Raw genomic sequence first — 115343 nt, 5'->3', positions numbered from 1 at the left:
TCAATTACTTATTGGCGGGGGTCGATCCTGAATTGCGATTATTGTCGCCACGTTACTTGGAGTCAAAGTAATGAAAAAACTTATTTTTATTCTAGCTTCTTTATGTGTGGGATTAGTGATCGGTTATTTAGTAGCGGGTGCTGCATCTGATAAGGGGACGGCCTCGCTTACTGAAAGTAAAGAGGATGAACCGCTGTATTGGGTTGCTCCAATGGATGCGAATTTTAAACGAGATAAGCCCGGCTTATCTCCTATGGGTATGGAGCTAGTGCCCGTTTATGCGGATAACCTTGCGGAAAAAGAGATGCCTGGAACCGTGAGAATTCGGTCGGAGGTGGTTCATAATTTAGGCGTTAAAACGCAAGCCGTTTTATTTAGCCCGTTACAAGAACAGATTAAAGCGGTGGGTTATATAGGGTTCAATCAAGATAAAATGATAGATGTTCATTCACGTATATCCGGTTGGGTTAAGTTTGTAGCTGTAGGCGCTCCGGGTGAGTATGTAGAAGAAGGAACTCTGTTATATAGAGTGTATTCTCCAGAGTTAGTGAATGCCCAAGAGGAATTTATAGCGGCCCTTAAAAATAATAATCGTTTTTTACTACAGGCGAGTCAAAGTAAGCTTCAGTCACTTGGTGTAGCGCAACGCTTTATTAATGAGTTAAAAAAGGCAAAAAAAATCTATCAAGATGTGCCTGTGTATACGCCGCAGTCAGGGTATGTTGGCGAGTTAAATTTGCGTAAAGGGATGTTTATTAATCCCTCTATTAAGCTGATGAATATTGGCTCTTTAGATCAAGTTTGGGTGATAGCCGAAGTATTTGAGAGGCAGGCTCATTTGATAAATCAAGGTGACTTGGTTGAGATGAGTTTAGACTACCTTCCTGCTAAAGCATGGTCAGGGCAGGTTGATTATATTTACCCGGTGCTCGATAAAAATACGCGTACGCTCCAGGTGCGTATACGGTTTGATAACCCTGATTTGCTTTTAAAACCCGATATGTTTGCGAGTGTGACGATTCTATCTCGTCCTACCGAGCCGATATTAAGCGTTCCATCTTCATCGGTGATTGTAACGGGCACGCAAGAGCGAGTGGTCGTTTCTCTAGGTGAAGGGCGCTATAAATCAGTGGAAGTTAAGGCGGGAGGGCGATTTGTTGATCGAACGGCTATTTTTGAAGGGCTTTACCCTGATGATCGAGTTGTGACTTCAGCGCAGTTCCTTTTGGATTCTGAATCGAGTCTTAGTTCAGATTTTTCACGTATGACTCCGTCATCTATGGGGTCGATTGAATCTGTATGGGTGATGGCAGAGATTCAAAATATAGACCCACAGAAGCGTACGCTTACACTTGCACATAAGGCGATACGTGAATGGGAACAGCCGGCTATGACTATGGAAGTCCCTTTAGCAGAAGAGCTTGATATGAGCCCTTTTAGGGAAGGAGATTCTATTCAGGTACTTCTTAAAGGGGGCAATATGGGCAACCTTAAGCTCATTGATTTTGTTGTGCCTCGCCCGAAAGCACCTAATAGCTCTGTTGGGGGTGCTTTATGATTAAGACGTTGATCTATTGGTCGATTAAAAATAGGTTTTTTGTTTTATTGGCAACATTTATTTTAGTTGGTTGGGGAGCCTTTGCGGTTAAAAATACCCCTATAGATGCAATTCCGGATCTATCTGATGTGCAAGTCATTATTAAAACCAATTATCCAGGACAGGCACCTCAAGTTGTTGAGGATCAAGTCACCTACCCTCTGACAACGGCCATGTTGTCGGTTCCTGGTGCTAAAACTGTACGGGGTTTCTCATTTTTTGGTGATTCCTATGTGTATGTGATTTTTGATGAAGATACTGATCTTTATTGGGCTCGTAGTCGAGTTTTGGAATATCTAAGCCAAGTTGCCTCTAAACTGCCTGATAGTGCTAAACCCCAATTGGGGCCTGATGCGACCGGTGTCGGCTGGGTATATCTGTATGCGTTGGTAGACCGTACAGGCCAACATGATTTAGCGGAGCTAAGAAGTCTCCAAGACTGGTTTTTGAAATATGAATTGCAAACAGTCCCCGGAGTGTCTGAAGTCGCACCAATTGGAGGAATGGTTAAACAATATCAAGTTAAAGTAGACCCCAATAAACTACGCGCTTTTGATATTCCTCTCTCTCATATTAGTCAAGCGATTAAGCGTGCGAACCAAGAAACTGGCGCATCAGTTATCGAAATGGCTGAAGCTGAATATATGGTACGTGCAACTGGTTACTTAGATGGTATAGATGCGATTAAAACTATACCACTGGGAGCAACCGTTAATGGCACACCAATCTTGCTTAAAGATTTAGCTGATGTAGAGATAGGTCCGCAGATGAGGCGAGGCATAGCTGAGTTAGATGGTGAAGGTGAAGCTGTTGGCGGTGTGGTTGTTATGCGTTTTGGCGAAAATGCACAAACAACCATAACAAGCGTAAAAGAGAAACTTGAAGAACTTAAACGTAGTCTCCCTGCAGGCGTAGAGGTTGTGACAGTTTATGACCGATCAGGTTTGATCGAGAGAGCTGTAGATAACCTTTTCGAGAAGCTGATTGAAGAGTTTATTGTTGTGATTGTGGTTTGTGCAATCTTCCTTTTCCATTTTCGTTCCTCTTTAGTAGTGATTATTAGTCTACCTGTAGGCATTTTAGTAGCGTTTATTGTGATGTTTTACCAAGGAATCAACGCCAATATTATGTCGTTGGGCGGGATAGCTATAGCGATTGGAGCCATGGTTGATGGTGCGATTGTGATGATAGAAAATGTCCATAAACATATCGAACGCACCCCCTTGACGGAAGAGAACCGTTGGCGAGTGATTGCTGATGCCTCAGCAGAAGTGGGGCCTGCCCTTTTCTTTAGTCTGTTAATTATCACCATGAGCTTTTTACCCGTGTTTACCTTAGAGGCTCAAGAGGGACGTATGTTCTCGCCTCTTGCATACACTAAAACTTATGCGATGGCCGCTGCCGCTGGTTTAGCTGTTACATTAATACCTGTGTTAATGGGCTACTGTATTCGCGGCAATGTGTTACCTGAGCATAAGAACCCCATAAACCGCTTATTGTTAGCTACATATCTTCCAGTCATTCGCGCTGTACTTACATGGCCGAAAGTGACCGTTGCTTGTTCTATATTGGTAACGGCTTTAGGGTTTTGGCCGTTAGATAAAATTGGTAGTGAGTTTATTCCTCCTTTGGATGAGGGAGACTTAATGTATATGCCAACAACCTATCCCGGAATCTCTATTGGTAAGGCTCGGGAGTTGCTCCAGCAGACTGATAAATTAATTTCAACTGTGCCAGAAGTTGAGAGAGTATTTGGGAAAATGGGCAGGGCAGAAACCGCAACAGATCCTGCACCTTTAACGATGATAGAAACCTTTATTACGCTTAAGCCAAAGGAGCAGTGGCGAGAGGGAATGACAACTAAAAAACTTACTAAAGAGTTGGATGATTTAGTTAAGTTGCCGGGCCTGACTAATGCGTGGGTCATGCCCATTAAAACTCGTATAGACATGTTAGCCACAGGTATTAAAACCCCGGTGGGTTTGAAGGTTTCAGGGCCAGATCTGAAAGTTATCCAATCGATAGGGGTGCAGTTAGAAAAGGTACTTGCCGAGCTTGAAGGTACAGCATCTGTTTATTCTGAACGAGTCGCTGGTGGTCGTTATATAAAAGTAGATATTCAACGAGATAAAGCTGCTCGCTATGGGCTTAATATTGCAGATGTACAAGCTGTAATTACGAGTGCTATAGGAGGAACTAATGTCTCCCAATCTGTTGAAGGTTTAGAACGATATCCTATTAATGTACGTTATTCGCAGGATTACCGTAACTCAATTGAAGGACTAAAGTTGCTACCACTCATTACCAGTAAAGGGGCGCGTATTGCTTTAGCTGATGTGGCAAATATCTTTATTGAAGATGGGCCGCCTGGGATTAAAAGTGAGAACGCGCGTCCCAATGGATGGACTTATGTCGATATAGAGGGCAGAGACTTAGGTAGTTACGTTGATGAGGCTCAAAGAGTGGTTGCCGATAAAGTAACGCTTCCTCCGGGGTACGCTATTAATTGGTCTGGTCAGTACGAGTACTTAATTCGAGCTAAAGAGCGGCTGAGCTATGTGGTACCACTGACATTAGCAATTATTGTCATTCTGCTTTACCTGAGCTTCCGTCGGTTTTCTGAAGTGGTCATGATTATGGGTACGCTGCCATTGGCGTTAATTGGTGGTATTTGGATGTTATATCTGAATCAATTTAATTTCTCTGTTGCCGTGGGAGTTGGGTTTATTGCATTGGCAGGCGTGTCGGTTGAAATCGGTGTCATTATGTTGGTTTATCTAAACCAAGCCTATGAAGAGAGCCTTAAAAGTGGTCGTGATAGGTTTACCTTGGAAAAGCTTCGTAGCGCTGTTGTAAATGGTGCGGGCATGCGTGTACGTCCTGTAATGATGACTGTTGCGGCTGTTATAGCAGGTCTATTACCTATTATGTATGGGGAAGGTGCGGGTTCTGAAATTATGCAACGCATCGCGGCCCCAATGATAGGTGGGATGGTGAGTGCAGTGATACTGACCTTAGTGCTGTTACCTGCGGTTTATTACTTATGGCGAAAACGGCAGCATAAGCTCTAACTTTTATAGTTAACCATATGATTTAAAAAAGCCTGAATAAAGCGGTAAAAGTTAGGTCAATGTGTTTTAAGCTTTTACCGCTTTTACCGCTTTTACCGCTTTTACCGCTTTTTAGCTATAGAGCCTCTTATCAGTCTTTCTAGATAAAGGTCTTTAGTTAAAAATCTGAGTCCATTATTTTAGCCATACGCGTGCTCAAAAGGTTGCCAAATAATTTGGCGGCAGGTCCTGCATAATCGCCTGCGGAGTAGATTAGGTTCAATTGCACATCTCTTTTATTTCCTATTTCTAAATTTAGCGGTTTTAGTCGCCCTTCTTTGATTTCTTGTTGTATTTTTAGCGTTGGGAACCAAGCATAGCCTAAGCCTTTGCAGGCAGCGTCGATCGATGTGCGTATATGGCCTACTGTTAATCGGTGTTGTGCACCTAACCATCCTGCATCTAAATCTCTACTGCCCGAATCTTTTATTACCAGCTGCCTATGTAGACGAAGATCTTGATAGTTTAAGGGTCTGTTGAGTTGATGCAAAGGGTGAGATGGGCTGGCTACTGCATGGAAGCTAACCAGTAAAAGGGGATCTCCTAGAAAACCTGGAGGAATGCGGCCACCGATCACCAGATCGGCCTCTTTTTTTAAAAGCGCTTCATCTGTACCACTGAGAACGGTTTCCATTAGCTCAATACGGGTTAAGGGGTGCTCTTTAGTGAATTGTTCAATAACGTCTAGCATGATCCATTCAGGAAATAAGACGTCCATAGCAATACGTAATTCGGGCTCCCAACCTTCGGCAAACTGCTGGGCTTGAGCTTCCATCTGATTGGCTTCTTCAAGTAGAACGGTGGCCCGTTGATATAAGGTTTTTCCTGCGGGAGTAAGGATCGCTTTGCGTCCTGCTATTGCAAATGCTCTGACATTTAGGCTGTTTTCTAATTTTTGAATCGCATAGCTTACCGTTGATTGGCTTTTATTCATTGCTTCTGCCGCTGCTGCATAGCCGCCCTTATCTACAACCGAGATCAGTGTTTGCCATTGTTCTAAGGTTACGGTTGGCATAGTTGCTCCTTTGTCGAATGAATCTACATTTAGCTATGATGTATCTAAAAATTAGATCATATTAAGCTATTTTTCGCTATTTATAATCGTCTTTATAAATATAAGAATGTGCATATCAACTTAACTACGCATTAAATGCGATGAATAGAGGGAGCCGGTTATGGCCACATTACTTCATATTAAAACCAGTATTTTTGGCGACGAAGGAAAATCAAGCCAGCTTGCCGCTAAGTTTATTGAGCAGTGGAAGCAAACGAATAAGGATGGTGCTGTAGTTGTTAGGGATCTGATCGTAGAAGATTTACCCCATTTAGATAGTTTTGTTGTTGGTGCGTTAATGACGCCAGAAGAAGAGCGTTCAGCGGCTCAGCAAGTCTTAGTTGATCGTTCAGATGAGTTTATTCGTGAAATTAGAGCGGCAGATAAAATAATTATCGGCGTACCTATGTATAACTTTTCTATACCGACACAGATGAAAGCTTATTTTGACCTCCTAGCTAGAGCTGGCGTTACTTTTAAGTATACGGAGAATGGTCCTGTAGGTTTGATTGAAGATAAGCCTGTTTATCTGTTTGCTACACGTGGTGGCCTTTACAAAGATAACGGCATTGATTTTCAAATACCTTTTGTTAAGCAGTTTTTAGGTTTTATTGGCCTAGAGAGTGTAGAGGTTATCTTTGCTGAGGGACTAAATATGGGAGAGGTTGCTGCTAAGTCTTTAGCTCAGGCTGAAAAACAGATTGCAGAGATTAGCTAATATAGGTTGAGTGCGGAGGAGATCTAATGGGATTATTGGTTGAAGGTCAATGGCGTGATCAATGGTATGACACGACGCGTAGTAAAGGTGAATTTGTCCGTTCAGCTTCTCAATTCAGACATGTGATTACAGCTGATGAGGATGCTGATTTTAAGGCTGAGGCGGGTCGCTACCACCTTTATATTTCTTTGGCTTGTCCTTGGGCACACCGCACGTTGATTATGCGTCAATTGAAAGGGTTACAGCATCTTATTAGTGTGGATGTTGTGGATCCGCTTATGCATGAAAGTGGTTGGACTTTTGATAAGCATTTTCCCAATAGTACAGGAGATAGCCAGTTTGCTTATGAGTATCTCTATCAGCTTTATACCCATACAGATCCAAATTATAGCGGTAGGGTGACAGTGCCCATTTTGTGGGACAAAAAGAAGGAGGTGATCGTTAATAATGAGTCAGCAGATATTATTCGTATTTTTAACTCCGCCTTTGATCATTTAGGTGCAATTACAGGAGATTACTTTCCTGTAGAACTACAGGAATCTATTGATACTATTAATGATTTTATCTATGAATTCGTTAATAACGGTGTTTATCGGGCGGGGTTTGCAACTTCACAACCTGCCTATGACAGTGCGGTGAAGAAATTATTTAATGCGTTAGATCAGCTCGAAGAGCAGCTGAGTAGTCGGCGTTATTTAGTGGGTAACCAATTAACTGAAGCGGATATACGGCTATTTACCACTTTGATTAGATTTGATCCCGTTTATGTAACGCATTTTAAGTGTGATTTAAAACGGATTGCCGATTACCCCGCGCTTTCAGGTTATCTACGGGACATCTATCAGCTTGAAGGGATCGCAGAGACAGTTAATCTGGAGCATATTCGTCATCACTACTATCGTAGTCATAAGACGATTAATCCTACGGGAGTTATTTCTATAGGGCCAGAATTCGATCTTGATTTACCCCACGGGAGGGCGTCTTTATGATCAGTCGTGATCCTAAGCGGGAAATAAATCGAGTTATTCCTGCGGTGGATAGTCAAGATGGAGCAGGGGTTAGGTTAAAACGTAGTATCGGGCGTAACCCGTCGGCTCGTTTAGATCCATTTTTGATGCTGGATGCTTTTTCGACAGATAATCCTGATGACTATATGGCTGGTTTTCCTCCCCATCCTCATCGAGGTTTTGAAACAGTGACCTATATGCTCAATGGGCATATGATTCATAAAGATCATTTAGGTAATGAAGGGGAACTTCGATCCGGTGGTGTCCAATGGATGACGGCAGGCAAAGGGGTTGTTCATGAGGAGCGTCCTGTAGCGATTGAGGGGCTGATGCGAGGCTTTCAGTTATGGATAAACCTGCCAGCTAAGGACAAAATGAAACCGGCTGCCTACCAGAATATTGAACCTGAGGATATTCCTCACATAGAGCTAATGGGCGGTGCTGCACTCAAGTTAATCGCGGGTAGTTTGACCTTGGGTGACATCACCTATCAAGGCCCCATTTGCGTAGAGGAGACTCAGCCCTTATATGTGGATCTGCAATTGCAGCCGGGCACGACCGTTGAGCTGCCCATACCGCCTAGCCATAATGCGTTTATTTATCTGTTTGAAGGTAAAGCAACAGTGGAAGGGCAGCCTTTGTTAATTGATGCCGCGAATCGGCTATCGAGCGGATCAACGGTATCGATTACTGCACCTGAGAATGATGTTGATAACGCTATTACTCGATTGCTGCTACTGGGGGGTAAGCCTATAGGTGAGCCCGTTGCACAGTATGGTCCGTTTGTAATGAATACTATGGAAGAGGTTGAACAGGCGATTGCTGATTATCGTGCAGATCGTTTGGTTGATTAAAGGAGGTCATAATGAAAGGATTATCGGTAAAAATACCATCAACTCCTAATGCAAATAGTCGATCAGCTTGTTCAGGATCATTACAGGTATAGCAGTATAAATCATAGCCTGAGGCCTTCACGTCTTGAATGTCTGCTTGGGTCATAGCGTTGCAATCGCAGTGTATGCTACAAGCTTGAATTGAGGCTGCTTGTAAATGCCATCGTTCAGGCAGGTAATCGTACAGTAATCCAATATTCGCCTGAGCGTCTAAGGCGCGATAAGCACTCAGGGCTTCATGGTCAAAGCTGCTGATAATTAACTTATCTGGATCGTGCCAATAGACAGATATCATTTGAAAGGCTGCGGCGGCGGTTAGTTCAGATTCACCATCACGGGGTTTTAGTTCTAAATTTAGCCCTAAGTTTAACGTTTGGCAGAGTAAGAGGGCATCGGATAGCAGTGGTAGTTTTTCGTTGTGCCATTCCTGACTAAACCAACTTCCGGCATCTATTTGAAGTAGATCAGTGAGCGTCGAGCGCGATAAAGAACCGCTGTAGTTTGTACAGCGATCAAATTCATGGTCATGGGAAAGTACGGGGGTTCTGTCACCGAGAAGGGATAGATCAAGTTCTACCCATTTAAGACCACAAGCTGAGGCTTTTCGAATACCCGCTAAAGTGTTTTCTGGTGCGAGAGCCGCGGCACCTCGATGGCCGATAATGCGGTCTGCTATCACGGAACTTGCATTCCGCGTTTCACAAATTCGATATCATTCATACGTTCCATCCATGCATTAACAAAGGGGAATAGCTCAGGATCGACAGATTGCCATTCATAGCGCATAGCCCAAGGATAGATAGCAAAGTCGGCTATAGATAAATCATCACCGATAATGAACGATTTATTTTCGAGCTGGGTATTTAAAACGCGCCATAACCGTTGAGCTTCTGTGTTGAAGCGCTGTTTTGCGTAGGGCACATCTTCTTTAGCAAATTTATTGAAATGGTGTGCTTGCCCGAGGAATGGACCAAAGCCGCCCATCTGCCACATCAACCACTGAAGACATTCCAGCCGAGCTATAGGATCCGTAGGTATAAACTCATCGTTTTTTTCTGCTAAGTAGATAAGTATGGCGCCACTTTCGAAAAGTTCGACTGTTTCGCCATTAGGCCCTTCAGGATCGATAATAGCGGGTATTTTATTATTGGGGCTTATTTTTAAAAAAGAGGCTTCAAACTGGTCGTTTTCTAAAATATTAACCGGATGAACTCTATAAGGTAGTCGCAATGCTTCAAGCATAATTGAAATTTTGCGGCCGTTAGGGGTTCCCCACGTATACAGGTCAATCATTCGAACTCCTTAAAGCGATATAAAATGATTATAGATCGCAATCAGTTCTTCTTCAGTGAATGTAACTATAACTAACTGTTGTCCTGGTGTGATGAGGTTGGGGTTATCCCCTAGAATTCCTTTTTCGTAATTATAGATATAAGTTTGGTCTACTTTATTTTTAAGTATTTGGCCCAAAAAAGAACTACGCTTATTGTCTAATTTCTCATCGGCGTCTTTTGGAATATCAACGGTGACTGTTTTGTCGAGGCCAGGCAACACAAGTCCACGTGTAAATGTGCTCATCAATCCATGTTGAATAATTCCCCATAGCCCTTCGATATCGGCTTCATTTACCGCATGAATAAAATAGATATTGTTAGCTGCTTGGTCAGGGTTATCGAGTAACTCTTGTAATTTTATCTGATTTTCTAAAGAGAGCTCAGCGATTGGATCATTGCTATTGGGTTGAGCGGTTGAACCGGCGGTTTTAATGATATTTATATGGCTAGAAACGGCAAAGGTTGCGGTCCCATCTTCAGCAATAGCATCCGGGTTTGCTGGCGCATTTTCTTCTGGCGTTGCATCGAGTCGTTCGACTTTCTTTTTCGGTAGCGTAAGGAGCTGGTCGGATGTAACAAAGTTATCCGCTGTACCAATATCTATGGGCTGTTCAGCGCCTTGAGTTAAGGTATTAATATGTTTTTTTGCATTGGGGTTAGATTCTTCATGTTGCTCGGTAGATAAGGGTGAGGAAGTCTTTGATTCTTTTTCTTCTAAGAATAGATAAGCCGCCGCGCACAATGCAGCAATAACAATGATTATAAAAAAGCGTTGCATTCTATCTTCCTCTAACAAATTTATTAATACGATGTTCCATAATGTAGCCCTATGTTAGCAATATTAAAATAGTTAAAAATATAGTTAGGTGTATCTTTTATTACTCATGTCAGTCATTTTTTGTAATAAATTCAATACTTTTTCCTTTATAAGACTACTCAAAATACTATTTTTTAAATACAATTGATAACTATTATCATTACTGTTTAAGGTTGTGTCTTGTGAGTTTTTATAGTCCTTCGGTCGATAGGTTAGAGTTACTTGAGTTAGTAGATAGACAGCGATTTGGTGTTGAGTATCAACCGATTATAGATACCTGTAGTGGTGCAGTTATAGGTCATGAGGCTCTAGCACGTTTCTTTAATCACCAAGGAGATCTGGTTGCTCCTTTGCATATATTTCAATTATTACATGACAGTCCGCTGATGCTTGCCCAAGTTGAGTTACAGTTAAAACGGTTACAGATTAGATTTCGTCCTAAAAACAGCACGCTTTTTCTTAATCTTGATCCCCATGCCTTCTCTGTATTTGGGCCGACTGAGAACGAGAATGTTATGGCTAAAATGTTGACGGATAATCAAGATTTAGTAATAGAGCTAATTGAAAATACCGATCTGAATGATGCGCATATTAGTAATGAGGTAGCCACGCTTATGCATCACAAGGGCGTTGCGATCGCACTGGATGATGTGGGTGCTCCTGGCACAATGGTCTCTTTGAATATTTTGAGTAATGTGGATTTTATTAAATTTGACCGACATTGGATCAGTGGTGATAGTTGTCAAAGCAAGAGTATGAAGCAGTTGTTTAAAAGTCTAATTGGATATGCCCAGTTAAGTGGTAAAAAAACGATACTAGAAGGTGTTGAATCTGCAGAAGATCTAGCCTACGCGGCTAAAATTGGTGTTGATTATGTGCAAGGTTTTTTTTACAAAGAGTTGTTTGTAAATGAGCATTGTGGAAATAAAGGTGCGTTATAGCTCCTGCTAGGTGTGAGACTTAGCCGAACGCCAGAGTACGCAAACTGCCTAAATTCCACTACCTTTAATGTTTAATAATCTCGCGTGTTGATGGATATGATTGAGAAAATTGAAGATATTTTAAGATTCTGGTTTGGCACAGTGGAAAACGGTTTTCCAGTGATTGATCGCAGTAAATTATGGTGGGCAGGCGATGCAGAAAATGACCGTCTAGTCTCTGAGCTTTTTGGTCATCGTGTTCATCAAGCATTACGTGGTGAACTGGATGAATGGGCAAGTTCGCCGCGAGGGCGACTTGCCTTAATTATTTTATTGGATCAGTTTACGCGTACTATATTCAGGGGTTCTGAAGATGCATTTTCTGGTGATACTCAGGCGTTAGCCCTATGTATAGAGGGACGTAAGCTGGGGCATGATCAAGCATTAGAGGTTGTTGAAAGAGCGTTTTTCTATATGCCATTTGAGCATGCCGAGCAGTTGGATCTACAGCAGCTAAGTATTGAATGCTTTGAGCAGATGCTATTTGAAGTCTCAGGGGTCAATAAGATCTATATGGAAAATTGGTTGGATTTTGCCCATCAGCATTATGACCAAATTAATCGTTTTGGTCGTTTCCCGCATCGTAATGAAGTATTGGGTCGCAGCTCTACACCTGAAGAATTGGCCTTTTTGCTACAGACTAAGAATCGCTGGGGGCAATAATTGTTGCGCTTAGAATAAGTTGTCTTGTTTTTTTGCCGGGAGCCAAGGATTAAACAAGCAACTTCCTGGACGTTGTTTTTCTAATTGATTAACAAAGTATGCTGCGAGTTCAGGGGCCTCAGCATTATCTGGTGTGTGAAAAAAGAAAAAGGGAGTTTTGCCCTCATCCATCCAGTGGATGGCTTTATTGATCCAAGGCGTTAAATAGTCCGTACCTAGCTCCCAGTCTAAGGGGGTAATAAAGCGAACCATGGGATACTTTGAAGTCGATATGGCGTGAACGGGGAGTTTCGGTTTATGCATTTTTGCTTTTAAGCTAATGGGATCGTCTGATGGGTCATTAAAGAGTGCACGGGTGTCAAAGCTAATACGGCTAACATTGTTTTTTGCTAATAGTTGATTAAACTCCCTTTCCGTCTCTTGTTTATCAAAGAAACAGAGGTTTCGAACCTCAACACCGTAATTAAACCCTTCTGGTAGATTAAGTAAAAAATTGGATAAGGTCGGAAGGTGATCGCTATCAAACGAAGAGGGGAGTTGTATGCATAAGAGTCCAAGCTGCTCTTGCAGTGGCTGTAGGCGATTTAGAAAGGCACTGGTCTCTTTGGTCGTTGATCTAAGATGGTTTCGGTGAGTGATCTCTTGGGGAAATTTAAAGCAAAAACGAAAAGTCGGGTCTGACTCTTCAGTCCATATCTTTACGGTGTCAGCCTTAGGTAGCCCATAAAATGTGCTATTACCTTCCACGCTGCTAAAGTGGCGAGAGTAGGCTTTTAAAATATGTTCGTTTTGACTGCGTTGTAGAATGTTCTCCTGCCAAGCAGCATGTTGCCACTGAGTGAGACCGATATAACAACGTTGTTCACTTACTTGATGAGACACAGTTTTACGCAGGTTTAGTTAATGAAATGTACTTATAGTTACTGTACTTTAACATGCTAACATACAGATTATATTTAATTTTAAGTGGATGTTTAGAGAGTTATTAAATGGATTTCGCATCACTTGTTGGAATTGTTTCCGGCTTAGCTTTGATTGTCTCCGCCATCATAATGGGTGGCAGTGCCGATGTTTTTGTCAATGTACCAGGAATGATGATTGTTGCTGGTGGCACCATCGCTGCCACATTATTAACTGTACAGTTTAAAGACGTGACAAACGCATTTAAGGGGGCTTTTATCGTTTTTACCCAAGATAAAACGAACCAACAGGAGATGATCGATACCATGTTGGAGTTGAGTCGAATTAGTCATCGTCACGGTCTGATGAAAGTCGGTGATGTTGAAAGTTCTTCACCGGTTTTAAAGCGTGCATGTATGCTCTTGGCTGAGGCCGCATCGGAGCAAATCATTCGCAATACTATTCAAAATGAGATCGATTCTCTTATTGCTCGGCACTATGCAACACAAGATGTGTTTCGAAAAATGGCGGCTTATGCGCCAGCGTTTGGAATGTTAGGAACATTAATTGGGCTTATTCAGATGCTAAGTGAGTTAGATAACCCTGACACTATTGGTCCTGCGATGGCGGTTGCGCTGTTAACCACTTTTTATGGGTCGTTATTAGCAACAATGGTTTTTTTACCTATCGCTGGTAAGTTGAAATCAAGAACCTTACTTGAGGTGACAAACCTTGAAATTATTCGTGAGGGGTGTATCAGCATTTTAACAAATGACCACTATATGCATGTGTATGAGCAGTTGTCGTCATATATTCCAGCTGCCAAGCGGAAAAAGTTAAGGCAAGGTAAAAGTAAGACTGCAGAAAAATAAGGGAGTATAAATTATGGATTCTAAAACGACCCTTATAGAGGAAAATGAAACAGCTGATTGGCTTTATACTTTTGCTGATTTAATGACTTTGCTGTTGGTTTTCTTTGTGCTGCTTTTTTCTCTTTCAAACATTGAAATTGAGCGTTTTCAAATTGCTTCTCGTTCATTAAATGAAGCATTTCAGGGTGAGTCTGGTGCAAATAGTATTATCGAGTTTCCCCATGAAGCTCCAGTAAAACCAGAAATTCCTGATGAGATTGAAGAGCGCTTACCTACGTCTCGTTTGTCTGAGGAGGAAGAGGACAAACCTATGGAGAATGAAGCAGAAAATCTTAATTCTTCACTGCAGAGTTTAAATGATGATCTCGCCGAGCAGTTAAAGATAGATGTTTTAAATGAAGCGGTTGAAGTCGGTTCTCCTAAAGATGGCAAGGTGATTATTAAGGTTAGCGGGGACCTGTTGTTTCCCTCAGGTTCTGCGGAGTTTAATCCAGAAATGATGTCCGTGCTTGATTCCATAGTGTTGACGCTTAAGAAAAATGCAGAGATTAAATTAAGTATTCATGGGCATACAGACAATGTACCTATAGAGACTGCTAGGTTTCCTTCGAATTGGGATCTTTCAGCCATTAGGGCAACTAACGTATTGAGGTATCTGGTTAGGGGTGGGCTTGAAGTCGAGCGTGTCTCGGCTACAGGTTATGGCGATTCTAAACCACTTTTGCCAAACGATAGTGTTGAAAATAGAGCGCAAAATAGACGTTTGGAATTTGTATTAGAGAGACAGGCAGAATGAAGATCCCTATAGAACTTGAATTAAGTGATGATGAAAATAGGCGTAATGCCTATAGAGCGCCTGTTGATGATAAAGTATCAATGACGATTGATGACAAGCCTGTCACGCTGTTAGATATTTCAGAAACAGGTGTGGCCTTTGAAACAACTGATCATCTATCAGGGAAGATTGAAAAAGCAGTTATTCTATTTACTTTAGATAAAAGCTATCGCCTTAAACCAGCTTTAAATGTTTCTTTCTGTGGCGCGGGGCGCTGTGGTGCTCAGTTTGATGGCCTCTCTGAAAAGGCACGTTTGGTTTTATCTGAGTTAATAATAGATATTCAAAAAACACGTATCCGGCAGGCAGCAGAAGATAAATTTCAAGTAATTGATAAAGAGTAATTTAGTTAATCGTTGAAAATATTAAAAAAAGCTTGAGGTTTTTGGAGTGGGTCTGTACTATTCGCACCACGTTGATGCGGGGTGGAGCAGCTTGGTAGCTCGTCGGGCTCATAACCCGAAGGTCGTTGGTTCAAATCCAGCCCCCGCTACCAGATTAGAGAAAGCCGATTTAGTGAATTCTAAGTCGGCTTTTTTTCGTTTTGGTATTATGATTTTTAAAAGATGTAGCTGGTAGCTCGTCGGGCTCAGCTCATGTAAGACCAGGCGAAGGTCGTTGGTTCAAATCCAGCCCCCGCTACCAGATTAGAGAAAGCCGATTTAGTGAATACTAAGTCGGCTTTTTTTCGTTTTGGTATTATGATTTTTAAAAGATGTAGCTGGTAGCTCGTCGGGCTCAGCTCTTGTAAGACCAGGCGAAGGTCGTTGGTTCAAATTCAGCCCCCGTGTTAGCTAAACGCTTTCATTTACGCACTAATATGTCAGCCGTTCAATGTAATCGCCCTTAATAATTTATGTCTTTATCTATACTTATATCAACCATATACTTGAATTATCTTTTTGATGTTTATCAGGAAATAAATTTTTTTATTTACAAAGTGAATTTTAAATGAACTCTGGTCGTGTTGTTTTTACGTTTGCCTTTTTTCTTTTTATCTCTGGATGTACGGATCAGAGTGAGCCGGAGGTTTATCGTTGGGATATACAGTCACAAGCGGTTGCCACAACCACGAGTTATCTTGAAATACAAAACTTTGTAAAAAGTATTGAAGCGATGAGCGCAGGGCGGCTGATTATAACGCCCCATCCCGCAGGTGAATTGGCACATGGTTCGGATATTTATACAGCGGTAAGTGAAAATCGCATTCAAATGGGGAATGGCTGGCCAAATTGGTGGTCGGCACAACACCCTGCATGGGCTGTTATGAATTCGGGGCCGTTTGATTTTATGAACATTGATGCATCAATGATGTTCTTTTATGAAAAAGGGGGGATCGAGCTGGCCAATGAACTTTCTATTCCTCAAGGCGTTTTATGGCGTCCTGCGTGGTGGGCCGGTATGGAATTTGGCTTGGTCTCTAATGAACCTATAGCTGGTTTAGACGACTTACATGGAAAAAAGGTACGTATAGGCCCAGGCTTTCCGAGTGAGGTCTTAGTAGAGGCATCGCAAAGTATGGCTATTCCACTCGTACCTGAAGAGATTAAACTATCATTGGTATCGGGTCACATTGATGCGGTGGAGTGGACAACATCGACCGGTATTATTGATTTAGGTTTGATGGAGGTTAGTCCTTACGGGATTGTTCCCGCTATCTGGCAGCCTTCTGTTTTAGCCGATTTTTTGATTAACAAAGAAGCCTATGATGCGTTGCCTAAAGATTTGCAGACGATTTTAGAGTCGGCAATAAAATCGTATGCCTTAACAACAACGTTGAAAGCTAAGGTAAATGATATTGCAGCATTAACGATCTTAGAGGATCATGGTATGACGCTGCAAAAATGGAGCCCTAGTGATATTGAACGTTGGCGTGTAGCAGCAACGGCGTTAACAGCGCAATATAAACAAAAAGATGATTTCTCTCGTCGCTTAATTGAAAGTAAGCAAAAATTTAAGCAGGAGTTTGATTATTACTATCAATATTTTGGGCCGTATGAATAGCCAATGTTGACTATTTTTAATTACCGTTTAATCACGGCGCTAGTATTAAGTACTGTCATTATCATGTCTGTTTTTGGGGCAGTTCGCTTCTATCTGTCAGAAAAGGCATTTGACGCCAACCTTGATTCGTTAGTGTTTCAAACTTCAAACAGAATAACCTCTGCAGTAAAACCTTCCATATGGTCAATTTATAGCAAATCGGTGGAGCGCTCTTTTTCTCAAGAGTTCGCATCAGGTGTACTCGACTCTGAGCTGTTAGGGGAGTATGTGGTGGGTGTTGTGGTATATGGTCAGTTCGGTCATATCTATATGGGAAAGTGGAAAGATAGGCAAGGGCAGGTCTTTTCATATGATTTGAAGCAGCGAAAAAAATTAATTGAGTATGCGGATTTTCGTCGCTCATTTCCTATTAGTTTTGACACTATGACCTTAGGGAAAGTCGAGCTCTTTATTGATACAACGGCGTTTAAACAACATCAAAAAGACGCATTGATCGTTGAATTAGTTCAGATCGGAATTGTATCTATTTTCTTTGTGTTTGTTCTTTTTTATATGATTAAGCGCTCACTTTTAAAACCTATGCGCAAGCTAGAATTGGCCCATAAAACATTTGCAAGTATGAGTGAGGCGATTGTCTATACCGATCATAAAGGCGATATTTACGAATTTAATAACGCTTTTTTGAATATGCTCAAGCCAGGCTCTGTGGATGTGGTAGGAAAAAATATTCAGGCTTTTTTCCCTGAAGCGTTTAATACATTTTCCCCTGTTTTTGCAGAGGGGGCACATGAAGCTTGGCAGGGGGAGGCGAGTTTTTGTTCTTATGACTCGTGCGTCGTTCCTGTGTGGTTAACTGTCAGTGCGGTTGACGAGGCCGCGCAGAGTTTAGAAAGTCCCAACGGCGTATCTGAGTTAGTGTTTGTGTTTCAGGATATTTCAGAACGTAAAAATGCAGAAGCAAAACTACAAAAGCTTGCATTCCATGATGTGCTAACAGGCCAGCCCAATCGGCAATATTTTGAAGAGGAGTTAGCGTTAAACCTGAATTTGGCACAACGGCAGGGACGTAAACTGTCCTTGATCTTTATTGACCTTGATAACTTTAAGCATATTAATGATGCGTTAGGTCATGCTGCGGGGGATAATGTACTGATTGAGGCCGCTAAACGGTTCCGGCTTAGATTACGCAGAGCGGATTTTTTAGCGAGGATCGGTGGTGATGAATTTACGGTGATTGTGAATGGCATTACTGATTCAGAAGAATCTGCATTCATCGCAAAAGGGCTTATAGAAGCGCTTAATGAACCGATTGTTATTAATAACACTGAATTTAAAGTGGGGGCCAGTATAGGGATTGCTAATTACCCTGATGATGCCGAGGATGAGCAAGAGCTGATTAAAAATGCCGACATAGCGATGTATAACGCTAAAGATTTAGGTAAAAATCAAATATCATTTTTCTCTAATGAGTTGAATGAGAAAGTAGAACACTATTTTGAATTAAAAAATAATCTTGATTTTGCGATTAAACACGGTGAATTTCGATTATATTTCCAACCTAAAGTGGACCTGTTAGCGAATAAAATCTGCGCGGCAGAAGCCCTAATTCGTTGGATTAAAGCGGATGGCACTCTTGTTACACCTGACAACTTTATTCCTGTTGCTGAAGATACGAAGCAAATCATTCCTATAGGTCAGTGGGTTATTGAAACTGCAATCCAGCAACTAAAGGATTGGCAAAATACTGAGTTTAAAGACTTATCACTGTCTATCAACGTATCGGCGATTCAGTTATATGACGATAGTTTTTTACCTCACTTAAAAAGCAATTTAGAGTCTTCAGGCATTAATCCGGCGCAATTAGAAATAGAGATAACCGAAACGGCGGTTATCACGGACACTGAGACCGCCGTTAAAATCTTGTATGAATTAAAAAAACTGGATGTGGTTTTGTCCTTAGATGACTTTGGTACGGGTTACTCCTCATTAAGCTACTTACGCTTATTGCCTGTCGATATCTTAAAAATTGATCGTTCCTTTATCGCAAGCGCAAAAGAGGGAAATGTTAGTATCAAAATTCTTGCATCGATTATCGCGTTAGCACGGGAATTAGCAATTGATGTTGTTGCTGAAGGTGTCGAAGATGAAACACATCTTAACTTGTTGTTGGCGCACCAGTGTCAACTTGGGCAAGGGTATTATTTTTCTAAACCGCTGCCGTTAGCGCAGTTTGTGAAACTCGATTTGGACTTGTCCTTACATTAAACGTTCCCTTCCAATATTAGTCGCCTATCTTTATGAGGATCGGCTTTATATCTTCAGGTTTTTGAATATTTTGTTGTTATAAAGCCGCTCTATTTTATCTATAGTTATTTATAAATAGCCGAAAATAACCTATTAGTTGATACTGAATTTAAGTACGAACGGGGTCACACCACTTCTAAATACGTCATGCGGAGAGATTAAAGATGAAAACTGAGCGCTTAGAGTTTGTTGGGCATGATGGTTCTACGTTAGCGGCGAGGTTGGATCTACCTGTTGGAAAGCCCGCTGCGTACGCTCTTTTTGCTCATTGTTTTACCTGCTCTAAGGATATACCCGCCGCACGTAGGATTGCTCAGCGTTTAGCATCTCTAGGTATTGCCGTTTTACGTTTTGATTTTACTGGATTAGGGCATTCCGAGGGTGAATTTGCTAATACAGGATTTAGCTCAAATGTAGAGGATTTATTGGCAGCGGTTAATTTTTTACGTGAAAAGTATGAAGCACCGCAGTTACTGATTGGTCACTCATTAGGAGGGGCTGCAATACTAACTGCAGCAAAAGGTATACCTGAGGCGAAAGCTGTCGTGACTATTGGTGCTCCTGCTGAGCCTGATCATGTGTTGCATAATTTCAGTCATCATGTGAGTGATATTTGTTCTGAAGGTCAGGCTGAGGTCAGTCTTGGGGGGCGTGCTTTTACTATTAAGCGTTCTTTTGTAGATGATATTTCGGGTATTTCGTTAGAGGAGAGTGTAGGTCATCTTAAAAAGGCCTTGTTGGTTATGCATGCTCCTTTAGACGAAACTGTCGATTTAGAAAATGCGGCTAGGTTATTTAAAATGGCCAAGCATCCTAAAAGCTTCGTTACTTTAGATAATGCCGACCATCTGCTTTCACGCCCTGAAGATGCAGAATATGCTGCTGAATTAATATCTGCATGGGTACAACGCTATATAGATGTGGCTTTATTGCCAAAACTTATGAATGCCCCTGAGGGGGTTACGCGTGTTAGCGAAGCAGATCCTAGTAGTTTTACCCAAGATATTAGTGTTGAGGGGCATCATTTAATAGCTGATGAACCTGAAAGTTATGGTGGTAATTATCTAGGCCCAAGCCCTTACCAATTGGTGGCAGCCGGTTTGGGAGCTTGTACATCTATGACAATTCGAATGTACGCACGACAAAAGAAGATCCCTTTAGATCACGTTCAAGTAGATGTGAGCCACAGTAAAATTCATGCACAAGATTGTTCTAGTTGTGAACAAGAGAAGGGGAAGGTCGATCAATTTGTGCGCCAAATTACATTGACAGGTGATCTGTTGGATGAACAGCGTCAACGCTTACTTGAAATTGCTGACCGTTGCCCTGTTCATCGGACATTAGAAGGTGAAATTAAAATTATGACGGTACTTGTTTGAGGTTAAGGTGAGTACGTTGTTGAAGCTCTGAAATATCAAAGTGATTTCTTGAGCTTTAATGGAACCATCGGTAGAATTTCAGGTCTTCTTATAAGGCATAAGAAAATAGTTTCTTATGCCTTTTTTTTATGTTTGATGGGTGATTAATTTATGCAAGCTCAGTTCCCTACTATTGAAGATTATATTGGTCAGACCCCGTTGGTGCGTTTACAGCGTATTGGTCAAGGTCGGGGTAATGTGATTCTGTGCAAGCTAGAGGGAAATAATCCGGCAGGCTCTGTAAAAGATCGCCCCGCTTTAAGTATGATTCAGCACGCAGAAACACGCGGACAGATTAAGCCTGGTGATACGTTAATCGAAGCAACTTCAGGTAATACTGGTATCGCTTTAGCTATGGCCGCTGCGATCAAGGGCTATAAGATGAAGCTGATTATGCCGGACAACTCAAGTGCCGAGCGTAAAGCATCAATGACAGCCTATGGGGCAGAGTTAATCCCAGTCTCAAAAGAGGCGGGGATGGAAGGCGCCAGAGATCTTGCTTTAGCTATGCAAGCGAGAGGTGAAGGGATCGTACTCGATCAGTTTTCCAATATGGATAATCCTGAAGCGCATTATCAAGGTACAGGTCCTGAAATTTGGCAGCAAACCCAGGGAACCGTCACTCATTTTGTTAGCTCTATGGGTACTACAGGCACGATTATGGGCACATCACGCTTCTTAAAAGAGCAAAATGAAGCGGTTCAAGTGGTGGGTCTTCAGCCTAGTGACGGCGCTCAGATACCCGGTATTCGACGTTGGCCTCAAGAGTATTTACCTAAAATTTTTGATGAAAGTCGTGTTGATCTTGTGTTGGATATTGATCAAAACGAAGCGGAGGATACTATGCGAGCACTAGCGCAGAAGGAAGGGATTTTCTGTGGGGTCTCTTCTGGTGGGTCGGTAGCTGGGGCTTTACGTTTGGCTCAAGAGGTCGAGAATGCGGTGATCGTCTGTATTATTTGTGATAGAGGTGACCGTTATCTATCAACTGGAGTCTTTAATTAGTTATCCTCAGATAAAATATCTAACTTCAAAAGCCCTAAGGGGCTTTTTTTGTAAGTATTGTATATCTGGGTATACATTCTGCTTAATGTTTGTTTTTGATATAGAGCGGGAAACAAATTCGCGCTTTGAGCTCATAAAGAATAGAATGGCCGACCACAGGATAAGGGTTGAATAACAGGGAAGAGCCCATATTTTCTTGTCTAATTAAAATAATAAAAGATGCGGCTTAATTTTTGGGAGTAGCAGTTTTTATGGCGCAGGTTCATCATGGTTAAAGTTCGCCAAGATCAACCCATTAGAGATGATGGGTCCGTTGATATAGAGTTATGGTTAGAACAGCTTCAAGATTTAACAGATATTGATGACATCGATGTCGTTCGTCGTGCCTGTGAAATGGCCAAAAAGGCACAGAAAAGTACCGATGAAGTAGAAGATGCTTGGGCTGAACAAACGGAAGGTTGCTTTCGAACCGGTCTGGAGATGGCACAAATTCTTGCTGATCTTCATCAGAATCAAGAATCCCTAATTGCTGCAATTCTCTATCGTGCCGTTCGTGAACGTAAGCTTCCTATGGAGCGTGTACGGAAGCAGTTTGGTAAGCCTATAGCCCAGTTAGTCATGGGCGTCCTTCAGATGGCGGCGATTGGTAGCCGTAAAAATCCGCGTATTGATGACAATGTTCTAGGTAGTGACACTACCCAGATGGATAACCTGCGCAAAATGTTAGTCGCAATGATTGATGATGTGCGGGTTGCCCTCATTAAAATTGCAGAGCGTACTTGTGCTATTCGAGGCGTTAAAAATGGCTCTCGTCGGAAACGTTATCTTGTTGCTCGTGAGGTTTTTGATATTTATGCGCCTTTGGCTCATCGCTTAGGTATAGGCCATATTAAATGGGAGCTAGAAGACCTTTCGTTTCGCTACCTAAAACCGAATGATTACAAACATATTGCCAACTTATTAGATGAGAAACGTTTAGATCGTCAAGAATATATAGATCAAATTGTTGTGCGCCTAGAAAGCGAGCTTGAGAACGCCGATATTGATGGCGAGGTTAACGGTCGAGCTAAACATATTTATAGTATTTGGCGTAAAATGCAGCGTAAGAATATTGAATTTAGCCAAGTTTACGATGTTCGCGCTGTTAGGATTTTAGTTCCAGAAAGCCGTGACTGCTACGCAGCGCTTGGGATTGTTCATAGCTTATGGCGCAACATACCCCATGAGTTTGATGATTACATCGCATCCCCTAAACCTAATGGCTATCGTTCATTACATACGGCTGTTTTTGGCTTAGATGGCAAAGTGCTAGAGATTCAAATACGTACCTTTGATATGCATGAAGAGGCCGAGTTGGGCGTCTGTGCGCATCATCTCTATAAAGGTACAGACACCAAAACCAATAGCGATGCATATGAAGATAAAATTGCTTGGTTGCGTCAGGTTCTGGAATGGCATGATGATCTAGGTGAAAGTGAAGGCTTTGGTGAGATGTTGCGCGGCGATGTAGTGCAAGATCGCTTATATATCTTTACTCCCGATGGTCATGTGATTGATATGCCTAAAGGGGCGACACCTATAGATTTTGCGTACCGCGTACATACTGAAATAGGTCACCGCTGCCGTGGCGCTAAAGTTAATGGTCGCATAGTGCCGTTAAATAGGCGTTTACAAACGGGTGACCAAGTTGAAATCATGACCGGAAGTGAGGAGCGCCCGCGTCGCGATTGGTTAAATATGAACCTTGGTTTTGTCACGACTCCACGAGCGCGGGCAAAAGTGGCGCATTGGTTCAAGTTTCAAGCCAAAGAGCAAAATGCTGATGCCGGCCGCGCAATGGTGGTTAAAGAGTTCAAACGTTTGGCGATCGATCTTGATGACCTTAACCTGACTGAAATTTGCGCTGAGGTTAATTACAAAACCATCGAGGATATGTACGCGGCTTTAGGGGCCGGTGATCTAAGGCTTTCTCAAATTATTAACTCGGCACAAAGTCAAGTACTCGACGAGGACGTCGATGAGCAGTTAGATCTGGCATTACCATCACACCACGAAGACGAAGTGAGCCCGGAAGGGATCAAAGTTAGCGGTGTTGGTAACTTGTTGTCGACGATGGCAAGTTGCTGTACTCCGGTTTTAGGTGATCAAATTGCCGGTTACATTACGCAAGGGCGTGGAATTTCTGTGCACCGCGAAGATTGCAGTAACTTTATTCAATTACAGGAAAAAGAGCCGGAAAGAATTATCGAAGTAGATTGGGGCGTCTCGGGTGAGACAACCTATCCCGTTGATATTTTTATTGAAGCCTTCGATCGTCCCGGCTTGTTACGTGATGTGATGCTGATTATGGCCGCTGAAAATGTGAATATTGTTGCTGCAAATACACTATCAGATAAACGTGAAAATATGGCTAGATTAACGTTAACCGTTGAAATATCGAGTTTAGATCTGCTTGGACGCGTTATGGATAAAGTTAATCAGATACCGAATGTGATGGAAGTTTATCGTCAGCGTAGCGGTATTATACGTTAATTTGGATGAGTAAATTTTTAGATAAGGCTTTAATAGATGTCACCGACTTATACAATTGATGATCTTATCTATCTCATGTCGCGGCTGCGAGATCCTGACGGCGGTTGTCCTTGGGATCTTAAGCAGGACTTCGCTTCTATTGTGCCCCATACACTCGAAGAGGCCTATGAAGTAGCGGACGCTATCGAGCGTAAAGATTGGTCCCATCTAAATGACGAGTTAGGTGATCTGCTGTTTCAAGTGATCTTTTATGCTCAGTTAGGTGCCGAAACTGAGCGTTTTGATTTCTCCACTATCGTGTCAAATCTGGTAGCTAAGCTAGTTCGTCGTCACCCTCATGTTTTTCCTGATGGTACATTACACTCTCCCCCTGCTGAGCGAACGTTGACTGACGACGAAATTAAGCAAAACTGGGAGCGTATAAAGCAGCAAGAACGGGAGGGTAAAGAAGCAAAAGGTGTTAGCCGAGTTTTAGATGATGTGCCTAAAGCCTTACCCAGTTTGAGTCGTGCGGTTAAATTGCAAAAACGTGCTTCTCAAGTCGGTTTTGATTGGAATGATGCTGAATTAGTGCTCGATAAAATCGAAGAAGAAATCGCTGAGTTACGTGAAGCTATCCAATTGGGAAACCAAGCGGCTGTGGCCGATGAGATGGGGGATGTTCTTTTTGCCCAAGTCAATTTGGCGCGGCATTTAGGCGTTAACCCAGAAGATGCTGTGCGCGGTACTAACCAAAAGTTTGAGCGCCGTTTTGGCTTTGTTGAAGATAACGTACTTAAGTCAGGTAAAGCTTGGTCAGAGTTTTCGCTTGATGAGCTTGATCAGTTCTGGGATCAAGCTAAGGCTAAGGGGCTTTAGTCGGTGACATCGTTCCAATGGTTTGTCATCGCTTTAGTGATTATTGCTGGCTTAGGTTATTGGAACTGGAACAAAACAGATCAGCAGCTTAAACAGCTCCAAGCTACGGGCTTTACAGTTAGTGAAGATTTTAAAGGATCGCCGAGGCTTTTATTAGACCTCAATCGCCAAGAGGTTGCCGTTGTTGGTCCAAGAAATTACGAGATCATTGCTTTTTCCGCAGTAGAAAAGCTAGAGGTGATCTACGATAGCGGGACTGAAGTTGATCAAAACTACCGACTCGTACTGTATTTTGTTGGGGATAAGCAACCGAGTAAAGAGATTGCATACGCAGATGAATGGACTGCAAAGAAACAACTCAAAAAAATCCGTTCGTTCTTATAGCTAAGCACGCTTACCCTACTGCCTCAAATCTAGACAACCATTCTTTTATATAAGATTAATCATATGAAAAGCCAGTGTTTTTATTCTTTTTAATGGGGTAGCATCGAGTTAATCAGATGCTATTTTTCTGCGTCAGGAGGGGTATATGACCGATCTGCACGAAGCTTTACGTGATAATGTTCGAATGTTAGGTGCTAGTTTAGGTGACACAATCAAGGCTCACTTAGGTGATGAATTATTTGAGAAAATAGAAACCGTCCGTCAATTAGCAAAGGCTGGACGTAATACAGCAGAATCTGAACATGAAGAGCTGCTTAAGGCGTTAAAAGAACTAAGTGAAGATGATGTTTTACCGTTGTCTCGGGCCTTTACTCAGTTTTTGAATTTAGCCAATATTGCAGAAGAACACCACCGGGTACGTCGTCATCTTGAGGAAACAGATGTGTGTACACCCGATTCTCTATGTACTTTATTTGCTCAGCTGCGTCAGAAAGGTTTTTCACCACAGCAGGTATCAGACGCCTTCAGTCAAATGCAGATTGATTTGGTACTTACGGCCCATCCAACAGAAGTAAACCGTCGAACCCTGATCCAAAAATATGATGATATTACTGAATGTCTACGTCGCTTAGATCGTGGCGATGAAGGCGCGCAACATCGTCTTGATGAGCTTATACGCCAAATTTGGCATACCGATGAGATTAGAAAACTGCGCCCCACACCCGTAGATGAAGCTAAATGGGGTTTTGCTGTTATAGAAAACTCCCTTTGGACCGCCGTACCTAAATTTTTACGGCGTCTTGATTCTCAGCTGAATGAAACCTTAGGTGAAAGGCTTCCGCTCAATTGTTCGCCTATACGTTTTGCCTCATGGATGGGTGGCGATCGTGATGGCAACCCCAATGTGACCGCTAAAGTAACGGAAGAGGTCCTACTCTTATCTCGTTGGATGGCGGCCGATCTCTACCTTAACGATATTGATGCCTTACGCGCTGAGCTCTCTATGTACCGTGCCAACAAAGAGTTACGTGATCGTGTCGGTGACTGCGCCGAGCCGTATCGCAAGCTGTTAAGTGAAGTACGTGAAAAGCTAGCATCTACTAAAAACTGGGTCGCGAGACAGCTTAACGGTGACATCAAAAGTGATTGTGATGTTTTTGTCCGCGACGAGGAGTTGCTTGAGCCTCTTATGCTTTGCTACCGCTCCCTGCAAGAGTGTGGAATGGGCGTCATCGCTGAGAGCGCGTTAGAAGACATTATTCGTCGTATCGCCTGTTTTGGTTTAACACTGGTTAAATTAGATATTCGCCAGAGTTCAGATCGTCATGCACAAGTATTTGAAGAGCTTGCTCAATTTTATGGCTTAGGCTCCTATAACGGTTGGAGTGAAGAGGGGCGTCAAAACTTTCTGCTAAAAGAGCTGCAAAGCCGTCGTCCACTATTTCCTAAAGACTGGGCGCCTTCTGCTGAGGTACAAGAGGTAATCGACACGTGCCAAGTGGTAGCTCAGGCCGAACCTAGCGCATTAGGTTCTTATGTTATTTCTATGGCAAGTACACCCTCCGATGTATTAGCGGTGATCTTACTGTTACGGGAGATGGGAATCAGCCACAATATGCGTGTTGTGCCGCTCTTTGAAACCTTAGATGATCTAGAAAGTGCGCGAGATTGTATCGATGCACTGCTCAAAGTGGATTGGTATAAGGCTTATACGGAAGGTCATCAAGAGGTGATGATCGGTTATTCGGATTCGTCTAAAGATGCGGGGCAGCTGGCGGCCGCATGGGGACAGTTTAAGGCTCAAGAAGCGTTAACTCTGCTATGCAAAGAGCATGATGTACATCTGACCTTGTTCCACGGTCGAGGTGGCACCGTCGGTCGTGGTGGTGGTCCAAGCCATACGGCCATATTGGCACAGCCGCCGGGGTCTGTTGATCATAGCTTGCGCTTAACTGAGCAGGGTGAAATGATCCGCTTTAAATACGGTATGCCTGATTTAGCGGTGCGTAATTTAGAGTTATGCACAGGGGCAGTCCTAGAAGCAACGCTTACTCCTGCGCCAGGCCCTGAAGAATCGTGGCGAGTACAGATGGAGAGTATGGCGAAAAAAGGCCTAACGGATTATCGCGCTATTGTGCGTGATGACCCTAGTTTCGTGCCTTATTTCCGTGCCGCAACACCGGAGCAGGAACTGGCTAAACTTCCGTTAGGATCAAGACCGGCTAAGCGTCGTCAAGATGGAGGGGTTGAGAGTTTACGTGCCATCCCATGGATCTTTGCTTGGACGCAGATTCGTTTGATGCTACCGGCATGGTTAGGTAGCGATACCGCGTTAGGTGAGGCCTTAAACGGTAGTAGTGCTGGATTGGTCAAACAGATGTACCAACAGTGGCCGTTCTTTCGTTCGACCATCGACATGCTTGAAATGGTGCTGGCGAAAAGCGATACCAATATTACTGCCTACTACGATAAGCGTTTAGTATCCCAAGAGCTATGTACACTAGGTTCTAGCTTACGTAGCCGGTTACTTAATATTGTTGCTTTGATTAACACCATTAAAGAGCAAGATTACCTATTACAGGGCAATCCGGTGATTAGACAATCCATTGATGTGCGTAACCCATACATCGATCCACTGCATTTTTTACAAGCGGAATTATTGAACCGTGACCGTAATGAACCGGATCAACGTCTTGAACAAGCGTTAATGGTAACAATGGCTGGCATTTCAGCGGGGATGCGTAACACGGGTTAATAAGGTAAAGTAGTCGGCCGCACGCATAAGGATGCGGCCAAAACGCTGTTTATTTTTTCAACGATTGTTCGTTTTCCGGACTTTAGTTTAGGGTTGGTAGTGCTAATGTCGAATTGTTCGACATTTGAGGCGTGGTATTGTCCGTAACCAGCGTTTTTACAGCAACAAATTTTTTGTTTTCGATAGCTTCTATTGGTCGAGAACATAACCATTTTTCTATTTTTTTAAACTTTTAAGTTAGGAGTTTCCTGTATGCGTATTATCCTTCTGGGCGCACCAGGCGCAGGTAAAGGTACTCAGGCACAATACATCACAGAGAAATATAGCATTCCACAGATCTCTACAGGTGATATGTTGCGCGCTGCAGTAAAAGCGGGTACCCCACTGGGCGTGAAGGCCAAAGAAGTCATGGATGCAGGCCAGCTTGTATCTGATGATATTATCATCGGTCTGGTTAAAGAACGTATTGCTGAAGCCGACTGTGCAAAAGGTTTTTTGTTTGATGGTTTCCCACGTACACTTCCTCAAGCTGATGCATTGAAAGATGCGGGTGTTAAGATAGATGCGGTTGTCGAGATCGACGTTGCTGACGAAGAGATCGTTAAACGCATGGCGGGCCGTCGCGTACACCCAGGTTCTGGTCGTACTTACCATGTCATCTTCAATCCACCAAAAGTGGAGGGTAAAGATGATGTGACAGGTGAAGATCTTGTTCAGCGTGCTGATGATGCAGAAGAGACCGTTCGTGATCGTCTAAACGTTTACCATGATCAAACTGCACCACTGATTAATTACTACAAAGGTTGGGGTGACACCGATGCTGCAACTGCACCTGCGTATGTATATGTGGCAGGTGTAGGTAGTGTTGATGATATTCGTGACAAAGTATTTGAAGGTTTAGCTAACGTCTAATCCCCGAATCTTGAGTCATTTAAAAGCCGTACCTGAAAGGGTGCGGTTTTTTTATGTCCAAATGATCGTTTCTATAGGCTTTTACGTATAGTTTGGGGATAATCACGGGTCAAAGTAGAAGGAATATCGCTGAATGAGTCAATCTGAAAAAACAGCCATCGTTTTAGTTAACTTAGGCACACCGGATAAAGCGGAACCTAGTGCGGTACGACGTTATTTAAAAGAATTTTTATCTGATCGGCGTGTTGTTGAAGGAAAAGGCCTACGCCGTCTGCTTTGGCTAAGTGTGTTAAATGGCATAATCCTTAATCTGCGGCCAAAAAAAGTTGCTAAAGCTTATGCCAGTATTTGGGAAGATGATTCCCCTATGCGCAAAATTCTAGATAAGCAGGTGGCTGAGCTACATCTCTTACTGCAAAAGAACTATGGTGACACGGCCCCCGATGTATTCGCAGCCATGACCTATGGTTTGCCTAACCTAACAGCGCGATTAGAAAAACTGTCCGAAAGCGGTTATAAAAAAATCCTCATCGTGCCTATGTACCCGCAATACTCAGCGACAACGACAGCACCTATCTATGATCAAGTAGCTAAGTACCAGTTAAAACAGCGTTGTGTGCTTGATATTCGTATTGTTAATTCCTATTACAGCCATCCTACTTATATTAGTGCGTTGGCGAACCACATACAGCAGTTTAAAGATCAAAACGGCACGGCAGATAAATTAATGCTCTCCTATCACGGTATTCCTAAAGAATATGCAGATAAAGGGGATCCATATCCTGCACAGTGCCATGAAACCTCAAAACTGCTCGCAGCTAAGATGGGGCTATCGGATAATGAGTGGATTACAACTTTCCAGTCGCGCTTTGGCCCTGCTGAATGGATGCAACCTTATACTGATAAAACCCTTGAGACCTTGCCTGAGAATGGCATTAAAAAATTACATATTACCTGTCCTGCTTTTTCCGCTGATTGCCTTGAAACCCTAGAAGAGATCGCGATAGAAAACCGTGATGTGTTTCTTGAAGCGGGGGGCGAACAATATGATTACATTCCTGCATTGAATGCGCAGGCCAGTTTTATAGACCTCTTGGCTGTCTTGGTAAAAGAACAAGCGGGCGATTGGGTAGGGGAGCGTTAAACATGCAGTATGAACACCTCTTTGGTATCCACGCGATCAATACTGTTTTAAAACGAGATCCTAAACGTGTACAGCGCATTCTTATCTTAAAAGGTCGTAATGACGAGCGGATGCATAGCCTATTTGAAACGGCCATGAGTCATAAAATTCAAGTTGAGCAAGTCAGCAAGCGTGAACTTGAAGAGCTGGTTGAGGGAGGCGTACATCAAGGCGTTGTGGCTTTTTGTAAACCGATTCCAACCCGGACTGAAAAGTACCTTGAGCAACTACTCGATAATTTAGATAAGCCCGCGTTTCTGTTAGTACTCGACGGCGTAACAGACCCTCATAACCTAGGCGCGTGCTTACGAACTGCCGATGCGGCGGGCGTTCATGCGGTGATTGCACCCAAAGATAAGTCCGCTCCCTTAAATGCAACAGCAGCAAAAGTTGCCTGTGGGGCCGCCGAAGCGGTTCCTTATGTGTTGGTGACTAACTTGGCAAGAACCCTCAAAAGTTTGCAGCAGCGGGGCATCTGGACAACAGGCACTGCGGGCGAAACCGATCTGGATGTTTACACCGCTAATCTAACGGGCCCTATGGCATTGATTATGGGCGCAGAAGGGCAAGGTATACGCCGTTTAACTCGCGCTCATTGCGATCAACTGGTTAAAATCCCTATGGCGGGCGAAGTGAGTAGCTTAAACGTATCTGTAGCGACAGGTATCTGCTTGTTTGAGGCGGTGAGACAAAGGAAAATTTAGGCACTGTTAGCCTTTAACTGTGCCTTTCTTTTTTTCTGAGATATTCTGTGGCCCTTTTTTATGGTTGTAGGATGAAGTCGACAGGGTATTGAATTAAAAAGGGCATCGGTTTGATTTTCAGAGCTTAGTGCTCATTGATATGGGGCAGTAGTTCTTTTAACGTTTTTAGTTCTTTTCTATGTTTATATAATTCTTCCAGATCAGTATCTAATTCATCAATGCGAATTCGTAGTTCTTCTAAATATTGCGCTTTAGATATCATGTAACGACCATCTTTCAAAAAGGTTTCAAGGCTGATTTTTAAGTCATCAATGGTATTTATAAAGGCTCCATTGCCCTTTTCGGCAGCTCGGTAATCATTGACTAATAGGATGATGTCATTGAGAGCAATAGGCACATTTTTAGTTTCATATTGACCATTGGCCATTTTTTTTGAAACTGATTTTTGGTTTTTAAGCTCATACACAACGGGTATGATTTTGTTGATTCTTGCACCGTATAATTCAGCATAGCCCCGTTGCTGTGCTTTTTTGTTGCCTGTCATGGCTTGTTTGGCGAAGTTATAGACATTGTTAATGTGCATTGTGGTTTCTTTGTTAGGCCAGTTTTTGTTGTTGGCATCAACAATAACCGCGATATGAATACCCCCTTTTTTCTTTTTAAGGTGTTCAGCGTACATTTTTAAAAAAGTCTTATAGGCAATCGGTGTTTTTAGCATAGGAATCGGTAAAAACTGTCCTTCGCGAGCCTTTGCTTTGATAACCTCTGGATCCACCTCAAATGTTAGGCCTGTTGATGTTGTTGGTAAGTTTGCGGATGTATTTAAGGGCTTTTCAGCCATGGTAAGCTGCCCCCAAGTGATTGCGATAAGGGTAATAAGTATGCAAGATGACCTGATTTTTTCATGGATAATGCCTTATCTGTGCTTATTTCAGTAGTGTTATCAACTTATGCTGCTAATCCAAATGCGTTAAGCGCAATTGTAATATTTCAATCGCGCTTGAATAACGCTTAGAAAGAGATGCTGCTTTTTCAGGTGGGAGGGCTCTAAGTCGCTTAGGATCTGTATTGTCGAGTAGGTCACATAGTTTCACTTGGATTGCGCCGATTGGACCTGTAGTGGCTAGCTGTTTGATGCGTTGCTTGTAGGTTAGTCCGTCATTTGGTCGCTTTGTTACTGCCTCAACGATTTGAATTGTATGCTCAGAATAACCGCGTTCGCGTAAATCCTGCGCAGTAATATCACAGTCTTCCAATACGTCATGTAACAGGGCTGCGTGATGGATATCTTCGCTTGCTTCAGGAAACATCTTTTGTAATTGCGTATGAACGCGTAAAGGGTGTTGCGCATAGGGCTGCCCAGCTTTATCTATTTGCTTGGCATGAAGCTTTATAATCCATGCTTTTGTATTATGGATTGATCGCTCAAACTCCCATAGCATCCACTGTTCATCACGGACATTGCTGTCATCGAAGATATCATAAACGCTCAAGTCGGTAATTTGCTTCGCTAAATTTTCATGTAGCTCATTATTAACATAAGAGAGCGGTTTACCCTCTGTGCTTGTAATACAGTTTGCAATCAGAAATAGATCATTTTTATAGACCAATTTAATGGGGGGAAGCCCCCAGACCTCCTCCATTATTTCACTTAATGACGTAATTTTATCTTGTCGGTGTTCTTCTGGGCCATGTATACAATACAGTAATTCAGTGTCACGATAATTGTTAGCGCAGTATCGGACAATTGCTTTTATTGTATCCCATTCATGAATAGATGCATCAAGGGTTGCAAATGCATAGTCTGTTCGGGTGATAGAAATCATAGGCGTGTTATTGCTGAATAATAGGCTTGAAAAAAAAGTTCATATTATTGTGCTCTCTGTCTCAATACTTCTTGATGACCTTCTTTTAATTTTTTGTCACCTGCTTCGAACTTATCTAAAGCTGTTTCCATAAGCGTATTATTCTGTTCTTTGTAGTGTTTATAGCTTGTAATATATGATTTGGCTTTTGCTAAACTAGCTTTATCGGCTGATAGATCACTGTATATCGATTTGGCCTTTTTAAGTGCTGAGAGTGCTTTTTTATTACGAGACAACGCCGATTTAATATGCGTTATCGCATCCTCATTTAAGTTGAGTGCTTCAAAGAATAGAGGGTTAGCTGTCTTGGCAAAGAAAAGTTTATAATCGTCACGGCGTTGCAGGGCATGCTGCAAGAGCTTATGAGCTTTATTAGCGTTAAGGCTTTCTTCTTTGACTTGCGTTTCGATCACTTTTATAAATTCAGCCTTAATAAGGTTTTTTTGATGGTCGACTTCAAAGCTATAAGTGCCTTTATGTTCATCTCTCCAGTTTCTATAAGCTAGGTCTTTAATCAGTTTGACATGACCTTGATCAGTGATTTTGAAGCCTAAGTGGTCAGGGTTGATGCGCTCGTCAGCAATGCCCCCTTGTGTAGGTCTAAGCCTGAAATCTATAACCTGTCTATTATGCTTGGCTGCATGCGGAAACTTCGGGCATATTTTCTTAATTGCAGGAATAATGGTTTGTTGTAAGTAAGTGGCAGGATTGGAGCTAAGAACTGACTTTCTGGTTGCTTTATTTTCGTACTCAACTATTACTCTGACATAGGGATGGGAGCACCATTGACTACCCGATGAGTAGAAGGATGACATGGTGGTAAACCCTTTGCCTTCATGCAAAATGAAGTCATTCAAGTCGTTGTAATATGGACGACTTTTTTCCTGGGCCATCACCTGACCATGAAATATCAAAATAGCTGAAAATATGAAGGCGAGAGGAGATGTTCTGTTGTGCATCATAAAAATCCTTTTTTGCTTTTTTGCTTTTTTGCTTTTTGCTCACGAGGTTGTACTAAGATTAGGCATCGTTTTTCAATTGTAGTGGATAATTTGGAAACTGAAACTGTCTAAAAGAACAGAAACAGGTTTAGCATTATGCACTTTTAAGTTATCTAACAGTCCGATTAAGTGTGGAGCTCTGTCTTTACGCTGTTTTTCCCAACTCGTTATCCTAAGGGGTGCTTGTATTGTTACCCTGCCAGGATAAAAATACTTATAAATTATATAGATGTATGTTTGGTGCAATATAAATAGTTATGTAAATAAAAGAGAAAAAGAGACGATTATATGAAAATTTTTTAAATCTAACTTATTTTTGATTGTTGGGGTTATAGGTTTTCTTGAGTGGTTGGGCTCAATACATTCTCCAATTTCTATCTTGGCCAGCCAGCCGCAATTCCTTTTCAGGCTGGCTGGAAATCAATATGGCTTCCAAACTATGTGGTTTGGTTCGTGTTTTTATCAATAGATGTCGCAATATGAACAGTCGTGTAGCTCTAGAATTATGTAACAATAGGTTCAATGGAACCAAGGTTTAGGCACTAAGTTCTGCTGCAATACTTTCGGCTCGGCCTTTTGCATTGGCTACTGAAACGCGGTGCCTCTCGTCATTAAATTCTTGGTATTCGGAAGTAATCTCATAGATTGTTTCTACCCCTAAATATTTGCTCAATGTCCGTAGATGTGGCGTTAGGTGACCTGACCCCTCTCTTAGTCCTCCCTTTTCAAAACCAAACTCTCCACTGGATGTGACTATAACCAGTGTTTTTCCTGAGAGTAGAGGCTGTAGTGGGAAGTCTCCTCGTGAGGTATCAAAATCAAAGGTTTTATTTATGCGTACAATTTGATCGAACCACGCCTTAAGTTGAGCCGGCATACCATAGTTATACATTGGTGAGGAAATTAAGATAACATCGGCTGCCTCTATTTCAGCTATCAGTTTATCTGATAGTGCCAGTCTATTTTTCTGTGCCGGAGTCCTTTTTTCCTCAGGGGTAAACACCGCGGCAATCCAGTCTTGTGTTATGAAGTTAGGTGGATTCACTCCAACATCACGATAGATATACTCATCTTCAGGCCGATTCTGTTTCCATGTGTTGACGAAGCGAAGAGCAATGTTTTTTGATATGGAATCGTGATCTGGATTCGGGTTTTTTACAGATCTAACGCTTGAGTCTATGTGTAATATTGTGTTCATTTCCAGTGCCTCAGTTGATTGATAACAGGGACTATTTTGTAAGCCTAGGTAGAACAGAACAAATGGAAAGAATATACTTGTAGATGAGTTTAAATCATCTACACTGTCGATGAACCCGTTGTAAGTTGGAGATTAAGTTTGCAGGTATCGCTACAGGCTCTGAAAGCCTTCGAGTCGGCTGCCCGTCGGGGGAGTTTTAAGTTAGCTGCAGAAGAGCTTTCGCTGACGCCAACAGCCATTTCTCACCATATTAGCAACTTGGAAAGCCGGCTAAATGTAACCTTGTTTCATCGAAAGGGGAGACGGGTTTCTCTAACTGGAACAGGGGTAAAATTAGCTAAAGCGACTTCAGATGGGTTTCGGAAAATTGAAAGTGCTTTAGACGAGGTGATGAAGGCAGGATGTGCTGTCAGGGTGACGACAACATCATCATTAGCAGCGCTAGTGCTGATTCCTTCGCAGCATGAATTTGAACAGGTCAATCCCGATCTTTCTATGGAAATATCGACTGGCGAGTCTATCGATAACCAATCCTATATTATTCCTGTTCGGGTTGGTGATGTTTCAGTTGTTGAGGGTTCTGATATTATTAAATATGAGTCATTCAATGTATTTGGTGCTTATGGAATGACATCGCCTTCTTGGTCCAATGAGCCTATTACCCTTTTTACAACGAAGTGGAAAAATACATTGCTACCTGATCCGCCACTAGCCACTTGGTTAGAAAAAAATGGACTGGATGGCGCTAATATTAAGCTTAAAAAATTTGATCAAGAGCTTTTTGGGATACAGAAGGCTATGGCAGAAAATGGGCTTGTATTTTGTTCTACGACGCTCACTAAAAGGCTGTTAAAAACTAACCTTATACAACACTTTAATACTCGTCCGGTCAAATCGGATTTATGCTATTACGTACCCAATAAGGATAACTTCGGAACGAGAAGTTCAGCCAAATTTCTAGATTGGATTGAGGATATTTTAAACTGATGATTCGTGCGGTCATTTCTGGCTATCTGATTATTTCCAAGGAAAAGTACCTGCTTTACAAATAATAAATGGGGAGGTAGGTAGCCCCATTTATCTTTAACTGCGTTATCTCTAATAAGAAAGCCATCGGTAGAAATTATGGATTCAAGTTTAAAGCTTATTTGTAGCGGTGTTGCGATAACCCTTACCTTTGTGGCTTTTGTTCCTTATATTCGTTCGATATTTGCAGAGGCTACAAAACCGCATATTTTTTCTTGGATTATTTGGGGTACAACTACGTCAATCGTATTCTTTGCTCAACTTGAAGCAGAAGGGGGGATTGGTGCATGGCCAATTGGGGTTTCGGGCTTCGTTGCAGCTTTTATTGCGCTATTAGCTTTTATAAAGCGTTCGGATGCTTCTATTACGAAAATGGATTGGGTGTTTTTTCTATCCGCACTAGCTTCACTTCCGTTTTGGTATTTCACTTCAAACCCATTGTGGGCTGTTGTGGTTCTTACGATTGTAGATTTGCTTGGCTTTGGTCCTACAATACGTAAGGCGTATGATTTCCCCCATCAAGAAAATATGGCTTTTTTTTTGTTGTTTATGGCAAGAAATATTTTCGCTTTATTAGCGTTAGAGAACTATTCACTGGCAACTCTGCTTTTTCCGTTATCCGTGGGTATTGCCTGTTTATTTTTACTTGTTATGGTTGGCTATCGGCGGAGAATTGTGCACACCGAATAAAACGAGGGGTTCTGTGGAGGGGGCAGAGGTAGAGGGGTTAGGTCTTTGAAGGTGACAGAGGTATGAGAGTAAGCGTTAGCTGAAGATACGTCCGAGATTCGTCTAACGTTAGAATGAAGAGGGCACGCCGAAACATGAGGCTTTATTAGCAAAGAATACTAAAATATATCACACTGGATAATAAACTATGCTCCTACCTTTCCGGTGAGCAAAGCACTGAATACCAAGGATATAAGGTGAATACTCGATACATCATTTTCTTTTTATTTTCCGTATTTTTTTGCTCTGAAGTGTTCGCTCAGGAAGAAAGGCCTGAGTGGAAGGTGTTCTTTGATAACTATGACGTGGCAGGCACTATTGTTATTTCTGATCGTCGCGACTTGTCTAAAAAGCTGAGTGTTTATAACAGCGTACGGGCTAGTAAGCGCTATTCTCCGGCCTCTACTTTCAAGATTCCCCATACGCTTTTCGCTTTAGATGCAGGGGTTGTTAAGGATGAATTTCAGGTATTTCCGTGGGATGGCGTAAAACGAAGTTACACGCCTCATAATCAAGATCAGAACTTGCGCTCGGCTATGCGGAATTCTGCTGTTTGGGTGTATGAAAATTTTGCAAAGGCGATTGGTAAGAAGAAAGCAAGGGCTTACCTAAAACGAATCGACTATGGAAATATGGACCCAAGTGCAGAAGGTGGCCCATATTGGCTTGACGGTAAGCTTGCGTTATCCGCGATGGAGCAAGTAGGGTTTTTAAAAAAGCTCTATCAAAATAAGCTTCCGTTTAAGCGAGAGCATCAGCTTATCTTAAAGGATCTTATGATAGTTGAAGCCGGAAAGGGCTGGATACTACGCGCAAAAACTGGATGGGAAGGCCGCTACGGCTGGTGGGTTGGATGGGTAGAGTGGCCATCTGGCCCTGTCTTTTTTGCATTAAATATAGATACTCCCCATGGGTGGGAAGACCTTTATAAACGAGAGGCCATCGTTCGGGATATTCTTTTATCCATTCGAGCATTACCAGCTAATTAAGACAGTCGATGCTTAAAGGGAGGTTGGTTAGGGGGTTAAACGATGCAGAGGCTGACTTTCTTGACTCTGTAGGCATACGTGGAAGGCAAGTAAAGAAGGCATGCCAATATCCGCCTAAATCAAGGTGTTGATGTTATAAATATTGGTGTATCTTTAGCGAAGGTTATAGCGCAATAAAGGGAGCTATTGTGGTGAAATTTGGCTATACGATTAACTATGTTTCAGATGTTGATAGGGCGTTGTCCTTTTTTGAACAAGCCTTTGACATGAAACGCAAATTTATAACAGACGAAAAAGATTATGGCGAGCTGGATACTGGAGAAACGGTATTGTCCTTTGCCTCACATGAGTTGGGGAAATTAAATCTTCAGGGCGAATATGTTAGCGCCTCTGAGTCAAAAGATCCGTTAGGTATAGAAATCGCTTTAGTCACTGATGATGTGATTTTGGCACACAATCAAGCAATTAAGTCTGGGGCGATTGAATTAAAGGCACCTGAGTCAAAACCGTGGGGACAGATGGTTTCTTATGTACGTTGCCCTTCAGGTATTTTGCTTGAGTTATGTACCCCGATTGGCGCTTAATTTGGCTTTTAACGCGTTTTATTCGATGTTTTAGCTGATAGTCAACAGAGTCAGGTCTAAGCATTTAACCCGCGAACATTGTGATTAATGAGTTAAAATCCTGTGGTCAGCAAGCATCGATTAAAGGTTGGTCTTCTACACCTCCTACCAGAGGGCTTGATGTAGGCGCTCACCCCCTGAGCGAAATTGGGGTAAATAAGGCCAGCGTAGATTTATTAAGTTCATTGGTTCTACGGTTGCTTTTCACAAGGATGCATACCCCTTAAGTTTGCCCTTTTCTAAGTTTGTTACTCCAAAGGATGCTTGTAATCCGATCTAGGCTAGGTTAAAAATATTTATAAATCAGACAGATGGATGTCTGGCATGGATAGATCTACGGATCTTTTTTTAATAGGTTATAGGTATATCAGTTATTAATGCGCATGCTTGTTTTGTCACGGAAGAGTACGATCGAATTCTTTAGTTTCTCCTTCCTTTTCAAATAATTACATCTATTTTTAATTAATAGCGGTGTGGGTAGATACACGGACCCCCGTATATACAAATGTTAGGTGTCATATGGAATCCAAGCACATGAATAATGAGCTTAATAAATCACTATCTGACATTGGTAAGAGACATGAATTTGAGGCGGTAGATGAACTCTATATATCTAAACTTTCAAATAAAGATTTAGCTGCCTGGCAATCTCAATTTTCCCCAAATAATCCGCAATACATAGTAGCGTCACATGAATGGCAGAGGCGTTTAGTGGTAGAACAAGTTAAAACATCAAGAGTCACTGCTCTTATGGGAGTTCTTGGTACTTTACTTGGCGTTATTGTTGGCCACATTATAACAAAATATTGGTAGGCACCTAACAAGTGACTATGGTTCCCAGTCAAGTATTTAGGCCATTTTTTCATCCCAGTATGTTCCGTTTTTCACCATCGTATTTAAGATAGTTAGTTGCTTGCGCATACAAGCAACTATGGCTACTTTCTTTGGCTTTCCCGCTGTCACCATTCGCTCATACATAGGCTTGAGTTTTGGGTGACACTGGATGGCTGACATCATGGATACAAACAGTACAGTTCGAACGCGGTGTCGATCCCCACGTATATATCGCTTGCCTTGATAGCTTCCGCTGTCGCGATTCATGGGGGCTACACCGACCAACGCAGCAATCTCTTTTCGGTTGAGGGAACCCAGCTCTGGCAACTCACTCATGAGCGTATAAGCCAGCACATTGCCGACACCTTTTGCACTTAATAATAGGTCGTGCTTTTGCCGCCACTCAGCAACACTGTCAACCAGTTTGTCGAGTTGCTTGTCGATGGATAGAAGCTCTTTTTTAATGGTGTTTAGTATCGCTTGAATCGGTTTATGCACTGTCTTGGGCATACGCTTTAAACGGTTCTTTTGCATCGTACTCATTTCAAGGCATTGGCTTCGCACAACCAGAAAATCACTGATCGCTCTCAGCTTTTCTGGTTTAATTGACGATAACCTCGGCTTCAGTGCTTCACCAAAATGGGCGATATCCATGGCGTCGAGCTTATCTGTTTTAGCCATTCTTCCTGACGACTTAGCAAAATTGCGAACATTACCTGGGTTACAGACAACGATCGGCAAACCTGCTTTGTGAGCGGCACGGACAAACTCCAATTCGAGCCGGCCAGTGGATTCAATCAGCACTCGGTTGGGCTTTAAAGACTGTATTTGTTTAACGGCCTCTTTTATACCCGCCGTATCGTTTTTGACACTAAAAAATTGGCCAGTAGGCCTCACATAAATATCGAGTTGCGTACTACTTGTGTCGATACCGACATTGATCTCTGTGTTATTCATAAGATAAGCTACCTCTGCCTTGCTATTCGGGCTCGAGGCCCACATGACTATTCGAGTTATGCCTAGTGAGTTTTTGCCACGTTCATACTTGTTACCGGTCTTTACGAACCTGTCGCACATCGAACTGTGACAAAAAGGCCTTCGGTGGCCGCCGAAGGTGGGTCTCAATTTACCCGTTTTTAAAAGGATTTAAAAAGGTGGAATATCCTCAAGAACAACCATACAAGGCGCTCCAAGTCGACCGCTAACGCGGCGCTTGAGCTTGGTGTTAAGTGCCCAAGCAAATTAATCTCCGTAGTGGTATATAGACATTAAAAGGAGTTCAATCGATGATCAAAAGATTTATCAGCTTAGCGTTAATTTCGACCGCAGTTTTAACGGGCTGTGCTTCTACTCCTACCGGAGACCTATACTGGAAGTCCGATACGGGTGCTGACTTCAATGAGATGAAAGCACTGATGGACTCACCTGAATTTAGAGCACAGATAAACGATGGCACACATTATACAATTCCTACTTGCGGCTTTGCTGATAATAAAAATGCCACTGAAATTCTTGAGTACTTGATAAAAATTGGGGGGGCTGTAACTTCCTGTCACTCAGGCATATACCGTTATTTCACAACTCCTCTCCATGAAGCTGTAAAAGGCAATTCAATTAAGAATGCATCCATTCTATTAGCAAATGGCGCCGACCCAAATATTGAAAATTCCGATGGTGAAACGCCTTTAGGTATAGCAGAGGAGGAAGCCTATCACGAAATTGCAGAAATGATTAACTCCTATGAAAATGATTGGCAGAAAGCCAAATCAGACAACGAGATAAATGCTTTCAAAGAATATCTAGAGCAATACCCGAATGCACTTCACTCTGATGAAGCCAGGTTGAAAGTAGCACTATTAGAGTCAATGAATGAGCCTGAGGTAAATGCAAGAGTTGTCGTAACGGAACCAGATGCGAAAGAACTCCAGCAAGAACAATTGGCAACTGAAATGAACCAGATTCCAAAATCAGAAGAGTCTAATGAACCTGTATCGAAGAGTACGGTGAGCAATGCTCAACCAATTCCTTTAGAGGAAAAAAAGGCAGAAGGGGGCGAAACACAAGCATCCACGCAAATCTCTATACCACCATCTCCTAAAATTGATTTCGCATGTACTTTTTATTCTAGAAAGCAGTGTGATGAGTACATAATGGATGATAAAGGACAAATAGAGGATATGAAAACACTGTGTTTCCAGTCATTTGGTAATGTAGAAGCATCATGTAGGGGGGGGCTCCAAGTTGCTCCTATAGTACTTCTTGGGGTTTAAAGGTTTCTTACGCCTACAATTCAGACAATTCTTACTTTAAACAGTCATGTATAGATGGTGGAGGAGAGCTACGTTAAGACAGCTATATCTAGGCATAATCAATGGAAAAGTAACTGGATAGACATACCTTAAAAATATTACCCCTCAGTGCATGCGTATATTTTTGATAAATACCTTGTATCAAATTGAGGTACCGAGGGTTGGCGTTTGCTAGCTTTGATTAACCTTTTTTAATCGAACCTAACCCCACTGGTTCTTGGTGAGGTCGCTTGGATAAAGGCCGACGCCCTAGAATTGATTGATTACCTTCAATCAAAAAACAGCTTTATCCTTGGTGGTGACGCGCTCAAAAAAGATAAAGATGGCTACCGACATAATTATGGCAATTGGTGAAAAAGAGGGACTAAGAGCGACATGGGAGAAGGGAATAAGAGGGACATGGGAATAAGAGGGACATGCACTCTTAAAGAAAGGACCCTTCATTTCCTCGTTATTGGTTTTGCAGTTAGGCTTTGTTTTTACTTCAAGTGGCTGATTGATGGCTTTAAGTGTTTATTGGGAGGTGTTTGGTTTTTTTTGAGTTGGCCGTATATCTCTTAATTATGCTGCCCGTTTTATTGTTGTAACCTCAGAGTACATCTGCCCCAATCACACAGAAGTCATGTGAAAATGATTTATTCTGTTAAAATGGGTAATGATCTTTCATATAAGCGATCAAACTACGCCCGTTTCTTTGTAGTGGTTTGATTTGTAATATCTATCTCTTTTTAGCGGTCTTTCCGCGTGACTACTTTTTTGTACGTTAATATCGACGTGCATCGTTTTTTTAAGGCGGTGAGGTTGGGCTTTGCTATCCAGCTCATCGCTTTTCTTGTTAATGAGTACACCCATGTTTACCGATATCGCATTGCATCCTGAACTTGAGAATAATTTGAAAGCGGCGGGCTACCTTGAAGCCACTGAGGTGCAGCAGCGGACGGTGCCTTTATTATTGGAAGGGCAAGACTTACTGGTGAGTGCGCCAACCGGTAGCGGTAAAACGGCGGCGTTTCTGATTCCGTTAATCCAGAACATGGTGGGGCAGCAGTCGCCGGCTAAACAGCCACGTGCGTTAGTTTTAGTTCCCGTACGGGAGTTGGCGGATCAGACACTCCATCAGTTTAGTAAATTAGCGCAGAACACAGAGCTTTCTGCGGTTTCTGTGGTTGGGGGTGAGGACTTTAAAGTACAAGCAAAGCGTTTAGCGTCAGCGGATTTAGTGATCGCAACCCCAGGCCGTTTACTGCCTCATATCGAAAACCAATCTATTGAGTTTGATAGCTTAGATTTTCTTGTGTTAGATGAAGCGGATCGTATGTTGGAAACAGGGTTTAAGGAGAGCTTGCAACAGATTTTGTCCGTTTGCCCTGATGCTCGCCAAACCTTGTTGATCTCGGCTACGCTGCCAACGGCTATACGTTCATTGGCTAATGAGATATTAGATGCGCCGGAATGGGTACAAGTGGGCCAAAAGCGTGAAGCGGCAGAGGGCATTAAGCAGTACCTTATTCTCTCTGACGATGTAGCGCATAAAGATAAACAGCTGTGCGCACTGCTAAAAAATGAGGAATACACTAAAGCGATTGTGTTTAGTAACAGTAAAACCCAAGCACGTCGTTTAGATGGTTTTCTCCGTTACCATAAATTAAAAGCGGCGCTTTTACATGGCGATGTACAGCAAAAGGGACGTTTTGCCACCATCGAAGGATTTCGTAAAGGAACGACAACCGTATTGGTAACAACCGATCTTGCATCCCGTGGGTTAGATGTTGAGGATGTTGATCTGGTGATTAACTTTGAGATGCCTCGTAAAGGTGATGTTTATCTACACCGTATTGGCCGAACAGGCCGTGCAGGTGCAGAGGGTGAGGCGGTGTCGTTAGTCGATGCCACTGAGTGGAACTTGATGTCTTCTATCGAGCGTTATCTAAAAACGCGTTTTAGGCGTAAATTGATAGAAGGTTTAGTGGGTAATTATAAAGGCCCGAAAAAACTCAAAGCCTCAGGTAAAGCAGCGAGCAGTAAGAAAAAGAAGAAAGACACGGGTGTTAAGAAAAAAGCGCCACGTAAACCGAAACGCTAAGTTGATTAACGCATAGTAACAAATGAGTGAAATAAAATAGGGCGACGTTATTATGCATAATAGCGTCGCCCATAGCCGTGAATCGTTAGGCTAAGAGATAAGTTCTAAAACATGGGTCGCAATCATCATTTCTTCATTAGTGGCTATAACGCGTACAGTTACAGTTGAATCATTTAAACTAATGAGTTTTTCATTTTTTTGGTTGGCATCTTCGGAGTAGGTTATACCTAACCAGCGACATCGATTTAATATTCTTTGTCGAACATCGGCATCGTTTTCACCCACCCCGCCGGTAAAGACGATCTGTTCTAAGCCTTCTAGTGCGGCAGATAAACGGCCAATTTCTAAGGCGGCGCGATAGCAGAACATCTCAATAGCTTCTTCGGCTTCTGGTAGCTCTGCACGGTGAAGTTCGAGCATATCGGAGCTGATTCCTGACACACCTAACCAGCCACTTTGCTTGTAGATCAGTGTTTCTATTTCATCGGCATCCATCTGGTGTTGGCGCTGGAGGTAAAGCAGCACGCCCGGATCAATGTTACCGCAACGGCTCCCCATAGGTAGACCATCCACAGCGGTAAACCCCATAGAAGATGCAACTGAAATCCCCTGCTTAATAGCACACATGCTTGCCCCTGCACCTAAATGACAGACAACTGTATTCAGTGATGGACTCTGGAGTTGATTAAGCTGGCGCTGAATAAATTCGTAAGATAAACCATGAAAGCCATAACGCCGAACGCCTTCGTCTGTGTATTGTCGAGGCAGGGCGTAGTTTTTTTCTAAGTTGCTTTGCTTGCTGTGAAACATTGTGTCGAAGCAGGCAATTTGAGGTAGTGTGGGCTCGAGTGCCTGACAGGCTTCGATTAAGCGAAGATTGTATGGCTGATGTAACGGCGCAAGAGGAATCAGTGCGTTTAATTGCGCTTTAATTTCGTTGCTTATTACGCAAGGTTCGCTAAAATCGCCTCCGCCATGTACAACGCGATGGCCTATGGCAACTAAACTACTTTCAGGCAGATGCTGATTTAGCCAGTCTAAAATAGTTTGTAAACACGCCTGGTGGCGCTCTTCCATCGGTACTGATAGATAATCAGGCGTGCTTTGCTCAAGTATCGTGCCGCTGGCATCTTTAACTCTAAAGCGGGCTGTATTTAAAATATTACCCAATTTAAAGCCGTAAAGTAGTGTTAGCGAATTCCCTTTTAATTCAAAAAGGGCGCATTTCAAACTTGAAGAGCCGCCATTGACAGTCAGAATTGTTTTCATAGTTATGAATTCTTGTGATGAACCATATGGGATGCAAGGGCGCAAGAAGCTAAACGAGCCAATGTTTTATCTGCTCGGCTAGTCAAAATAATCGGTACTTTCGCCCCTAAAGCTATACCCGCTGATTTAGCATTGGCTAAATAAATCAATTGCTTAGCTATCATGTTGGCAGCTTCCAAGTCGGGAGCTAGAAGAATATCTGCATCGCCAGAAACTTCCGATACTATATGTTTATCAATAGCGGCTTGCCGTGAAATGGCATTGTCAAAGGCAAGAGGACCATCGAGTAAGCCGCCTGTAATCTGTCCACGGTCGGACATTTTACACAGCGCTGCAGCATCAATGGTGCTTTGAATATTAGGTTTTACTTTTTCCACCGCTGACAAAATGGCTACTTTAGGTATATCAACACCTAAAGCATGACAGAAATCGATAGCGTTTTGAGTGATGTCTGCTTTGCAATGGAGATCTGGAACGATGTTGATGGCAGCATCAGTAATAATGAGTGGCTTGTGATAGTTGGGAACATCAAAGACAAAGACATGGCTTAAACGTCGTTCAGTGCGAATCCCTTTAATCTTATGTACTACGGCACGTAATAGCTCTGATGTACCTAAGTGGCCTTTCATTAAAGCTTCAGATTCACCACGCTTTACTAGCTCGCAAGCGATCTCGGCGGAGGCATGGCTATGTTCTGTGTTAATCAGCTCAAAATCATTTATGTTTAGATTCTGTTCTTCCGCAACAGCCCTGATTTTATCTTCTGGGCCAACTAATGTAGGGATAATTAAATTATGTTCCGCAGCCTCAACAGCACCGATCAGGCTGTTACTGTCAACAGGATGAGCAACAACCGTGCGAATTGGGCGTGCTTTTTCCGCTTGTTGTATAAAAAACTCTAACTGATCATGCAGTGGCGGTTTTTCTTGAATAACCATTGAGGCCTCGGGATTTTTTTATCATAAAGTAACATGCCAATACTTATTCTAAAGCGATGTATTAACAACAGAATATCTTTAGTTTATTGCTTAATTATGACGCGCTGCAACATTTTTTTCTAATGATGTATGTCATTTTAAGTTAAGAGTTTGAAGATATTAATATTTAAAACTTAGGAGGAGGTTTTATTATTACTTGGTATCTTGCCTAATACTTAATATTGGGTTGAATATTAAAATAATATGTACTTGTTTTGTAGGGCCTCTTTTGTTTAGTTTTATGAGTAGTGCTGATAAAAAAAATAGGTAACATTTAGTGTGGAAATATTTTTTATTAGGTGATGTTGATATATCTTTGTTAAGGCAAGAACTTAATGTGCGCATCTAAAGTTATGGGCTGTTAGAATAGGGTTTTCTTATACGTTAAAATGCAAAATATGTGCGTTATAGCGAGTTGGATCAGGTTGTCAGATTGTAATAGCCGCTTTATGGGTTGAGGAAATTTCATGGGATTATTGATTGATTGGTTTTTGGATTTTTGGGATAACATGCCGGGCGGTAAAATAAGTCGCGCATTCTTTGCAGCGATTTTATTGACGATTGTTGTCTCTATACCTTTAGGTATTTATTGGAGTATTACCCCAAGTGCGTTTGATCCTATATCTGAAGCAGAGATTGACGCTGATGAGCGAGGTCTAGAGATTACTACTGGGTACACTACAGTTTTCACCCTACATCGTTTGGTTGATACATTGCTACATAAGCCGGGTGGATATATTAGTAATGATATAGCACCTCCAGGTGTGTGGTTAGATAACATTAGTAACTGGGAGTATGGGGTATTAGTGCAATCCCGCGATTTAGCTAGAGCAATGCGGAAAGATTTTAGTCGTTCTCAATCTCAATCTGTAGAATATTTAGCACTGACAGTAGCTGAACCGCAGTTCAACTTTGATGCCAATAGCTGGCTGATCCCTTCGTCTGAATCGCAATATGAAGAGGGTTTAGATGCCTTGTTAAGTTATCAACTTGCTTTGGTAAGTAAAGAGGAAACTGAAGCTCAGTTTTTTGCTCGAGCAGATAATCTTAATAACTGGTTGGGTGATGTGCAAACGCGTTTGGGAAGTTTGTCACAACGCTTGAGTGCTAGTGTAGGTCAGAAGCGTTTGAATACGGATTTAGCAGGGGATGCCGAGGCGGAACAGTCCACGATAGTCGCGAGCGAGGCCGAAATCAAAACTGCATGGCTAGAGATCGATGATGTCTTCTTTGAGGCACGGGGATCTGCATGGGCCTTATTACATATTATGAAAGCGATCGAGCATGATTTTGGGCCGGTACTGGCAAAGAAAAATGCACGGGTAAGTTTACGTCAAATTATACGAGAGCTTGAGGCTACTCAAGATACTGTATGGAGCCCAATGATCTTAAATGGTGGGGGATTTGGTCTTTTTGCAAATCACTCATTGGTAATGGCTAATTATATTTCTCGAGCAAACGCGTCAATTATTGATTTGCGAGACCTATTGAGTAAAGGCTAATACTACTGTGCCAGCGTGTCTTGGAGCTAAAAAGAGAGCATTTATGTTCTCTTTTTTTATATTAGGTCTACACTGAGATGTATTAAAGGTAAAGGGGGGAGAGTTATGCCTCGCCGTTTTATAAGGCATGCTACAGGAATACCTATTCAACTTTCTGTACCTAATTATAGCTCAGAGAGCTTATCGAGTTACGCTCCACGCTGTGTTCAAACAAATGATATTAGTGTGGGTGGACTTTCATGTGAATCACCTGAAGCAATGAGTGCAGGGCAAGCTGTTGAGGTTGATATTTGGTTAAATGATCCTTCATTTAAAACGATTGGTCATGTTCTTTGGTGTAAAGGAGAGGGTGCTGGATATCTAGTAGGTATAGGCTTTTCTGATTTTGCTACGGCTTATTCGGTAAGAATGGTTGAGCAAGTTTGTCATATAGAGGAGTATCGCCAGAAGGTGCTTAATGAAGAGGGGCGTCAGCTGAGTTCAGAGGAGGCGGCAGAGGAGTGGATAGATAAGTACGCTGCAGAGTTTCCTGTATATCCTTGTTAGATAATCAGTAAAAAAGCAGAGTACAACCATTACCTAAGTAATCGTTGTACATCCTGTAAATTCAAAGTATCTGGAAGATAGGCACTGTTAAAGCAGTGGTTGTACTTCTAAATTTTGTTCCTTACTAATAAGCCACTCACCCTCGATATTCTCTATGGTGAGGCGTTTAAGGGTTTTATCTTTATAGCCGTTGGATGCTTCATAGTTGATCCAAAAATCAACGGTCACCGTCGAATCGGACAGTTGGATATTTGAGAACTCAGTTCGTTCTAGCTTAATCCATTCCGGTGTTGTTAAAGCGGTGTGTCTTTTCTGTAACCAGCGTTGATGAGTTTTGTATGGGCCATTAAAGACGGATGTGTAAGTGAAAATATAATCTTCATGGTTTTGAGTTTGCCAAGCATTCTGCCAACGATTAATAAGTGCTGTCGCTTGATCTAATGGCTGTTTCTCTTTCTGAGAGGTCGCAACAGTAGGGGTTGTGTTGTGATCTGTGCTTACAACCTTATCTGTAGCAGAGTCTTCTTGTGTTGTATCGTTTTGTGGCACTTTAGTAACGCTGGCTTGATCTACACTGAGTGGTTCTGAAGTTAGTTGTGCTGAGGTTTCAGTAATCGGTGATAGCGCTTCAGTTTTATTAGCTGCAAGGCTTTCTTTTGAGGGGTTATCTGAGTTACTGGATGTAGCTTCTGCTTCTACAGTGGAGCTAAGCTCCTCTTTCTTTTTCGTATCAAGCGCGCGTTGTATTTTTGCGTCTTGCTCTTTTTGCGCCTCAATCAATGCTAGTTGTAGGCGGTTGTTTTCTATTTTAGCCTCGGTTAATTCAGTCTCTAACTGTAGTAGTTTCATTTTTACTTCAGTTTGGAATTGGTCGGGTGAAGCATCGGTAGGTAGAGGGTTCTCAGGTTTGTTAGCTGCGTTATTCTTAGCACTAGCTGTCGATATGCTGGTGCCTTGGTTTGTTAAATCAGTGGTTTTAAGATCCGTAGTCTTAACCGTGCTTTGCGATTTATCTTTGGCAACACTTGGCGGCGTTACACTGAAATTCGCTGTCTGCTGGGTTCCTGAAGCTGTGGGTTCTGATTCAGCAAAGACCGCTACTGCTGGGGGTTCTGAAGATGGCTGAGGTTCATCTGAAAATAAAAAGTGATTTATGCCGACGCCTAAGGCTAGTATGGCGACAAAAGCTAAGGCAAAAATACCTGAATGATTGGTATGCAAAGGCTTGCTGTTATGTTCATTGTTTGCAAAGTCTTTACGGGTAATCACATCTTTGTGAATCAAAGGCAACAAAAGGGCTTTTAGACGGCTGATCCGCCCCTCTGTTTGTTCTATCATTGAGAAGTCTGTGCCTATTTCATAAGGTGTAGGGGGGAGGCCTTTTATAGCGCACAGGTAATATAGATAGCCTTCGATATCGTCTATTTGTAGAGGATTAAGAGTGACTTCAGTTTTGATCCAATTATGAAAATCAGCCTCAGGTGTTTTACCTGTGTGGATAACTAAATAGTCTTTGCGAACTACGATGAGTTTAATTGCACCAGCCGTTGTTTCTGATGTTAAGCAAAGCTGTTTAAGCGCGTCAGCAACAGTTTCCGATGAATCTATAGCTTCTTGATCTATAACGACTAAGCAATATTGACCCGCATCTTTAGTGTCACGCAGTGCTTGAATCAGATCTTTTTTTTGTTTGGGTACCTTGAGGCATTCGGCTAGTTTCGAATAAAACTGTGACGGTTTAGTCAGTGCCGTATCGAACCGTACAACAGGAACCCCTTTGTGTTGATAATCACTAATCAGCTCAGATACAAGTGTGGTTTTACCTGTGCCTTCCACCCCTTTGAGGATGACTGCGCTGTGATTATCGAGAGCATCACGTAAAGCATAAAGTGCTTTTTTATAACCCCTATGTCGATAAGGGGTTATTAAAGGTTGTTCACTATTCTCTGATCCGTGATTACTCTCAGCGTGAAGCTGATTTTCCTGTAGCATGATTAAGGCTAATCTCGATTACATTCTATATGTATAAGTTAGCTGCAATTATATTCCTTTTGGATACGACTTCCAATTACAGAGTGCCCAAGGTTATTAAGTCGGCTGTTTACTGCTCTATCGCTGTTTTCAATTTATCTTGATAAGGGGGCCAACCCATAGCTTTACCACCGAGCAGATGTAGGTGAATGTGGTAAACCGTTTGTCCACCATCTTCATTGCAATTGAAAACTGTGCGGTAGCCGTCTTCCTCAAACCCCATCTGTTTAGCAATAGTGGCAGCACTTTTTATCATGTGACCGATGAGAGGTGTTTGTTCTTCGCTAATATCATTTAGCGTTGATATGTGTATGCGAGGAATAATCAGCAAATGGGTTGGTGCTTGGGGATTAATATCATTAAAAGCAATTACATGCTCATCTTCATAAACGATCTGTGCAGGTATCTCTTTATTGATAATTTTACAAAAAAGGCAGTCCATAATTCTCTCTCAATAAAGCTTTTTTAGCAGTATAGCGAGATTAATTGAGTTTAAACAACAGGGATTGATCGTTGTTTGTTGAATGTAAGCGAGGTTGAATTTAAGAGAGGTTGACCTGTTTCCGTTAGTAGCTACTAAAAGTATGCTTTGATTGGTTGAAAACTTTGTTTTAAATAAGCGACCACGAGCTTAATAAGGCGGAGTGTTTTAGAAAGTGTTGATTTAGATGCTATAAAATAACGTTCAGGCAGAGTTTTCTTCGAAATTAGCTGTTTATCTAAATAAATTAAGTCCCATTAACACTGAATATCGTTATAATTAGAGCTTAAATTACGTTGGGGTTGTTTGGGTAAATGACAAAAAGTTTGATCGGTTCTGTAATTGCTTGGGTAATACTTTCCTCATTTGGGAATGCCGCAGCGGATGAGTTATCTCAAAGTCCTTATGGTTTGTCTGATGGTAATGAAGAGCTTTTATTAAGTGGTTTAAAGAATCTGAGTAGTCATGAGTTAGATTCGGCATTAATTGACCTGAAACAGTTGACTGAACGCCGCCCAGACTTTCGCCTTGCTCAGCTTGTCTATGCAGATATTTTATCTGCTCAAGCACAAGGAGCGCCTTTAAGTAGCTCTGGCAGCCATAATGATAAACAGAAAATAGATGGATTAATTTCTGAAGCTAAAGTGCGTTTATTGATGGAGATGGAAAAGCCATCCATTGATATGCTACCTGCTGATATGTTGAAAATGTCAGAAAATCAGAAATATGCAGTCGTTGTAGATACGAGACTCTCTCGGTTATTTCTGTTTAAAAATCATGATGGTGTTCCTGTTTTAGTCAAAGATTTCTATGCTTCCTACGGACGAGGTGGAGTTGGCAAAGAGAAAAGAGGAGATTTAAAAACACCATTAGGCGTTTATTTTATTACAGGGCGTTTAGAGGATAAGAATCTACCTTCACGTTATGGGTCTGGTGCATTGCCACTCAATTACCCTAATGTATGGGATGAGCGTTTAGGAAGAACAGGTAATGGTATATGGTTACATGGATCTCCAGTTGAAACTTACAGCCGCCCGCCTAAAGCCAGTGAAGGGTGTATCTCCCTTACGAATCCAGATTTTATCGAACTTGACCAAAAGATAGATTTTAAAGACACCCCTGTTTTGGTGGGGCATAACATTCGTTGGATTAAAAAACAGGACTGGTTAGCGCAACGTGAACGTTTTAATAGTTTAATTGAGCGTTGGGCTGCTGATTGGGAAAGCCTTGAACATTCTCGTTATATTCAGAATTATGCGACAAACTATCATGATGGGAAAAGAGATCTGAAACAGTTCTCTAATTATAAAAAGCGCGTAAATCGCAGTAAAAAATTCATAGATGTTGATGTTGATAACCTAAGTCTCTATCGCTATCCAGACAACCCAGATCTTGTTGTGGCTACTTTTCGCCAAGATTATAAAAGTAGCAACCTTCAAGGGAAGTCTATTAAGCGTCAATATTGGACGTTTGAAAATGACCGCTGGCGAATTGCTTATGAAGGTTTACCTTCTGTAGGTAAACCTTAATCCATGCTAAGTGAGCTGGGCGCTATAATATATGAATGCTTCTGAGCTATTACTCCAAAATATAGATCAGCATCAGGTTGTTCGTATTGATGGCCCTAGGGTTTGGGTCAATAAGCTTTTAGCACAAACTCAGCAACATTATCCAGATCACTTTCAATGTGAGGGCAAGCTAGAATTCCTTAGTTTGCAGGCGGCTTTGGCCGACTACCTTTCTGTTGAACAAAGTGCATCCTTAATTCTTCAAGCCTTAAAAAAACGCCTTTTAGTGGGCAAAAAGCTGTTAATCACAATTGATTGCGAAAGTGTTGATGTACAGGCGTTAACTTACCTTTTGAGTTTGCCTTCGGTATGTGATGAACAGGGTGCTGCTGTTGTTGTTTTGCTAGTGAGTACGCCCGAGCTTGTCTCAATCTTGAAGGTTAATCCATCCCTAGCGGCTAAGCTGGATGGCTTCTATCAAGATGGTTTTAATGCCAACAGCTCTTCTGCCTTTTTTGCTAAGACTATACTCTGGATTGGATTTATCGCTTTAGTCGGGTTGGGTCTTTGGACTTGGTATAGCGGTTTTATGGGCGAAGCTTCAGAGGATAAAGTTTCGGCGACTATTGATGAGGTTGTTAAAGACTCAATGGTGCCTTTAACGGTCGAACTTCTGGATGATGAAGAAGTGACTAATAATGGAGTGTTAGAGCAAGTTTCAGAGCCGATAACACCACAGGTCAAGTTAAATGGTGAGGCTGTTCCTTTAGAGTCGATACGAGCTACTCAAAATATTGATCATGCCGGTTCAGCAGCTCAGAACCAAATAATGTTAAATCCGGTTCTTGTCGCCGATTTGACCGCAGTGGTTGAAGAGGCAAAAGGTGAATTATGGAGTGATAAGAGTGAACTAACTCGTAGGTTTATCGCTGTTAATGATGCCGGTTTCTCTCCAAGTTATACAGGGAACATTGATGGTCGAGATGTTCTGAAGGTAATCTCCACAACGCCAGGCAATGTGTTGAATCATTCATTATTAGAAGATGAGACATCTGAAAAGCAAGTGAGCCCAGTCGCTGCGATGAATAATGAGGATGAAGTAAGGAAGGTGTTTGAGGTTTGGCATCAAGCTTGGCAATCTCAAAACTGGGATGTGTATATAGGGAGTTATATTCAAGATGCTTCTCTGTATGGTGTAGATATGCCAGTAGAGGAGTGGAGGCAGTTTAGGAAAGAACGATTATTGTCGCCAGAATGGATAAAGCTTGAGCTAGGAACACCAACCTTTTCACGTTTAAACACCCATTGGTATCGTATTGAGTTCTATCAGCGTTTTGAAAAGCCTGGCTATGCTGATGAGACTACAAAGCGTTTAGAGTTGCAGTTAACTGCAGAGGGTTGGAAAATTGCGTCAGAAGCAGCTGAGGGTACCGTCGTATTAAAACGACCTGGATCTGAGTTGTAATATTTGTGACCAATAAAAAACGTCCAGTAAAGGACGTTTTTTTATTCATTCTCATCAATAAGTTTTACTGGATTAAACCTAGGCTTCTTTCAAGGCTGATCTTCCACTGTCCATTGGAATTGACCATCATTACCCGCTTTTTGACCGCATCTTTATAAGTGTCAGATTCATAACGCTGCTCAAAGCGTGCTTCCGCTAAATTCTGCCCCAGAATGTTAATCTGAATATTGTTTATACCTACATGAATGAATTTAGGTTTAGTTATGCGTTGTTTGCGCTGATCAACCCACTGCTGATGGCTTAGTTTTGAATTAGGTCGGTACATAGGAGTATAAGCGCTTATGTAGCCTTGATAATCTTTATTGCTCCATGCTTGAACCCAGCGTTGTAAGCTTTGAGTGATCTCTTGCTCTGTTGAAACAAGGGGAGTAGAAACTGCTTTGGAAGGTACTTCTTGATCGGCAACTTGGTGGTTTTCAAGTTTTGTATCTAGTGCTTTGACTATGTGGTCTGTTGGTTTCGGTCCTGCCTCGTGAATGATTGGTTTTTTTGCCGGAGGCAGGTTTAGGTTGCTGAGTGCCGCAATTTCAGCAGCTGTTTTTTCGGCTTGTATAACATTAGAAGATTGCTTAGTTGCATCAGCTTTTGACAGTGTAGGTATTACTTCAGCGGGATTTGCTTCTTGCTGTTGTAGCGGTGCACTCAACGTCGCGGCGTTGCTTACGAGTAGTAACTGATCAGAACTATTACCAGATATATCGCTAGGTACTCGATCGATCATTGTGAGTTCAGGGCTAGCGGCGATACTTCCAAGGTCAAGAGCTTTGTTGTAAGCCTGAGATGCCAATGTCGCATAGAGCTCTTTCAGGTTGCTATGTACTTGGGCATAGCTTGGGTGGGTCTGAAAGGCTTGTTGTAAGGTTTCTATTGCTTGGGCGAAGTTACCCTCTTCAGCATAAATGACAGCGAGATTGTTAAACGCTTCGGGTCTATCAGGGTAGGCTATCATCAGCTGTGTAAAAATAGATTTAGCGGATGTTTTATCGCCCATCTGGTTGGTAACAATCCCTTTAGTCAACTTTGCTGCAGCCATATTGGGATTTTCAGCAATGAGTTTATCAATCGCTGTCAGTGCGGCTTTATGTTGGCCTTGTTGGCTGAAGCGTAAAATTTTTGCTATCTCAGGAGAGGTTTGCTGAGGTGTAGGTGTGCTTATACTGACTGTTGTAATATATTCTTGAGGCGTTGTGCTTGTTTTATCTGTTGGAGATGCTTCACCATTAAGAATGGCTTGCTTCTCTTCGGCGAGCCAAGAACGAACTTCTGATAGCTTTTCGTTCATCCATTCTTCATCGATATCCGCTGTCCGCATGTCTGCTTGCGGGGTTGCTTTTTCTGGGTCGCAGCTATACTCGTTTGTGCGTCCACCGTTGTAGCAAAAGCCAGAGTCTGATTGTTCGTTGTTCGACTGTTGGGCTGCTTTTTGGGTAAGAGCACCACAGCCCGTTAAAATAGCTGTGGAAATAATAGCGCTTATCGCTGTGCGGAGTCGTTTACTTTTAGAATCTTTTTCGAATGTCTGCATGGATTTAAAGCGTATCATGTAATGATTTAAGGGATGATTATACTCATATAATTGGGTATGTCATATTATAAAACGGCTTTTTCCATGCTAGCTAGATAGTTGAATTAGTGGGAAAATGATAAGTTATATATAGGGCCTATGGAAGAGTTTTAATGTTAATGCGGTTGTTTGTACTAGGCTGAATATAAGCTTAATTAAAACTCGATTCACCATCTCTTTTAATACGCGAAACAGGACGTTATTCAGTGATGAAATTAAAACAAAGTTTAGCATTGCTCTGCATGTTAATGTTTTCTCAGACTGTGCTGGCAGAAACAGAGAGTGAATGGAATTATCCTATGCAGCCAGGGGAGTCTGTGTGGAGTATTGCCCATGAGCTTTTGACGGATTGGCGAGAATGGAAAACTATAGAGCGTCTGAATAATATTAGTAATGATAGGCAGATGCTACCGGGTACCGTGCTTAAAATACCGCGTTCGTTAATTAAAGAGCGTCAGTCGGATATTACAATTTTAGATGTTAGCGGTACAGTAACAGCACAAGTGGTTATGAATGACGGTACAGTCAAAGCTCATTTGCCATTAGTTCGAGGCCAAGGTTTAGGACAGGGAGATCAGATAAAGACTTCTCCTCAATCGTCCGTGTTGTTGGAATTTGACGACGGCACACAGGTCTTGATTCTTGAAAACAGCTTACTAAAGATTAGGCAAGCGACTGTTGTTGGCAGTAAACGTAAAGTTATAGATATTAAAGTGTTTCTTGAGGAGGGTGAGGCAGAAATTAGAGCGAACCCTGCAAAAGTACCGGGTTCCCAATTCTTAATCGATACCCCCGTTGCCTTTGCAACAACGAAAGGCACTACATATCGAGTGCGTGCTAAAGGTTCAAATACAGCGGCTGAAGTTGTCGAGGGTAAAATCGGTGTTGAAAATAATTTAGGTGGTACTACTGTAAGTCAAGGTTATGGGACGTTGGCAAAAGCAGATATGCCGCCCGCTAAGCCCACAAAGCTTCTTTCTGCACCTGAACTGCCTGATTTAAGTGCGCCGATTCAATATCTGCCGAGTAAGTTGGTGTGGAGTGAACTGAAAGATGCGGCTAAATATCGTGGACAGATCTCACCTGATAAGCTGTTTACCGCCATTGTTTATGATTCTGTTTCGGATCAGCCGAAAATGGGATTACCTTCATCGCTGCAAGATAAGAGCTATTGGCTTAGGGTTCGTGCGATTAGTGAAGAGGGCCTGCAAGGTTTTTCTTCAGTGCAGGAAATCACTATTGATGCACGACCATTTCCTCCCGTTCGACAAGCACCACGCCCTTCTGATTCTATTTATTCTGGTGAAGTGGAATTTGTTTGGTCTCGTCCAGAGCTAGCAGATCGTTTTCAAGTTGATATAGCTAAGGATGAGCATTTTGAAACCTTAGCTTTACAGGAAAGTGATATCTCAGATACTCGTTTTACAGCAAATATTATGGAGCCTGGCGATTATTATTGGCGTGTTACGAGTGTAACCTCGCAAGGAAAAGTGGGCCCACTCGGTTTTGCTGGTGAATTTACCGTCAAGCCTGTTCCTGCGAAACCAGAACTACAGGCACCGGTAAGTAGTGAAAATGAGATGTTTTTTAGTTGGAATACTGAACCAGATATTAAATATTACCAACTGCAATTTGCAAGTGACCAAGAGTTTAACGATATTCTGGTTGATAAAAACACTGATAAAGCTGAATTAGCTATAGATAAGCCACAGCCTGGTACATATTACATAAGAGTTAGGGCATTCGATGCTGATGATTATGCAGGTGAATGGACGGCTCCACAGCAGGTTGAGCAGCCAATAGAGAATTGGTGGCCACTTATCTTTTCTGGTGCAGCAACCTTACTGTTGATTTTGTAATGCTCCAAGGGGTTAGGTTTTTAGTCTTTCTGACGCTGCCATTTACGATTGTTGTTTTGGTAAGCTCTTCAGCTTTGGCTGTTTGGTTTGATCGATTCGCCTACGACTTGTTGAATCAGTACTACGCATCTGTGGACTATAGGCCTAAAGATGTTGTGTTAATTGATATCGACCAAGAAAGTATCGACCGCTTTTCGGGGTGGCCGCTAAATCGTGGCATCCATGCGGAGGTGATAGAGAGGTTATCTTCAGCTGAAGCCTCATCTATCACGTATAATGTTGCGTTTATCGGTGAAGATCTTGATAACAAGTTAGGTGATAAACGTTTGGTTGATGCAATCAAGCAGAGCGGTCGAGTGATATTGCCTTTGATCGCAGAGAATGGCCGAGAATTAAAACCTTTAAATGCTGCTGAACTACCAAAAGCAGTAATGGGTCATGCCGATCTCTCTTTAGACGAGGATGAATATCTTCGGCGTAGCTATCTTTATGCAGGCATGGGCTTTCCTCGGTGGCCTAGTTTGGCGCTGGCTTCTCTTCATGTCTATGCACCTGTGAAAGCAGATGACTTTTCTGGTTTAAGAACACCTTACCTACATGTAGGCTTCTCTAAGTTGTGGAGCCGTGATTATGAGCTTTTGTTGCCATTTGGTTTGGCCTCGTTTGAGCAACATGTACTGCGTTACCCATTATGGGCTTTACTTGATGGCTCAGTTCCCAAAGATAAGTTGCGAAATAAGGCTATATTTGTGGGGATTAGCGCTCCAACAATTGAGAATAAGTTAAAGGTTTTACCGCAAAATTCATTTTTTTCCACAGAAATTCATGCCTTTATTTTTAGTACATTAAATCGTGGATATATGCTGTCGCCCTCCTTGTCTGTGTGGGCAGTTATCCTTGGTATATTAGCAACGTTGTGTTGGGGGCTTTTTTTGGCGAAGTTGCCAGTAGGTTGGCGATTTGCTGGGTTTTGTATGGTATTTCTATTAGCTGGGGTGCCGGTGTGGTTGCTGTCGTTAGGTTACTGGTTGAGTATGATGCCTATGCTGGCTGGGCTTGTATCGGTTAGTTGTATCTTTACTGTCGGGCGTTTAAGCGGTTTATTACTAACAAACAAAAAAGCCCTAGATTAACTAGGGCTTTGATGGATTAGAAAAGCAGCCTAACTGTTTTTCTCGCGAGCAATCGCACGGTAAGCAATATCGGTGCGGAAGTAAGCGCCTTCCCAGTTTACTTCTTTAAGTAGATCATATGCACGTTGTTGAGCTTCAGTTACTGTATCGCCTAGCGCTGTAACACATAGTACACGTCCACCGGCTGTAACAACCTTGTCGTCGACTAACTTTGTACCTGCATGGAATACTTTGGTCCCTTCTGGGCAGCTAGCAGGAAAGGTAATGACATCACCTTTACCATAGTCTCCAGGGTATCCGCCGGCAGCCATCACAACACCAACTGATTTGCGCTCATCCCATACTGCTGTGGTTTGATCGAGCTTTTTATCGAGCGCTGCATTACACATATCAACCAAGCTAGATTTCAAGCGTAGCATAATCGGTTGTGTTTCAGGATCACCAAAGCGGCAGTTGTATTCGATAACTTTTGGTGTGCCGTCTGCTTGAATCATGAGGCCTGCATATAAAAAGCCAGTGTACTCATTACCTTCAGCTTTCATACCATTTACGGTCGGCATGATCACTTCATCCATAATGCGTTGATCAATCTCAGGTGTTACAACGGGGGCTGGGGAGTATGCACCCATGCCACCTGTGTTTGGTCCTGTGTCGCCATTACCTACACGTTTGTGGTCTTGGCTGGTTGCCATAGGCAGTACATTGTCGCCATCAACAATAACGATGTAAGAGGCTTCTTCACCTTCTAGGAACTCTTCAATAACGACTCGGCTGCCTGCTTCGCCAAAGGCATTGCCTGCAAGCATATCTTTGATTGCGTCTTCCGCTTCTTTTAGAGTCATTGCAACGATAACGCCTTTACCAGCGGCTAAGCCATCTGCTTTTACAACGATAGGTGCGCCTTTTTCACGCACATAGGCTAGGGCAGGCTCTATCTCTGTAAAGTTTTCATATTCAGCAGTAGGGATCTTTTGGCGTGCAAGGAAGTCTTTAGTGAACGCTTTAGAGCCTTCTAGTTGAGCAGCGCCTTGAGTGGGGCCGAATATACGCAGACCATCTTTCTGGAAGTGATCAACAATACCCGCGACTAGGGGGGCTTCAGGGCCTACAATAGTAAGGTCGATATTATTCACTTTAGCGAAAGTAGATAAGCCTTCAATATCCATCACATCGAGCGCCACGTTTTGCATCTTCGCTTCTTGCGCTGTTGCTGCATTGCCGGGTGCGACAAAGACATTATCTACATTAGCGTCCTGTGACACAGACCATGCTAAAGCGTGTTCGCGGCCACCAGAGCCAATAATGAGTATGTTCATTTTCATTAATTCCTAAACAGTAAACCCCGCGTCTGAATTATTCAGACCGGGGTTTTTGGCAATAAGCTTACTCAGGTTTAAATTGGCTAGGATTCAACCCGCAAAGTAGACCTATTGCTAAATGTACTTAATGGCGGAAGTGGCGCATGCCAGTGAAGACCATCGCCATACCATGTTCGTTTGCTGCATCAATCACTTCTTGGTCGCGCATAGAGCCACCTGGTTGGATAACGGCTTTTATACCGGCTGCTGCGGCTGAATCAATACCATCGCGGAAGGGGAAGAAAGCGTCAGATGCCATAACGGAACCTTTTACTTCTAAACCTTCATCAGCGGCTTTAATACCAGCAATCTTAGCGCTGTAAACGCGGCTCATTTGGCCGGCGCCAATGCCAATAGTTTGTCCATCTTTTGCGTAAACAATTGCATTAGATTTAACCGCTTTGGCAACTTCCCAACAGAAAAGTAGATCTCTGATCTCCTGCTCTGTAGGTTGAACTTGAGTAACAACCTTCAGTTCAGATGCATCAACTCGACCTAAATCACGGTCTTGAACCAGTAAACCGCCATTGACGCGTTTATAATCGAAGCTGTGCGCGCGATCTGCTGCCCACTCGCCACATTGTAGTAAACGGACATTAGGTTTAGTAGCAACAATATCGGATGCTTCTTGAGTTACTGTAGGGGCGATAATTACCTCTACAAATTGGCGATCGACAATGGCTTGGGCTGTTACGGCATCCAACTCACGGTTAAATGCAATGATGCCGCCAAAGGCAGAGGTTGGATCTGTTTGGAAGGCACGGTTGTATGCATCAAGAAGATCTGTGCCAACGGCTACGCCACATGGGTTAGCATGTTTAACAATAACGCAGGCAGGTTCGTTAAACGGTTTTACGCATTCGAGTGCTGCGTCCGTATCTGCAACGTTATTAAAAGAAAGCTCTTTGCCTTGCAGCTGACGAGCTGTAGCAACGGAGGCTTCTGATGGATCAGCTTCTACATAAAAAGCCGCGCGCTGGTGTGGATTCTCTCCATAGCGCATATCCTGTGCTTTGATGAACTGAGTATTGAATGTGCGAGGGAAGGTTGCTGCTTTATCTTCTTCGCTTTCAACAATTGCACCTAAGTAGTTTGCAATCATGCCGTCATATCCTGCGGTATGCTCGAAAGCTTTTACTGCAAGATCAAAGCGTGTTGCGTGGGATAGGCCTTTTTGCTTATCTAATTCAGATACGATGTTGTCATAGTCAGACGCGTTCACAACAATGGCAACATCCTTATGATTTTTCGCAGCGGAGCGAACCATTGTTGGGCCCCCAATGTCGATGTTTTCAATCGCCATTGGAAGATCGCAATCAGGACGTGCAATGGTGGCTGCAAATGGATATAGGTTAACTACAACCATGTCGATAGGATTGATGCCGTGTTCGGACATGATAGCATCATCCTGTCCGCGACGACCTAGAATGCCGCCATGCACTTTAGGATGCAGAGTTTTTACACGGCCATCCATCATCTCGGGGAAGCCGGTGTAATCGGATACTTCCACTGCGGGAATGTTATTCTCTTTAAGCAGTTTGTAGGTACCGCCTGTAGAAAGGATCTCAACGCCGCGAGTGCTTAGTGCTTGTGCGAATTCAACAATACCTGATTTATCAGATACGCTGATCAAAGCACGGCGAACGGAAGTGATGTTCTCTGCCATTGTGTCTGGATTCCGAATAGTCAAAAAAGGAGAATTAAAGCAAGCCGTACTGCTTCAGTTTTTTACGAAGCGTACCGCGATTTAGTCCCAATAATTGGGATGCTTTAGTCTGATTGTCTTTAGTGTATGTCATTACCGTTTCGAAAAGAGGTGCTTCAATTTCAGAAAGTACCATCTGATAAACATCGGTGACAGGTTGTCCATCAAGTTGACGGAAATAGCTGTTTAATGACTGCTCTACGTTATCGCGTAACGTGTGATTTGCAGCTTCTGTTGAGTTTGGCGCGAATGTTGGTTGCTTAATTTCTTTATATTCCACAGTACTTATTATCCAATCTATTAGGCGGCTACGCCGTTATTTAGAGCGCTATCAAAATAATTTTCGATAGAGGCGGCCTGGTCTGCTGCTGTTTCAATGATATTAAATTGTTTACGAAAACTACTTCCGTTAGCGTTGTTCTGCAGGTACCAACCTACGTGTTTGCGTGCAATGCGTACACCTAAGTATTCACCGTAGAAATCATGCAACTCTTGCAGGTGTCCTAACAAAACGTCCCTTATCTCCTCTAGCTTAGGAGGGGGCAGAATTGTACCTGTTCTTAAATAATGATCAATCTCTCTGAATAGCCAAGGTCTACCTTGAGCGGCTCTACCAATCATTACTGCGGAACAGCCAGTATGCTGAAGTACTTCCAGCGCTTTCTCTGGTGAGGTGATATCACCATTGGCAAAGACGGGAATTGAAATTGCTTCAGTAATACTCGCGATGGTGTCGTATTCTGCTTCACCTTTATATCCGCAACTACGCGTACGACCATGTACAGCGAGCGCTTGGATACCTGCATCTTCAGCAATACGCGCAATAGTTAGGGCATTTCTGTTTTCTGCATTCCAACCAGTACGTATTTTTAGAGTTACAGGTATGTCGACGGCAGAGGTAACTGCGTTGAGGATATCGCTTACAAGTTGCTCATCTTTTAATAGCGCTGATCCTGCCGCCTTGTTACAGACTTTTTTTGCAGGGCAGCCCATATTGATATCAATAATTTGAGCGCCTCGTTGTACGTTCATGATTGCTGCATCAGCCATCATGTCAGGATCGCCACCGGCAATCTGAATAGAGCGAGGCTCTACTTCACCGGTATGATTTAAACGATAAGCTGATTTACGTGACTTCCATAACCGGGTGTCTGATGTAACCATTTCTGACACAACTAAGCCTGCACCCATGCGCTTACATAACTGGCGAAAGGGCCGGTCAGTAACGCCTGCCATTGGTGCCAAAATAACTTGGCTGTCAATGGTGTATGGGCCAATATGAAACATGCTATGCCTTAAAAAATAGTTAAAAAAACACCTTTCGTATCACGAATGATACGCTTAAAAGATGTATTTGGGAGGCGGATAATCATACTCCTAAGGAGCAGAGTCTCCAAGGGTTTTTTGATGATTTTTTGTACAATTTGAGCTTGATTTTTTACTGCTCAGGCGCTAGTAGCTCAGCCTTATAATTGATTGCGCGTAAACTAGGTGACATTAATTTCAGTGATACCTGAGCAGGTTGGTTAACGGGTAGAAGAGGCACTGTATCGTTGTTGAAATGGAGGTACTCCTTGGGTTGGAATACTCTTTGAGCAATCGTTTCCCCTTTTAAGCCAGAGAATGTTAACGCAATAGCTGGATAAGGTTGTTCGAATGAGGCGCTATTCAGTAAAAGTAAGTTGATATTGATCGCGCCTTCTAGTTCTTTGTGCGGCTGGATGATGAGTTTTTTATTTTGAATTTTATCAAGCTCGAATCGTTGCGGAATGTTGCAGTCTATATGTTGACACAAAGTTTCATACAAAGGTTGGTACGGTTTCTGCCAATACAGCTCTACACGATTGAACCATAAGTACTGTATAGCTATACCCGCTATTGCTGCGATCAAGGTTGAAAGCCAGAAAGTGTTTTTCGCCTTTGTTTTTTTTGCTGAGGTGGAAGAAAGTACAAGGGCTTCACGTTCAATCGTCAAGGTTGGAACGGGAACTGTGGGCTCAGCCGCGGTTTTTATCTCTAGTGTTCTTCGTGGAGAGGTTGGAGCCGTTTGTTCTGTTTGTGCTTTTTCGTTAGGCAAGGAGGGGGCAGAGGTTGAGGATTCTTGTGGGTTAGTGGCATTTCGATTTTCGGTAATATCTTTTTTTTCTTTGGCGCTTTGGGTGGGTGTAGTTAGGTTATGTTGTATGTCACTTGGCTTTTTTTTGTCATCGATACGGAAACTCTGTTCTTTATGCTCTGTCGCGGAAAACACGTGTAGACAATTTCCGCATCTAACCTGCTCATGGGCAATTTTTAATTGCCCTTTAGTGACACGGAACTGTGCTTTACAGTTGGGGCATGTAGTGATGATGCTATCGCTAAGCATGATGGACTGATGTTACCCCTTTCTAGTGCCTGTGACTCTTATCCAGCCATCTTTTTCGGCGATAGGATCAAGATCAAACCATTCGGAGTAGGTTGCTCTTATTTCTGTTTCCTGCGCACTCAATAAACCAGACAAGCATAGTTTACCTTGAGGTTTGATTAAGTTTGCTAGGGTGGGCGCTAGTTGAACTAAAGGTCCTGCTAAAATATTGGCAATTAACGTGTCGGCGGCTTCTTTAGGTGCATTTTCCGGTAGAAAAACGTGCAGTATGTCATCTGCTAAATGATTGCGAAGTAGGTTGTCTTTAGTCGCTTGGAGGGCTTGAGGGTCGATATCTACGCCAATCGCTTTGCTTGCTCCTAATAATAATCCGGCAATACCTAAAATACCTGAGCCACAACCGTAATCGATAATATATTGGTTCGTAAGTATTTGTGAATCTAACCATTCTAAACAAAGTGCCGTGGTAGGGTGCGTACCTGTTCCGAAGGCTAAACCAGGATCTAGCATTAGATTAACGGCGTCAGGTTCGGGTGTTTCTTTCCAGCTAGGACAAACCCAGAGACGATTACCGAATTTCATCGGGTGGTAGTTTTCCATCCACTCCCGTTCCCAATCTTTATCTTCAAGAATTTCTGCATTTATGCTTGGTGCAGGCATATTGGGGAACAGCTGTTCATGGCCTTGAGTTAAAAACCGTAGAGTGGCTTTTAGATCATGTTCTGCTGCAAAGAGCCCTGTAATGGTTGTATTGCTCCATAGAGGAGTTGTTCCTAAGTCTGGCTCAAAGATTGGCTGATCTTCACTATCCTCAAAGGTCACTGCTGCGCATCCGGCACTTAATAGTAGATCTTCGTAAGCTTCAGAATTATCAGGATTAGTTTTAATTTTTATTTGCAGCCAAGGCATTATGTTCTTCCATATTGGACAGTTCGACAGGCCAATAGTACCAGTCATCAAGGCGCGGATGAATAGTTCTAGGTAGTGCATAGGTAATAAAAAACCCGCTATATAGCGGGTTTTTTGTTGGTCTATACGGTTATAAGCCTAGCTTCTTCTCAAGGTAGTGAATATTCACACCACCTTCTTGGAATCTACAGTCTTTTACAATCTCTTGCTGAAGAGCGATGTTGCTACGGATGCCGTCAACAACCATTTCATCTAAAGCAATTTCCATACGTTTTAATGCGGTTTCACGGTCTTCGCCATAACTGATAAGTTTGGCGATCAGTGAATCGTAATGAGGAGGTACTGTATAGCCATTATAAATATGTGAATCTACACGGATACCATTCCCGCCGGGTGCATGGAAGTGCTTGATTGTACCTGGGCTTGGAAGAAAGGTTTTTGAATCTTCGGCATTGATACGGCACTCAAATGAGTGGCCCTGAATTTTAATATCTTCCTGTTTTAAAGAAAGAGGTAATCCAGAAGCGATTCGTAACTGCTCTTTTACAATATCTACACCCGTGATCATCTCTGTTACAGGATGCTCAACTTGCACTCGGGTGTTCATTTCTATGAAGTAGAATCCGCCATTTTCGTATAAAAACTCAAATGTGCCTGCACCGCGATAATTGATTTTGATACAAGCATCTACGCAAGCTTGTAATACTTGGGCGCGGGCATCAGGATCTAGGTGTGGTGCTGGAGCTTCTTCTACCACTTTTTGATGGCGACGTTGCATTGAGCAATCACGATCATAAAGGTGTACTGCATTACCTTGCCCGTCAGCTAAAACTTGGACTTCGACATGGCGAGGGTTTTCAAGATATTTCTCCATATAAACGGTGTCATCACCAAATGCCGCAGCGGCTTCTGATTGAGTCACATGAATGGAGTTTATAAGTGAAGCCTCAGAATGAACAACACGCATACCTCGTCCACCACCGCCGGCCGCAGCTTTTATGATAACGGGGTAACCAATGCGTTCGGCAATCTTATAGGTGTGCTCTGTGTCATCATCTAATGCGCCGTCAGAGCCTGGGACTGTAGGTACGCCAGCTTCTTTCATTGCTTCGATAGCTGAAACTTTATCACCCATTAGACGAATTGTTTCCGCTTTGGGACCGATAAATGTAAAACCTGAGCGTTCAACTTGTTCAGCAAAATCAGCATTTTCCGCTAAGAAACCGTATCCCGGGTGAATACCTACAGCATCAGTTACTTCTGCTGCAGCGATAATAGAGGGGACATTTAAATAGCTTTTTACTGAAGATGCAGGACCTATACAAACAGCTTCATCAGCTAAGCGGACGTGCATGAGATCTTTGTCTGCTTGAGAGTGGATAGCAACGGTTTTGATATCCAGTTCTTTGCAAGCGCGCAGAATACGAAGCGCAATTTCGCCTCGGTTCGCTATGACTACTTTATCTAGCATCGAAAGTGATCCTTGCTTATGCGTTATTGGCTTAAACGATAGTTACAAGAGGTTGATCGTATTCAACCGGCTGACCATCTTCAACAAGGATAGCTTCAATAACGCCACTCTTGTCTGCTTCAATTTGGTTCATCATCTTCATTGCTTCTACAATGCAGATAACATCACCGGCCTTCACTGTTTTACCTACTTCAATGAATGCAGGAGAACTTGGTGATGGAGCGCTATAGAACGTGCCAACCATTGGTGATTGAACAACATGACCTGAAGTTACCGGTGCTTCGCTTACCGCTTCGGTCGGCACAGCAGCTGGCGCAGGCGCAGCTGCAGGGGTGGGCATAGGCGCAGCAGGGTAGGCAGCTACAGGGGCTGGGGCGCCGCGGCTAATGCGCACGGATTCTTCGCCTTCTTTAATTTCTATTTCGTTGATGTTGGATTCTTCCAACAGCTCAATCAGTTTTTTGACTTTGCGAATGTCCATTCTGATCCCGGTCTCTTTAAAAGCAACAATAATTAGTTTTTAAGCAATCTGTTTTATGGCAGATTGCAAAGCAAATTCGTATCCTTGCGCGCCAAAGCCACAAATAACACCTTGCGCAACATCCGATAAATAGGAATGATGGCGAAATGTTTCTCGTGCATGCACATTTGAGAGGTGTACTTCAATAAACGGGATATTAACTCCCAGTAAAGCGTCACGCAGTGCAATGCTTGTATGTGTAAAGGCGGCCGGATTGATAATAATAAAAGCAACCTCTTCCTGCTGAGCTTGATGTATTCGCTCAAGTAGGATGTATTCTCGGTTGCTTTGGCAGTGCAGTAATTCATGGCCTTGATTTTGCGCTTGCAGTATCAGTTTTTGGCAAATATTGTCCAATGTGTTTGTACCGTAAACCTCAGGTTCACGCATGCCCAATAAATTCAGATTTGGGCCATTTAGTAACAGGATTTTTGCCATGGTTTATTCCTGAAAATTGGCAGAGCGACTTAATCAACTACTATAGTTTGCCGTAGTCTTTTTCTCTTGTCTATAACTTAGCAAGTTTTTGCTGTTTTAGTGCTTTTTTGCCGAAAATGTCTCCTCATTCACAGAGAATATTGAACATGAAATGAATATTTGCTGCGCTCATGCATTAGGTTTTTTTAATATTAGTCCTTTTGGCTATAGTTTTATTCTTTTACGCTCAAGATTGTTGACGTTGGCTTCATAATTATAGATATTGCAATGCGGTACTAGTGTTTTTTGTGTGGGATTGAAGGAGAAAGAAAATGGCGATGATTAAGCGCGTAGTTTTCAATCAGAAAGGAGGAGTGGGTAAGTCTAGCATTGCTGTGAATTTGGCAGCAATTAGTGCAGCTCGTGGTAAACGTACTTTGGTGATTGATCTTGATCCTCAATGTAACTCTAGTCACTATCTTTTAGGTGAAGGCTATCAAGATGTTAAGCCTGATATTAAAGATTTTTTTGAGCAAACGCTGACCTTTCAGATGAAACCTAATGGGCCTGAGCACTATGTACATGCCACGCCCTATGAGAACTTAAGTGTAATACCCTCTAACTCAGATTTAGGCGATTTGCAGTCAAAATTAGAATCGAAACATAAAATTTATAAATTAAAAGATGCACTAGAGCAGTTATCTGATGATTATGATGCTGTTTATATAGATACACCGCCAGCGTTCAACTTTTATACGCTTTCTGCTTTAGTTGCTTCTGAAAGATGTTTAATCCCTTTTGATTGTGATGAGTTTGCGCGACAGGCACTGTACAGCTTGTTAGCTAATGTGCATGAAACGAAAGAGGATCATAATGATGCGCTTGTTGTTGAGGGTATAGTGGTGAATCAGTATCAACCTCGCGCTAGTCTCCCTAAGCGCATTGTTGATGAGTTGCTAGATGACGATCTTCCTGTACTTAATGCAAAAATTTCAGCGTCAGTGAAAATGAAAGAATCCCATGATGAGACACGTCCACTTATTCATATGTCGCCAAAACATAAATTGACGCTACAGTTTATCGAATTATTCGAAGAACTCTCTCACTAACTTATTTGCACTCAAGTGTTAAGGGTGGGTGCAAATTCTTGTGCTTACTCTTTTAGCTTGGCTCTTCAGTATTTTCGTTCTTTCGCAGACTTAAGATCCAGGCTATAAGTAGTGGGACGCTAACTGCTAGTATTATTATTTCAGCCATCTAACTTCCAATTAAATATACGAATTTTCGATTTTAATTAGATTGCACGGTTGAGCAATGGAAAGTTTTTCAAGAAGATGGGGTTATTTGTTGTCTGATTCATGCTGATCAAAGATTGGAATGTATAGGCTGCGTCTAAAGTCTATAATACCCAAAAGGGTGCCCTTTAGACACAGTATTTGCGGTGTTTTAGCAGCTTTTGTTTCCATTGCACGCGATGGTTTCAGGTGCGGCTATTGCGCTACCAATTTTCAGCTGTCCTTTGTACTCGCCAACAAAAAGAGTGCTGGTCGTGCGTTTCCCTTTATTGTTGATGTAAACAATATTAAGTTGACCGGTTGGTTTTAAGTTTAGGGCATACTTTTTGCCATCTTGGATATATGACTGCGGAGCATTTTGAGCAATTGGATCTATATAAATACGACGAATCTGTCGGCCTTTAAAGCCTGATTTGATGTATTTCTGTAGAGAGCGACGAGATTCTTTATCAACCCCTTCCCAGTTAATTAGATTGAATATGCCTTGAGCGTCGCGACTGGCAAAAGAATTAAGGTAGTTTTGTACTAACAAACTATTTTTGTCGGCCATGACCATACTGGACATTAAAAGGCTTATAACGCATATACAAAATTTGGGAAGTGTCATTATTCACCTCTATTCTTATATTTCCCTGAGATAGCTGGGGTAAGTATATCTATTTTTACTGATACGTGAAGTGGTAACTTGCAATTTACGGCAAGTAAATGTGTGTATGAGGGCTGAGCATAATGGGCTATGGGCGGCATATAGGCTAGCTTCATAATAAAAAAACCTCGCCGATGCGAGGTTTTTTTATGCTGCATAAATAATACTAATTATTTAGCGGCTTCGTAAGCTTTTACGCCAGCAACAATAGCTGCGCGTGCGGCATCTGCGCTGCCCCAGCCTTCAACTTTAACCCATTTTCCTTCTTCAAGGCCTTTGTAGTTTTCGAAGAAGTGTTTAATACGGTCTAGTTCAAGCTGCGGAAGGTCTTCGATATCCTTAACATCACGGTAAGCTTTAGTTAGCTTGTCGTGAGGTACAGCGATAAGTTTAGCATCTTCGCCGGCTTCGTCAGTCATGTTTAAAACGCCTACAGGGCGACAACGAATCACGGAGCCTGCAATAACTGGGTAAGGTGTCATAACCAATACGTCTACAGCATCGCCGTCATCAGCAAGCGTATTATTGATATAACCGTAGTTTGCTGGGTAGAACATTGGTGCCGCCATGAAGCGGTCAACGAAGATTGCGTCTTCTTCTTTCTCTATCTCATATTTGACCGGAGCGCTATCTGCCGGAATTTCAATAATAACGTACAGATCGTTCGGTAGGTCTTTACCTGCGGGTACTTGTGCGAAGCCCATAATTGTCTTCCTGTAAACTGTTTTAAAAAAGTTATATCTGAGTCGGATTATAAGCGCAGCGTGAGACGCTTAGAATACTACTTAAAGCTGAAACTGATGCTTTTATGTATTTAATTTTGCTGCACGGCCATCACTTGATTCTGAGTGGTAAGTAAGCAATGTTTCAACTTCTTTAGTAGAGCCTAGCGCTACAGAACAGCGTTGGTGAATATGTTTAGGCTCTAGGTCGAGAATGTTTTTATAGCATGTGCTGGAAGTCCCGCCAGCTTGCTCGATTAGCATGCTCATTGGATTGCCTTCGTACATAAGGCGGAGCTTTCCAGGTTTGCTGGAATCGCGACTGTCCCAAGGGTAAGTAAATATTCCACCGCGCGTGAGTACGCGATGTACTTCTGCAACCATAGATGCGATCCAGCGCATATTGAAGTTCTTTTCGCGTACACCTTCTTCGCCTTGGAGAAGGTCACCAATATAATTACGCATCTCTTCTTCCCAGAAACGATGGTTTGACATGTTGATGGCAAACTCATTTGTTTCTTTAGGGATGCTGACTTGTTCGCGGGTAAGAATGAAGTCACCCGTATGGGCAAGCGTAAAGAAATTTACGCCTTGGCCAGTTGATAGCGATAAGATGGATGATTGGCCATATAATACGTAGCCAGCAGCAACTTGTTTGCGACCGGGCTGTAGATAGGCTTCGTCCGTAGTTGGATCCATGCCTTCTTCGATTTCAAGTACCGAGAAGATGGTTCCTACTGAAACATTAACATCGATATTAGACGAGCCATCTAACGGATCGAAGATGACAAGGTATTTACCGTTTGGGTTACCGCCAACGGGGTGATCTTCCTCTTCAGAGGCAATACCCGCCACGAGTGCGTTGTCGAGTAAAAACTTTTTAAGCAGATCATTTGCTATAACGTCCATTTTTTTCTGGGTTTCACCTTGAACGTTAGTGTTATCCGTTGATCCTAGAACCCCGGCTAATTCGCCTTCACGAAGTTGGATGGCAACTTCTTTACAGGCAAGCATTAACGTGCCAATCAAATCGACTAATTTGTCTTCGGTTTCCTGTTGTTTCAGGAACTGGCTCAGGAGCAGCATTCTCGTATTATCTCGCAGATAGAATAGTTGAAAAGTTGGGCGAGAATTTTACGTGAAACTTAGACAAAATGCATTGTTTGTGGCGCATTTTTGATGGTTTATTATAAGATTTTTCGCCGTATCGCTGATAATGTTTGGTGGACAAGTTACCGCATCTGCAAAACTGTTATGATAGACAAATATATTTGCTCATTTTTTATTATTTATTAGCCGGAGTTTGGACGTTGCATATTCACATTTTAGGCATCTGTGGGACCTTTATGGGATCGTTGGCCATTTTAGCCAAACAGTTGGGACATAAAGTGACAGGCTCGGATCAAAATGTGTACCCACCAATGAGTACACAGCTTGAGTCGCAAGGTATTGCATTAATTCAAGGCTTTGATCCCGCCCAGTTCAGCCCGGAACCTGATTTGATTGTGGTGGGTAATGCAATGTCGCGAGGTAATCCCGCGATAGAGTATATGTTGGATAAAGGGCTCAATTATACCTCTGGCCCCCAGTGGCTTTCAGAACATTTGCTTAAAGATAAATGGGTTTTAGCGGTTGCAGGTACGCACGGTAAAACGACCACGTCGACTATGCTGGCGTGGATTTTAGACCAAGCGGGTATGAAACCGGGCTTTTTAATCGGTGGTGTGCCTTTGGGTTTTGGAGTATCTGCGCGCTTGGGTGATTCGCCTTTTTTCGTAATTGAAGCTGATGAGTACGACACGGCTTTTTTTGATAAGCGCTCAAAATTTGTTCACTATCATCCTCGCACGCTTATTATGAATAATCTTGAATATGACCATGCGGATATTTTTCCTGATTTAGCGGCTATTCAACGACAGTTCCATCACTTAGTTAGGATTGTGCCAAATAATGGCCAAGTTATTTTTCCTCAAGAGGAAACTGCACTGCAAGAGGTGGTTGATATGGGGGTGTGGACTGATGTAGCTCAGACCCGCATAGGGGTCTTTGATTCATCTTCTGAGGTGGAGTGGCAGGCGGTTTTGCTTAAAGATGATGGTTCCCAGTTTGAGGTTTGGCACCAGGGAAGTAGAGCGGGTGTGGTTTCTTGGAAGGTGACCGGAAAGCATAATGTAAATAATGGTTTGGCGGCTATTGCCGCTGCAAGAAATGTTGGCGTTCAGCCGCATCATGCGATAGAAGCATTGAATTGCTTTGCTGGGGTTAAGCGGAGAATGGAACTGCTAGGCGAGGTTAATGGGGTTAAAGTCTATGACGATTTTGCTCATCACCCCACCGCTATTGAAACCACCTTGCAAGGAGTACGGGCTCAGGTTGGACAAGCCAAGGTGATAGCGGTGATTGAACCTCGCTCAAATACAATGCGTCTAGGTACCCATCAAGCGTTACTGGCTGAATCTATTACAAATGCGGATGTGGTTTATTGGTTTCAGCCACAAGGTATGGACTGGTCGTTGGAGAGTATTGCTGCACAAAGCTCTGTGTCATCTACAGTTTATTCAAATACGGACCTGCTGATCAATGATCTGGTCAAGGCGGTAGAGCCAGGGTGTCATGTGGTAATTATGAGTAATGGTGGTTTTGAAGGTATTCATCAGCGCTTGTTAGCCGCGTTAAAGGGGTAGTAATCATGGTAAATCAAAAGGCAGCGGGAGCGGATACGCAAGAGACCATTACGGTTGCTATAACCGGAGCCTCCGGCGCACAATATGGATTGCGCCTATTACAGTGCTTATTAGCAAAAGATAAACGCGTTTTTGTCATGATTTCTCGTGCTGCGCAAGTGGTGATTAGTACTGAGACGGATCTAAAGCTGCCCGGTACGCCAGCGGATCAAGAGCAATTCTTGAGCCAGATGTATAAGGCTAAACCAAATCAGCTAAAAGTGTTTGGGCGTGAGCAGTGGATGGCTCCAGTTGCTTCAGGGTCAGGGGCACCGAGTAAAATGGTTGTTTGTCCTTGCAGTACAGGCTCTTTATCAGCGATTGCTACAGGAGCGAGTAATAATCTGATTGAACGTGCTGCGGATGTGGCATTGAAAGAGCGCCGTCAGCTTATATTAGTTCCCAGAGAGGCGCCGTATTCTGAGATTCATTTAGAGCATATGTTGAAATTAACGCGTATGGGCGTGATTGTGATTCCTGCGAGTCCCGGTTTTTATAATCGCCCAACAACGATCGAAGATATGGTGGATTTTGTGGTCGCTCGGATTTTGAATCAGCTTAATATTGAGCAAAGCCTGCTGCCTAAATGGGGCGAAGATTTAATTTAACAAAGGAGGAAGCGTCGCTATAGATGAAATTAGCGCTTCACCGGAGTAGAATTCATGCAAGTTTTTAGATTCGCATGTCTTACCCTGTTCTTATTTTTAAGTGATTCAATTTAATGTCAAACATTCTAGCACTTGATACGTCCACCGATGCTTGCTCTGTAGCCTTGAGTTGTAACGGCGAAATTAAAGAAGATTTTAGAATCATTCCTCGTCAACATACTCAGCAGCTTTTGCCTATGACCGAAGCGATATTGGCGGATGCAGGTATTGCTATCTCCGCCTTAGATGCAATCGCTTTTGGGCGTGGGCCAGGGTCTTTTGCGGGTATTCGTATTGCAACAGGGGTCGCGCAAGGTCTCGCCTATGGAGCCGATTTACCTGTTCTACCTATCTCTACGTTAGAGACGCTAGCTGTATCGGCAGCAAAGGTTGAAGGTGCGGACAAAATTGTGGCTGCGTTAGATGCGCGTATGGATGAGATCTATGTGGCGAGTTACCGTATTGAAAATGGGCTGCCTGTGATGGAGTTGAGCGAACAAGTTGCGACGCCAAGTACCTTTGCCGTTGATGCAGAAGGGTATCTCGCTGTGGGGAGTGGGTGGCGTTATTTGGAAGCGATGCCTGAATCAGTTAAGCGCGCGGTCCAATTGAGCACTGAAACATATTATCCATCATCAGAAAGTATGCTTGTACTGGCGCTCGATGCGTGGGCGCAAGGGAAGGGCATCTCACCCGAGCTAGCTCTGCCAGTTTATCTCCGCGACCAAGTCGCATGGAAAAAGAAGGATCAGCAATAAATGGAGCTTTTTCAAGTCGTTATACTGGCCTTACTTCAAGGATTGACGGAATTTTTACCGATCAGTAGTTCGGCCCATCTGATTTTACCTTCACAGCTTTTGGGCTGGCAGGATCAGGGGTTAGCTTTTGATGTCGGCGTACATGTGGGTACATTATTGGCAGTGGTGATCTATTTCCGCAAGGACTTGAGGTCTATGTTTTGTGCGTGGTGCGCAAGTTGTAACGGGGGGCGAAGTGAGGATGCAAGCTTGGCTTGGTTAACCATCTTAGCCACCTTTCCTGCGCTGATTGTTGGCTTGTTATTAAATGATTTTATTGATCAGAATTTACGTTCAATTTTAGTCATTGCTGGAACAACGCTTATTTTTGGTGGGGTGCTTTGTTGGGCTGATCTTTTTAGAGTTGAAACGCGTCAATTGAGTACGTTGACGGTTAAGGATGCCCTTTATATAGGGTGTTCTCAGGCGTTGGCGTTAATTCCAGGGACGTCACGCAGCGGTATCACTATTTCTACAGCCTTGATGTTGGGGTTTGAGCGTCAAGCGGCTGCCCGCTTTTCTTTTCTTCTTTCGATCCCAGTTATTCTTGGGGCTGGGTTGATTAAAGGTTTAGACCTTTATGCACAAGGCGACAGCGCTCCTTGGCTGATGGTGTTATTGGGAACCGTGATAGCGGGTATTAGTGCCTTTAGCTGTATCCACTTTTTCCTTAAATGGTTAGATCGTATCGGCATGCAGCCCTTTGTTATCTATCGTATGCTCTTGGGTGTGTTTTTGTTGGCTGTTTGGTTTATGGGACGTTAATCTCTTTGTTTGTAATAGTGGGTTTATATGTCTGTATCTGACCTTTCTGGTGGTTCTGTATATAGTGAGGGTGTTATCGCGGTTACTGCGTTGGATGAGTCCTCCTGTTCGCAAGCGGAACAATTGGCTACTCAGCTTAAACTACCGTTAGTAAAAATGTCATCAGAGGTAGGGTTCGACCTACTGTTGCAAGTGGCCGAATCGGGTATTCGATTGCAGCCCACAGGTAAAAAAGCGCCCGGTGCGACCTACGCTGATTTTGTGTCAGGTGCAGTTGCTCATCGCCGTCAATTTGGTGGTGGTAAAGGTCAAATGATCGCGAAAGCGGTTGGAATTAAGGCCGGTGTTAAGCCTCAGATATTAGATGCAACGGCGGGATTAGGTAAAGACGCCTTTGTGTTGGCGACCTTAGGTTGTGATATGACCCTGCTAGAGCGTTCGCCTATTATCCACCTATTGCTTGAAGATGGGTTGTTGCGTGCAGCGAATTCGCTGGAGGTTAGCGATATTATTCAGCGCATGAGGCTTCATCATGCCAATAGTATTGAGTGGATGCAGGCGCAGGCCGATCAAGGGGTGCGCTATCAGGTTGTGTATCTAGATCCCATGTTTCCCCATAGCGATAAAAGTGCATTGGTAAAAAAGGAGATGCGTAGTTTTCGCCCCGTTGTCGGTGATGATTTGGATGCCGACCAATTGTTAGAGGCTGCTCTGGCCATTGCAGAAAATCGAGTAGTGGTTAAACGGCCTAGAAAAGCTCCTTTTTTAGCTGATCGTAAACCCTCTTTACAGTTTGAGGGGAAATCGAGCCGCTACGATATTTATCCGCTGAAAAAACTGTAAGCTCCTCCAGTAGGAGCTTATATCTATAGTGTATTGGATTAGCCTTTACTTCCGAGTTTAGAATCCACAAGTGAAATCATATGTGGTTTCAGAATCTTTTTAGCTTGGGCGAATAGAGCGCTTGTATCGAAATTACAGCTTAAGCGACCGTTTTCCTCCCGTAGAAACTCTAACGCATGAAGTTGCTTAATAAATGAGTTTAAAACTCTTTTATCTTTGTACTCAGGCGTGCTGTAGCCATACTCTTTGTGAATATGTTGGGCGATATTTTGGCTGCTTTCAATCAGATCTTCTGCGCTAATCTCGTTATAGCGAGCGAGTGTGCGTAGCACAATATAATAGCGTAAAAGAATAGGTTCAGCGGTTAGGATTAGGGTGTTCACGAGAGGGTTGGCAGTAGTTGTCCAGCCTTTATCTGCCTCGCCTTCTAGTAAATTCTGTTCGATCAGCGCTTCACGTACTTGTTTAAGTAAACCTGTGAGATCAGTTAGCTCCCAAGGTAAGAAAAGTTCTGCCTGAATAAAGGGATAGATCATCCGAATTGTACGGTTAATGCTTTGGGTTTTACCGTTTTCAAGCCTGTGCGCAAGTAGTAAATACATACTGGGTAGAATAAGTAGGTGCTGGATATTATTTCGATAAAAACACAGCTCTTGCGCTTGATGCTGATCTATTTCAATTAAATTAATCTTTTGATTAACTTGCTGCATTTTTGCGGCTTCGTTAATCCAATCGGAAGGCTTTCCTTCAGGAATGAGTTGTAAGTGAGGATTCAACGTTTTGATTAGGTTGAGTAGGCGAGAGCTTTTATCGCTTAACTCTGCGACTGATTGCAATGGACTTCCACCTAGTAGGCAAGTGGCTAATAAACTGCTTTGGGTTATTTCTGCAGCTTGATTTATTCTGCGCATAACCGTTGCCGCTATCAGTTTTACATCCTCTTTTGATGAGTGCTCCGGGTGAATATGCGCTTCTAAAAGAAGGGGTTCGCCAAAGCTCAATAAGGTATTACCAAATTTTTGTCCGAGTATTTTGCTGGTGGCTAATACAGTGGAAATAGATTCTTGCTGCTTTTTTCCTCCTGACAGTTCTTCTTGGTAGCTTTTACTTTCTACAAGGCGGTCGTATCCGACCCAAACAGGAATGAGGGCAACAGGTTTTTGGGGATTGTCTCTGTAAGACTCCACGCTCATTGAGAGTAATCCGGTCTTTGCTGCCAGTAAGCGTCCAGTACGGCTTCGACCCCCTTCAATAAAATACTCTAAAGAGTGGCCTCTATGGGTCATCTGTTCTAAGTAAGTTTTATATAGGCAGCTATAAAGTGGGTCCCCATGAAACTGGCGGCGCATAAAGATTGCCCCGCTGCGTTTCAAAATGGGCCCTATTACTGGGATATTTAGATTTTCGCCCGCGGCGACGTGAGGAATCATTAACCCGTGTCTATATAGTACCCAAGATAAAAGCAGGTAATCCATATGACTACGGTGACAAGGTAAATAGATAAGCTGATGGGTTTTAGCGATCTCTTGGACGCGCTCTATATTTGCTATTCTAACTTTTCGGTATAAGCGTCCCCATACCCAGTTTAAAAGTGGATCCAGTATACGTGTAGTTATCGGGCTAAAATCAGCAGCAATTTTATCGAGAGTATGTGCGCAATGTCGTTCAATACGGTGCCGGCTAGTGCCTCGCTCTTTAGCTTGTTGGTCAATAGCTTGCTGTACGTTTGGGTCTTTTATAACGAGATTAATTAATGTGCGTCGATGGGATAGATCAGGCCCTATAATCGATTGGCGAGTGATACTGAAATGCGTACGCAAGACACGGGCAGCTTTACGAGCGGTGGCTTCACTATCATCATTCTCTTCTTGTTGGAGTAACTGTTTAAGATCTAATGCTTTGTCTATGCGGACTAAGGTTTGGCGACCATTGACTAGCAGTTGAAAAAAGCTACCTATAGGCCCCGCTTCGTGCCAAGTCTCGGCATACAAAAGGTTAAGCCACGATTTTTCTCTATTAGGGAGGCGGCCGTGAAAGATCGCAACAGGTATAATTAAAGTGTTAAATTTTTCACTGCTGTTTTGGGCGTTGACTAAAACTTCTAAGGCTTCCCGCAGAGGAGCTTGACCTTTTGAATCAGCAAAGAGTATTTGTTCCTCTTTAATATGACGTTGCTGTTTGCGTAGTAGATTTTTTAAAAGAAGTGTGTGACTGAGCCTATTCGATTCAAGTATGTAATAAATATGGTCTGGGGTCGGTTGTGTAGGCAGTAATAATTGAGGATTAACCAACTTCGGACGGGTTACTAAATTTATAAACATACCCCCTAAGGAGTGTATGCCGCGTTCGAGCAATGGAATCATGTGCACTTACCTTAGTAGTGTGGAGGAGGTGGCTCATCCTCAGGTCTATTTGCAGGTAGATCAAGCGTTAGGCTTTTGACTTGCTGACTGAATATTTTCATCATTCTTGTCAGCTTCAATATCTCTAGCTCTTGAGTAGAAACAATACTGTTAAGTTTATCCAGCGTATCTTCTTGGAAAGCAACGCGAGTTTCCAGTTCATCAATACGTTCCTGCTCTGTCATGATTGTTTCCGCTTCTAAAATAGCTAATGTTACAGTGTTCAGTTAAAGGTTGTGATACGACTTAATTCGTAGTCTACAAGCATAGTTTATCAGGCTTCGATATTAAACGCCGTTTGATTTTTATTCGCTTTATTTGCATAAGCTATTGAAAAAAATCATAAAATTAGATATACCTCTGTAATTGGTAGAAATAATTACTTATACTGCCAATTTCAAGTGCTATTAATGTGATAAATGACAAATAATAAATGAGGGTTAATCAGTTGATTCGTAGTCTGATTGTGAGTGCTATCGCCGCAGTGTTGGTAACTGTTTTGTTGGGTCCGGTAGCTGGTATAGAAGTTGAGTTATCTAATATTGCTGCGTTAGCAGTTGTGTTCGTTGTGACATTTGCCGCATCTTTTTTTGCTGCACTTGGTAACAATGCTCAATCTGGGGCTTCGGCATTTAATGGTGCTGAAGAAGAGTATATTGATGAAAATGATGATCGTGAGCAAGGCACAGTAAAGTGGTTTAATGTGTCAAAAGGTTTTGGTTTCATTACCCGCGGTGAAGATGATGATGTCTTTGTTCATTTTCGCAATATCCGTGGTCGTGGTCACCGTTCATTAGCGGAAGGCCAAAAGGTACGTTTCCACGTACGTGAAAGCGACAAAGGGTTACAGGCTGAGGATGTTTCAGTCGTTCGCGACTAAGCTTGCTTGTAGCACGCCCAGCGAGGCTGATCAATTCAGTCTCGCTGTTACACCTTCCAATGCTCTTCCCCATTTCATTCCGCCTCTGTTGTTAGCACTGAATCTATTCTGCTTTTTATCTTGATGGCGTCCGTGTAGCCGTAACTAAGTGCTTTGATGATCCCTTCTTTGGTTTCAATAAAGAGGCTAGGGAACCCTTGAGCACCGAGTCTATGGGAGGCATTTATCTGTTTTTCGAGTTGGTGTTGAGTCTCTGGACTATGTATCAGCGCCTTAAAAGCGGGGATGTCTAAGCCCTGTTGCTGAGCTAACTCTATTAACGTATCTAGCTCTGATGGGTTTTTTGCATCTAGGTAATAAGCGTTTTGTATTAAGCGAGTCATCTCTAAGCCGCTTCCTGGTGAAAGTTCCTCAGCACTAATGACTGCTCTACAACTAGCATATGTGCTTCTTTTGGGCGTGTTGTTCGACCAGAAATCGTAATTGAAAGGAGTGCCTGTTTGCTGCTCGATATGCTGCCATATAGATTGCAGCTTTTGTTGCATCTCTATGGGCATAGGCTCATTACTATCTGGAGCAAGGCCGCCCATTAATAAAGTCCAAGGAAATGGGTAACTACGTTGTAATTCATGCACTGTGTCACTAAAAGCCCAGCACCAGCTACACATAGGGTCTAATACATAGATAAATCGTGGATAAACCTGTTCATTTTGAGTAGGTGATGTCATATGTCAGCTTTTAAATAAGTAGTCAGTCACTAAGAGACTGTTATTTAAAAAGTTAGTTCATTCTTTTTGTTCAAAAAAAGTGAATAGATGCTTCTTTATAATCTTATAGTGTTGCGGAATCTTGCACGCTAAGCTTGTTGCTAAATATCAAGCTATCCAAGGAGTATGAAGTATGCCGTACGTTAATATTAAGATTACCGATGAAGCTGTGACCGCAGAGCAGAAGAAACAACTTATTGAAGGTGCAACTCAGCTTTTAGTGGATGTATTAAATAAAAACCCTGCAACGACAGTTGTTGTGATTGATGAGGTTAATACCGATAACTGGGGAGTAGGTGGGGAGGTTATCACTGAAAGAAGAAAGCAAGGAAAGTAGAGTCTCAGTAAATCATAGTATTTCTCTATACTGCTGCTCTGCTTAAACGGAGTTAATTAAGAGAAGATGAGGAGAGCTGCTAATAAGTAGGTTTCCTCTCTGGCTATTCTGATTTATAGTCGAAAGCTTACATGATCCATAACAAAGGAGCTGCATAATGGAAGTAGGTACGATTGTCTTTTTGGTGATAGTTCTAGGTGCTGTCTTTTATGTAGTAAGTATTTATAACCAGCTTGTTACCTTAAAAAATAGGCATCAAAATGCCTTTTCTCAGATCGAGGTTCAGTTAAAGCGCCGTTACGACCTCATACCAAATTTGGTTGAAACGGCTAAAGGCTATATGAGTCATGAGCGAGAAACTCTCGAAGCTGTTATTAATGCGCGAAATGAAGCCTCAGCGCTTTTAAAGGGCGCAGCAGCTACTTTGACGGATGATTCTATCCAGCAGCTGTCCGGTGCAGAAAATGCCTTACAGAGTGCTTTAGGGCGTATGAATATAGTGATGGAAGATTATCCAGACCTTAAAGCGAATGAAAACATGATGCAGCTTTCAGAAGAGCTGACAACCACTGAAAACCGTGTGGCATTCTCCCGCCAAGCTTTTAATGATGCTGTAACTGCCTACAATATATACCGCCAATCCTTCCCTCCTGTATTTTTCGCGTCTATGTTTGGTCACCCTAAAGATGCTTCTCTTTTAGAATTCGAAGATAGTGCTGAGATTCAGGCCGCACCTAAGGTTAGTTTTTAGGGTGGGACAAATTCGTCAGAATCTATTGCTTAGAGTCTTGTTAGGTTAGGGATAAATGGACTTTTTTATACAACAGGATAAAGCGCGGCGTCAAACGGGTTGGCTTGTTTTTCTTTTCATATTAGCGGTTGTTAGCCTAATTGGGCTAACCAATCTGTTGATAGGGCTGGTGGTTTGGTCTGTCACCCAAGAGGAAACCATGCAGCGGGGATTGAGTGTTGTATCACAGACCGATACTCAAACTATCGCTGCGCTGTTTTCTTGGCATACGTTTGGTTTAGTTAGTTTAGCTGTTGCGGGTGCTGTTGGTTGTGCCATTTTATACAAATGGTTTCAATTAAGCTCAGGTGGCAAAGCGGTTGCTGAATCCTTGGGCGGTATTCGTATTTATCCCAATAGTGAAGATCCAGATCACTTGCAAGTACTTAATGTAGTTGAGGAGATGGCGCTTGCTTCAGGTATGCCTGTTCCTGCGGTGTATTTGTTGGAGCATGAGATAGGGATCAACGCTTTTGCTGCAGGTAATGGCCCCGCCGATGCGGTAATTGGTGTCACTAAAGGCTGTATTCAGCAATTTAAACGGGATGAATTACAAGGCGTTATTGCTCACGAGTTTAGCCATATTTTAAATGGCGATATGCGACTAAATCTACGTTTGATCGCCTTATTGCATGGCATTGTTTTTATCGGCTTAGTTGGGGAATTGCTGCTTAGAGGGAGTCGAAGTCGTCGATCAGATAGTAGGGTTGCCATACTGGGTGTTGCGTTACTAGCGATTGGCTGGCTAGGTACCTTTTTCGGTAATCTTATCCGCGCAGCCGTCAGCCGACAGCGAGAATTTTTAGCTGATGCCAGTGCGGTGCAATTTACCCGTAACCCAGATGGCATAGCAAGCGCGCTCAAATTAATCGGCGGCTATAGTAGTGGAACAGAGATTCATGACAGCCATCGCAGTGAAGTCAGCCATCTGTTCTTTGGCCAAGCGATTAGCAAACTGAGCAATATGATGGCGACGCATCCTCCTTTGGTGGATAGGATTTTAAAAGTCGATCCCGATTGGGACGGTAATTATCTTTATCGAAGTACGGCTACACGTGAACGTAAGCAGGAAGAGGAGAAGGTAACTCAAGCAGGAAAGCGTGAGGCTTTTTCTCAGGCGGTTATTACTGGCGCTGCCGTTGCCTCGGGTATAGAGCCTGACACGCTCTTTTCTGGAAGTGCTGATTTGGATCAGATCAGGCGCGAAATCGATGGTATTCCTGCTCTGTTACATGAACAGGCTCATGATCCTTTTGGCGCTATTGCTGTATGTTATTTATTGATTACTCATATAGAGCCTTCTGTGCAAGAGAAACAATGGCAAGTTATAGCTCAAAGTGGAATTAAGGGAATTGAGCCATTAATGCGTCAGCTTTACCCTGCCGTTGAACATTTGGATATTAGTGCTCGTTTACCTTTGATTGAATTATTACTACCGGCCTTGAAGTGTATGTCGCCGGAGCAATATAAAAGATTCAAACAGACTTTATTGCTACTGATTCGAGCTGATGCGAAGACTGATCTATTTGAGTGGTGTTTATATCAACTTGTGCGTCATTATCTAGCTGGGGAATTTGAACCGGTTAAGGCCTCTAAGCCACGTTATAAAGAGGCTAAAGCACTGAGTGATGAATACCAATTAGTCTTGTCGGTACTTGCACATAAAGGCCATGAACAGGAAGCCGATGCACAGAGAGCATTTAATCGTGGGGCAGGCTCAGCAGGCTTATATAATATAAGCCTGCTATCCGAAGACGCGTGTGAATTGGAGTGTTTTATTCGGGCGGTCAATGTGTTGTCATGCGCTTATCCCGCCCTTAAGCCTCGTCTTATTACAGGTATTAAAAAATGTATCTATCAAGATGGCGAAGTGACTGCACTTGAAAAAGAGATTGTCTCAAGTATAGCCGTTGTCATGGATGCGCCTATTCCTCTATTTATTGAGCCACATTAATCTTTTTGCCACTCCAGTGAGAGTGATACAGAGTCTGCAAATCTGAGTGCGTGGGGTTTATCTATAGTGACTTTAGCGTAGCGAGTCCAAGGATGTTTGCTACAGATTTCTAAGACATCTGAAACCAGCTTCTCAAGTAATAAGAAACGGCCATTTTCCACATGCTGAATAATATCTTTAGTAATTGTTTTGTAATTTAAGGCTTGTTCTACATCATCGTTGGCAAAGCCATTGCTAGCGGGGTATTGAATCTCAATATTGATTACAACATCCTGCTGTTTTTGCATCTCGTCGGGATTAAACCCGATAAAAGTACGTAGGCGAAGATTGGTGATGTTAATAATTGCGTTGCTGAGCATGAATCTGTTTCCTTGAAAAACCTTAATGTATTAGGTTAGTAAGTTTTATACGCTTATTCGATCGATTCGGATGGATGAGTGGGTAGCTTAATTGTAAACGTTGTCCCTTGGCCTTCAATGCTGTGAACACTGATCTCTCCATCGTGGTCTTTTATAATACCGTAAGCAATGGCTAATCCCATCCCCGTGCCTGAGCCTATAGGCTTAGTTGTAAAAAAAGGGACAAAAATCTCTTTTTCTACCTCCTCGCTCATGCCTGATCCATTATCCGTGATCTCAATAATAATTTCAGACTGTACAGTACGAGTAGATATTTCAATGATTGGTTTTTCTATGCTTTCTGTCGCGTGCTTGGCATTGATGATTAAATTGAGGAAAACTTGGTTAAGCTCGTTTAAATTGCAGGGGATTTCCTGTATTGGCTCAAGATCTAATTTTACTTCTACCGTGTTTTTTAACTCGCTATTGAGTAGCTTTAAGGTACTAAGAATGCCGTCTACTATATTTGCAGAACTACGGTCGGTTGACTGAATTCGTGCAAAACTACGTAAATTCATCACAATATCGCGTACGCGAGTTAACCCCTCAACTGTATCTGTCATCAGTTCAGGAAGGTCTTCTTGAATAAATTCAATATCTTCCTTCTCGAAGAGCTTTTCCAAATCAGCTTGTACTTTACTCGGTAGGGCTTGATTGATGTGCTGTATAAATGAAATTAACCGAGTATATGAACAATGGTATCGCCTTAAGGACTCTATATTACTTTTTACAAACGCGAGGGGGTTATTGATTTCATGGGCCATGCCCGCAGCTAAGGTGCCGAGTGTAGCTAGTTTTTCGTTTTGTAATATGGTGGCCTGTTGCTTTTGTAGCAGGTCATAGCTTTCTTTTAGACGTTCATTTTGCAGGAAAATCTCGCGCGATTTATTTTCTAATAATTCTTCTGCTTTCAAGCGCGCACGTTTTTCTCTTTCATAGGCCACTTTATAAGCGTTTTCTTGATTCTGTATGCTCATTATATGAACCTCAAGATCAAATCGCAGTGATCTGAGCCTCTATGCATGCAGACAGGATGATCAATCGTAATTTTTGTATTGTAATGAGTTGCAGCGCCTCTAATAAGGCCTTCAGCAAGAATGCAGAGTTTTCTCGGTGAGCGATAGCGCATTAATAAAGTGTCATCTATATTCTCAGCGTACTCAAAATCGGGGAGGTTTGGATTATCGTATAATTTTCTAACTTCAGTATGAATCACGCTATCAATGCTTTTCAAAAAGCCTTTGAGTGTATCTTCTGCTTCAATAAACAAAGGATATCGAGTAGCGAGTCCTGTAAATAAACGTACGCCAAAAGCTTCAATAAGTGTATTAGGCATCATGCCTGTTTTGTCAGAAATTGAGCTGACTAGGTTGAAAAGTTCTTCGTCAGGATAGCTTTCACCCGCGGTATAGATACCATCAACAGATTGTGATTCCAGAATCTCATTCCACACTTGCATACTGTATTGTTCAACTACCATCTCTTCGAGAACATTAAAAATCACACCTTTCATAATCTACTCCGTTTACTCAATATAGATCTGGGTTATTTATCTGTTTATCTCAGAGATAGTGAATTAGCTTTTAATCATAGCTGTTTTTTATTTATAGAGTCAGGCTATATTGATTCGGCTTTTACTAAAGTTTATTGGAGTTAATGTTTTTTTATGCAATTTTTAATCTCTATCTATTGTTTATCCTCATAGGAAAGATTAAGGCTTCTGTATATTTATTGATTTGGTTATATTGGAAGCTCTACACCAAGGTAGAACCTCTGAATTTAATGGTTATACTGAGTACTACTCGCTTCTTTTACCTGTAGGTTGTGCCATGGATAAATCTATTTTATTGGTTGATGATGAACCTTCAATATTAAGAGCCTTAAAGCGGATTTTTCACCGCGCAGGTTACAAAGTTACTATTGCAAATGGCCCAGAAGAAGCATTGGTTATTCTTGAGGATCATTCGTTTCCCATCGTACTTTCTGATTATCGAATGCCGAATAAAACTGGCGGTGAGCTTTTAATCGAGATCAAAGAAAAATACCCCTCTACATTAGGGTTAATCCTGAGTGGATATGCAGATCTGCAATCAGTCATTGCGGCCTTAAATAGTGGGGCTGTTTATAAGTTTTTGGAAAAACCTTGGGAGGAAGCTCAGTTATTAGAAGAGATTGATCAAGCCTTTTCTCATTGGCGTCAAGAGAATATATTGCCTCTCCGTGATGTTCGTTCTGATGAGCAGGGTAAGGTTTCCAACCTTGGCGACGTAGCCCGGGCCAGCTCCGATTTGACCTATGGGAAGATGTCGGTCATGGAAAGTATTGATCATAAAATATCAACCCAGGCTCATTTCTCACTAGTTTATCTAGATATTAGGCATTTTAGGCACTTTAATGATTGCCTCGGCTATCAAAAATCTGACCAACTATTGCACCACATTCATGCTTTGCTGAAGAAACAAATCAGGGCGGATGTTGAATTTAGTTTAATGAATGGGGCTGCTTTTGTTTTTTTTGTTCCAGAGGTCTTTACCGAGGCAAGCGCGTTTGATTTTATTGCATCGCTCTTATCGCCTTTTAAGCAATTAGTCACCTTTGACGAACGCGAAATTTTACTGACTTTTAGTGCTGGTTATTCGGTCTATCCTGACGATGGCCTAACTGCGGAGGAACTTGTTCGGGGTTCCCAGTTAGCTGCAAATTACAGTAAGGATAGAGGACTTAATGTTTATCCTCAGTATAAAAAAAGCATGGATGGCAATCGTGATGATATGGTGAGTTTGCAAAGTGAACTTTGCCAAGCCTTGAAGCGTAATGAATTTACATTGTATTACCAGCCTAAAATATCCCTTGTGAACGGTAAAATATTAGGTGCTGAAGCACTTATTCGCTGGCACCACTCTAAAAAAGGACTGATCTCTCCTGATAGGTTTATTCCTCTTGCTGAATTAACGGGGTTAATCGAGCCGATTGGAGAGTGGGTTTTATCCACTGCGATTGCTCAGAGTTTTCTTTGGCAGCAGGAGGGTTTACCCACATTTGTTATGTCGGTGAATGTTTCAGGCCGCCAACTGGTTGAACATGATTTGGCTACTAAGGTGAAAAAGATTATCCAAGACAGTGGTGTATCACCTGAGTATATAGAGCTGGAAGTGACTGAAACATTTTTGATGCAAGATATTGAGCACAGTATCGACGTGTTAAAAGAGATTCGGGCTTTAGGTGTCAAAATTGCGATTGATGATTTTGGCACTGGCTACTCCTCCTTAAACTATTTAACGCGTCTTCCTGTCGATACGTTAAAAGTGGATCGTTCATTTATCATTGATTTTGCGGCAGAGACTGAAAAAACCAATTTAGTCAAAAATATGATCGTTATGTCCCATGATTTAGGTATGCGTGTTGTTGCTGAAGGTGTTGAAACCCTGGAACAGCTCCAGCAACTCAAGGAAATGAATTGTGATGAAGTGCAAGGGTATTATTTTAGTCGTCCAGTAGTGGCGGAAGAGTTTAAAACAATGTTGCAGGAACAGTCTTGGGCTCATTGTCCTTAGGTAAAATCAGGAGAGGCGTAAAGATGCATGGATCTGATGTGATGGATGAGAGCCAAGCAACAGTTTATTTTATTGATGATCAGTCTCAGGTTCTTAATGCTTTACGTCGAGCATTACGCTCGAGGCTAAAGGGTTGGACCATGATATTTGAAGCATCTCCCCGTCAAGCGCTAGATCAAATGGCAAAAGCGTTTCCTTGGGTTGTACTGGTAGAGAAAAAAATGCCAGAGATGGATGGCGCTGATTTTCTAAAGCAGGTCAAAATCAATTACCCCGATGCTGTTAGGGTGATTCTTTCCGCGGATATTAGCGATGATACTGTGGTTCAATCTGCCGGTATTGCTCATCTATTGTTGCCTAAACCCTTTGAACTAGATGAAATTGTTGAAGTGATTGAACGTGCGGTTTGCTTAAGAACATTTCAGTTAGATGACAAGCTACGAGCTGAAATGGGGCAGGTTGATAATTTGCCGCTTCTGCCAGCGAACTACCAAGCTTTAGTCCAGTATCTAGATTCAGTCGAGGAACCTGATCCCGCTAAAGTAGATACGCTGCTGAGTCATGATGTGGCGGTCTTATCAAAAATACTACAGTTAGCCAATTCTGCCTTCTTCTGCGCAGTTAATCCCGTTTACTCAGCACGGGAAGCGGTTATCCGCTTAGGTTATGACTTGGTTAGAAAGTTAGTGCTCTGTTTTAGCATCTATACTGCCAGTGGAGATACTGATTTTAATAGTCAGTTACTCAGAAATTCAGAACGCGTCGCTGAAAAGTGTATTGAATTGGCAAGTTTTTCTCGATTGCCCAAAGCGCAAAGAGAGCGCGTTTATTTTACTGGTTTACTGCATAACATCGGAGCATTAGTTATTTCGGGTAGAGAGGTTAACGCTTCATTCGAGTTGGTTGGTAGCTTTCTGCTCCGGCTATGGGGTTTTGAACAATTGATTGTTGATGCGCTTCGTTACCAATCAAACCCTGAAGTATCAGACAGTGATGATGTAGTACTTTATCAGTTACATATCGCCAAGGCTTTGGTTGATGCAGAGAATAATAATCAGCCACTGGAAGCGTTGTTTGATGAACTTGACCCTAAACTTATAGAGCGAGCGATGTTATCTGAATATCTGGAGAGTTATGTATGAAAAGGCGGTTATTCTGCTTGTTCTTATATCTCATGATCAGTTCGTCGTGCGTTACTGCAGAAACATTAACGTTTGGTATAGTGCCACAACAGTCAGCTAAAAAACTGGCTAAATTATGGACGCCTATTAGCCGATATTTGAGCGAAAAAACAGGAGTAACTGTCTTGTTTAGCACCGCTCAAGATATTCCTACCTTTGAAAAAAGGTTGTTGGCAGGGGAATATGATATCGCCTATATGAACCCATATCATTATACGGTGTTCCATCAAAAGCCTGGTTATGAGGCGATCGCGAAACAACAAGGCCGAGAAATTAAAGGGATTGTTGTTGTCCCTAAAGAGAGTGATATAACCTCTCTAGATCAGCTATCAGGGGCTATTCTTGCCTTTCCTTCTTTAGCTGCCTTCGCTGCGAGCGTTCTGCCGAGAGCGAAAATGGCGAAGGAGGGGATTGATATAACACCTAAATATGTTTCATCCCATGATTCAGTTTATTTAACGGTTTCTAAAGGTTTATTTATAGCTGGGGGTGGTGTTATGCGTACTTTTAATAATACCGCGCCCGCAGTAAGAGAAAAGCTTCGGGTTTTATGGTCGACCCCCGGTTATACCCCTCATGCTATAGCGGTTCATCCCAGAGTAAATGCTGATTTAAGGCAAAGGATCCAACAAGCATTAATTAATATGGACCAAGACCCAGAGGGGAAGGCGCTATTAAATACGATTCGTTTCAAAGGATTAGAGCGCGCAGAAAATAAAGATTGGGATGATGTGCGAGACTTAAATATTAAGCTACTAGAACATTTATTGTAGTGATCTTTGTCTAAGAGGGAAATTTTGTGTCATTACGGCTGAAAACCATTTTAGGTATAGCGATAATTCAAGCCGTTTTACTACTGCTTCTTGTCTCTATAACCTTGAATTACCTTCGTACGACCAATTACGAGAGTCTTTCTAAGCGCGCTTCAACAACCGCGACCTTGTTTGCTACAACTGCTGCGGATGCTGTGCTTACCTATGATTTAGCGTCCCTTGAAGCCTTTGTTAACGAGGTAATGAAAAACCCGGATTTGGTATATGCGCGGGTTTTAGGACCTGATAACCAGATATTTGCCGAGCAAGGCGAGGCTGGTGTGTTAAATCGACCTTTTCTGCAAGATACTCAGGTTGAAGATGTAGAGGACTGGATCTTTGATACTTATGCTGAGATCAGCGAAGGAGGGGTGGTTTATGGAAGAGTTGAGATTGGAGTGGATACCCATGGTCTTTCCGCCATCATTGAAGAGGCGACTAATAGAAGTGCAACGATTGCTGCCGTTGGTATGTTATTTGTAGCGCTATTTTCTTCAATGTTGGGTAGCTACTTAACAAACCAGCTTAAATATTTAAGGGCTGCCGCTAGATCCATTTCAAAAGGTGATTTAGCGATTAAAATACCGATTAATGGCCGCGACGAGATCGCCGATGTGGCACATGCATTCAACTCTATGGCATCTGATCTAAAAGATGCCAGCTTACGTCGCGATCAATTTGAAGCGGAATTACGTGAACTTAACCGCTCCTTAGAAGATAGAGTTAAACGTAGAACTGAAGCGTTAGAAAAAGCTAACAGTGAAATAAAATCAGCCCAGATACAGCTTATTCAGTCAGAAAAAATGGCGTCAATTGGTGTGTTATCAGCCGGTGTTGCCCATGAAATTAACAACCCCCTAGGCTTTGTTATTAGTAATTTATCAACCTTAGATATCTATGCGCACAACTATCGTGCCTTAGTCACTGAATATCAGCGCTTACTGGAGATTAACGACACTGCTGAGCGAGAAGAGCAGCTAAATAAGATTCAAGGTCTAATTAAAAGCATAGATCTTGAATTTATGAATGAGGATCTTGATGACCTGTTAAAAGATACTCACGAAGGTTCAGTTCGAGTTAAAGAGATTGTAAAAGGTTTAAAAGCGTTTTCCCATACAGATCAAACGGGGCGTATGCAGTTAGCTGATCTTAATGACTGCATAACGAGTACCCTTAAAGTGGTCAATAATGAACTGAAATACCACTGTACTATCTCCACCTCCCTATCAGATATCCCCCAAATATATTGTTTACCTAGCCAGATAAAACAAGTGTTACTCAATATTATTTTAAATGCCGGACAGGCGATTCAGGAGCAGGGCGTTATTGATATATCTAGCAATGTGGTTGAAGATCATATCGAGATAAGCATAAAAGATAATGGTTGTGGTATAGCTGAAGAGGAGATCAATAAATTATTCGATCCTTTTTATACAACCAAACAAGTTGGTGAAGGTGCGGGCCTAGGTTTAGCAATCTCCTACGGCATTATTGTGGATGATCACCACGGTGAAATTAATGTGCAAAGTGAAGAGGGTAAAGGAACCTGCTTTACTATTATATTGCCGATAGTTACTGAGCCTCCCAATGAAGAGGATGATTCGGTTGTGTCAGCATAAAACGGTCAAATAGGGATGAATAACAATGGAATATCCTGATAATACAGTCCTTATCGTTGATGATGAAACCGCAGTTTTAACCGCATTTGAACGATTGTTACGTGTATTAAAATGCCATGTAATTACAACAGTTTCCGCTATAGATGCTTTAGCTATACTGGAAAAACAGCCTGTTGATATAGTGATTAGTGATATGCGTATGCCGGAGATGGCTGGTGAATGTTTTTTAGAACAGGTCGCCGAAAAGTTTCCCAACTGTGAACGTATAGTGATCAGTGGTTATACGGATGTTAAAGCAACCATTGATGCGATTAATAAAGGCCAAGTAAGCCGCTTTATCTCTAAACCTTGGGAAGATAAAGATGTGCTTAACATGGTTAAGAAAAGCTTTGAACATGCGCTGCTTAAAAAAGAAAATGTGCGGTTAAGTGCCGAGACACAACAAAAAAATCTGGAATTACAGGCGTTAAATCAGTCATTGGATTTAAAGGTTCAGGCACGTACCGAGCAGCTTAAAGTTGCGAATCAAAGTCTTAAAAATAGTTACCGTTCCGTTGTGAGAATGTTTTCAACATTAACAACGAGACGTTTAGGTATTAAAGCATCGAGCAACAACCAAAAGCTCAATTTGATTTTTGTCTCAGTTGCTAAAAAAGCAGGTATAGAAGGGGGAGAATTAAAACAGCTCTATTTTGCATGGCAGCTACGCCAAATAGGGAAACTAAGCTTTTCAGACGATTTAATCAAAGTCCCTTATCTAAAATTAGACGTTGAGCAGCAGCGTGTATTTCAAACCCATCCCCTGTTAGCGCAAGCGGCAACGCTAATGGTTAAACCTCTCTATCCCGCTGGAAAGATAGTTTCTCAGCATAAGGAATACCTTGATGGCAGCGGTTACCCGAAAAAGCTTAAAGGGGAAGAAATTAGTTACCGAGCGCAAATTTTAGCGGTTGTTAATGATTATGTGGAGTTGATGTATGGCTTTTATGATGAGCGCCAGTACAGTACAACGGAAGCGATTAACTACTTACAAACAACAGCGGCAGAACGTTATAACCAATCCATAGTGACAATTTTAATGGAGTCGATCCAAGCGTTAAGCGATACAGGCGATGCCATTAACGATAAGTGTATACATAGTGATCAGCTTACAAAAGGGATGCGTTTAACGCGAGATCTGATCAGTGATGAGGGGATAATGTTACTCAGTTCAGAGCAGGTATTGGATGAGGTTTCTATTAACCGTATTCGTGAAATTGAATTTAACTTAGATGAAAGCCTACAGATCTACGTCTCTCAATAACTGTTAGAGATGGCTATTAGAAAAAACGGATCGAAGAGGATTTATTTTGATCCGTTTATTATGTGATTTATCATTAAACATACTTAAGTGGCATCGCTGTACTATCGACCACTTTACGCATAATAAATGCAGATTTAACCCCTGTTACTCCCTGAATACGGGTTATTTTACCTAATAAAATATCTTGATACCTATCCATATCGGGCACCGCTATTTTAAGTTGGTAATCCGCATCATGTCCGGTGATTAGATAACACTCCATCACTTCAGGGAGTGACTGTATAGTGCGCTCAAACTCCTCAAACCGCTCAGGAATATGTTTATCCATACTGATATGCAGTATGACAAATAGATTAAGTCCTACTGAGCGTTCATTTAAACGTACAACACGATCACGAATAACGCCTGCTTCCTCTAGAGCTTTTACCCGTCGGGAGCAGGGCGCAGCGGTTAATCCTACTCGCTCGGCTAAATCCTGATTGGATAGCTCCCCATTAGCTTGTAGCTCGTGCAATATTTTTAAGTCAAAACGGTCAAGCGAGAAGGAAGTTTTCATAGTTTTTAATAGTCTGGCAATAAAATGTATAGGTTTAGTGTATTTTCTTTTTATTAATTGCGCAAACAGGTAAAAATGTAATGAATAGGATCGGTAATTGCGCAAGGTGCGCTATAAACTTATCTCTATCGGTTGAGGGGCTTGTTACACCTAAGTGAGAACAGGTTGTTAGGTTGAAAATCACATATTAATCCGTATGTGAGGGGGCAATCATCATCAGTGAGCGCATCCAGCCCAGAATAGTTTTATCGAACTAACCCTTAGTGTCAAAAGCATATAACTGAAAAATTTCCTGCTGTCATATTCGCCAAGAGTACCCGACAGCAGGTTTTACAGATTTTTTTCATCCATATAAAAAATTGTGTATTACTGAGCTATAGGTAAACCTTATGTTTGACCATAAAAAATATCGCCGTTTTGAAACTGTCCGTTTAACGGATCGTACTTGGCCGGATCAAGAGATCAATAAAGCACCTGACTGGTGTAGCGTAGATCTGCGTGATGGTAATCAAGCACTGGTAAATCCTATGTCAGTAACGCAGAAAACTCGCATGTTCACCTTGTTGGTGAAACTAGGTTTTAAAGAGATCGAAGTAGGTTTCCCTTCAGCCTCTCAGCCGGATTTTGATTTTGTCCGTAAGTTGATCGAAGAGAACCGCATCCCTGATGATGTAACCATACAGGTATTAACCCAAGCGCGAGAAAACTTGATTAAACGGACGTTTGAATCCCTAGAGGGTGTGAAACGCGCCAATGTGCATGTGTATAATTCCACCTCGGTCGTCCAGCGCGAACAAGTTTTTAATATGAGCCGTGACGAGATAAAAACTATAGCGACTCAAGGAGCGTGTTGGGTTCGCGACTATGCGGCTCAATACCCTGCAACTGAATGGGAGTTTCAATATTCACCTGAAAGCTTTACCGGAACCGAGATCGATTACGCTATAGAAGTTTGTGATGCGGTGATCGCTGAATGGACACCTGAAAACGGCCAAAAGATTGTCATCAACCTACCGGCAACGGTTGAGATGTCATCGCCTAATGTTTATGCCGATCAGATTGAGTATTTCTGTCGTCACCTTAAACAGCGGGATCAGGTTCGTATCAGTTTGCATACCCATAACGACCGTGGCTGCGGCGTTGCAGCGGCCGAGTTGGGTGTGATGGCGGGTGCAGATCGAGTTGAAGGTACCTTAATTGGTAACGGTGAACGTACCGGCAATATGGATATAGTGACCATGGGGATGAACTTGTACTCTCAAGGTGTCGATCCTGAGTTAGACTTTTCCAATATTCCCGAGATTATTGATGTGGTGGAATACTGTACTGAGCTACCGGTTGCTGCACGTCACCCTTGGGCGGGCGAATTGGTCTACACTGCATTTTCCGGCAGTCATCAAGACGCAATTAGAAAATCAGTTAACTACCATACTGAGCATCAACAAACCCATTGGAATGTAGCGTACCTACCGATCGATCCACGGGATATTGGTCGTGAATATGAAGCGGTTATTCGTATCAACAGCCAAAGCGGTAAAGGCGGTGTCGCCCTTGTTTTGGAACGGGATTTTGGTATTGAACTACCTAAATGGATGCATGCGCCTTTGAGTCAGCAGGTACAGCAGGCAGCTGAAACCCAAGGGGTGGAGCTATCTGCGGCGACCATTAAAACTATTTATGAGCAAAGCCTTGTCAGCGTACCTGCTCAATGGCAACTAAATGACTATGAGCTGCATACAGACTCAAACCAAGTGAGTGCACAGTTTAGCATTGGTGAGGCCCAATTCTCAGGTAAAGGAGCTGGCGCCCTAGAAGCATTGTGCGATGCCTTGGCCAAGCAGTACCAATGTGAGATTGAAGTCAGCCATTTTGATGAGCACTCAATCGGCGCCGGTACGGATGCCCAAGCTTTGGCTTCTATCTGTGTTGCTATCAATGGTGCGCTAGAGTACGCCGTTGCAACCAATGAAGACACCTCGGCTGCTGCGCTACAAGCGATGTTAACCGCTTTTAGCCGGCAAGCCATTAAGGTCGCACCTAGTGTACAAGGTACGGAACAAGTCGCCTAAGGTAGTGAAGCGTTGTAGTGATACACAGCTAAAGCAGCCCGCGTTACCGCTAATCAGGATCTTAAAACCCGCTTTCTAGTTAAAGCGGGTTTTTTTATGTCACCGAATCAAGGAAAGAGGGAGGCTGCGTATCCATAGGTTATATCTGATGCTTATCCGGCTATTATCCGTACAAATTGAGTTGATTCAGCAAGTGCAGTATAATTTTAATATGTACGGATATGTTCCGTACATTGGAGGGCGTATGGCAACAGCACGTTTAGATATTCGTCTTGATGAAGAGATTAAGGCAAAAGCAGAAAAAGCCTCAGCGTTACTTGGTTTAAAGAGTTTGACTGAGTATGTTGTTAGGGTAATGGATGAGGATGCAACTCACGTAATTGAAGCGCACGAAAGTATGGTTGTTACAGACAGCATCTTTGACGAATTTATGGCAGCCTGTGATAAGGCTAACGCACCTAATCAGGCATTGCTTGATGCAGCAAAGCTTGCAGATGAGAGCGGTATCAAGTGAGGTGGGGTAAAACCTTCGTTGAGCTGAGTAAATCGGAACATGACCGTAATCCGTTTGATTGCGGCGAAGAAAAGTTAAATAGCTTCATAAAAACACAAGCCGTTAAGCACATGCAAGCGAGTATCAGTCGTACCATGGTGCTGCCTAGTGCTTTACCGCTGCCTAATCAGAAATACGCGATTTGTGCATTTTATACGGTCGCGCCTAGCTCGATTAGTCGTGAAACCTTGCCTGCTCAGATAGCAAAGAAACTCCCTCGATATCCAATTCCTGTATTTCTACTAGCGCAACTTGCCGTACACAAAGAGTTTCAGGGGGAAGGTTTAGGAAAGGTTAGCCTGATCCGTGCGCTAAAGTACCTATGGGATGTTAATCATCATATGAGGGCTTATGCTATTGTTGTCGATTGTCTGACCGATTCTGCGCAAGCCTTTTATGCAACGTTTGGCTTTAAAAGGCTATGTGAGCATAACGGACATATGCGTATGTATTTGCCGATGAAAACGGTAGAGCAGCTTTTTAATCGACCGTAATTTATAGCATTATATTGTTTAGAAGGATTTAAGTATGAGTACGCGAATTTTTTTTGACAAAATAAAAAATGATACGCAGCAGCTAATTTCAGATATTGAAAATGAATTAAACCTAGAGTCTGTATCAGAGCGGTATACACAGTTAAAAACTGAAGTTGGTAATTCGTTAAAGTTAAACGATGAAAGTAAAGATCAAACATATGCTGAATCTATTCTTGAGTTTTATAATCGATTAAAACCAAGTGCTGGTTCAAACGATCATAAAAAAATATTCAATGCATTAATTGATGGTTTTGATCTATTAGAGTGGACAGAGAAGCATAGTGAATAAGCATTCTTGATAGGTCATAACAACTAAACCGATGAGTGATCATCGGTTTAGTTGTTTTAGCGCAGGCTAACTTTTTACTTTAAGCGGGAACGCTTGCTGCTTTATCCAGCCTTCTGGTACATAGTCACCTACCACCCCATAGGCTTCAGGCCATTCCTTCTGCCCACGTATGGCGGTACCAAAAATATAATCAATAAAGGCAAAGTGTGCGGCATAGTTGCGATCAATGGCTGCTTTATCGGATGAGTGGTGCCAGTGGTGAAACTGAGGGGTGACGATAATATATTTCAGCCAGCCAAATTTTATCTGTGCGTTGGTGTGGTTTAGCACGGCTTGGAAGCCCACGATGATGATATAGGCATCGATAACGCTTTTATCAAAACCTAAGATAAAGATCGGGGCGAGTACGCCACAGCGGGTTAAGGTGAGTTCGGCAATATGCTGACGGGAACCTGCGAGCCAATCCATCGTTTTCGCACTGTGGTGAATCGCATGGAAACGCCAGAAAAAAGGCACTTCGTGGTAAACGCGGTGCAGTGCATATTGGACAAGATCGGCCACCAACAACACCAATAAGAGTTGGCTAAACCAACTAAAGTTCTGTACCCATTCTTGGGAGCCCCGTTCAACGGCCCAGCCAAATGCGTTGGAGACAAACTGATTGGCGGCCAGTAGAACAAAGCCAACAATCAGATGATTTACAAAAAAGTGATGTAGATCGGTTTGCCATTCTGGCCGGAGGATCGCTTGTTTTCGATGGGGGATGATCTTCTCTATAAAGACAAAAATCAGTGTCGAGCCTAGCAGATCCAGAATAAACCAATCTAGCCCTAAGTAAGCGCTACTTTGTTCAAAGTCAGAGACCTCGACACGATGCCCACCTAACGCGATAGCGATAGTAATCAGAGACCATGCCACTAAACCTGCCCGTTTATTAGTGTTACGGACAAAGTTAAGCAGACCTAAACTACCGGATATGATTAGGGCAATAAACATAATCAGACGGATGAGTTCAACATCGTAAGCTGCGCGTAGTTCGGGTGTGGTTAGGTATTCGGGGAAATGAAAGGCTAATACACCGAGTAAACTAAGTGCAGCTAAAGAGACGGCTATATAGCCACTAATTCGCCCTTCGCCGAAACGTAGCTGACCACCTTCTAGGTTTTTTAATAACATCCCATGTCCCTTATATCGTATTTTATAGGTTGAATAGCCTTTAACCAGATTGGCTCTCGATATTTAGCGATTATATAGTAGAGTGGGGCGCTCACCTAGAGTGCTGAATCGTTAACAAAATAAGGAGCGCTCAATAAGAGGTTTTACTGGTGATTTAGGCCGCTGAATTCAATAATCCGCTCAAACAATCAATGCACCTGTCAATTTCTGTTTGAGTAATATTGAGTGCAGGCATAAACCTAAGTGTATGCTCCCTTGGGGCATTGAGTAATACTCCCTGTTCCCGTGCTTGCGTAACTAAATCGGGTGCGCAGTGTTGTGGTGTTTCTAAGGCCAATAGCAGGCCTTTTCCTCTAATCTCACCTAAGTTAAATTTTTTGCTGAGAGCTGTGAGTTGTTGTTGAAAATACTGACTCATAAGCGCTACCTTAGGCATAAAGTCAGGTTCCAATACGGTTGAGAGTACAGCGTTGGCAACTGCGCACATGAGAGGATTGCCGTTAAATGTACCGCCCTGATCGCCATAATCAAAACAGCTTGCCTGTTTAGTAGCGAGTAACGCGGAGATAGGTACACCGCCGCCAAGTCCTTTACCTAAGGTCATAATATCCGGCTGTATATCAAACTGCTGGTAAGCGAATAGGCTGCCTGTTCTGGCGATGCCGGTTTGTACTTCATCGATAATCAGTAATAGATTATGTTGTTTACATAGGGCTGCAAGGCCTAACACAAATTCACTATCTGCGCTGATAACACCGGCTTCACCTTGAATTAGTTCTAGCATGATGGCGACGGTTTGTTCATCTATCGCTTGTTCCGTCGCGGCTAATTGATTAAAAGGAACTTTAGTAAAGCCGCTCACTTTAGGTTCAAAAAGTGGCGCAAAGGCGTCTTTCCCTGTGGCGGACATAGTGGCTAAAGTTCTGCCATGAAAGCTCTGTGCGAAGGTGATGATTTTAAATGCACCTGATTTATGTTTTTGTCCCCATTTTCTAGCGAGCTTTATTGCGCCTTCATTCGCTTCTGCGCCGCTGTTGGCAAAAAAGACCTGATCGAATACTGAGTGAGCGCATAAAGTGGCCGCAAGGTTGATCATTGGTTTATTAAAAAAGGCGGGGCTAGGGTTAATTAACTGAGCTGATTGGTCTAACAGTGCTTTTTGAATCACATCAGGGCTATGGCCCAAGGTATTAACTGCCCAGCCTTGCATAAGATCTAAATAGGCTTTGCCTGATTGATCGTATAAATAATGGCCTTTGCCCTTAGTAAAGCAGATGTCAGGTCTTGGGGTGATGGGCATTAAATGTTCTTTCTGTATAGCGAGTGTTGGGTCTATAGGTGTAGACATGGTTTTTTCCTTAATGGTTAATCAAGTTTTTCATCCGCTTGTTAGCACGATGCAAATAGAATTGAGGTTCTTTAGGGCACAAAAAAACCGCGGGGGTTAGCCTGCGGTTTCTTAAAGGGTGATACGCTTTAGGTTATTTAGCGTCGTCGGTCAGCAACACCCAGTAAGGCACAGGCAATGGATACACGACGTCGTAGTGTATTGTTGGCTGGCTGAATAGAGCCTGTTGGGAGGTTGCTTTGAGTATTCATAGTTAACGGAGTATGTCAGCGGGGCCTTTATTGGGTCAACAAAAAATTTAGCCGCTTAGCGTTTTTTTTGTTTTAACAGATTAATAGTTGCGGCAATATTGGTTTATAAATGTCGGCGGCATTAATCAGTGATTTAGCCGTGAGTGCTTGTACGGCATACACTTCAGTTGTGACATGGTATTTTTCACGCACCTTTTTTAATAACAAGTCAAAGTCGCCATCTCCTGAGAGTAAAATGACGGTGTCTACGTCGGGTGAATGCTCCATCACATCAATGGTAATACCTACATCCCAATCGCCTTTGGCGGAGCCGTCTTTACGTTGGATAAAGGGTTTGAGTTTTACATCAAAGCCTATGTGACGGAGTGCATCTTGGAACTTACGCTGACCATCATTGTTACTTTCAATCGCATAGGCGAAGGCGTGAGTGATCTCACCCTCTTGGCTAATAATCTTCCAGAATTTACGAAAATTAAAAGGGCAACCAAACGCCTGACGGGTGGTGTAATAGATGTTTTGTACATCAACAAAGATGGCGATTTTTTTAGCTGATTTACTCACGGATAACCTGTAACGCTTAAATTAAGGGGTTCACTATATCAGACCCCGTCGCTATCTCACGGAAATGCTGGAAAAAACAGTTCGGGTGAACTATCGTAGCAATAATAACGAGGTTTACTGAACCTTACTGATTGATTCATCGGAGCTTTTTAATGTCTGTTTCAGACGAGACGCCTACCTCAAGTAAGCCCACATCTACCATGTCTGCTACTGGTAAAGCGAAAAAACGGATAGATGTCGCTGTTGCTTTCGCCCTTTGTGGTGCGTTGTTTTCCCTACTTATCTTCCTTTATATATTTAAACAGGAAAGGGATACAGTCATTCAGAGCTTTTATGTCCAGATTGCAGAAGATGTAGCACTTTTTGAGCAAAAACTTACCTACACCTATTATGGTATGGAATCTTTACAGACTTATTTTGATCTGGCGGCTGAAGAGAATAGTGTTGATTTAAGTGTTGCTGCGCGGCGTATAGTTAATTCTAGCCAAGGAATAGAGGCATTACTCTGGTTGCCTGAAGGGCAGCTGAGTCCCACTCTTTTTACTGTTTCAGAGAGTGATTTAGCTACAGGGCATGTAGAGCAGGTCTTAGTGGATATTTTTAAGAGTGATATGGCCGTAACTCAAGTTATCCAGTTAGCTGAAAAGCCTGTATTGGTCGTGTCTACAGGCCAAGATCAGCAGCGCATGCTGGGTCTTCTTGATGTGGAAAAAGTGATGCAAACAAGTCTTGAAAATAGTTTGCAGAATGAGCTGGTCGTTCATCTTTTTTCTTCGACGGCGGAGTCTGATAAGCCTATTTTCTCTATGGGACAAGGAATTGTTGCAGAAGACTCGATCATAGATAAAGTCATCACTTTACCGGATGGCACTGAGCTTACTTTGAGTTTTGCGGCTACAGAGTCTTATCTTGCTGCAAAAATGAACTATACCTCTGTGTTGTTTCTACTAACCGGCTTAGTGTTATCTTTACTCTTAGCCTCTTACCTTAAGCGACTTGGTTTGCAGCTAACAAGACTGAAAGATGAGCAGGAGATTCTATCAGAGCAGATGATAGACACATCATGGAATGATCCTCTTACTGGCTTAGTGAACCGTACCCACTTTGATGAAACTTTAGATATTGAATGTCGCAGAGCGGTACGTGAGTTCTCTCCTTTATCTATGATTTTATTGCGCATTGACGATTTTACTCGCTACCGTGATCATTATGGTGTTGATGCTGCGGATATTTTGGTTCAGCGTATCTCTGAGACCTTAAAGAGCTGTGTGAGTCGGCCGGGAGATATATTGACCCGTGTCGATGACAGTCAGTTTGGATTTATTTTACCATCGACCAATGAGCTGGTTGTTCAGCTAGCTGAACGTTGCTCTCTAGCGGTAAGGACATTGGCGCTGCCAAATGAGTCAGAGGCTCAGGGCTTATGCGTCACGGTAAGTTTAGGTGTTGTGACACTGCAACCGACCCGCCTGTTAACGGCTGAGCGTTTATTTGATGCAACTAAGCAGCAGCTAGCGCTAGCCAGTGAAGCTGGAGGCGATCAATATAAAGCTTATATTGAGAATAGCTCTGAGCCCTCGCTCACTTATTCAGTCTAAATGCCTCTTTAGGCTCAGTGATCCTAACTTAAGAGAGATATATGGCTGTCATTGAATCCCTATTTACACGCTTGCAGAACGATGCAGAGCAGCATAATCATCGTCGTTTTCTGGTGGTTAGTGGTTCTAAAGCGTGGTGTGGGATTCAAGCTCAGCATCTTAATAACCTACCGGATTTACTTTGGATTGGTGAATCGCTCTCTTTACAAGGAAAAGCTTCTCAAACTTCTCCTTATATTAATGCTTCTGATCTTCATCTTCTTTTAGGGCAAACAGTCTCTTCTGTTGTGTTTAATGCTTGGGATGGCTTTAACCCGAATAGTTTTGGTCAAATAGCGGGTGCATTGGCGGGGGGCAGTTTGCTGGTGTTGGTCTGCCCTGATTTAGATGAGTGGCCTGAATATGATGACCCGGAACATAAAAGCATAGTGGCTTATCCGTATCAGAGTAGTGATGCGGGCCGCCGTTTTATCTCCCGGGTAGTTATGTTGTTAGAAGATGATGCTTATACGGTCATCTATCGTGAAAAAAACACCTTAGCGGGTGTAGAGATTGAACTACCCGAAGTGTTGATCTCTGATGAAATGCGTGGCGATGATGAGCCTATTCTGCCTAATAAAACAGTAGATCAACAACATGCCGTTGAACTGATTCTGAGTCAGTTTAGGCGTGGTCGTCGTCCCGCCGTATTGACTGCTGATCGAGGTCGAGGGAAGTCGGCTGCTTTAGGTATTGCGGCTGCTCAATTGTCGGGATTGGATTATAAACAGGTATTAATTACTGCACCAGATTATGCCGCTGTAGATGAAGTTTTTAGTAGGGCTCATCAGCTCCTACCGGATTACCAATACAGTAAAGGTTTAATGCAGAACGGGGATCATCAGATACGTTTTTTAGAACCTGAGTTAGCATTGAGGGAGTTGGGCGAAGGACAGGTTTTATTGGTTGATGAAGCGGCAGCGATCCCCGTGCCGATTTTGTCGAAATTACTACAGCGTTTTCCTCGTATTGCCTTCGCCTCGACGATTCATGGTTATGAAGGCACAGGGCAGGGATTTAGCGTTCGATTTAAGAAAGTACTCGATCGTGATGCCCCTAATTGGAAAAACCTTCACCTTCAGCAGCCCATACGTTGGTCAGCACAGGATCCGCTGGAATCATTGACGTTTCAGCTGTTGTTACTGAATGCGCAAGCGGTTGATAAACACGTTTTATTGGATGCCTATAGTGCTGAGCAGACGCGTAATATTCAACCTGTAATAGAAAAGATAGATCGTGATCTGCTGATTGAGGATTACGATACTTTAGGTCAGTTATTTGGGTTACTGGTACTGGCTCATTATCGTACATCACCAGGTGACCTACGTGTTTTGTTAGATAGCCCTAATTTACATATATGGCTACTTAAAATAGATAACAACGTTGCCGGGGCGGTATTAGTGGCAGAAGAGGGACCTCTACCCGTGGAATTAGTTGATGATATCTGGTCGGGAAAACGCAGGCCACGAGGTCATCTACTTCCACAAACCTTAGTCTGTCAGGAAGGCGCTAAAGCGGCTGCCCATTTGAGGGCGGGGCGCATTATGCGTGTTGCTATCCATCCAGTACTTCAGCGAGAGCAGTTGGGCAGTACCTTATTAAGTGCAGTCCAAAGATATGCTAAAGCTGAAGGGTGGGATTATTTAGGGGCTAGTTTTGCTGCCAGCACTGACCTTATGGGTTATTGGCAAAGTAATGGTTTTGAAACGGTTCGATTAGGAACAGCTAAAGACAGTGTGAGCGGTAGCCATGCAGCGGTGGTTATTGTGGCTCTTTCCGCCGAGGCCAAAGCATTACAGGAACACTTGCGGCAACGGTTTTTAGAGCAGATTAATTACCGTTTAAGCGATGATCTGATCGATTTGGATATACCGCTCGTTTGTCGGTTATTACAGCATGGGGAAGGCCCGTTTGAATTAACCACTCATGATTGGTCCGATTTAGATGCGTTTTGCTACCATAATCGAAGTTATGAAAGTTGCGCTTATATCTTGCATAAGCTGTTATTGCTTTTCCTGAAAAAGGTGTCAGAGAATAGGTTACAGATCTTCTTACAGAATAATGATTTTCGCTTGCTTATGGAGCGTAATATGCAGCAAAGAAGTTGGGCGTTGCTTGAAAAACGGGGACAAGGCCGGAAGCAGTTAATGCGTCAATTCCGTGAAGTGGTATTGCGCATCATGGCGGTTGTTAAAGAAAATTAAGACTTAGCCTGTTGTGCTGACAAGGAGTAACAGTAGTGATACCTATTGAATCCCTTATTATGTTTATTACGGCTTCAGCACTACTGGCGATTGTGCCGGGGCCAGATAATCTTTTTGTGTTAACTCAGTCAGCAATCCATGGGCGGGCTGCAGGGATTATGCTTTCTTTAGGGCTTTGTACCGGTTTGATTGTCCATACCTCAGCCGTTGCGCTAGGTGTTGCTGCTATTTTCCAAACATCGGTTGTAGCGTTTACTGTGTTGAAAGTAATAGGGGCTATCTATCTTGTTTATTTGGCGGTGTGTGCATTTCAAGCGTCTGCTGACAGTGTTGAATTAACGCGCCGAGGAGCTCTGTCACTAAGTGCCTTATACCGTCGCGGTATCCTTATGAATATCACTAACCCTAAGGTTTCTATCTTTTTTCTGGCTTTTCTTCCGCAATTTGTTGTGCCGGAAAAGGGGGCGTTTACCCAGCAAGTTTTTATGCTCGGTGGTGTTTTTATGTTGGTGGCGTTGGCTGTTTTGTGTGTTATCGCGATGTTAGCGGCGGGTTTGGGGTATTGGCTTAATCGCTCACCGGTCGCTCAGCTTTATCTGAATCGCCTAGCTGGCGTGGTATTTATTGGGTTAGCGTTGAAATTGGCTACATCTAAAGCGATACCAAGCTAGTGAGTGCAGCTCTTAACGTCGCAAAGTTAGCGTATTGCCTTTTTGCGTAATTTCAAGATGTTTCATAAAACTCATACCTAGCAATACGGTCTCACCGTCCATATAAGGGTTTATATGGCCACGAATATCGTACAGTTTAATGCCTCCCAATTGCACGCTGTCGAGTGTGCTGTTATAGACCGAGATATTGCCGTTTGCCGTGCTTACTTCAGAGCGAAAACCTCTAGTTAAGCCGATTTTTTCTGCAACGGCTTCAGGAATGCTGATCGTTGTTGCACCGGTATCAAGGAGGAAGGTAACCGTTGTGCCGTTAATCTTGCCCGGTGCTACATAATGGCCTGAACGGTTTCGCTGCAGTACTACTTCGGTGTTGCTGCTATCGCTGACTAAGCTTTGATTCGGGTTGTACTGCTGGGAGATGGTATCTTCAAAGAAAAGGTAGAGCAGGCCAAGCAGTAACACCCAAGCGATCATCCACATGCCTTGGCCAATACGTTTGGGAGTATGTTGCTGTGTCATTTTGATACTCTACCTTTTGTCATTTAAGGGGTTATGCACGTTCCATAAATTTACCGGTTTCGGTATTTATTTTTACTTTTTCCCCTTCTTTAATATATTCAGGTACTTGAATTTCCAAGCCATTTGAAAGAATGGCTGGCTTTGTTCGGCCTGTTGCACTCGCCGCCTGCATCCCAGGAACGCACTCCGCTATAGTAAGTACGACACTGCTGGGCATTTGGATGGTAAGAACTTCACCGTCAATCATCATAGCTTGGATATTTTCCATACCATCTTGTAGGTAGGGTAGCTGAGCTTCAATGGCGGCAGAGTTTAATAAATACTGATTGTAATCTTCACTGTCCATAAAGGTGAATGTGTCATCTTCACGGTAGAGGTAGGAGCAGCTACGGCGCTCCAGCTGAACCTCTTTTAATATATCACTGCCGATAAAGGTGTCTTCATACTTTCCGCCGCCGGGTAGCTGGCTAAAACGGACTTTGTATAAAGTGTTTGCTCCGCGTGAGCTTGGGCTGCGAACATCAATGCTGTGAACTGAGTAGTAGTTATTGTTGATCTCAAGGACCATCCCTTTCTTTAATTCTGAAGCCTTAGGCATAGCAGTATCCGTTAAACACTTATAATTAGCGTTGATTGTATTGGAGTGCAGTAGAGAGGAAAAGGGCAGTTGGTATAAAAAGGGCCAGCTCTGATCTGTTTAGAGAGGCCCTTTTATATATGGAGTAGATGGTATTGTTAGCTGAGCTGGTTAAGATGCTCTCGTGTAATGGCTAACTGTTCATCAATCGCTAGGGTTAGCTGGTCAAAATAGATGCGTGGTTCTATCTGTATTTTTTCTGGAGTAAGAATCTCATTATTAATTAGTGTCACTATCTGTCTTGTATTGCAGCGATCCAATTGGGTGCTTTCTAAGTTTTGTAGCTGATAGAGCAGTTGCACGCGAACATCTGCTGGACATTGGCCTAGAGAGGCTGCTTTGTTGCCTAGGGCTCTTAAGCGCCCGAGTGATTCAGCAAACTGTGGGCGTTTTAATACGTTATGCCAGAGATCCTGATTATCCTGGTTCGTCTCCTGCGCGGTCAGTGAGCAGGTATCTGCAATCACGGTTAGCTCATGGAGTAATTTTTCGATGAGCTGGCAATGGGGCATAAAACTGTTGTTGGGTGATGCACTGATTTTTTGCCAATTAATATGTTGGAGCCTTATACGGGTAGGGTTACCGCTATAATCGCTTTTTAATAGAGGAGACCAGAGAGAGTCTATTTCTTGGCTTAATCTATGCTGTTCTGACTGATTCTGTTGTAAGTTCGCGCACAGCCCACGATGACGTTGCATCTTTTGCATAAGCTCTAATATTTGGGAGAGCTGGTTGATGCCCCGTTGCCGTTTGGCTGCTCGTCGTTTGGACAGTTTGTTACGATGATGGAAATTGACGCTGAGCATAACAATTAAAAGAGCGCTGAAGATGCTGGCTTCGATCATTTTGTAGGCTCCTTTTGAACAGATTTTTCGGCTAATTTTTCAAGATACCCTGTTAATTCCGTCAAGGAACTCGCTTGTTCGCTATGTTGCTGGAGAAGCATACCTATATTGGTGAGCTTCTCGCTGAGTTCATTACTGGCTGAGGCATGTTCATCGATTGAATGGTTAACTTCGCTTATGAGTTCTAAGCTGGTGTTGCTGCCGTGTTCAATGTCCTGTAAAAGATCGAGCATATGAGTACATGTTTCAGAGCCCGTATTAAGCATAGCTTCACAGCTATCCATACTTGTTGTAACTTCACCGACTCTATTCAGCATGGAACTTACTAATTGGGTGATATCTCCTGTCGCTTTTTCGGTACTCCCCGCGAGCAGACGTACTTCATCTGCAACGACGGCGAATCCTCTTCCTGCTTCACCCGCACGTGCTGCTTCTATTGCTGCGTTTAAGGCTAGTAGGTTAGTTTGAGCTGCCACCTTCTCGATTGTACTGACAAATGCTTGTATAGCTTCAGCTTCGTTGGTTAGTTGGTTTATTTTTGTTACCGCTTCAGAAAATTGGGTACGAACATCGGTTATTGAGTGACTGAGCTGTTGGGCCTCTTTACTGCCTTTAATACATAAAGATTGAGAGCTCTGGGCGTTACTATGTGTTTTTTGTATGTGTTCTCTAATTATGTGTACCGTTTGGCTCATCTCTTCTGAGGCGCTTGCAACGGTTAATAACTGGTTTTGTTGTTCAGATGCTGCATCGGCTGTATGTGTCGCCAGATTTTCCAGTTCGTGAGTAGAAAACTTCATCTCACTACAAAGCTGATTTGATAGATCATTTAACTCCTCAAAACTACGTGAAACGCTATAAAGGTTTTGTGTTAAGTCTCTTAGAGGTTTATCGCTACTGGAATGTTGTTCACGAAATTGCAGGTCTTGATTCGCGAAAGCATGAATAACCGATGCAAGGTTGCTCCAGCGCTGCTGGCACATATATATAAAGCTGATTTGTAAGTAGCTCAGGGGGATTAAAGCCCACAAGGCTGATTTGATGTCGTATGCTTGGGAGATTACCACTAAAAGCCAGCAGCAAAGTAATAGAAGACCTGATGTTTTTAGTGATACTTTGCTTAGTAGTGAATAGCCAAAAGATAATAGCAACATGCCTTATTCCTCAAAAATTCAAGTCCCCTTAGTTAGTTCTGCAAGAGTTAAGCCATAAATAACCTTCTGTCTTGCGATGCTCATTTTTCGGGCGTTATCTTTAAGTTGAAGGAACTATAGTGGGGCAATCTAATCGTTTTTTGGAAGCCGAGCGCACGCTTTAGGTGCTTTTCGGTTTTTTGTGGTGCGTTATTGATGAGTTAATTCAAGCGGAGATGACTGTTAAGTCAGCTTAGTTATTAGGATTCTGATCCAAATTTATTAGTATATTTCTTATCGGGTAATCTCGATTGAAGTATTATTGTCATGATGGGGCTTTATTCTATTTTTGACAGAGGATATCTATGCATATTTGGGTTGATGCCGATGCTTGTCCAAAAGTAATCAAAGAGATTCTTTTTCGCGCGGCTGAACGAAAAAACGTATCAATGACTTTAGTAGCTAATCAGTATATGGCTACACCTCCATCGCCGTTGATCAATGCGGTTCAAGTACCGCAGGGATTTGATGTAGCGGATAACCACATTGTGGCTAAGATGGAAGAGGGGGATTTGGTCGTTACGCAAGATATTCCTTTGGCATCTGAAGTGATTGATAAAAAGGGTGTTGCTATTAATCCCCGTGGAGAGCTTTACACTCCTGAAAATATCAAACAGCGGTTATCGATGAGAGATTTTATGGAAACTCTGCGTAACTCTGGTGTTGATACGGGTGGTCCTAACACTTTTAATCAATCTGATCGTCAGGCATTTGCTAACCAGTTAGATCGTTTTTTGGCTAAAAGTTGCCGATAGGAACTTTTTTTGTGCACCGCACAAAAAAACACTTGACTAAAAATCGTGCAAGTCGTATCTTAGCTGTAATGGATTGCTGCACTGCAGCATGAATAACATTTGGAGATATAAATATGAACGCTGCTAACCCTTTTGCTGATTTTTTCAAACCTGAACTTACTAAAGAGATGGCTGATCTTTTCAAACCAATGCAGAGCTTAGTTGAAGTAAACACTAAGACTGTTGAAACTTTGGTTTCACTTCAGAAAGCATACGTTGAAGAACTAGCTAATGCTTCTGTTGAACAGTTCAAAACTTTGTGCGAATGCAAAGACCCTAAAGCTGCTCTAGACCTACAGGTTAAATTCTACAAGTCTGTAGAAGCTAAAATGACAGAAACTGCTGAAAAAGGCGTTGCTGCAATGACTGAAGCTAAAGATGCTTACGTTGCAACTGTTGAAGAGTCGGGTAAAAAAGTAACTGAGCTAGCTGAAGAAGCTGCTAAAAAAGTTACTGAATTGAAAGTTGCTTAATTTAAGCTAAGAATTCTAGAAAGCCCAGCTAAGTAGCTGGGCTTTTTTTTAATTAAAATTCGATAGTGCAGTCTGATTTAGGGATACTGCTACAAGCGAGAATAATATTGTTTTGTTTGTCCTTTTCACTTAATGGGGATTCTGAGCTTTGCTCTACGTCACCTTGAATAAGCATCACTTTACATGCGCCGCATACGCCGGCGTGGCAACCTGAAGGCAGGTAGATACCAGCTTCCTCAGCTTGTTCTAGTAGGGTGGTTTGGTTATCGCCAGAGAAACTACGGTCATTGATGGTTATTTCCACTTCTTCGAGCGTGAATGTATTTTCAGTATAAGGCGGCTGCCCAAAGCTTTCTTCATACCAATTTGCTTCTTTATGACCTAGTTGCTGACATAGCGCTTTTGCTTTTGTCATAAAGCCTTCTGGACCGCAACAGAGAATCGTGCGCTGTTCTATATTAGGGACAAGTAGTTTTATCTGCTCCTGACTGATTCCCCCTTTTATTCCACTCCATTTTTCGTCTGGCTGACTTAGGCTGAAAAGCAGTTTCAAACGTGGATTTTGCTGTGCTAACCAGAGTAATTCATCTTTGCAGATTAGATCTGCTTCTGTGCGGGCTTGATGATAAAAGAGAATCTCCTGCTTAGAATGCTTATCTGTGAGTGAACGGGCAATGGATAGCATCGGAGTAATCCCGCTACCCGCCGACAGTAAAACAACAGGTAGTTCATGGGATATAACTCTTTCATTAAACTCTCCTACTGGAGCTAGTGCCGTGATTTTATCACCAACGGTAAGGTGGTCATGTAGCCAGTTAGAGATGTGGCCGCCCTTTACCCGTTTAACGGTGATAGCTATATCACTTGGTCTCGAAGGGGAAGAGGACAGGGTATAACAACGGGAAACGGGTTGACCGCCTACTGTTAACTTCAGCGTTATAAACTGCCCCGCTATGTATTCTGTTTGGTAACCTGCGGGTAGTTGAAAGCGAAAGGTTGTGACATCAGGAGTTTCATCTACTTTTGCAACACAGGTTAAGTTAAGTACTTGGTCTGACTTCCAAGTAGTTAAGTTACTAGCTCCTTGCGTAGTTAAGGTCATATCTTTATTAATAATAGGGGCATTATTGGGATACTGTTCAGCTGTTTTCGTCTCGAGTATTTCAACTTTGTCGTTCTGTCTTATCTGACCTTCATTTAAGGGGATAAGGTTTTGCCCAAAATAGACTTCGTTATCATCGCCCCTGCGATAGTTCGCAAGAGTTTTAATAGGTTCGCCCTTGTCTATAGGGTTGAGAGAGGTTAACTCATAAGTGGTCATGACACAGCGAGAGCAAGGTTTAACGATCTCAAACTCTACCTCTCCTATACGGATACGTTTCCAGCTATCCTCGGCGAAAGGCTCACAATTACTAATCACTAAATTGGCGCGAAACTGTTCCATTATGGAAGGTGCGGTACTGCGGCTATTTAGGTCAGCCAACGACGCTTCGGAAATTAGCAATAAAGGATAACCATCGGCGAAAGCGAGAGGCTTTTCTGGCTGAATAGAGGTGTAACGTTCTGATTGTTCGCCAAAATAAAGGAGCTGGCACTCTCGTCCTAGTTTTTTTGTAAACCACTCGTCAAATTGCAAACCGCAGTGTTGTGCATTGATTTCAGTTCCCCACACAGTGACCTGACGATAATTTTGAAATAATTCAGGGTAGTGGAGGGTAATACGATCCCCATCAGGTGCGATGGCGACGATACCATCTTCTTTAAGCAGTGCTTGAAAGTGCAGAAGTGCGGGGATTTGGCGAGCGGATAACAGCTCCCCCGTTGGGGTACTCAGCATAAAACGGCGATCAAAGGCTATACCTGACTCGCAGACAAAAGCAGAGGAGAGGGAGGTTTTAGCCATCGATTTGATAGGAAATATATTAATGGTACTTAATTGAATTTCTGACACTGATAGAGTCCTTACGCTGGATCAACTGGCTTATTGATAATATGGTCTAGCCTGATTTTTAAAGGTTTATGGTCTTCTGTTTCGGCAATAAGGTACTCGGCCCCTTGTTCGCACTTTAGGTCTAAAAAACGTAATTTTTGATTAAATGTCTGATGCTTTGTATGCCAAGTAAGCTTGCGTACTTCTTGGCGGATACACGCGAGTTCAAATTCATCATGCATAGCACAATTAATTGGTTGGTATTCTATGGTGTCAGACATTATTCTAACCTGAGGTGATTTAAGCGTTTGTACACAAGAATAATGCCTCTGTTCGGTGTTGAACAGGGGCATTATAAATAGGATAAGAGACAGTTTTGGATTTAGAAAAAAAACACTTACTCAAGTTAGCTAATATGAAGATGCCTTTCGGTAAATATCAAGGTCGGGTATTACTCGATCTTCCAGAAGAATATTTGTTATGGTTTGCGCAGAAAGGCTTTCCTCAAGGAGAATTAGGGTCGCTGATGGAATTGATGTTGGATATCCGTATCAATGGCTTGGAGTCAGTACTCCAGCCTTTAAGGCAAACATCTAGGGCGCCTCATCTTAGATGATAAAGGCGCTTAGCTTTATTAATATCATTAATCTTGTAGATATTCTTATTGAAGACGTAGTTTTGTTAAAATTTCCCTTTAGATAGGATTTGGTTTTTTCCTATCAGATTATAATCCGTTGTTAGGTTTTTTTATGACGCCTGCTATCAAAGTAGCTATCAAAGCTAAAGTTAATCATCGAGTCCATGAGTATAAGCATGATCCGAAGGCTGAATCTTATGGTACTGAAGCGGCCGAAGCGATCGGTATTGATCCTGCTCGAGTCTTTAAAACGTTGTTAGTAGAATTAAATGGGGATAACAAAAAGTTAGCGGTAGGGGTTGTGCCTGTATCTGGACAGTTAGATCTTAAGGCGATAGCAAGTGCCTTAAAGGTTAAGAAAGTAGCTATGGCACAGCCGCAAGATGCAGAGCGTGCAACCGGTTATGTTGTAGGTGGGATAAGTCCTTTAGGACAGAAAAAACGTTTGCCTCTAGTGCTAGATAGCTCCGCAGATCAGTATGAGACTATTTATATGAGTGCAGGTAAACGAGGGTTAGAGATAGAAATGTCGGCTGCGGACCTTTTAAGATTGACTCAGGGGGTATCGGCGGCAATTGGCAGAGGTTAGTGAAGGTTAATGACAGGATCTTATCAGCCTATCTTATGCTAACGTCAGATTAGTAAAATTTTTTGGAGCATTCTACTTATCGCACAGATTAAGTGCCCTAATATAATCGATCTTGAAGCCTCAGGTTTTGGCGTTGATAGCTACCCCATTGAAGTGGGCTTTGTGCTTTCTGATGGGGAACGATATTGTAGTTTGATTCACCCAAAAGATGATTGGTTGCATTGGAGCGAAGAGGCAGAAGAGCATCATAAAATACAGCGTACTGATCTAATTCAATCAGGTACATCTGTGGAACAGGTTGCTAGTGAGCTTAATCATAAACTTTATAATCAAACGGTCTACAGCGATGGTTGGGTGGTTGATCAAACTTGGTTAATCAAGTTGTTTTATCGTGCAGGTATGCCGATGCAGTTTCGAGTCAGTGCCTTAGATATGATCCTATCTGAATCCCAAATGGATATCTGGCATCAGGTTAAACAAGAGGTTGAAATGGAGCTGAATATTGCCCGCCACCGCGCAAGTAATGATGCTTTAATTATTCAGCGAACATTTATAAGAACTTGGGAAATTAGCCAAGCTTTACAGCATACGTGAGGATAACTAACCGCTCAAGTATAAGAGCGATTAGTTATCTTTAGTTGGCTGTTTAAGTCAACGATTAACTGAAATTAGTTCCAAACATTTCGCCTATGGCGTTCGTTAATTCAGGGCTTCTATCTTCATTACGGAACTGCATTAGAATGAGTGCTCGTAGTGCCGGCATAAACATCAGATCTGAGAGAATCCTTGAAAAACCGTTTTGGCCGCCTTTCCCTATAGCTAATTTTTCCAGAAAAATCGCTAGAATAGCTGGATCTTGTAAACATTCATGACAACGGGTTGCTACGGCAATAATCACTTCCGGCTCAAGAGCGTATTTACTCGTGACTATCTGTTTAATTAACTCCATCTTACGGGCACTGTTGGGGCCATTAGATAATCCACGTGTAAGTGCCGCAATATGATTAGCATTAGCCGTACCTTTTACCAGTGTTTGTTCAGCGCGTAGGCAAAGGGCTTCATAAAGTTTGTGGTCTGGCTCAATGCTTTCTAGGCAAGTGCAGAGCACCTCAAACGGAACGTCCGGCAAGAGGGGAATAGATTTCGTCAGAATTTTGCTGTTATGACCGTTTTGATGACGAACGACTAAATCTGCAATACCTTGAAAGCCTAGAGATTGCCAATCATCAAATCCAATCTGTCCTGAAAAATACTGTTGAGCATGTTCAAAATATTGTGAGGCGGGCTCACTTGAGGTCAACGTCGAGTAAGCGTGAAATATCGCCATTTTCTCTTGATCGGGCTTAAACGAGAAGGGGTTATCTTTAAGCGCGTCCTCTGGTACTTCACCGCTTTTTTCATGCTGCATTACCCCGCCTGCATTTTTGAGCAATCTTGAGAGCAGATCATCGCGCACTGCTTGAATTAGAAAACCTTGCTCATCTAAGGGGAGTTTTAGAAACCATGCAGCACCTTGCTGTTTATCTTTAGGATTCCATACCATCAACGCAACCCAAGCATGTTGTAGGTAAGGGTAGGGATAAGGTGTTTGTTGGTTTTCAATCTTCTCAAATTGTTCAATGGAAAATTTCTGCACCCGACGGCCCATATCAAAGAATCGGAATTGGCCGCCACTTTGGCGAAGTAACTCTGTAAGCGAGGAAATTTCAGACATGATCAGCACCTAAATAAACAGGAGCGCAATTTTAGCAGCTTTAGGATAATGAACAATAATACCTGTGGCTCAACTTGCTAGATGATGACAAAACGATTTTTTCCCGACTCTTTAGCTTGGTACATTGCTCGATCTGCCAAGATAATTGCCTTTTTGGCGCTTTCAGTTTGATCGGAGAGAATATAAACACCAATACTGGCCGAGATAGAAATAGTGTCATTCTGGACCGTATATTGTGTATCTAAAATCTCAAGTAATTTATGAGCAATAATCGCTGTTTGGTTGGGGGATTCAATTTCGTTGATGAGAACTAAAAATTCATCGCCGCCTAAGCGTCCTAAAATATCGAAGCCGCGGAGCACGCTCATCATATTTTTAGTTAAACTTTTTAGGCATTGATCCCCAAAATCATGACCAAACGTATCGTTGATGCTTTTGAAATTATCAATGTCGATAAACATAATAGCAGCTAAGTTTTTCTTACGATGGACTAGGGAAAGTAAACGCTCTAGTTGCTGAAGTAAAAACATACGATTAGGTAAGCCTGTGAGATTATCGTGGCAGGCTAAATGTTCGAGTCTATCATTCACCTTTGCTAGCTGCTGGCTTTGCTTAGTAGTGGTCATAATGACGTAAGTGGCAAACATAAAACCACCGGTGATGATAAGAACCATAAACATAATCAGCGTGGAGACTAAATCTGATATCTCTTCAGCTGAATGATAACGGGCGTATTCATTTTGAGATTGTTGTAGGGCGATCATACTATCCAATAAATCGGCTACTATAATTTGATCAGTTAATGTTTGATTGAGTGATTGTGTGTGCTCCGCATTATCCTCTGCGAGTAAGAGCCTGTCTGCAAATGCTCGTAAAACAGGGGCCCGTTTTGTTGTTTCTTTATCGAGTACTTCCATTAAGCTTTTTTCTTCAGATGATAGCTGTGATGTTAATATCACCATTCTGGCCTTATGGTAGTTCGAGCCATGGTTATAGAATTGCTGTAGAGCTTCATTTTTTTCAAAATAATCTGTTTGTAAGGTCATGTGCCAAAGCAAGATAGCCCGTTCCCTAACGGCTACACGCATCTCCATTGCTGCATTCAGTTGACGGTCGTTATTTTGTGTTGCGGTGATTAATTCCGTTCTAATTTGAGAGTATTGTAGGTAGGAATATGTGGATGTGATGGCGAATGCTATGAATATTACAAGGAAACCCAATAAATAGACGTAGGCCTTAACATTTTTCTGTTCCTGATCCATATGCTCTCATCATTGAGTAATAAAGTTAGCTGAATAGTTAGGCCGTATTAGATATATTTTTTATAGCTATCCTTCATTAGTTTAGTTCTTTTTAAGTAAATTGCAGAAAGTTTGTTCAAGTATTTAAGCTGATTTTTTTCAGTAAAATTAATGCTAGCCGTAAAGAGATAAACACGTTTTTCCAGGGTGTTATTTCTTATAGAAATATCACAAGAAACGGGTGGTTGACGTGGAATAGACCACATAAAATAAATTTTTATTTCTTTGTGTAGATGCGACTGATCATGAATCTGAAGAACGTATCGCGATTTCTGGGACTGTTTTTTTGTTTAGCCGTTAGATAACTAATCAATAATAAGTAGAAAATGGATAATAATTTTACTGAAGGCGCCACCAACTATTTGCGCATCGAGCGAGCCATTCGATTTTTGTGTGAGCATGCAAACGAGCAGCCATCGCTACCTGACCTTGCTGATTATGTTGGTATTAGTGAACACCATTTGCAGAAGATATTTAGTCGTTGGGTGGGGGTATCACCAAAACGATTTGTTCAATTTTTGACAAAACAAAGAGCAAAACAGGCGCTTGCTCAATCACGAAGCGTATTAGATACCGCACTAGGTCTAGGCTTGTCCGGCCCTAGCCGGCTACATGATTTATTGATTAGTTGTGAAGCCATGACACCTGGAGAGATTAAATCTTTAGGGGCTGGGTTGTTAATATCTCATGGTTACGCCTTATCGCCTTTTGGTTTAGCATATATCGCTTGGACGAGCCGTGGTATCTGTCATATGGCTTTTTGCCAGTGTCCAGATCGGTCTCTAGAAGAGGCGTTGAAAATACGCTGGCCTAGCGCATCATTTGTGCGTGATGATAATGAAGCGGCGAAATATATTGATAAAATTTTTCAGATAAACGGAAAAAAACAACCATTACATCTTGTCTTAAAAGGTACTAACTTTCAGCTCAAGGTATGGGAAGCGCTGCTTAAAGTGGATATGGGAGAGTTAGTTTCATATTCACAGTTAGCGACGATGGCCGGATCGCCAAAAGCATCTAGGGCGGTAGGTACCGCTGTAGCATCGAATAATATAGGTTTTCTTATTCCTTGCCATCGAGTTATTCGTGAGAGTGGCGAGATAGGCAATTATCGTTGGGGGAGGGCCCGTAAGGCCGCCATTCAAGGCTGGGAAGCTGCTATTGTAACTGATTAAGTCTGAATGTGATTATGAGTGGGACTTAGACGATCGTTACCAAGTTAAAGCCAGCTATCCTTTACATTCATCTTCTACTAGCCATTTCACTTCAGGGTGGCTGCAAACTGTATAAGCATTAGAGTAAATGTTGGCTTCAGAGGCTGATTGATAGCCGCACACAAGTTTATAGTTCATAGTGCAAATATTTTTTCTGAGCTTCTCACAAAAATTAGCCGACGAAGAAAGAGCCTCCGTCGGGCTGTAACTACAGCGGGCAACTAGAATTAAAAGTGAAAGTTAAGTGCCAGTTTGTTAGTGCTTCATGGCGCCTTACTGCTGGCGTCTGTAGGCTGTTTTTTTGCTTCAGGCCCTCCTTTAACTTTTTCCCGTAGGGTTTGCATGGCAACAAACAAAGCAGGGATAAAGAAGATACCAATTACAGTTGCGAATAACATCCCGCCTAATACCACAACGCCTATGGATAGACGGCTGGCTGCGCCCGCACCACTTGCCGTGACGAGGGGAAGAACACCAAGAATAAAAGAGAAAGCGGTCATCAATACTGCACGGTAACGCAGGCGGGCCGCTTCGTTTGCAGCATCAATAATACTTTTACCTTGTTCGCGAAGTTG

The 115343-nt window shown here is 42.5% G+C and carries 109 protein-coding genes and 1 tRNA gene (2 of these 110 running past the window's edge); 64 read left to right on the top strand and 46 right to left on the bottom strand.

What is annotated here, in order from left to right; translation table 11 throughout:
- The 3 genes in view from A3774_RS01300 to A3774_RS01290 are tightly spaced (each overlapping or abutting the next) and all read left to right on the top strand, a layout consistent with a single transcriptional unit that may run on beyond the window.
- Positions 1-71 carry the 3' end of a TolC family protein gene (locus A3774_RS01300; protein WP_067862218.1) on the top strand. Its footprint begins 1237 nt before the window's first position, so the window shows 71 of its 1308 coding nt (coding positions 1238-1308); its start codon lies beyond the left edge, outside the window; its stop codon occupies positions 69-71.
- Positions 71-1558, top strand: coding sequence for an efflux RND transporter periplasmic adaptor subunit (locus A3774_RS01295; protein ID WP_067862216.1), 1488 nt, complete (start codon positions 71-73; stop codon positions 1556-1558). The genes A3774_RS01300 and A3774_RS01295 overlap by 1 nt, the downstream gene beginning before the upstream one ends.
- A complete protein-coding gene (locus A3774_RS01290) occupies positions 1555-4668 on the top strand; it encodes an efflux RND transporter permease subunit (protein WP_067862214.1) in 3114 nt (1037 codons plus the stop codon). Before A3774_RS01295 ends, A3774_RS01290 begins: the two co-directional genes overlap by 4 nt.
- A gap of 157 nt (positions 4669-4825) precedes the next feature.
- Here the strand turns inward: A3774_RS01290 and A3774_RS01285 are convergent, their stop codons facing one another.
- Positions 4826-5722 carry a LysR family transcriptional regulator gene (locus A3774_RS01285; RefSeq protein ID WP_067862213.1) on the bottom strand — a complete coding sequence of 299 codons (897 nt, stop codon included), beginning with the start codon at positions 5720-5722 and terminating at the stop codon, positions 4826-4828.
- A gap of 160 nt (positions 5723-5882) precedes the next feature.
- Between A3774_RS01285 and A3774_RS01280 the strand changes: the two genes are divergently transcribed.
- Genes A3774_RS01280 through A3774_RS01270 form a run of 3 tightly spaced genes read left to right on the top strand, consistent with a single transcriptional unit; the run spans position 5883 to position 8340 of the window.
- Positions 5883-6479, top strand: coding sequence for an FMN-dependent NADH-azoreductase (locus A3774_RS01280; protein WP_067862211.1), 597 nt, complete (start codon positions 5883-5885; stop codon positions 6477-6479).
- A gap of 26 nt (positions 6480-6505) precedes the next feature.
- The gene (locus A3774_RS01275) at positions 6506-7468 is read left to right on the top strand and encodes a glutathione S-transferase family protein (protein ID WP_067862210.1); all 963 of its coding nucleotides are present in this window, start codon (positions 6506-6508) and stop codon (positions 7466-7468) included.
- Entirely contained in the window at positions 7465-8340 is an 876-nt protein-coding gene (locus tag A3774_RS01270; protein ID WP_067862208.1) for a pirin family protein, read from the top strand. Before A3774_RS01275 ends, A3774_RS01270 begins: the two co-directional genes overlap by 4 nt.
- Here A3774_RS01270 and A3774_RS01265 read toward each other — a convergent pair.
- Genes A3774_RS01265 through A3774_RS01255 form a run of 3 tightly spaced genes read right to left on the bottom strand, consistent with a single transcriptional unit; the run spans position 8282 to position 10491 of the window.
- Positions 8282-9058: a glycerophosphoryl diester phosphodiesterase gene (locus A3774_RS01265; protein ID WP_067862207.1), complete on the bottom strand. Its 777-nt coding sequence runs from the start codon at positions 9056-9058 to the stop codon at positions 8282-8284. The genes A3774_RS01270 and A3774_RS01265 overlap by 59 nt on opposite strands.
- Positions 9055-9672 (bottom strand): glutathione S-transferase family protein, encoded by a 618-nt coding sequence (locus A3774_RS01260; RefSeq protein WP_067862205.1) that lies wholly within the window; start codon positions 9670-9672, stop codon positions 9055-9057. Before A3774_RS01260 ends, A3774_RS01265 begins: the two co-directional genes overlap by 4 nt.
- A gap of 9 nt (positions 9673-9681) precedes the next feature.
- Complete coding sequence (locus A3774_RS01255; protein ID WP_067862203.1) at positions 9682-10491, bottom strand: hypothetical protein; 810 nt, start codon at positions 10489-10491, stop codon at positions 9682-9684.
- Positions 10492-10712: 221 nt separating this feature from the next.
- Here A3774_RS01255 and A3774_RS01250 point away from each other — a divergent pair, with 221 nt between their 5' ends.
- A complete protein-coding gene (locus tag A3774_RS01250; RefSeq protein WP_067862201.1) occupies positions 10713-11471 on the top strand; it encodes an EAL domain-containing protein in 759 nt (252 codons plus the stop codon).
- Positions 11472-11567: 96 nt separating this feature from the next.
- A complete protein-coding gene (locus A3774_RS01245) occupies positions 11568-12173 on the top strand; it encodes a DUF924 family protein (protein ID WP_067862447.1) in 606 nt (201 codons plus the stop codon).
- Positions 12174-12182: 9 nt separating this feature from the next.
- On the opposite strand, the gene A3774_RS01240 is transcribed toward A3774_RS01245, so the two are convergent.
- On the bottom strand, positions 12183-13055 hold the full coding sequence (locus A3774_RS01240) for a DUF72 domain-containing protein (protein ID WP_067862199.1): 873 nt from the start codon (positions 13053-13055) through the stop codon (positions 12183-12185).
- A 107-nt stretch (positions 13056-13162) separates the two neighbouring features.
- On the opposite strand from A3774_RS01240, the gene A3774_RS01235 reads away from it, so the two are divergent.
- From A3774_RS01235 to rlmB, 15 genes are all read left to right on the top strand, one after another.
- Positions 13163-13945: a motility protein A gene (locus tag A3774_RS01235; protein WP_067862197.1), complete on the top strand. Its 783-nt coding sequence runs from the start codon at positions 13163-13165 to the stop codon at positions 13943-13945.
- Between the two features lie 13 nt (positions 13946-13958).
- On the top strand, positions 13959-14741 hold the full coding sequence (locus tag A3774_RS01230; protein ID WP_067862195.1) for an OmpA/MotB family protein: 783 nt from the start codon (positions 13959-13961) through the stop codon (positions 14739-14741).
- A complete protein-coding gene (locus A3774_RS01225) occupies positions 14738-15124 on the top strand; it encodes a PilZ domain-containing protein (RefSeq protein WP_067862193.1) in 387 nt (128 codons plus the stop codon). The genes A3774_RS01230 and A3774_RS01225 overlap by 4 nt, the downstream gene beginning before the upstream one ends.
- 75 nt (positions 15125-15199) lie before the next feature.
- Positions 15200-15276: transfer RNA gene (locus tag A3774_RS01220), tRNA-Met, on the top strand.
- Positions 15277-15731: 455 nt separating this feature from the next.
- Positions 15732-16784 carry a TRAP transporter substrate-binding protein DctP gene (dctP, locus tag A3774_RS01215; RefSeq protein ID WP_067862191.1) on the top strand — a complete coding sequence of 351 codons (1053 nt, stop codon included), beginning with the start codon at positions 15732-15734 and terminating at the stop codon, positions 16782-16784.
- Positions 16785-16787: 3 nt separating this feature from the next.
- On the top strand, positions 16788-19049 hold the full coding sequence (locus tag A3774_RS01210) for a putative bifunctional diguanylate cyclase/phosphodiesterase (RefSeq protein ID WP_067862189.1): 2262 nt from the start codon (positions 16788-16790) through the stop codon (positions 19047-19049).
- Positions 19050-19252: 203 nt separating this feature from the next.
- Positions 19253-20467 (top strand): bifunctional alpha/beta hydrolase/OsmC family protein, encoded by a 1215-nt coding sequence (locus A3774_RS01205; protein WP_067862187.1) that lies wholly within the window; start codon positions 19253-19255, stop codon positions 20465-20467.
- Positions 20468-20617: 150 nt separating this feature from the next.
- Positions 20618-21511, top strand: a complete 894-nt coding sequence (cysM, locus tag A3774_RS01200) for a cysteine synthase CysM (protein WP_067862185.1) — start codon at positions 20618-20620, stop codon at positions 21509-21511.
- Positions 21512-21778: 267 nt separating this feature from the next.
- Positions 21779-24043 (top strand): GTP diphosphokinase, encoded by a 2265-nt coding sequence (relA, locus tag A3774_RS01195; protein ID WP_067862183.1) that lies wholly within the window; start codon positions 21779-21781, stop codon positions 24041-24043.
- Positions 24044-24079: 36 nt separating this feature from the next.
- The gene (gene mazG, locus A3774_RS01190; RefSeq protein ID WP_067862181.1) at positions 24080-24901 is read left to right on the top strand and encodes a nucleoside triphosphate pyrophosphohydrolase; all 822 of its coding nucleotides are present in this window, start codon (positions 24080-24082) and stop codon (positions 24899-24901) included.
- A 3-nt stretch (positions 24902-24904) separates the two neighbouring features.
- The gene (locus A3774_RS01185) at positions 24905-25285 is read left to right on the top strand and encodes a hypothetical protein (protein ID WP_067862179.1); all 381 of its coding nucleotides are present in this window, start codon (positions 24905-24907) and stop codon (positions 25283-25285) included.
- Between the two features lie 145 nt (positions 25286-25430).
- Positions 25431-28040 carry a phosphoenolpyruvate carboxylase gene (ppc, locus tag A3774_RS01180; protein ID WP_067862177.1) on the top strand — a complete coding sequence of 870 codons (2610 nt, stop codon included), beginning with the start codon at positions 25431-25433 and terminating at the stop codon, positions 28038-28040.
- A 252-nt stretch (positions 28041-28292) separates the two neighbouring features.
- Complete coding sequence (gene adk, locus A3774_RS01175) at positions 28293-28952, top strand: adenylate kinase (RefSeq protein WP_067862175.1); 660 nt, start codon at positions 28293-28295, stop codon at positions 28950-28952.
- A gap of 133 nt (positions 28953-29085) precedes the next feature.
- On the top strand, positions 29086-30096 hold the full coding sequence (gene hemH, locus A3774_RS01170; RefSeq protein WP_067862173.1) for a ferrochelatase: 1011 nt from the start codon (positions 29086-29088) through the stop codon (positions 30094-30096).
- Positions 30097-30098: 2 nt separating this feature from the next.
- Positions 30099-30839, top strand: coding sequence for a 23S rRNA (guanosine(2251)-2'-O)-methyltransferase RlmB (rlmB, locus tag A3774_RS01165; protein ID WP_067862171.1), 741 nt, complete (start codon positions 30099-30101; stop codon positions 30837-30839).
- Positions 30840-30963: 124 nt separating this feature from the next.
- Here rlmB and A3774_RS01160 read toward each other — a convergent pair whose 3' ends face one another.
- The 4 genes from A3774_RS01160 to A3774_RS01145 form a co-directional block, all read right to left on the bottom strand.
- On the bottom strand, positions 30964-31680 hold the full coding sequence (locus A3774_RS01160) for a hypothetical protein (protein WP_067862169.1): 717 nt from the start codon (positions 31678-31680) through the stop codon (positions 30964-30966).
- Between the two features lie 115 nt (positions 31681-31795).
- A complete protein-coding gene (locus tag A3774_RS01155; RefSeq protein WP_067862167.1) occupies positions 31796-32665 on the bottom strand; it encodes an HD domain-containing protein in 870 nt (289 codons plus the stop codon).
- 44 nt (positions 32666-32709) lie between these two features.
- On the bottom strand, positions 32710-33597 hold the full coding sequence (locus tag A3774_RS01150) for a hypothetical protein (RefSeq protein WP_156473638.1): 888 nt from the start codon (positions 33595-33597) through the stop codon (positions 32710-32712).
- A 643-nt stretch (positions 33598-34240) separates the two neighbouring features.
- A complete protein-coding gene (locus tag A3774_RS01145; RefSeq protein ID WP_067862162.1) occupies positions 34241-34903 on the bottom strand; it encodes an FMN-dependent NADH-azoreductase in 663 nt (220 codons plus the stop codon).
- Positions 34904-35041: 138 nt separating this feature from the next.
- Here A3774_RS01145 and A3774_RS01140 point away from each other — a divergent pair, with 138 nt between their 5' ends.
- The 5 genes from A3774_RS01140 (at position 35042) to A3774_RS01120 (ending at position 39083) form a co-directional block, all read left to right on the top strand.
- Positions 35042-35890: a LysR family transcriptional regulator gene (locus A3774_RS01140; protein ID WP_067862161.1), complete on the top strand. Its 849-nt coding sequence runs from the start codon at positions 35042-35044 to the stop codon at positions 35888-35890.
- A gap of 138 nt (positions 35891-36028) precedes the next feature.
- Positions 36029-36619 carry a hypothetical protein gene (locus tag A3774_RS01135; RefSeq protein WP_067862159.1) on the top strand — a complete coding sequence of 197 codons (591 nt, stop codon included), beginning with the start codon at positions 36029-36031 and terminating at the stop codon, positions 36617-36619.
- A 236-nt stretch (positions 36620-36855) separates the two neighbouring features.
- A complete protein-coding gene (blaOXA, locus tag A3774_RS01130; protein ID WP_075107877.1) occupies positions 36856-37647 on the top strand; it encodes a class D beta-lactamase in 792 nt (263 codons plus the stop codon).
- 191 nt (positions 37648-37838) lie between these two features.
- Complete coding sequence (locus A3774_RS01125) at positions 37839-38231, top strand: VOC family protein (RefSeq protein WP_067862443.1); 393 nt, start codon at positions 37839-37841, stop codon at positions 38229-38231.
- A gap of 573 nt (positions 38232-38804) precedes the next feature.
- Entirely contained in the window at positions 38805-39083 is a 279-nt protein-coding gene (locus tag A3774_RS01120) for a hypothetical protein (RefSeq protein WP_156473637.1), read from the top strand.
- Positions 39084-39119: 36 nt separating this feature from the next.
- Here the strand turns inward: A3774_RS01120 and A3774_RS01115 are convergent, their stop codons facing one another.
- Positions 39120-40061, bottom strand: a complete 942-nt coding sequence (locus A3774_RS01115; RefSeq protein WP_067862441.1) for an IS110 family RNA-guided transposase — start codon at positions 40059-40061, stop codon at positions 39120-39122.
- A gap of 329 nt (positions 40062-40390) precedes the next feature.
- Between A3774_RS01115 and A3774_RS01110 the strand changes: the two genes are divergently transcribed.
- Both A3774_RS01110 and A3774_RS01100 read left to right on the top strand, forming a co-directional pair.
- On the top strand, positions 40391-41374 hold the full coding sequence (locus A3774_RS01110; protein WP_067862155.1) for an ankyrin repeat domain-containing protein: 984 nt from the start codon (positions 40391-40393) through the stop codon (positions 41372-41374).
- A gap of 889 nt (positions 41375-42263) precedes the next feature.
- Positions 42264-43496 carry a DEAD/DEAH box helicase gene (locus tag A3774_RS01100; RefSeq protein ID WP_075107876.1) on the top strand — a complete coding sequence of 411 codons (1233 nt, stop codon included), beginning with the start codon at positions 42264-42266 and terminating at the stop codon, positions 43494-43496.
- A gap of 90 nt (positions 43497-43586) precedes the next feature.
- Here A3774_RS01100 and A3774_RS01095 read toward each other — a convergent pair whose 3' ends face one another.
- Both A3774_RS01095 and A3774_RS01090 read right to left on the bottom strand, forming a co-directional pair.
- Positions 43587-44765: an acetate/propionate family kinase gene (locus A3774_RS01095; protein WP_067862151.1), complete on the bottom strand. Its 1179-nt coding sequence runs from the start codon at positions 44763-44765 to the stop codon at positions 43587-43589.
- Between the two features lie 2 nt (positions 44766-44767).
- Complete coding sequence (locus A3774_RS01090) at positions 44768-45703, bottom strand: bifunctional enoyl-CoA hydratase/phosphate acetyltransferase (RefSeq protein ID WP_067862149.1); 936 nt, start codon at positions 45701-45703, stop codon at positions 44768-44770.
- A 506-nt stretch (positions 45704-46209) separates the two neighbouring features.
- On the opposite strand from A3774_RS01090, the gene A3774_RS01085 reads away from it, so the two are divergent.
- Together A3774_RS01085 and A3774_RS01080 are read left to right on the top strand one after the other, a co-directional pair.
- Positions 46210-47244 carry a DUF2333 family protein gene (locus A3774_RS01085; RefSeq protein ID WP_067862147.1) on the top strand — a complete coding sequence of 345 codons (1035 nt, stop codon included), beginning with the start codon at positions 46210-46212 and terminating at the stop codon, positions 47242-47244.
- Positions 47245-47349: 105 nt separating this feature from the next.
- A complete protein-coding gene (locus A3774_RS01080; RefSeq protein ID WP_067862145.1) occupies positions 47350-47790 on the top strand; it encodes a PilZ domain-containing protein in 441 nt (146 codons plus the stop codon).
- Between the two features lie 87 nt (positions 47791-47877).
- Here the strand turns inward: A3774_RS01080 and A3774_RS01075 are convergent, their stop codons facing one another.
- Both A3774_RS01075 and A3774_RS01070 read right to left on the bottom strand, forming a co-directional pair.
- Positions 47878-49782 (bottom strand): ATP-binding protein, encoded by a 1905-nt coding sequence (locus A3774_RS01075; protein ID WP_067862143.1) that lies wholly within the window; start codon positions 49780-49782, stop codon positions 47878-47880.
- Positions 49783-49891: 109 nt separating this feature from the next.
- Positions 49892-50263, bottom strand: a complete 372-nt coding sequence (locus A3774_RS01070; RefSeq protein WP_067862141.1) for a histidine triad nucleotide-binding protein — start codon at positions 50261-50263, stop codon at positions 49892-49894.
- Between the two features lie 353 nt (positions 50264-50616).
- On the opposite strand from A3774_RS01070, the gene A3774_RS01065 reads away from it, so the two are divergent.
- Both A3774_RS01065 and A3774_RS01060 read left to right on the top strand, forming a co-directional pair.
- Positions 50617-51831, top strand: a complete 1215-nt coding sequence (locus tag A3774_RS01065) for a L,D-transpeptidase family protein (RefSeq protein ID WP_067862139.1) — start codon at positions 50617-50619, stop codon at positions 51829-51831.
- A gap of 31 nt (positions 51832-51862) precedes the next feature.
- Positions 51863-53275, top strand: a complete 1413-nt coding sequence (locus A3774_RS01060) for a L,D-transpeptidase Cds6 family protein (RefSeq protein WP_067862137.1) — start codon at positions 51863-51865, stop codon at positions 53273-53275.
- Positions 53276-53339: 64 nt separating this feature from the next.
- On the opposite strand, the gene A3774_RS01055 is transcribed toward A3774_RS01060, so the two are convergent.
- Positions 53340-54860: a tetratricopeptide repeat protein gene (locus tag A3774_RS01055; RefSeq protein ID WP_067862135.1), complete on the bottom strand. Its 1521-nt coding sequence runs from the start codon at positions 54858-54860 to the stop codon at positions 53340-53342.
- A gap of 248 nt (positions 54861-55108) precedes the next feature.
- Here A3774_RS01055 and A3774_RS01050 point away from each other — a divergent pair, with 248 nt between their 5' ends.
- The gene (locus tag A3774_RS01050) at positions 55109-56758 is read left to right on the top strand and encodes a FecR domain-containing protein (protein ID WP_067862133.1); all 1650 of its coding nucleotides are present in this window, start codon (positions 55109-55111) and stop codon (positions 56756-56758) included.
- Positions 56710-57891 carry a CHASE2 domain-containing protein gene (locus tag A3774_RS01045; RefSeq protein WP_156473635.1) on the top strand — a complete coding sequence of 394 codons (1182 nt, stop codon included), beginning with the start codon at positions 56710-56712 and terminating at the stop codon, positions 57889-57891. Before A3774_RS01050 ends, A3774_RS01045 begins: the two co-directional genes overlap by 49 nt.
- Positions 57892-57920: 29 nt before the next feature.
- Here A3774_RS01045 and purD read toward each other — a convergent pair whose 3' ends face one another.
- From purD to aroQ, 9 genes are all read right to left on the bottom strand, one after another.
- Positions 57921-59207, bottom strand: coding sequence for a phosphoribosylamine--glycine ligase (purD, locus tag A3774_RS01040; RefSeq protein ID WP_067862129.1), 1287 nt, complete (start codon positions 59205-59207; stop codon positions 57921-57923).
- A 127-nt stretch (positions 59208-59334) separates the two neighbouring features.
- Positions 59335-60915, bottom strand: a complete 1581-nt coding sequence (gene purH, locus A3774_RS01035; RefSeq protein ID WP_067862127.1) for a bifunctional phosphoribosylaminoimidazolecarboxamide formyltransferase/IMP cyclohydrolase — start codon at positions 60913-60915, stop codon at positions 59335-59337.
- A 34-nt stretch (positions 60916-60949) separates the two neighbouring features.
- The gene (fis, locus tag A3774_RS01030; RefSeq protein WP_067862124.1) at positions 60950-61234 is read right to left on the bottom strand and encodes a DNA-binding transcriptional regulator Fis; all 285 of its coding nucleotides are present in this window, start codon (positions 61232-61234) and stop codon (positions 60950-60952) included.
- A 20-nt stretch (positions 61235-61254) separates the two neighbouring features.
- Positions 61255-62241, bottom strand: coding sequence for a tRNA dihydrouridine synthase DusB (gene dusB / locus A3774_RS01025; RefSeq protein WP_067862121.1), 987 nt, complete (start codon positions 62239-62241; stop codon positions 61255-61257).
- 151 nt (positions 62242-62392) lie between these two features.
- Positions 62393-63319 carry a DUF3426 domain-containing protein gene (locus A3774_RS01020; protein ID WP_067862120.1) on the bottom strand — a complete coding sequence of 309 codons (927 nt, stop codon included), beginning with the start codon at positions 63317-63319 and terminating at the stop codon, positions 62393-62395.
- Between the two features lie 12 nt (positions 63320-63331).
- Positions 63332-64228 (bottom strand): 50S ribosomal protein L11 methyltransferase, encoded by an 897-nt coding sequence (gene prmA / locus A3774_RS01015; protein ID WP_067862118.1) that lies wholly within the window; start codon positions 64226-64228, stop codon positions 63332-63334.
- Between the two features lie 130 nt (positions 64229-64358).
- Positions 64359-65699, bottom strand: a complete 1341-nt coding sequence (gene accC / locus A3774_RS01010) for an acetyl-CoA carboxylase biotin carboxylase subunit (RefSeq protein WP_067862116.1) — start codon at positions 65697-65699, stop codon at positions 64359-64361.
- A gap of 31 nt (positions 65700-65730) precedes the next feature.
- Positions 65731-66180 carry an acetyl-CoA carboxylase biotin carboxyl carrier protein gene (gene accB / locus A3774_RS01005; protein WP_067862114.1) on the bottom strand — a complete coding sequence of 150 codons (450 nt, stop codon included), beginning with the start codon at positions 66178-66180 and terminating at the stop codon, positions 65731-65733.
- 39 nt (positions 66181-66219) lie between these two features.
- A complete protein-coding gene (gene aroQ, locus A3774_RS01000; RefSeq protein ID WP_067862112.1) occupies positions 66220-66657 on the bottom strand; it encodes a type II 3-dehydroquinate dehydratase in 438 nt (145 codons plus the stop codon).
- 317 nt (positions 66658-66974) lie between these two features.
- Between aroQ and A3774_RS00995 the strand changes: the two genes are divergently transcribed.
- Positions 66975-67745 (top strand): ParA family protein, encoded by a 771-nt coding sequence (locus tag A3774_RS00995; protein WP_407937487.1) that lies wholly within the window; start codon positions 66975-66977, stop codon positions 67743-67745.
- Between the two features lie 337 nt (positions 67746-68082).
- On the opposite strand, the gene A3774_RS00990 is transcribed toward A3774_RS00995, so the two are convergent.
- From A3774_RS00990 to A3774_RS00980, 3 genes are all read right to left on the bottom strand, one after another.
- Positions 68083-68538 carry a hypothetical protein gene (locus A3774_RS00990; protein WP_156473634.1) on the bottom strand — a complete coding sequence of 152 codons (456 nt, stop codon included), beginning with the start codon at positions 68536-68538 and terminating at the stop codon, positions 68083-68085.
- Between the two features lie 209 nt (positions 68539-68747).
- Entirely contained in the window at positions 68748-69281 is a 534-nt protein-coding gene (gene ppa, locus A3774_RS00985; protein ID WP_067862108.1) for an inorganic diphosphatase, read from the bottom strand.
- A gap of 102 nt (positions 69282-69383) precedes the next feature.
- Positions 69384-70385 carry a class 1 fructose-bisphosphatase gene (locus A3774_RS00980; RefSeq protein ID WP_067862107.1) on the bottom strand — a complete coding sequence of 334 codons (1002 nt, stop codon included), beginning with the start codon at positions 70383-70385 and terminating at the stop codon, positions 69384-69386.
- Positions 70386-70609: 224 nt separating this feature from the next.
- On the opposite strand from A3774_RS00980, the gene mpl reads away from it, so the two are divergent.
- The 5 genes from mpl (at position 70610) to A3774_RS00955 (ending at position 75074) form a co-directional block, all read left to right on the top strand.
- Positions 70610-71983 carry a UDP-N-acetylmuramate:L-alanyl-gamma-D-glutamyl-meso-diaminopimelate ligase gene (mpl, locus tag A3774_RS00975; RefSeq protein WP_067862436.1) on the top strand — a complete coding sequence of 458 codons (1374 nt, stop codon included), beginning with the start codon at positions 70610-70612 and terminating at the stop codon, positions 71981-71983.
- 5 nt (positions 71984-71988) lie between these two features.
- Positions 71989-72630 (top strand): flavin prenyltransferase UbiX, encoded by a 642-nt coding sequence (locus A3774_RS00970; RefSeq protein ID WP_067862105.1) that lies wholly within the window; start codon positions 71989-71991, stop codon positions 72628-72630.
- Positions 72631-72743: 113 nt separating this feature from the next.
- Complete coding sequence (gene tsaB / locus A3774_RS00965) at positions 72744-73427, top strand: tRNA (adenosine(37)-N6)-threonylcarbamoyltransferase complex dimerization subunit type 1 TsaB (protein ID WP_067862103.1); 684 nt, start codon at positions 72744-72746, stop codon at positions 73425-73427.
- Positions 73428-74231: an undecaprenyl-diphosphate phosphatase gene (locus tag A3774_RS00960; RefSeq protein ID WP_067862101.1), complete on the top strand. Its 804-nt coding sequence runs from the start codon at positions 73428-73430 to the stop codon at positions 74229-74231.
- 27 nt (positions 74232-74258) lie between these two features.
- Positions 74259-75074 carry a class I SAM-dependent methyltransferase gene (locus A3774_RS00955; RefSeq protein WP_067862099.1) on the top strand — a complete coding sequence of 272 codons (816 nt, stop codon included), beginning with the start codon at positions 74259-74261 and terminating at the stop codon, positions 75072-75074.
- A 38-nt stretch (positions 75075-75112) separates the two neighbouring features.
- On the opposite strand, the gene plsB is transcribed toward A3774_RS00955, so the two are convergent.
- On the bottom strand, positions 75113-77437 hold the full coding sequence (gene plsB, locus A3774_RS00950; RefSeq protein ID WP_067862097.1) for a glycerol-3-phosphate 1-O-acyltransferase PlsB: 2325 nt from the start codon (positions 77435-77437) through the stop codon (positions 75113-75115).
- 11 nt (positions 77438-77448) lie between these two features.
- A complete protein-coding gene (locus A3774_RS00945) occupies positions 77449-77661 on the bottom strand; it encodes a SlyX family protein (RefSeq protein WP_067862095.1) in 213 nt (70 codons plus the stop codon).
- Positions 77662-77909: 248 nt separating this feature from the next.
- Between A3774_RS00945 and A3774_RS17100 the strand changes: the two genes are divergently transcribed.
- A complete protein-coding gene (locus tag A3774_RS17100; RefSeq protein ID WP_067862093.1) occupies positions 77910-78356 on the top strand; it encodes a cold-shock protein in 447 nt (148 codons plus the stop codon).
- 74 nt (positions 78357-78430) lie between these two features.
- On the opposite strand, the gene A3774_RS00935 is transcribed toward A3774_RS17100, so the two are convergent.
- Positions 78431-79084: a DsbA family protein gene (locus tag A3774_RS00935; protein ID WP_067862091.1), complete on the bottom strand. Its 654-nt coding sequence runs from the start codon at positions 79082-79084 to the stop codon at positions 78431-78433.
- Positions 79085-79256: 172 nt separating this feature from the next.
- Here A3774_RS00935 and A3774_RS00930 point away from each other — a divergent pair, with 172 nt between their 5' ends.
- The 3 genes from A3774_RS00930 (at position 79257) to A3774_RS00920 (ending at position 82204) form a co-directional block, all read left to right on the top strand.
- Positions 79257-79460 (top strand): 2-hydroxymuconate tautomerase family protein, encoded by a 204-nt coding sequence (locus A3774_RS00930; protein ID WP_067862089.1) that lies wholly within the window; start codon positions 79257-79259, stop codon positions 79458-79460.
- 157 nt (positions 79461-79617) lie between these two features.
- Positions 79618-80211 carry a LemA family protein gene (locus A3774_RS00925; protein WP_067862086.1) on the top strand — a complete coding sequence of 198 codons (594 nt, stop codon included), beginning with the start codon at positions 79618-79620 and terminating at the stop codon, positions 80209-80211.
- A 55-nt stretch (positions 80212-80266) separates the two neighbouring features.
- Entirely contained in the window at positions 80267-82204 is a 1938-nt protein-coding gene (locus tag A3774_RS00920; RefSeq protein ID WP_067862084.1) for a M48 family metallopeptidase, read from the top strand.
- On the opposite strand, the gene folX is transcribed toward A3774_RS00920, so the two are convergent.
- From folX to A3774_RS00905, 3 genes are read right to left on the bottom strand one after another with little or no spacing between them, the layout of a single operon-like run.
- The gene (gene folX / locus A3774_RS00915) at positions 82201-82563 is read right to left on the bottom strand and encodes a dihydroneopterin triphosphate 2'-epimerase (protein ID WP_067862082.1); all 363 of its coding nucleotides are present in this window, start codon (positions 82561-82563) and stop codon (positions 82201-82203) included. The two genes, A3774_RS00920 and folX, sit on opposite strands and share 4 nt — an antisense overlap.
- A 53-nt stretch (positions 82564-82616) precedes the next feature.
- Positions 82617-83579 (bottom strand): sensor histidine kinase, encoded by a 963-nt coding sequence (locus A3774_RS00910; RefSeq protein WP_067862080.1) that lies wholly within the window; start codon positions 83577-83579, stop codon positions 82617-82619.
- Positions 83579-84115, bottom strand: coding sequence for a heme NO-binding domain-containing protein (locus A3774_RS00905; RefSeq protein WP_067862078.1), 537 nt, complete (start codon positions 84113-84115; stop codon positions 83579-83581). Before A3774_RS00905 ends, A3774_RS00910 begins: the two co-directional genes overlap by 1 nt.
- A gap of 316 nt (positions 84116-84431) precedes the next feature.
- On the opposite strand from A3774_RS00905, the gene A3774_RS00900 reads away from it, so the two are divergent.
- The 5 genes from A3774_RS00900 to A3774_RS00880 are packed head-to-tail and all read left to right on the top strand — an operon-like array spanning position 84432 to position 91071.
- Positions 84432-86156: an EAL domain-containing response regulator gene (locus tag A3774_RS00900; RefSeq protein WP_156473633.1), complete on the top strand. Its 1725-nt coding sequence runs from the start codon at positions 84432-84434 to the stop codon at positions 86154-86156.
- A 23-nt stretch (positions 86157-86179) separates the two neighbouring features.
- Positions 86180-87298 (top strand): HDOD domain-containing protein, encoded by a 1119-nt coding sequence (locus A3774_RS00895; RefSeq protein ID WP_067862074.1) that lies wholly within the window; start codon positions 86180-86182, stop codon positions 87296-87298.
- Entirely contained in the window at positions 87295-88110 is an 816-nt protein-coding gene (locus A3774_RS00890) for a phosphate/phosphite/phosphonate ABC transporter substrate-binding protein (RefSeq protein WP_067862072.1), read from the top strand. The genes A3774_RS00895 and A3774_RS00890 overlap by 4 nt, the downstream gene beginning before the upstream one ends.
- Positions 88111-88136: 26 nt before the next feature.
- On the top strand, positions 88137-89768 hold the full coding sequence (locus A3774_RS00885) for a sensor histidine kinase (protein WP_067862070.1): 1632 nt from the start codon (positions 88137-88139) through the stop codon (positions 89766-89768).
- A 25-nt stretch (positions 89769-89793) separates the two neighbouring features.
- Entirely contained in the window at positions 89794-91071 is a 1278-nt protein-coding gene (locus tag A3774_RS00880) for an HD domain-containing phosphohydrolase (protein ID WP_067862068.1), read from the top strand.
- A 73-nt stretch (positions 91072-91144) separates the two neighbouring features.
- Here A3774_RS00880 and A3774_RS00875 read toward each other — a convergent pair whose 3' ends face one another.
- Entirely contained in the window at positions 91145-91627 is a 483-nt protein-coding gene (locus A3774_RS00875) for an Lrp/AsnC family transcriptional regulator (RefSeq protein WP_067862066.1), read from the bottom strand.
- Positions 91628-92016: 389 nt separating this feature from the next.
- On the opposite strand from A3774_RS00875, the gene leuA reads away from it, so the two are divergent.
- The 4 genes from leuA (at position 92017) to A3774_RS00855 (ending at position 95074) form a co-directional block, all read left to right on the top strand.
- Positions 92017-93696 (top strand): 2-isopropylmalate synthase, encoded by a 1680-nt coding sequence (gene leuA / locus A3774_RS00870; RefSeq protein WP_067862064.1) that lies wholly within the window; start codon positions 92017-92019, stop codon positions 93694-93696.
- Between the two features lie 148 nt (positions 93697-93844).
- Positions 93845-94210 carry a type II toxin-antitoxin system TacA family antitoxin gene (locus A3774_RS00865; protein WP_231867906.1) on the top strand — a complete coding sequence of 122 codons (366 nt, stop codon included), beginning with the start codon at positions 93845-93847 and terminating at the stop codon, positions 94208-94210.
- Positions 94207-94743, top strand: coding sequence for a GNAT family N-acetyltransferase (locus tag A3774_RS00860; protein WP_067862062.1), 537 nt, complete (start codon positions 94207-94209; stop codon positions 94741-94743). Before A3774_RS00865 ends, A3774_RS00860 begins: the two co-directional genes overlap by 4 nt.
- 34 nt (positions 94744-94777) lie before the next feature.
- Positions 94778-95074, top strand: a complete 297-nt coding sequence (locus A3774_RS00855) for a hypothetical protein (RefSeq protein ID WP_067862060.1) — start codon at positions 94778-94780, stop codon at positions 95072-95074.
- A gap of 66 nt (positions 95075-95140) precedes the next feature.
- Here A3774_RS00855 and A3774_RS00850 read toward each other — a convergent pair whose 3' ends face one another.
- The 3 genes from A3774_RS00850 to A3774_RS00840 form a co-directional block, all read right to left on the bottom strand.
- On the bottom strand, positions 95141-96250 hold the full coding sequence (locus A3774_RS00850) for a sterol desaturase family protein (protein ID WP_067862058.1): 1110 nt from the start codon (positions 96248-96250) through the stop codon (positions 95141-95143).
- A gap of 154 nt (positions 96251-96404) precedes the next feature.
- A complete protein-coding gene (locus tag A3774_RS00845; RefSeq protein ID WP_067862056.1) occupies positions 96405-97598 on the bottom strand; it encodes an acetylornithine transaminase in 1194 nt (397 codons plus the stop codon).
- A 323-nt stretch (positions 97599-97921) separates the two neighbouring features.
- A complete protein-coding gene (locus A3774_RS00840; RefSeq protein WP_067862053.1) occupies positions 97922-98410 on the bottom strand; it encodes a LabA-like NYN domain-containing protein in 489 nt (162 codons plus the stop codon).
- 152 nt (positions 98411-98562) lie between these two features.
- On the opposite strand from A3774_RS00840, the gene A3774_RS00835 reads away from it, so the two are divergent.
- From A3774_RS00835 to A3774_RS00825, 3 genes are read left to right on the top strand one after another with little or no spacing between them, the layout of a single operon-like run.
- Positions 98563-100008: a diguanylate cyclase domain-containing protein gene (locus A3774_RS00835; protein WP_082792312.1), complete on the top strand. Its 1446-nt coding sequence runs from the start codon at positions 98563-98565 to the stop codon at positions 100006-100008.
- 41 nt (positions 100009-100049) lie between these two features.
- Positions 100050-102251, top strand: a complete 2202-nt coding sequence (locus A3774_RS00830) for a tRNA(Met) cytidine acetyltransferase TmcA (RefSeq protein ID WP_067862049.1) — start codon at positions 100050-100052, stop codon at positions 102249-102251.
- A 35-nt stretch (positions 102252-102286) separates the two neighbouring features.
- Positions 102287-102922, top strand: coding sequence for a LysE family translocator (locus tag A3774_RS00825; protein WP_197467984.1), 636 nt, complete (start codon positions 102287-102289; stop codon positions 102920-102922).
- A gap of 12 nt (positions 102923-102934) precedes the next feature.
- Here the strand turns inward: A3774_RS00825 and A3774_RS00820 are convergent, their stop codons facing one another.
- The 4 genes from A3774_RS00820 to A3774_RS00805 form a co-directional block, all read right to left on the bottom strand.
- Positions 102935-103441 carry a retropepsin-like aspartic protease family protein gene (locus tag A3774_RS00820; protein ID WP_067862047.1) on the bottom strand — a complete coding sequence of 169 codons (507 nt, stop codon included), beginning with the start codon at positions 103439-103441 and terminating at the stop codon, positions 102935-102937.
- A 31-nt stretch (positions 103442-103472) separates the two neighbouring features.
- The gene (efpL, locus tag A3774_RS00815; RefSeq protein ID WP_067862045.1) at positions 103473-104039 is read right to left on the bottom strand and encodes an elongation factor P-like protein EfpL; all 567 of its coding nucleotides are present in this window, start codon (positions 104037-104039) and stop codon (positions 103473-103475) included.
- A 137-nt stretch (positions 104040-104176) separates the two neighbouring features.
- A complete protein-coding gene (locus tag A3774_RS00810) occupies positions 104177-104923 on the bottom strand; it encodes a hypothetical protein (protein WP_067862043.1) in 747 nt (248 codons plus the stop codon).
- Positions 104920-106077, bottom strand: coding sequence for a methyl-accepting chemotaxis protein (locus A3774_RS00805; protein WP_067862041.1), 1158 nt, complete (start codon positions 106075-106077; stop codon positions 104920-104922). The genes A3774_RS00810 and A3774_RS00805 overlap by 4 nt, the downstream gene beginning before the upstream one ends.
- Before the next feature lie 344 nt (positions 106078-106421).
- Here A3774_RS00805 and A3774_RS00800 point away from each other — a divergent pair, with 344 nt between their 5' ends.
- Together A3774_RS00800 and A3774_RS00795 are read left to right on the top strand one after the other, a co-directional pair.
- Positions 106422-106871 carry a YaiI/YqxD family protein gene (locus A3774_RS00800; RefSeq protein WP_067862039.1) on the top strand — a complete coding sequence of 150 codons (450 nt, stop codon included), beginning with the start codon at positions 106422-106424 and terminating at the stop codon, positions 106869-106871.
- Positions 106872-106984: 113 nt separating this feature from the next.
- The gene (locus A3774_RS00795) at positions 106985-107383 is read left to right on the top strand and encodes a phasin family protein (protein WP_067862037.1); all 399 of its coding nucleotides are present in this window, start codon (positions 106985-106987) and stop codon (positions 107381-107383) included.
- Positions 107384-107435: 52 nt separating this feature from the next.
- Here the strand turns inward: A3774_RS00795 and A3774_RS00790 are convergent, their stop codons facing one another.
- Positions 107436-109334: a hybrid-cluster NAD(P)-dependent oxidoreductase gene (locus A3774_RS00790; protein WP_067862035.1), complete on the bottom strand. Its 1899-nt coding sequence runs from the start codon at positions 109332-109334 to the stop codon at positions 107436-107438.
- 11 nt (positions 109335-109345) lie between these two features.
- Positions 109346-109594: a Rho-binding antiterminator gene (locus A3774_RS00785; RefSeq protein ID WP_067862033.1), complete on the bottom strand. Its 249-nt coding sequence runs from the start codon at positions 109592-109594 to the stop codon at positions 109346-109348.
- A gap of 95 nt (positions 109595-109689) precedes the next feature.
- Between A3774_RS00785 and A3774_RS00780 the strand changes: the two genes are divergently transcribed.
- From A3774_RS00780 to A3774_RS00770, 3 genes are all read left to right on the top strand, one after another.
- The gene (locus A3774_RS00780) at positions 109690-109929 is read left to right on the top strand and encodes a DUF3820 family protein (RefSeq protein WP_075107875.1); all 240 of its coding nucleotides are present in this window, start codon (positions 109690-109692) and stop codon (positions 109927-109929) included.
- Between the two features lie 133 nt (positions 109930-110062).
- A complete protein-coding gene (gene ybaK / locus A3774_RS00775; RefSeq protein WP_067862031.1) occupies positions 110063-110539 on the top strand; it encodes a Cys-tRNA(Pro) deacylase in 477 nt (158 codons plus the stop codon).
- Between the two features lie 162 nt (positions 110540-110701).
- Positions 110702-111133, top strand: a complete 432-nt coding sequence (locus A3774_RS00770; RefSeq protein WP_231867905.1) for a hypothetical protein — start codon at positions 110702-110704, stop codon at positions 111131-111133.
- 64 nt (positions 111134-111197) lie between these two features.
- Here A3774_RS00770 and A3774_RS00765 read toward each other — a convergent pair whose 3' ends face one another.
- Positions 111198-112253, bottom strand: a complete 1056-nt coding sequence (locus A3774_RS00765) for a DUF3549 family protein (protein ID WP_067862027.1) — start codon at positions 112251-112253, stop codon at positions 111198-111200.
- A gap of 77 nt (positions 112254-112330) precedes the next feature.
- Complete coding sequence (locus A3774_RS00760) at positions 112331-113515, bottom strand: GGDEF domain-containing protein (protein ID WP_067862025.1); 1185 nt, start codon at positions 113513-113515, stop codon at positions 112331-112333.
- Between the two features lie 365 nt (positions 113516-113880).
- On the opposite strand from A3774_RS00760, the gene A3774_RS00755 reads away from it, so the two are divergent.
- Positions 113881-114729 carry a bifunctional helix-turn-helix domain-containing protein/methylated-DNA--[protein]-cysteine S-methyltransferase gene (locus tag A3774_RS00755; RefSeq protein ID WP_067862024.1) on the top strand — a complete coding sequence of 283 codons (849 nt, stop codon included), beginning with the start codon at positions 113881-113883 and terminating at the stop codon, positions 114727-114729.
- Positions 114730-115031: 302 nt separating this feature from the next.
- Here A3774_RS00755 and A3774_RS00750 read toward each other — a convergent pair whose 3' ends face one another.
- Positions 115032-115343, bottom strand: partial view of an efflux RND transporter permease subunit gene (locus A3774_RS00750; protein WP_067862022.1) — the end only. 2835 nt of this gene lie beyond the right edge of the window; only the last 312 of its 3147 coding nucleotides appear in the window; its start codon lies off the right edge, out of view; it ends in the stop codon at positions 115032-115034.

Origin of the sequence: Neptuniibacter marinus (genome assembly GCF_001597725.1) — a bacterium.
Classification (GTDB): domain Bacteria; phylum Pseudomonadota; class Gammaproteobacteria; order Pseudomonadales; family Balneatricaceae; genus Neptuniibacter; species Neptuniibacter marinus.
This window is presented reverse-complemented; position numbering and strand designations above follow the sequence as displayed.

Bases quoted from the DNA above. Each gene is read 5' to 3' on its own strand.
- A3774_RS01295 (WP_067862216.1), top strand. From the start codon at position 71: ATGAAAAAACTTATTTTTATTCTAGCTTCTTTATGTGTGGGATTAGTG.
- A3774_RS01290 (WP_067862214.1), top strand. From the start codon at position 1,555: ATGATTAAGACGTTGATCTATTGGTCGATTAAAAATAGGTTTTTTGTT.
- A3774_RS01285 (WP_067862213.1), bottom strand. From the start codon at position 5,722: ATGCCAACCGTAACCTTAGAACAATGGCAAACACTGATCTCGGTTGTA.
- A3774_RS01280 (WP_067862211.1), top strand. From the start codon at position 5,883: ATGGCCACATTACTTCATATTAAAACCAGTATTTTTGGCGACGAAGGA.
- A3774_RS01275 (WP_067862210.1), top strand. From the start codon at position 6,506: ATGGGATTATTGGTTGAAGGTCAATGGCGTGATCAATGGTATGACACG.
- A3774_RS01270 (WP_067862208.1), top strand. From the start codon at position 7,465: ATGATCAGTCGTGATCCTAAGCGGGAAATAAATCGAGTTATTCCTGCG.
- A3774_RS01260 (WP_067862205.1), bottom strand. From the start codon at position 9,672: ATGATTGACCTGTATACGTGGGGAACCCCTAACGGCCGCAAAATTTCA.
- A3774_RS01255 (WP_067862203.1), bottom strand. From the start codon at position 10,491: ATGCAACGCTTTTTTATAATCATTGTTATTGCTGCATTGTGCGCGGCG.
- A3774_RS01245 (WP_067862447.1), top strand. From the start codon at position 11,568: ATGATTGAGAAAATTGAAGATATTTTAAGATTCTGGTTTGGCACAGTG.
- A3774_RS01235 (WP_067862197.1), top strand. From the start codon at position 13,163: ATGGATTTCGCATCACTTGTTGGAATTGTTTCCGGCTTAGCTTTGATT.
- A3774_RS01230 (WP_067862195.1), top strand. From the start codon at position 13,959: ATGGATTCTAAAACGACCCTTATAGAGGAAAATGAAACAGCTGATTGG.
- A3774_RS01225 (WP_067862193.1), top strand. From the start codon at position 14,738: ATGAAGATCCCTATAGAACTTGAATTAAGTGATGATGAAAATAGGCGT.
- dctP (WP_067862191.1), top strand. From the start codon at position 15,732: ATGAACTCTGGTCGTGTTGTTTTTACGTTTGCCTTTTTTCTTTTTATC.
- A3774_RS01210 (WP_067862189.1), top strand. From the start codon at position 16,788: ATGTTGACTATTTTTAATTACCGTTTAATCACGGCGCTAGTATTAAGT.
- A3774_RS01205 (WP_067862187.1), top strand. From the start codon at position 19,253: ATGAAAACTGAGCGCTTAGAGTTTGTTGGGCATGATGGTTCTACGTTA.
- cysM (WP_067862185.1), top strand. From the start codon at position 20,618: ATGCAAGCTCAGTTCCCTACTATTGAAGATTATATTGGTCAGACCCCG.
- relA (WP_067862183.1), top strand. From the start codon at position 21,779: ATGGTTAAAGTTCGCCAAGATCAACCCATTAGAGATGATGGGTCCGTT.
- mazG (WP_067862181.1), top strand. From the start codon at position 24,080: ATGTCACCGACTTATACAATTGATGATCTTATCTATCTCATGTCGCGG.
- ppc (WP_067862177.1), top strand. From the start codon at position 25,431: ATGACCGATCTGCACGAAGCTTTACGTGATAATGTTCGAATGTTAGGT.
- adk (WP_067862175.1), top strand. From the start codon at position 28,293: ATGCGTATTATCCTTCTGGGCGCACCAGGCGCAGGTAAAGGTACTCAG.
- hemH (WP_067862173.1), top strand. From the start codon at position 29,086: ATGAGTCAATCTGAAAAAACAGCCATCGTTTTAGTTAACTTAGGCACA.
- rlmB (WP_067862171.1), top strand. From the start codon at position 30,099: ATGCAGTATGAACACCTCTTTGGTATCCACGCGATCAATACTGTTTTA.
- A3774_RS01160 (WP_067862169.1), bottom strand. From the start codon at position 31,680: ATGGCTGAAAAGCCCTTAAATACATCCGCAAACTTACCAACAACATCA.
- A3774_RS01155 (WP_067862167.1), bottom strand. From the start codon at position 32,665: ATGATTTCTATCACCCGAACAGACTATGCATTTGCAACCCTTGATGCA.
- A3774_RS01150 (WP_156473638.1), bottom strand. From the start codon at position 33,597: ATGGCCCAGGAAAAAAGTCGTCCATATTACAACGACTTGAATGACTTC.
- A3774_RS01145 (WP_067862162.1), bottom strand. From the start codon at position 34,903: ATGAACACAATATTACACATAGACTCAAGCGTTAGATCTGTAAAAAAC.
- A3774_RS01135 (WP_067862159.1), top strand. From the start codon at position 36,029: ATGGATTCAAGTTTAAAGCTTATTTGTAGCGGTGTTGCGATAACCCTT.
- A3774_RS01120 (WP_156473637.1), top strand. From the start codon at position 38,805: ATGAATAATGAGCTTAATAAATCACTATCTGACATTGGTAAGAGACAT.
- A3774_RS01115 (WP_067862441.1), bottom strand. From the start codon at position 40,061: ATGAATAACACAGAGATCAATGTCGGTATCGACACAAGTAGTACGCAA.
- A3774_RS01110 (WP_067862155.1), top strand. From the start codon at position 40,391: ATGATCAAAAGATTTATCAGCTTAGCGTTAATTTCGACCGCAGTTTTA.
- A3774_RS01100 (WP_075107876.1), top strand. From the start codon at position 42,264: ATGTTTACCGATATCGCATTGCATCCTGAACTTGAGAATAATTTGAAA.
- A3774_RS01095 (WP_067862151.1), bottom strand. From the start codon at position 44,765: ATGAAAACAATTCTGACTGTCAATGGCGGCTCTTCAAGTTTGAAATGC.
- A3774_RS01090 (WP_067862149.1), bottom strand. From the start codon at position 45,703: ATGGTTATTCAAGAAAAACCGCCACTGCATGATCAGTTAGAGTTTTTT.
- A3774_RS01085 (WP_067862147.1), top strand. From the start codon at position 46,210: ATGGGATTATTGATTGATTGGTTTTTGGATTTTTGGGATAACATGCCG.
- A3774_RS01080 (WP_067862145.1), top strand. From the start codon at position 47,350: ATGCCTCGCCGTTTTATAAGGCATGCTACAGGAATACCTATTCAACTT.
- A3774_RS01075 (WP_067862143.1), bottom strand. From the start codon at position 49,782: ATGCTACAGGAAAATCAGCTTCACGCTGAGAGTAATCACGGATCAGAG.
- A3774_RS01070 (WP_067862141.1), bottom strand. From the start codon at position 50,263: ATGGACTGCCTTTTTTGTAAAATTATCAATAAAGAGATACCTGCACAG.
- A3774_RS01065 (WP_067862139.1), top strand. From the start codon at position 50,617: ATGACAAAAAGTTTGATCGGTTCTGTAATTGCTTGGGTAATACTTTCC.
- A3774_RS01060 (WP_067862137.1), top strand. From the start codon at position 51,863: ATGAATGCTTCTGAGCTATTACTCCAAAATATAGATCAGCATCAGGTT.
- A3774_RS01055 (WP_067862135.1), bottom strand. From the start codon at position 54,860: ATGCAGACATTCGAAAAAGATTCTAAAAGTAAACGACTCCGCACAGCG.
- A3774_RS01050 (WP_067862133.1), top strand. From the start codon at position 55,109: ATGAAATTAAAACAAAGTTTAGCATTGCTCTGCATGTTAATGTTTTCT.
- purD (WP_067862129.1), bottom strand. From the start codon at position 59,207: ATGAACATACTCATTATTGGCTCTGGTGGCCGCGAACACGCTTTAGCA.
- purH (WP_067862127.1), bottom strand. From the start codon at position 60,915: ATGGCAGAGAACATCACTTCCGTTCGCCGTGCTTTGATCAGCGTATCT.
- dusB (WP_067862121.1), bottom strand. From the start codon at position 62,241: ATGTTTCATATTGGCCCATACACCATTGACAGCCAAGTTATTTTGGCA.
- A3774_RS01020 (WP_067862120.1), bottom strand. From the start codon at position 63,319: ATGCTTAGCGATAGCATCATCACTACATGCCCCAACTGTAAAGCACAG.
- prmA (WP_067862118.1), bottom strand. From the start codon at position 64,228: ATGCCTTGGCTGCAAATAAAAATTAAAACTAATCCTGATAATTCTGAA.
- accC (WP_067862116.1), bottom strand. From the start codon at position 65,699: ATGCTAGATAAAGTAGTCATAGCGAACCGAGGCGAAATTGCGCTTCGT.
- accB (WP_067862114.1), bottom strand. From the start codon at position 66,180: ATGGACATTCGCAAAGTCAAAAAACTGATTGAGCTGTTGGAAGAATCC.
- aroQ (WP_067862112.1), bottom strand. From the start codon at position 66,657: ATGGCAAAAATCCTGTTACTAAATGGCCCAAATCTGAATTTATTGGGC.
- A3774_RS00995 (WP_407937487.1), top strand. From the start codon at position 66,975: ATGATTAAGCGCGTAGTTTTCAATCAGAAAGGAGGAGTGGGTAAGTCT.
- A3774_RS00990 (WP_156473634.1), bottom strand. From the start codon at position 68,538: ATGACACTTCCCAAATTTTGTATATGCGTTATAAGCCTTTTAATGTCC.
- ppa (WP_067862108.1), bottom strand. From the start codon at position 69,281: ATGGGCTTCGCACAAGTACCCGCAGGTAAAGACCTACCGAACGATCTG.
- A3774_RS00980 (WP_067862107.1), bottom strand. From the start codon at position 70,385: ATGCTGCTCCTGAGCCAGTTCCTGAAACAACAGGAAACCGAAGACAAA.
- A3774_RS00970 (WP_067862105.1), top strand. From the start codon at position 71,989: ATGGTAAATCAAAAGGCAGCGGGAGCGGATACGCAAGAGACCATTACG.
- tsaB (WP_067862103.1), top strand. From the start codon at position 72,744: ATGTCAAACATTCTAGCACTTGATACGTCCACCGATGCTTGCTCTGTA.
- A3774_RS00960 (WP_067862101.1), top strand. From the start codon at position 73,428: ATGGAGCTTTTTCAAGTCGTTATACTGGCCTTACTTCAAGGATTGACG.
- A3774_RS00955 (WP_067862099.1), top strand. From the start codon at position 74,259: ATGTCTGTATCTGACCTTTCTGGTGGTTCTGTATATAGTGAGGGTGTT.
- plsB (WP_067862097.1), bottom strand. From the start codon at position 77,437: ATGATTCCATTGCTCGAACGCGGCATACACTCCTTAGGGGGTATGTTT.
- A3774_RS00945 (WP_067862095.1), bottom strand. From the start codon at position 77,661: ATGACAGAGCAGGAACGTATTGATGAACTGGAAACTCGCGTTGCTTTC.
- A3774_RS17100 (WP_067862093.1), top strand. From the start codon at position 77,910: ATGAGGGTTAATCAGTTGATTCGTAGTCTGATTGTGAGTGCTATCGCC.
- A3774_RS00935 (WP_067862091.1), bottom strand. From the start codon at position 79,084: ATGACATCACCTACTCAAAATGAACAGGTTTATCCACGATTTATCTAT.
- A3774_RS00930 (WP_067862089.1), top strand. From the start codon at position 79,257: ATGCCGTACGTTAATATTAAGATTACCGATGAAGCTGTGACCGCAGAG.
- A3774_RS00925 (WP_067862086.1), top strand. From the start codon at position 79,618: ATGGAAGTAGGTACGATTGTCTTTTTGGTGATAGTTCTAGGTGCTGTC.
- A3774_RS00920 (WP_067862084.1), top strand. From the start codon at position 80,267: ATGGACTTTTTTATACAACAGGATAAAGCGCGGCGTCAAACGGGTTGG.
- folX (WP_067862082.1), bottom strand. From the start codon at position 82,563: ATGCTCAGCAACGCAATTATTAACATCACCAATCTTCGCCTACGTACT.
- A3774_RS00910 (WP_067862080.1), bottom strand. From the start codon at position 83,579: ATGAGCATACAGAATCAAGAAAACGCTTATAAAGTGGCCTATGAAAGA.
- A3774_RS00905 (WP_067862078.1), bottom strand. From the start codon at position 84,115: ATGAAAGGTGTGATTTTTAATGTTCTCGAAGAGATGGTAGTTGAACAA.
- A3774_RS00900 (WP_156473633.1), top strand. From the start codon at position 84,432: ATGGATAAATCTATTTTATTGGTTGATGATGAACCTTCAATATTAAGA.
- A3774_RS00895 (WP_067862074.1), top strand. From the start codon at position 86,180: ATGCATGGATCTGATGTGATGGATGAGAGCCAAGCAACAGTTTATTTT.
- A3774_RS00890 (WP_067862072.1), top strand. From the start codon at position 87,295: ATGAAAAGGCGGTTATTCTGCTTGTTCTTATATCTCATGATCAGTTCG.
- A3774_RS00880 (WP_067862068.1), top strand. From the start codon at position 89,794: ATGGAATATCCTGATAATACAGTCCTTATCGTTGATGATGAAACCGCA.
- A3774_RS00875 (WP_067862066.1), bottom strand. From the start codon at position 91,627: ATGAAAACTTCCTTCTCGCTTGACCGTTTTGACTTAAAAATATTGCAC.
- leuA (WP_067862064.1), top strand. From the start codon at position 92,017: ATGTTTGACCATAAAAAATATCGCCGTTTTGAAACTGTCCGTTTAACG.
- A3774_RS00865 (WP_231867906.1), top strand. From the start codon at position 93,845: ATGCTTATCCGGCTATTATCCGTACAAATTGAGTTGATTCAGCAAGTG.
- A3774_RS00855 (WP_067862060.1), top strand. From the start codon at position 94,778: ATGAGTACGCGAATTTTTTTTGACAAAATAAAAAATGATACGCAGCAG.
- A3774_RS00850 (WP_067862058.1), bottom strand. From the start codon at position 96,250: ATGTTATTAAAAAACCTAGAAGGTGGTCAGCTACGTTTCGGCGAAGGG.
- A3774_RS00845 (WP_067862056.1), bottom strand. From the start codon at position 97,598: ATGTCTACACCTATAGACCCAACACTCGCTATACAGAAAGAACATTTA.
- A3774_RS00835 (WP_082792312.1), top strand. From the start codon at position 98,563: ATGTCTGTTTCAGACGAGACGCCTACCTCAAGTAAGCCCACATCTACC.
- A3774_RS00830 (WP_067862049.1), top strand. From the start codon at position 100,050: ATGGCTGTCATTGAATCCCTATTTACACGCTTGCAGAACGATGCAGAG.
- A3774_RS00820 (WP_067862047.1), bottom strand. From the start codon at position 103,441: ATGACACAGCAACATACTCCCAAACGTATTGGCCAAGGCATGTGGATG.
- efpL (WP_067862045.1), bottom strand. From the start codon at position 104,039: ATGCCTAAGGCTTCAGAATTAAAGAAAGGGATGGTCCTTGAGATCAAC.
- A3774_RS00810 (WP_067862043.1), bottom strand. From the start codon at position 104,923: ATGATCGAAGCCAGCATCTTCAGCGCTCTTTTAATTGTTATGCTCAGC.
- A3774_RS00805 (WP_067862041.1), bottom strand. From the start codon at position 106,077: ATGTTGCTATTATCTTTTGGCTATTCACTACTAAGCAAAGTATCACTA.
- A3774_RS00800 (WP_067862039.1), top strand. From the start codon at position 106,422: ATGCATATTTGGGTTGATGCCGATGCTTGTCCAAAAGTAATCAAAGAG.
- A3774_RS00795 (WP_067862037.1), top strand. From the start codon at position 106,985: ATGAACGCTGCTAACCCTTTTGCTGATTTTTTCAAACCTGAACTTACT.
- A3774_RS00785 (WP_067862033.1), bottom strand. From the start codon at position 109,594: ATGTCTGACACCATAGAATACCAACCAATTAATTGTGCTATGCATGAT.
- ybaK (WP_067862031.1), top strand. From the start codon at position 110,063: ATGACGCCTGCTATCAAAGTAGCTATCAAAGCTAAAGTTAATCATCGA.
- A3774_RS00765 (WP_067862027.1), bottom strand. From the start codon at position 112,253: ATGTCTGAAATTTCCTCGCTTACAGAGTTACTTCGCCAAAGTGGCGGC.
- A3774_RS00760 (WP_067862025.1), bottom strand. From the start codon at position 113,515: ATGGATCAGGAACAGAAAAATGTTAAGGCCTACGTCTATTTATTGGGT.
- A3774_RS00755 (WP_067862024.1), top strand. From the start codon at position 113,881: ATGGATAATAATTTTACTGAAGGCGCCACCAACTATTTGCGCATCGAG.